This window comes from Streptomyces sp. 150FB, from assembly GCF_000818195.1.
Taxonomy (GTDB): Bacteria; Actinomycetota; Actinomycetes; order Streptomycetales; family Streptomycetaceae; genus Streptomyces.
The window spans coordinates 1-103,322 of record NZ_JTHL01000002.1; the positions used below are offsets into that span (position 1 = coordinate 1).

General features: G+C 68.2%; 106 protein-coding genes and 5 pseudogenes. 48 read left to right on the forward strand and 63 right to left on the reverse strand.

Annotated elements, in window-relative coordinates:
- Nucleotides 1-448 precede the first annotated feature (448 nt).
- From QR77_RS42715 to QR77_RS41125, 3 genes are all read left to right on the forward strand, one after another.
- Nucleotides 449-1,138, forward strand: coding sequence for a hypothetical protein (locus QR77_RS42715; RefSeq protein ID WP_052489843.1), 690 nt, complete (start codon nucleotides 449-451; stop codon nucleotides 1,136-1,138).
- Nucleotides 1,139-1,175: 37 nt separating this feature from the next.
- Nucleotides 1,176-3,854, forward strand: a complete 2,679-nt coding sequence (locus QR77_RS41120) for a DEAD/DEAH box helicase (RefSeq protein ID WP_078877959.1) — start codon at nucleotides 1,176-1,178, stop codon at nucleotides 3,852-3,854.
- A gap of 156 nt (nucleotides 3,855-4,010) precedes the next feature.
- On the forward strand, nucleotides 4,011-5,882 hold the full coding sequence (locus QR77_RS41125) for a DUF2813 domain-containing protein (RefSeq protein ID WP_040029584.1): 1,872 nt from the start codon (nucleotides 4,011-4,013) through the stop codon (nucleotides 5,880-5,882).
- 534 nt (nucleotides 5,883-6,416) lie between these two features.
- Here QR77_RS41125 and QR77_RS41130 read toward each other — a convergent pair.
- Both QR77_RS41130 and QR77_RS41135 read right to left on the reverse strand, forming a co-directional pair.
- Complete coding sequence (locus tag QR77_RS41130) at nucleotides 6,417-7,838, reverse strand: hypothetical protein (protein ID WP_150130622.1); 1,422 nt, start codon at nucleotides 7,836-7,838, stop codon at nucleotides 6,417-6,419.
- Nucleotides 7,835-8,443, reverse strand: a complete 609-nt coding sequence (locus QR77_RS41135) for a hypothetical protein (protein WP_150130623.1) — start codon at nucleotides 8,441-8,443, stop codon at nucleotides 7,835-7,837. Before QR77_RS41135 ends, QR77_RS41130 begins: the two co-directional genes overlap by 4 nt.
- A gap of 190 nt (nucleotides 8,444-8,633) precedes the next feature.
- Between QR77_RS41135 and QR77_RS41140 the strand changes: the two genes are divergently transcribed.
- The 4 genes from QR77_RS41140 to QR77_RS41155 all read left to right on the forward strand — a co-directional run bounded on the left by QR77_RS41140 (nucleotide 8,634) and on the right by QR77_RS41155 (nucleotide 14,092).
- Entirely contained in the window at nucleotides 8,634-10,028 is a 1,395-nt protein-coding gene (locus tag QR77_RS41140; protein ID WP_040029687.1) for a hypothetical protein, read from the forward strand.
- A gap of 187 nt (nucleotides 10,029-10,215) precedes the next feature.
- Nucleotides 10,216-10,947: a TnsA-like heteromeric transposase endonuclease subunit gene (locus QR77_RS41145; RefSeq protein ID WP_236711260.1), complete on the forward strand. Its 732-nt coding sequence runs from the start codon at nucleotides 10,216-10,218 to the stop codon at nucleotides 10,945-10,947.
- On the forward strand, nucleotides 10,944-13,046 hold the full coding sequence (locus QR77_RS41150) for a Mu transposase C-terminal domain-containing protein (RefSeq protein WP_040029587.1): 2,103 nt from the start codon (nucleotides 10,944-10,946) through the stop codon (nucleotides 13,044-13,046). The genes QR77_RS41145 and QR77_RS41150 overlap by 4 nt, the downstream gene beginning before the upstream one ends.
- A gap of 74 nt (nucleotides 13,047-13,120) precedes the next feature.
- A complete protein-coding gene (locus QR77_RS41155; RefSeq protein ID WP_040029689.1) occupies nucleotides 13,121-14,092 on the forward strand; it encodes a TniB family NTP-binding protein in 972 nt (323 codons plus the stop codon).
- 249 nt (nucleotides 14,093-14,341) lie between these two features.
- On the opposite strand, the gene QR77_RS41160 is transcribed toward QR77_RS41155, so the two are convergent.
- Nucleotides 14,342-14,575: a hypothetical protein gene (locus tag QR77_RS41160; protein ID WP_052489867.1), complete on the reverse strand. Its 234-nt coding sequence runs from the start codon at nucleotides 14,573-14,575 to the stop codon at nucleotides 14,342-14,344.
- 401 nt (nucleotides 14,576-14,976) lie between these two features.
- On the opposite strand from QR77_RS41160, the gene QR77_RS42720 reads away from it, so the two are divergent.
- The 6 genes from QR77_RS42720 (at nucleotide 14,977) to QR77_RS41180 (ending at nucleotide 19,310) form a co-directional block, all read left to right on the forward strand.
- Nucleotides 14,977-15,720 (forward strand): sigma-70 family RNA polymerase sigma factor, encoded by a 744-nt coding sequence (locus QR77_RS42720; RefSeq protein ID WP_160311022.1) that lies wholly within the window; start codon nucleotides 14,977-14,979, stop codon nucleotides 15,718-15,720.
- A gap of 7 nt (nucleotides 15,721-15,727) precedes the next feature.
- A complete protein-coding gene (locus tag QR77_RS47235; protein ID WP_160311023.1) occupies nucleotides 15,728-15,880 on the forward strand; it encodes a hypothetical protein in 153 nt (50 codons plus the stop codon).
- On the forward strand, nucleotides 15,871-16,323 hold the full coding sequence (locus QR77_RS49675; protein WP_236711239.1) for a hypothetical protein: 453 nt from the start codon (nucleotides 15,871-15,873) through the stop codon (nucleotides 16,321-16,323). Before QR77_RS47235 ends, QR77_RS49675 begins: the two co-directional genes overlap by 10 nt.
- Nucleotides 16,324-17,291: 968 nt before the next feature.
- Entirely contained in the window at nucleotides 17,292-17,414 is a 123-nt protein-coding gene (locus tag QR77_RS49925) for a hypothetical protein (RefSeq protein ID WP_269084376.1), read from the forward strand.
- A gap of 440 nt (nucleotides 17,415-17,854) precedes the next feature.
- On the forward strand, nucleotides 17,855-18,385 hold the full coding sequence (locus QR77_RS41175) for a hypothetical protein (RefSeq protein ID WP_040029588.1): 531 nt from the start codon (nucleotides 17,855-17,857) through the stop codon (nucleotides 18,383-18,385).
- 46 nt (nucleotides 18,386-18,431) lie between these two features.
- Nucleotides 18,432-19,310 carry a hypothetical protein gene (locus QR77_RS41180; protein ID WP_040029589.1) on the forward strand — a complete coding sequence of 293 codons (879 nt, stop codon included), beginning with the start codon at nucleotides 18,432-18,434 and terminating at the stop codon, nucleotides 19,308-19,310.
- A 124-nt stretch (nucleotides 19,311-19,434) separates the two neighbouring features.
- Here the strand turns inward: QR77_RS41180 and QR77_RS41185 are convergent, their stop codons facing one another.
- On the reverse strand, nucleotides 19,435-19,707 hold the full coding sequence (locus QR77_RS41185) for a hypothetical protein (protein WP_040029590.1): 273 nt from the start codon (nucleotides 19,705-19,707) through the stop codon (nucleotides 19,435-19,437).
- Nucleotides 19,708-20,919: 1,212 nt separating this feature from the next.
- Here QR77_RS41185 and QR77_RS41190 point away from each other — a divergent pair.
- Entirely contained in the window at nucleotides 20,920-21,111 is a 192-nt protein-coding gene (locus QR77_RS41190; protein ID WP_040029591.1) for a hypothetical protein, read from the forward strand.
- Between the two features lie 604 nt (nucleotides 21,112-21,715).
- On the opposite strand, the gene QR77_RS41195 is transcribed toward QR77_RS41190, so the two are convergent.
- Nucleotides 21,716-22,192 carry a hypothetical protein gene (locus QR77_RS41195; protein ID WP_040029592.1) on the reverse strand — a complete coding sequence of 159 codons (477 nt, stop codon included), beginning with the start codon at nucleotides 22,190-22,192 and terminating at the stop codon, nucleotides 21,716-21,718.
- A gap of 146 nt (nucleotides 22,193-22,338) precedes the next feature.
- Here QR77_RS41195 and QR77_RS41200 point away from each other — a divergent pair, with 146 nt between their 5' ends.
- On the forward strand, nucleotides 22,339-23,211 hold the full coding sequence (locus QR77_RS41200; RefSeq protein ID WP_052489846.1) for a CGNR zinc finger domain-containing protein: 873 nt from the start codon (nucleotides 22,339-22,341) through the stop codon (nucleotides 23,209-23,211).
- A 1-nt stretch (nucleotide 23,212) separates the two neighbouring features.
- A pseudogene (locus QR77_RS41205) lies at nucleotides 23,213-23,751 on the forward strand (DEAD/DEAH box helicase family protein); the annotation flags it as partial.
- Between the two features lie 134 nt (nucleotides 23,752-23,885).
- Here QR77_RS41205 and QR77_RS41210 read toward each other — a convergent pair.
- Nucleotides 23,886-24,689 (reverse strand): DUF6042 family protein, encoded by an 804-nt coding sequence (locus QR77_RS41210; RefSeq protein WP_040029594.1) that lies wholly within the window; start codon nucleotides 24,687-24,689, stop codon nucleotides 23,886-23,888.
- A gap of 218 nt (nucleotides 24,690-24,907) precedes the next feature.
- Between QR77_RS41210 and QR77_RS41215 the strand changes: the two genes are divergently transcribed.
- Nucleotides 24,908-25,303 (forward strand): DUF6011 domain-containing protein, encoded by a 396-nt coding sequence (locus QR77_RS41215; protein WP_040029595.1) that lies wholly within the window; start codon nucleotides 24,908-24,910, stop codon nucleotides 25,301-25,303.
- 187 nt (nucleotides 25,304-25,490) lie between these two features.
- Nucleotides 25,491-26,363: a hypothetical protein gene (locus tag QR77_RS41220; RefSeq protein ID WP_150130625.1), complete on the forward strand. Its 873-nt coding sequence runs from the start codon at nucleotides 25,491-25,493 to the stop codon at nucleotides 26,361-26,363.
- Between the two features lie 92 nt (nucleotides 26,364-26,455).
- On the opposite strand, the gene QR77_RS41225 is transcribed toward QR77_RS41220, so the two are convergent.
- From QR77_RS41225 to QR77_RS41240, 4 genes are all read right to left on the reverse strand, one after another.
- The gene (locus tag QR77_RS41225; protein WP_040029597.1) at nucleotides 26,456-26,707 is read right to left on the reverse strand and encodes a hypothetical protein; all 252 of its coding nucleotides are present in this window, start codon (nucleotides 26,705-26,707) and stop codon (nucleotides 26,456-26,458) included.
- 125 nt (nucleotides 26,708-26,832) lie between these two features.
- Nucleotides 26,833-27,222, reverse strand: coding sequence for a hypothetical protein (locus QR77_RS41230; protein WP_040029598.1), 390 nt, complete (start codon nucleotides 27,220-27,222; stop codon nucleotides 26,833-26,835).
- Between the two features lie 58 nt (nucleotides 27,223-27,280).
- A complete protein-coding gene (locus tag QR77_RS41235) occupies nucleotides 27,281-27,493 on the reverse strand; it encodes a MarR family transcriptional regulator (protein WP_040029599.1) in 213 nt (70 codons plus the stop codon).
- Complete coding sequence (locus tag QR77_RS41240) at nucleotides 27,490-27,693, reverse strand: hypothetical protein (RefSeq protein ID WP_052489847.1); 204 nt, start codon at nucleotides 27,691-27,693, stop codon at nucleotides 27,490-27,492. The genes QR77_RS41235 and QR77_RS41240 overlap by 4 nt, the downstream gene beginning before the upstream one ends.
- Before the next feature lie 168 nt (nucleotides 27,694-27,861).
- Between QR77_RS41240 and QR77_RS41245 the strand changes: the two genes are divergently transcribed.
- Entirely contained in the window at nucleotides 27,862-28,299 is a 438-nt protein-coding gene (locus tag QR77_RS41245; protein ID WP_040029600.1) for a hypothetical protein, read from the forward strand.
- A 116-nt stretch (nucleotides 28,300-28,415) separates the two neighbouring features.
- Here the strand turns inward: QR77_RS41245 and QR77_RS49680 are convergent.
- Nucleotides 28,416-28,767: pseudogene (locus QR77_RS49680) on the reverse strand (DUF6415 family natural product biosynthesis protein).
- 72 nt (nucleotides 28,768-28,839) lie between these two features.
- On the opposite strand from QR77_RS49680, the gene QR77_RS42730 reads away from it, so the two are divergent.
- Entirely contained in the window at nucleotides 28,840-30,411 is a 1,572-nt protein-coding gene (locus QR77_RS42730; RefSeq protein WP_173476486.1) for a PIN domain-containing protein, read from the forward strand.
- A 155-nt stretch (nucleotides 30,412-30,566) separates the two neighbouring features.
- Here the strand turns inward: QR77_RS42730 and QR77_RS41255 are convergent, their stop codons facing one another.
- From QR77_RS41255 to QR77_RS41270, 5 genes are all read right to left on the reverse strand, one after another.
- Nucleotides 30,567-31,790, reverse strand: a complete 1,224-nt coding sequence (locus QR77_RS41255; RefSeq protein ID WP_347359833.1) for a replication-relaxation family protein — start codon at nucleotides 31,788-31,790, stop codon at nucleotides 30,567-30,569.
- Nucleotides 31,678-32,172, reverse strand: coding sequence for a hypothetical protein (locus QR77_RS47640; RefSeq protein ID WP_173476484.1), 495 nt, complete (start codon nucleotides 32,170-32,172; stop codon nucleotides 31,678-31,680). The genes QR77_RS41255 and QR77_RS47640 overlap by 113 nt, the downstream gene beginning before the upstream one ends.
- Before the next feature lie 81 nt (nucleotides 32,173-32,253).
- The gene (locus tag QR77_RS41260) at nucleotides 32,254-33,105 is read right to left on the reverse strand and encodes a hypothetical protein (RefSeq protein ID WP_150130627.1); all 852 of its coding nucleotides are present in this window, start codon (nucleotides 33,103-33,105) and stop codon (nucleotides 32,254-32,256) included.
- 294 nt (nucleotides 33,106-33,399) lie between these two features.
- Nucleotides 33,400-34,347, reverse strand: coding sequence for a Ku protein (locus QR77_RS41265; RefSeq protein WP_040029602.1), 948 nt, complete (start codon nucleotides 34,345-34,347; stop codon nucleotides 33,400-33,402).
- 213 nt (nucleotides 34,348-34,560) lie between these two features.
- Nucleotides 34,561-35,607, reverse strand: a complete 1,047-nt coding sequence (locus QR77_RS41270; protein ID WP_236711241.1) for a pentapeptide repeat-containing protein — start codon at nucleotides 35,605-35,607, stop codon at nucleotides 34,561-34,563.
- Nucleotides 35,608-36,130: 523 nt separating this feature from the next.
- Between QR77_RS41270 and QR77_RS41275 the strand changes: the two genes are divergently transcribed.
- The 4 genes from QR77_RS41275 to QR77_RS46320 all read left to right on the forward strand — a co-directional run bounded on the left by QR77_RS41275 (nucleotide 36,131) and on the right by QR77_RS46320 (nucleotide 41,118).
- Nucleotides 36,131-37,099, forward strand: a complete 969-nt coding sequence (locus tag QR77_RS41275) for a sigma-70 family RNA polymerase sigma factor (protein ID WP_040029603.1) — start codon at nucleotides 36,131-36,133, stop codon at nucleotides 37,097-37,099.
- Between the two features lie 93 nt (nucleotides 37,100-37,192).
- Nucleotides 37,193-37,603 carry an SgcJ/EcaC family oxidoreductase gene (locus QR77_RS41280; RefSeq protein WP_040029604.1) on the forward strand — a complete coding sequence of 137 codons (411 nt, stop codon included), beginning with the start codon at nucleotides 37,193-37,195 and terminating at the stop codon, nucleotides 37,601-37,603.
- 1,653 nt (nucleotides 37,604-39,256) lie between these two features.
- Entirely contained in the window at nucleotides 39,257-39,919 is a 663-nt protein-coding gene (locus tag QR77_RS41290; protein WP_201778911.1) for a ParA family protein, read from the forward strand.
- Nucleotides 39,919-41,118, forward strand: coding sequence for a hypothetical protein (locus QR77_RS46320; protein ID WP_160311025.1), 1,200 nt, complete (start codon nucleotides 39,919-39,921; stop codon nucleotides 41,116-41,118). Before QR77_RS41290 ends, QR77_RS46320 begins: the two co-directional genes overlap by 1 nt.
- Before the next feature lie 104 nt (nucleotides 41,119-41,222).
- Here the strand turns inward: QR77_RS46320 and QR77_RS41300 are convergent, their stop codons facing one another.
- On the reverse strand, nucleotides 41,223-41,501 hold the full coding sequence (locus QR77_RS41300; RefSeq protein WP_150130629.1) for a hypothetical protein: 279 nt from the start codon (nucleotides 41,499-41,501) through the stop codon (nucleotides 41,223-41,225).
- Between the two features lie 170 nt (nucleotides 41,502-41,671).
- Here QR77_RS41300 and QR77_RS41305 point away from each other — a divergent pair, with 170 nt between their 5' ends.
- Nucleotides 41,672-42,397 (forward strand): class I SAM-dependent methyltransferase, encoded by a 726-nt coding sequence (locus QR77_RS41305; RefSeq protein WP_040029700.1) that lies wholly within the window; start codon nucleotides 41,672-41,674, stop codon nucleotides 42,395-42,397.
- Between the two features lie 43 nt (nucleotides 42,398-42,440).
- Here QR77_RS41305 and QR77_RS44630 read toward each other — a convergent pair whose 3' ends face one another.
- Both QR77_RS44630 and QR77_RS49685 read right to left on the reverse strand, forming a co-directional pair.
- Entirely contained in the window at nucleotides 42,441-43,220 is a 780-nt protein-coding gene (locus tag QR77_RS44630; protein ID WP_236711261.1) for a transposase, read from the reverse strand.
- On the reverse strand, nucleotides 43,118-43,786 hold the full coding sequence (locus QR77_RS49685) for a hypothetical protein (RefSeq protein WP_236711242.1): 669 nt from the start codon (nucleotides 43,784-43,786) through the stop codon (nucleotides 43,118-43,120). Before QR77_RS49685 ends, QR77_RS44630 begins: the two co-directional genes overlap by 103 nt.
- Between QR77_RS49685 and QR77_RS50130 the strand changes: the two genes are divergently transcribed.
- On the forward strand, nucleotides 43,758-44,294 hold the full coding sequence (locus QR77_RS50130) for a hypothetical protein (RefSeq protein ID WP_160311026.1): 537 nt from the start codon (nucleotides 43,758-43,760) through the stop codon (nucleotides 44,292-44,294). The two genes, QR77_RS49685 and QR77_RS50130, sit on opposite strands and share 29 nt — an antisense overlap.
- A gap of 42 nt (nucleotides 44,295-44,336) precedes the next feature.
- On the opposite strand, the gene QR77_RS41320 is transcribed toward QR77_RS50130, so the two are convergent.
- Nucleotides 44,337-45,068: an alpha/beta hydrolase gene (locus tag QR77_RS41320; RefSeq protein ID WP_040029608.1), complete on the reverse strand. Its 732-nt coding sequence runs from the start codon at nucleotides 45,066-45,068 to the stop codon at nucleotides 44,337-44,339.
- Entirely contained in the window at nucleotides 45,065-46,018 is a 954-nt protein-coding gene (locus tag QR77_RS41325) for a TauD/TfdA family dioxygenase (RefSeq protein WP_040029609.1), read from the reverse strand. The genes QR77_RS41320 and QR77_RS41325 overlap by 4 nt, the downstream gene beginning before the upstream one ends.
- Before the next feature lie 221 nt (nucleotides 46,019-46,239).
- Here QR77_RS41325 and QR77_RS41330 point away from each other — a divergent pair, with 221 nt between their 5' ends.
- Both QR77_RS41330 and QR77_RS41335 read left to right on the forward strand, forming a co-directional pair.
- Nucleotides 46,240-47,913 carry a helix-turn-helix transcriptional regulator gene (locus QR77_RS41330; protein WP_150130630.1) on the forward strand — a complete coding sequence of 558 codons (1,674 nt, stop codon included), beginning with the start codon at nucleotides 46,240-46,242 and terminating at the stop codon, nucleotides 47,911-47,913.
- Nucleotides 47,914-47,952: 39 nt separating this feature from the next.
- Nucleotides 47,953-48,468, forward strand: a pseudogene (locus QR77_RS41335) (transposase family protein); the annotation flags it as partial.
- 76 nt (nucleotides 48,469-48,544) lie between these two features.
- Here QR77_RS41335 and QR77_RS45660 read toward each other — a convergent pair.
- Both QR77_RS45660 and QR77_RS49695 read right to left on the reverse strand, forming a co-directional pair.
- Nucleotides 48,545-48,688: pseudogene (locus QR77_RS45660) on the reverse strand (AAA family ATPase); the annotation flags it as partial.
- 20 nt (nucleotides 48,689-48,708) lie between these two features.
- A complete protein-coding gene (locus QR77_RS49695; RefSeq protein ID WP_236711243.1) occupies nucleotides 48,709-48,939 on the reverse strand; it encodes a hypothetical protein in 231 nt (76 codons plus the stop codon).
- A 977-nt stretch (nucleotides 48,940-49,916) separates the two neighbouring features.
- Between QR77_RS49695 and QR77_RS41350 the strand changes: the two genes are divergently transcribed.
- Complete coding sequence (locus QR77_RS41350) at nucleotides 49,917-51,023, forward strand: phosphotransferase (protein ID WP_236711244.1); 1,107 nt, start codon at nucleotides 49,917-49,919, stop codon at nucleotides 51,021-51,023.
- Between the two features lie 27 nt (nucleotides 51,024-51,050).
- Here the strand turns inward: QR77_RS41350 and QR77_RS41355 are convergent, their stop codons facing one another.
- The 26 genes from QR77_RS41355 to QR77_RS41480 all read right to left on the reverse strand — a co-directional run bounded on the left by QR77_RS41355 (nucleotide 51,051) and on the right by QR77_RS41480 (nucleotide 71,977).
- Nucleotides 51,051-51,599 carry a hypothetical protein gene (locus QR77_RS41355; protein ID WP_040029702.1) on the reverse strand — a complete coding sequence of 183 codons (549 nt, stop codon included), beginning with the start codon at nucleotides 51,597-51,599 and terminating at the stop codon, nucleotides 51,051-51,053.
- 3 nt (nucleotides 51,600-51,602) lie between these two features.
- Nucleotides 51,603-52,160 (reverse strand): WhiB family transcriptional regulator, encoded by a 558-nt coding sequence (locus QR77_RS41360; protein ID WP_040029613.1) that lies wholly within the window; start codon nucleotides 52,158-52,160, stop codon nucleotides 51,603-51,605.
- A gap of 98 nt (nucleotides 52,161-52,258) precedes the next feature.
- Nucleotides 52,259-52,477, reverse strand: a complete 219-nt coding sequence (locus QR77_RS41365) for a hypothetical protein (RefSeq protein ID WP_236711245.1) — start codon at nucleotides 52,475-52,477, stop codon at nucleotides 52,259-52,261.
- A gap of 47 nt (nucleotides 52,478-52,524) precedes the next feature.
- Nucleotides 52,525-52,977, reverse strand: coding sequence for a hypothetical protein (locus QR77_RS41370; protein WP_040029614.1), 453 nt, complete (start codon nucleotides 52,975-52,977; stop codon nucleotides 52,525-52,527).
- Nucleotides 52,974-53,657 carry a GGDEF domain-containing protein gene (locus QR77_RS41375; protein WP_040029615.1) on the reverse strand — a complete coding sequence of 228 codons (684 nt, stop codon included), beginning with the start codon at nucleotides 53,655-53,657 and terminating at the stop codon, nucleotides 52,974-52,976. The genes QR77_RS41370 and QR77_RS41375 overlap by 4 nt, the downstream gene beginning before the upstream one ends.
- A 216-nt stretch (nucleotides 53,658-53,873) precedes the next feature.
- On the reverse strand, nucleotides 53,874-54,719 hold the full coding sequence (locus QR77_RS41380; protein ID WP_040029616.1) for a hypothetical protein: 846 nt from the start codon (nucleotides 54,717-54,719) through the stop codon (nucleotides 53,874-53,876).
- 92 nt (nucleotides 54,720-54,811) lie between these two features.
- Nucleotides 54,812-55,783, reverse strand: a complete 972-nt coding sequence (locus tag QR77_RS41385) for an ATP-binding protein (protein WP_078877965.1) — start codon at nucleotides 55,781-55,783, stop codon at nucleotides 54,812-54,814.
- Nucleotides 55,780-56,124: a hypothetical protein gene (locus tag QR77_RS41390; RefSeq protein ID WP_040029617.1), complete on the reverse strand. Its 345-nt coding sequence runs from the start codon at nucleotides 56,122-56,124 to the stop codon at nucleotides 55,780-55,782. The genes QR77_RS41385 and QR77_RS41390 overlap by 4 nt, the downstream gene beginning before the upstream one ends.
- On the reverse strand, nucleotides 56,121-56,705 hold the full coding sequence (locus tag QR77_RS41395; RefSeq protein WP_040029618.1) for a hypothetical protein: 585 nt from the start codon (nucleotides 56,703-56,705) through the stop codon (nucleotides 56,121-56,123). The genes QR77_RS41390 and QR77_RS41395 overlap by 4 nt, the downstream gene beginning before the upstream one ends.
- Nucleotides 56,706-56,920: 215 nt before the next feature.
- On the reverse strand, nucleotides 56,921-57,718 hold the full coding sequence (locus QR77_RS41400; protein ID WP_052489853.1) for a hypothetical protein: 798 nt from the start codon (nucleotides 57,716-57,718) through the stop codon (nucleotides 56,921-56,923).
- A gap of 120 nt (nucleotides 57,719-57,838) precedes the next feature.
- On the reverse strand, nucleotides 57,839-58,252 hold the full coding sequence (locus tag QR77_RS41405) for a hypothetical protein (protein ID WP_040029619.1): 414 nt from the start codon (nucleotides 58,250-58,252) through the stop codon (nucleotides 57,839-57,841).
- Between the two features lie 21 nt (nucleotides 58,253-58,273).
- Nucleotides 58,274-58,738, reverse strand: coding sequence for an RRQRL motif-containing zinc-binding protein (locus tag QR77_RS41410; protein ID WP_052489854.1), 465 nt, complete (start codon nucleotides 58,736-58,738; stop codon nucleotides 58,274-58,276).
- 215 nt (nucleotides 58,739-58,953) lie between these two features.
- Nucleotides 58,954-61,161, reverse strand: coding sequence for a hypothetical protein (locus QR77_RS41415; RefSeq protein WP_040029620.1), 2,208 nt, complete (start codon nucleotides 61,159-61,161; stop codon nucleotides 58,954-58,956).
- On the reverse strand, nucleotides 61,158-62,231 hold the full coding sequence (locus QR77_RS41420) for a hypothetical protein (protein ID WP_040029621.1): 1,074 nt from the start codon (nucleotides 62,229-62,231) through the stop codon (nucleotides 61,158-61,160). Before QR77_RS41420 ends, QR77_RS41415 begins: the two co-directional genes overlap by 4 nt.
- Before the next feature lie 100 nt (nucleotides 62,232-62,331).
- The gene (locus tag QR77_RS41425) at nucleotides 62,332-63,657 is read right to left on the reverse strand and encodes a hypothetical protein (RefSeq protein WP_040029622.1); all 1,326 of its coding nucleotides are present in this window, start codon (nucleotides 63,655-63,657) and stop codon (nucleotides 62,332-62,334) included.
- A gap of 5 nt (nucleotides 63,658-63,662) precedes the next feature.
- Nucleotides 63,663-63,938: a hypothetical protein gene (locus QR77_RS41430; protein ID WP_040029623.1), complete on the reverse strand. Its 276-nt coding sequence runs from the start codon at nucleotides 63,936-63,938 to the stop codon at nucleotides 63,663-63,665.
- Nucleotides 63,939-63,941: 3 nt separating this feature from the next.
- Entirely contained in the window at nucleotides 63,942-64,934 is a 993-nt protein-coding gene (locus tag QR77_RS41435) for a bifunctional lytic transglycosylase/C40 family peptidase (RefSeq protein ID WP_063798230.1), read from the reverse strand.
- A gap of 168 nt (nucleotides 64,935-65,102) precedes the next feature.
- The gene (locus QR77_RS41440; RefSeq protein ID WP_040029624.1) at nucleotides 65,103-66,743 is read right to left on the reverse strand and encodes an FtsK/SpoIIIE domain-containing protein; all 1,641 of its coding nucleotides are present in this window, start codon (nucleotides 66,741-66,743) and stop codon (nucleotides 65,103-65,105) included.
- Between the two features lie 239 nt (nucleotides 66,744-66,982).
- Nucleotides 66,983-68,155, reverse strand: a complete 1,173-nt coding sequence (locus QR77_RS41445; protein WP_040029625.1) for a hypothetical protein — start codon at nucleotides 68,153-68,155, stop codon at nucleotides 66,983-66,985.
- 246 nt (nucleotides 68,156-68,401) lie between these two features.
- Entirely contained in the window at nucleotides 68,402-68,938 is a 537-nt protein-coding gene (locus tag QR77_RS46325; RefSeq protein WP_052489855.1) for a hypothetical protein, read from the reverse strand.
- A gap of 105 nt (nucleotides 68,939-69,043) precedes the next feature.
- On the reverse strand, nucleotides 69,044-69,208 hold the full coding sequence (locus QR77_RS47245) for a hypothetical protein (protein ID WP_160311027.1): 165 nt from the start codon (nucleotides 69,206-69,208) through the stop codon (nucleotides 69,044-69,046).
- Nucleotides 69,209-69,268: 60 nt separating this feature from the next.
- Nucleotides 69,269-69,424, reverse strand: coding sequence for a hypothetical protein (locus tag QR77_RS47645; protein WP_173476487.1), 156 nt, complete (start codon nucleotides 69,422-69,424; stop codon nucleotides 69,269-69,271).
- A 353-nt stretch (nucleotides 69,425-69,777) separates the two neighbouring features.
- Nucleotides 69,778-70,104: a hypothetical protein gene (locus QR77_RS41465; protein WP_040029628.1), complete on the reverse strand. Its 327-nt coding sequence runs from the start codon at nucleotides 70,102-70,104 to the stop codon at nucleotides 69,778-69,780.
- Nucleotides 70,101-70,412: a hypothetical protein gene (locus QR77_RS41470; protein WP_040029629.1), complete on the reverse strand. Its 312-nt coding sequence runs from the start codon at nucleotides 70,410-70,412 to the stop codon at nucleotides 70,101-70,103. The genes QR77_RS41465 and QR77_RS41470 overlap by 4 nt, the downstream gene beginning before the upstream one ends.
- A gap of 153 nt (nucleotides 70,413-70,565) precedes the next feature.
- The gene (locus QR77_RS41475) at nucleotides 70,566-71,114 is read right to left on the reverse strand and encodes a hypothetical protein (protein WP_040029630.1); all 549 of its coding nucleotides are present in this window, start codon (nucleotides 71,112-71,114) and stop codon (nucleotides 70,566-70,568) included.
- A 113-nt stretch (nucleotides 71,115-71,227) separates the two neighbouring features.
- Nucleotides 71,228-71,977, reverse strand: a complete 750-nt coding sequence (locus tag QR77_RS41480; protein WP_040029631.1) for a hypothetical protein — start codon at nucleotides 71,975-71,977, stop codon at nucleotides 71,228-71,230.
- Nucleotides 71,978-72,384: 407 nt separating this feature from the next.
- Here QR77_RS41480 and QR77_RS41485 point away from each other — a divergent pair, with 407 nt between their 5' ends.
- From QR77_RS41485 to QR77_RS41495, 3 genes are all read left to right on the forward strand, one after another.
- Nucleotides 72,385-73,185, forward strand: a complete 801-nt coding sequence (locus tag QR77_RS41485; RefSeq protein WP_040029632.1) for a GntR family transcriptional regulator — start codon at nucleotides 72,385-72,387, stop codon at nucleotides 73,183-73,185.
- A gap of 206 nt (nucleotides 73,186-73,391) precedes the next feature.
- Nucleotides 73,392-74,429 (forward strand): AAA family ATPase, encoded by a 1,038-nt coding sequence (locus QR77_RS41490; protein ID WP_040029633.1) that lies wholly within the window; start codon nucleotides 73,392-73,394, stop codon nucleotides 74,427-74,429.
- Nucleotides 74,426-74,995 carry a guanylate kinase gene (locus QR77_RS41495; protein ID WP_040029634.1) on the forward strand — a complete coding sequence of 190 codons (570 nt, stop codon included), beginning with the start codon at nucleotides 74,426-74,428 and terminating at the stop codon, nucleotides 74,993-74,995. The genes QR77_RS41490 and QR77_RS41495 overlap by 4 nt, the downstream gene beginning before the upstream one ends.
- A gap of 7 nt (nucleotides 74,996-75,002) precedes the next feature.
- Here the strand turns inward: QR77_RS41495 and QR77_RS41500 are convergent, their stop codons facing one another.
- Both QR77_RS41500 and QR77_RS41505 read right to left on the reverse strand, forming a co-directional pair.
- Entirely contained in the window at nucleotides 75,003-75,842 is an 840-nt protein-coding gene (locus tag QR77_RS41500; protein WP_052489856.1) for an NAD(P)-dependent oxidoreductase, read from the reverse strand.
- Between the two features lie 4 nt (nucleotides 75,843-75,846).
- Entirely contained in the window at nucleotides 75,847-76,497 is a 651-nt protein-coding gene (locus tag QR77_RS41505; protein ID WP_040029635.1) for an HAD family hydrolase, read from the reverse strand.
- 114 nt (nucleotides 76,498-76,611) lie between these two features.
- Between QR77_RS41505 and QR77_RS44655 the strand changes: the two genes are divergently transcribed.
- Entirely contained in the window at nucleotides 76,612-76,920 is a 309-nt protein-coding gene (locus QR77_RS44655; protein WP_078877969.1) for a helix-turn-helix transcriptional regulator, read from the forward strand.
- Between the two features lie 810 nt (nucleotides 76,921-77,730).
- Here QR77_RS44655 and QR77_RS41510 read toward each other — a convergent pair.
- On the reverse strand, nucleotides 77,731-78,159 hold the full coding sequence (locus QR77_RS41510; RefSeq protein ID WP_236711247.1) for a hypothetical protein: 429 nt from the start codon (nucleotides 78,157-78,159) through the stop codon (nucleotides 77,731-77,733).
- Between the two features lie 1,049 nt (nucleotides 78,160-79,208).
- Here QR77_RS41510 and QR77_RS47250 point away from each other — a divergent pair.
- The 3 genes from QR77_RS47250 (at nucleotide 79,209) to QR77_RS41525 (ending at nucleotide 81,452) form a co-directional block, all read left to right on the forward strand.
- Entirely contained in the window at nucleotides 79,209-79,646 is a 438-nt protein-coding gene (locus QR77_RS47250) for a hypothetical protein (protein WP_052489857.1), read from the forward strand.
- Entirely contained in the window at nucleotides 79,643-80,506 is an 864-nt protein-coding gene (locus QR77_RS42750; RefSeq protein WP_052489858.1) for a DciA family protein, read from the forward strand. Before QR77_RS47250 ends, QR77_RS42750 begins: the two co-directional genes overlap by 4 nt.
- A gap of 199 nt (nucleotides 80,507-80,705) precedes the next feature.
- Complete coding sequence (locus QR77_RS41525) at nucleotides 80,706-81,452, forward strand: phage Gp37/Gp68 family protein (protein ID WP_040029637.1); 747 nt, start codon at nucleotides 80,706-80,708, stop codon at nucleotides 81,450-81,452.
- Between the two features lie 61 nt (nucleotides 81,453-81,513).
- Here QR77_RS41525 and tcmP read toward each other — a convergent pair whose 3' ends face one another.
- Both tcmP and QR77_RS41535 read right to left on the reverse strand, forming a co-directional pair.
- On the reverse strand, nucleotides 81,514-82,671 hold the full coding sequence (gene tcmP / locus QR77_RS44660) for a three-Cys-motif partner protein TcmP (protein WP_078877970.1): 1,158 nt from the start codon (nucleotides 82,669-82,671) through the stop codon (nucleotides 81,514-81,516).
- Nucleotides 82,672-83,040: 369 nt separating this feature from the next.
- Nucleotides 83,041-83,553, reverse strand: coding sequence for a hypothetical protein (locus QR77_RS41535; protein ID WP_052489859.1), 513 nt, complete (start codon nucleotides 83,551-83,553; stop codon nucleotides 83,041-83,043).
- Between the two features lie 1,512 nt (nucleotides 83,554-85,065).
- Here QR77_RS41535 and QR77_RS42755 point away from each other — a divergent pair.
- The 3 genes from QR77_RS42755 (at nucleotide 85,066) to istB (ending at nucleotide 88,203) form a co-directional block, all read left to right on the forward strand.
- A complete protein-coding gene (locus QR77_RS42755) occupies nucleotides 85,066-86,031 on the forward strand; it encodes a hypothetical protein (protein WP_160311028.1) in 966 nt (321 codons plus the stop codon).
- A gap of 88 nt (nucleotides 86,032-86,119) precedes the next feature.
- Nucleotides 86,120-87,373 carry an IS21 family transposase gene (gene istA / locus QR77_RS41545; protein ID WP_063798232.1) on the forward strand — a complete coding sequence of 418 codons (1,254 nt, stop codon included), beginning with the start codon at nucleotides 86,120-86,122 and terminating at the stop codon, nucleotides 87,371-87,373.
- A gap of 5 nt (nucleotides 87,374-87,378) precedes the next feature.
- The gene (gene istB / locus QR77_RS41550) at nucleotides 87,379-88,203 is read left to right on the forward strand and encodes an IS21-like element helper ATPase IstB (RefSeq protein ID WP_040029638.1); all 825 of its coding nucleotides are present in this window, start codon (nucleotides 87,379-87,381) and stop codon (nucleotides 88,201-88,203) included.
- Between the two features lies 1 nt (nucleotide 88,204).
- Here the strand turns inward: istB and QR77_RS41555 are convergent, their stop codons facing one another.
- Entirely contained in the window at nucleotides 88,205-88,444 is a 240-nt protein-coding gene (locus QR77_RS41555) for a hypothetical protein (RefSeq protein ID WP_040029639.1), read from the reverse strand.
- A 571-nt stretch (nucleotides 88,445-89,015) separates the two neighbouring features.
- On the opposite strand from QR77_RS41555, the gene QR77_RS46335 reads away from it, so the two are divergent.
- Together QR77_RS46335 and QR77_RS42760 are read left to right on the forward strand one after the other, a co-directional pair.
- A complete protein-coding gene (locus QR77_RS46335) occupies nucleotides 89,016-89,225 on the forward strand; it encodes a hypothetical protein (protein WP_150130632.1) in 210 nt (69 codons plus the stop codon).
- A gap of 242 nt (nucleotides 89,226-89,467) precedes the next feature.
- On the forward strand, nucleotides 89,468-91,102 hold the full coding sequence (locus QR77_RS42760; protein WP_052489861.1) for a hypothetical protein: 1,635 nt from the start codon (nucleotides 89,468-89,470) through the stop codon (nucleotides 91,100-91,102).
- Here the strand turns inward: QR77_RS42760 and QR77_RS41565 are convergent.
- A complete protein-coding gene (locus QR77_RS41565; protein WP_040029640.1) occupies nucleotides 91,065-91,487 on the reverse strand; it encodes a hypothetical protein in 423 nt (140 codons plus the stop codon). The two genes, QR77_RS42760 and QR77_RS41565, sit on opposite strands and share 38 nt — an antisense overlap.
- 258 nt (nucleotides 91,488-91,745) lie before the next feature.
- Between QR77_RS41565 and QR77_RS41570 the strand changes: the two genes are divergently transcribed.
- From QR77_RS41570 to QR77_RS41590, 5 genes are all read left to right on the forward strand, one after another.
- Nucleotides 91,746-92,315 (forward strand): hypothetical protein, encoded by a 570-nt coding sequence (locus tag QR77_RS41570; protein WP_052489862.1) that lies wholly within the window; start codon nucleotides 91,746-91,748, stop codon nucleotides 92,313-92,315.
- 578 nt (nucleotides 92,316-92,893) lie between these two features.
- Nucleotides 92,894-93,478 (forward strand): sigma factor-like helix-turn-helix DNA-binding protein, encoded by a 585-nt coding sequence (locus QR77_RS41575; protein WP_160311029.1) that lies wholly within the window; start codon nucleotides 92,894-92,896, stop codon nucleotides 93,476-93,478.
- On the forward strand, nucleotides 93,478-94,206 hold the full coding sequence (locus QR77_RS49700; RefSeq protein ID WP_236711249.1) for a hypothetical protein: 729 nt from the start codon (nucleotides 93,478-93,480) through the stop codon (nucleotides 94,204-94,206). The genes QR77_RS41575 and QR77_RS49700 overlap by 1 nt, the downstream gene beginning before the upstream one ends.
- Nucleotides 94,207-94,349: 143 nt before the next feature.
- A complete protein-coding gene (locus QR77_RS41585; RefSeq protein WP_173476488.1) occupies nucleotides 94,350-94,520 on the forward strand; it encodes a hypothetical protein in 171 nt (56 codons plus the stop codon).
- A 252-nt stretch (nucleotides 94,521-94,772) separates the two neighbouring features.
- Nucleotides 94,773-94,982: a hypothetical protein gene (locus tag QR77_RS41590; RefSeq protein WP_040029718.1), complete on the forward strand. Its 210-nt coding sequence runs from the start codon at nucleotides 94,773-94,775 to the stop codon at nucleotides 94,980-94,982.
- Nucleotides 94,983-95,091: 109 nt separating this feature from the next.
- Here the strand turns inward: QR77_RS41590 and QR77_RS44665 are convergent.
- The 3 genes and pseudogenes from QR77_RS44665 to QR77_RS47255 form a co-directional block, all read right to left on the reverse strand.
- Nucleotides 95,092-95,337: pseudogene (locus QR77_RS44665) on the reverse strand (restriction endonuclease); the annotation flags it as partial.
- 28 nt (nucleotides 95,338-95,365) lie between these two features.
- Nucleotides 95,366-96,790, reverse strand: coding sequence for a hypothetical protein (locus QR77_RS41595; RefSeq protein WP_150130633.1), 1,425 nt, complete (start codon nucleotides 96,788-96,790; stop codon nucleotides 95,366-95,368).
- A 361-nt stretch (nucleotides 96,791-97,151) separates the two neighbouring features.
- Nucleotides 97,152-97,313 (reverse strand): hypothetical protein, encoded by a 162-nt coding sequence (locus QR77_RS47255; RefSeq protein WP_160311030.1) that lies wholly within the window; start codon nucleotides 97,311-97,313, stop codon nucleotides 97,152-97,154.
- A gap of 290 nt (nucleotides 97,314-97,603) precedes the next feature.
- Between QR77_RS47255 and QR77_RS46340 the strand changes: the two genes are divergently transcribed.
- Nucleotides 97,604-98,866 carry a hypothetical protein gene (locus QR77_RS46340; protein WP_040029644.1) on the forward strand — a complete coding sequence of 421 codons (1,263 nt, stop codon included), beginning with the start codon at nucleotides 97,604-97,606 and terminating at the stop codon, nucleotides 98,864-98,866.
- A 281-nt stretch (nucleotides 98,867-99,147) separates the two neighbouring features.
- Here the strand turns inward: QR77_RS46340 and QR77_RS47260 are convergent, their stop codons facing one another.
- Entirely contained in the window at nucleotides 99,148-99,312 is a 165-nt protein-coding gene (locus tag QR77_RS47260; RefSeq protein WP_160311031.1) for a hypothetical protein, read from the reverse strand.
- Between QR77_RS47260 and QR77_RS47265 the strand changes: the two genes are divergently transcribed.
- A complete protein-coding gene (locus QR77_RS47265) occupies nucleotides 99,307-99,723 on the forward strand; it encodes a hypothetical protein (protein WP_160311032.1) in 417 nt (138 codons plus the stop codon). The two genes, QR77_RS47260 and QR77_RS47265, sit on opposite strands and share 6 nt — an antisense overlap.
- Before the next feature lie 385 nt (nucleotides 99,724-100,108).
- Here the strand turns inward: QR77_RS47265 and QR77_RS47270 are convergent, their stop codons facing one another.
- From QR77_RS47270 to QR77_RS44680, 3 genes are all read right to left on the reverse strand, one after another.
- Entirely contained in the window at nucleotides 100,109-100,768 is a 660-nt protein-coding gene (locus QR77_RS47270) for a DUF6461 domain-containing protein (protein ID WP_236711250.1), read from the reverse strand.
- Between the two features lie 74 nt (nucleotides 100,769-100,842).
- Nucleotides 100,843-102,234, reverse strand: a complete 1,392-nt coding sequence (locus QR77_RS46350; protein ID WP_150130635.1) for a hypothetical protein — start codon at nucleotides 102,232-102,234, stop codon at nucleotides 100,843-100,845.
- A gap of 549 nt (nucleotides 102,235-102,783) precedes the next feature.
- Nucleotides 102,784-102,972: a hypothetical protein gene (locus tag QR77_RS44680; protein WP_236711252.1), complete on the reverse strand. Its 189-nt coding sequence runs from the start codon at nucleotides 102,970-102,972 to the stop codon at nucleotides 102,784-102,786.
- Between the last annotated feature and the right edge of the window lie 350 nt (nucleotides 102,973-103,322).

Sequence of the window (103,322 nt, forward strand, 5' to 3'; positions counted from 1 at the left end):
CCCGCGGAGCGGGTATCACATCGCTGCGCGATGTGCAAGTGAACACCCGGGCTGCGCCCGGGTGTTGCGCTCCCGCTCCGCGGGAGCGCTGGTGTGATGCTGCGCATCACACTCATCCCCCTTGCTACGCAAGGGGGATGACGTCCCGTCCGCTGCGCTCCCGGGACGTGTCAGGCTGCGCCTGCTCATGCGAGTCTTTCGCTTCGCTCCAGACTGTTGGCGTGAGTCCGCTTCGCTCCTCCGCCCAACGGCCTTTCCGGCTTCGCCTTCATGGCCTTGAGACCTGCTTGCGCGGACCGGGCTGGCTGCGAGGAACGGGGTCGCTCGTTCGTGTGGGTTCCAGTGTACCGCGCGCATCAGGTTGATGCAGCATGTACCGTTGGCGGAAACACGGGACACCCTCCAACCACCCGGGAACTCCCCGGAATTCCGAGAGGAACGACCGCAGATGACCGGTCACCACGAATCTACCGGACCCGATCCCGCGCTGAGCCGCGATTCCATCCGCCGGGTGATCCAGTATCAGACGGCGGGCGTCAATGCCCGGCTCCGGCTATTCGCGCTCATGGAGGCGCAGGGCGTGCCCGCCAGCGAGGCGGACGACCTCGTGGCCGCGCTGGAGGCCGGAGCGGTCGCCGGGGCGCAGAGCGAGGTCGTGGAGCTGGACGGCATGGCGCCGCCTTCGCGCGGCCCGGTGTTCGAGGACGGCTGGGATGACGGCGTGAAGAGGACCAGCGAGGCCCTGGTGGGCATCGCGGACCGGGAGTGGTCCCGGCGCGGCGGCCGGTCTGCCGGGTCCGCTGAACTGGCCGTACACATCGCGGACGTGAGGCAGCGTGAGCGGGCCGACCTGGTGCGACTGGAGAGGTACGTCCGGAAAGCCGTGCTGCCGGCCACGTATCCGCACACCACGGCGCGCCGCCAGGTCCTGGAGGCGCTGGGTGAGGCCGGCGGTCTGTGCACGGCGCGGACGGTGAACAGCGACGGGGACTACGTCGTCTGCACGCTCGATGCCGGTCACTACGACCCGGACAACAAGCCGCCCTTCAAGGACGGAAAGCCCGGCGGCTGGCACAAGGCGGACGCGTCGATCTGGAACGACTCGGGCGCGGCCTGCATTCCGCACGCGGCCCTCTGAAACACCACACGAATTCAGCGCTCGGGGAGGAAACCAAATGTCAGCGATTCAGCTCAAGGAACACCAGGTAGATCAGCGCTCCGCGTTTCGCAGGTGGGTGGGATTCCCTGCAAGGTCATCTGTGCCCCCGCAGGGCGCCCGGGGCACCATCGTGTCAGCGACCGGCTCGGGCAAAACGATCACGGCCGCCGCGTGCGCGCTGGAGAGCTTCGCGGACGGCCGGATCCTCGTGACCGTGCCGACCCTGGACCTGCTCGCGCAGACAGCCCAGGCATGGCGCCTGGTCGGCCACAGGGCGCCGATGGTCGCGGTGTGCTCGCTGGAGAACGACCCGGTCCTCAACTCGCTGGGGGTGCGCACCACCACGAACCCGATCCAGCTCGCCCTGTGGGCCGGGCACGGACCCGTGGTCGTGTTCGCCACGTACGCCTCCCTCGTGGACCGCGAAGACCCCACCGACATCACTGGACAAGGGAAGGTTCGCGGGCCGCTGGAGGCCGCCCTGGCGGGCGGGGAGCGGCTCTACGGGCAGCAGATGGACCCGTTCCACCTCGCCATCGTGGACGAGGCCCACGGAACCGCTGGTGATCTTGGCCGTCCGTGGGCGGCGATCCACGACAACCAGCGGATCCCGGCGGACTTCCGGCTCTACCTCACCGCGACCCCGCGGATTCTCGCCGCCCCCAGCGCCAAGAAGGGCAAGGACGGCAAGGATGTGGAGATCGCGACCATGGCCAACGACCCGGACGGCACCTACGGCGAGTGGCTCGCGGAACTCGGTCTGAGCGAGGCGATCGAGCGCAAGATCCTCGCCGGGTTCGAGATCGACATCCTGGAGATCCGCGACCCCTCCCCGGTCCTCGGGGAGTCGGAGGAAGCCCGGCGCGGCCGGCGTCTGGCCCTCCTGCAGACCGCGCTCCTGGAGCACGCCGCCGCGCACAACCTGCGCACCGTCATGACGTTCCACCAGAAAGTCGAAGAAGCCCGCGCGTTCGCGGACAAGCTGCCCGAGACGGCGGCGGAACTGTACGTCAACGACGCCTCGAACGAAGATCTGGCCGCCGCGGACCGGTTGCCGAAGTCCTCACTCAACGCGGAGTTCTACGAACTCGATGCAGGCCGCCACGTACCCCCGGACCGGGTCTGGACTGCGTGGCTGTGCGGCGACCACACCGTCGCCGAACGACGCGAGACGATCCGCCAGTTCGCCAACGGCATCGACGCGAACAGCCGGCGGGTCCACCGCGCCTTCCTCGCGTCGGTGCGCGTGCTCGGGGAAGGCGTCGACATCACCGGCGAGCGCGGAGTCGAGGCCGTCTGCTTCGCCGACACCCGCGGCTCCCAGGTCGAGATCGTCCAGAACATCGGCCGGGCGCTCAGGCCCAACAAGGACGACTCCACCAAGGTGGCCAGGATCATCGTGCCGGTGTTCCTCCAACCCCGCGAGGACCCGACCGGCATGGTCGCCAGCGCCAGCTACCGCCCCCTCGTAGCGGTCCTCCAGGGCCTGCGCAGCCACGACAAGCGCATGGTCGAGCAGCTCGCCTCCCGCGCGCTCACCAGCGGCAAGCGGAAGATTCACCTCCAGCGGGATGAGAACGGGCGGATCGTCGGCGGCGGTGAGGGTGACGGCGAGGACCAGGAGCAGGACGACAACACCGCCGCTGCCGAGTCGGCCCTGCTCCACTTCTCCTCCCCCCGGGACTCGGCGACCATCGCGGCGTTCCTGCGCACCTGGGTCTACCAGCCCGAATCCCTGGCCTGGCTGCAGGGCTACGAAGCCCTGCAGAACTGGCGGAAGGAGAACACGATCACCGGCCTGTACGCCGTCCCCTACGACACCGAGACCGAGGCCGGCGTCACCAAAGCCTTCCCCCTGGGGCGGTGGGTGCACCAGCAGCGCAAGACACTGCGCGCCGGAAAACTCGATCCCCACCGCAAAGAGCTCCTGGACGCACCCGAGGCCGGAATGGTCTGGGAGCCCGGCGAAGAGGCCTGGGAGACCAAGCTCGCCGCGCTGCGCTCCTACCGCCGGGCCACCGGGCACCTCGCACCCCGGCAGGACGCGGTGTGGGGCGAGAGCGAAGCCGACGGACTGGTGCCGGTGGGGCAGCACATGGCCAACCTCCGCCGGAAGGGCCAGAAGAACGGCCTGGGTAAAGACCCCGAGCGGGCAGCGGAACGCGCGGCGCAGCTCACCGCGATCGACCCGGACTGGGACTGCCCGTGGCCGCTGGACTGGCAGCGCCACTACCGGGTGCTCGCCGACCTGGTCGACGCCGACGGCGTCCTGCCCTACATCGCGCCCGGCGTCGTCTACGACGGCGACGACATCGGCACCTGGACATGGCGGCAACAAGAACCAGGCACCTGGGCACAGCTCCTGCCCGAACAGCGAGAGCGGCTGACCGCACTGGGCATCAAAGCCGCTGCGGCCCCCTCTCCCGCACCGGCGGCCACGTTCACGATGAAGAGCCCGGACAAGGCGCAGCAGGCGTTCCAGCGGGGTCTGAAGGCCCTGGAGCAGTGGGTGGAGCGGGAAGGCACCGACCGGCCCGTACCACGGGGGCACAGCGAGACCATCACGGTAGACGGCGAGACGGAACCGGTGACCGTGAAACTGGGCATCTGGTACAGCAACACCAAGTCGCGGCGCGACAAGCTCACCGCTGAACAGCTCGCTGCGCTACGGAAGCTGGGCATCACGTGGGCGTAGCGAGGCACGCGTGGGGTTGAGCGGGACTGCGGGTGGTGCTGGGCCGGACACTCTAGGATGGGCCGACTGGGGTTGGGGATAGAAGTGCCAGGCGTCTTTGGCAGAGGCTGTGGGCTCGCAAAGGGGCATCGGCGCGGAAATTGGAGCAGTCGCGCAGTGCACCTGAACAGCTTTAGCGTGAGTGGTTTCCGCTCGTTGACCGAGGTCGCAGACGTCCCAGTCAGGAAGCCCACGATCCTTGCCGGACACAACGACGGAGGCAAGAGCGCGCTGCTGGACGCTCTCGCCTTCCTGCTCGGCGAGCACGCACTGGCGGAGGACGACCGCACCTACCTGACCGTCGACGGAGAAGTCGAGTCGGCGCCGGTGCGGTGCGAGGAGAGCAGCGTCGAGGGGGCGTTCACTCTGGACGCCTGGGAGCAGGAGCGGTTCGACCTCCCCGCACAGGTTCGGCTACGGCGCTGCTCCGGAGAAGACCTGATTTCTCGTCTGGACGTCTGGCAGCCGATTCCGGCCGACGAGCGGCTGCGTGACCTGTCTCAGCTTCTCGTGCCAGCGTTGAGGGACCTGGTGAAGGAGTTCGGGCTCTCACCCACCTCCATGCGCAAGCCAGACCTCGAGCAGGCTCTGCGTATGTACGGACGTGAACACTCCGGCTCGGACGGCTGGATGGCTGCGCCGGCCGGTCTCGACAAGCGCATGCCGCGATACCTACCGTTCGACGGCAAGAAGCCTGATGATGCCGTCAAGACCGTGTTGGTCGGCCGATTCCAGAGCTACATGGCCGATCCAGACCTCAAGGGCAAGCTCACCGCCATCGAGGACGAGGTCCAGGACCGGTTGCGCATCGACGCCAAGTCCTTGTGTGAGCACATCGAAATGCGGTGTCCGGACCTGCAGAAGGTCTCCGTCGAGCCTGACGTTTCCTTCCAGCAGGGGTTCAAGGCTGCGCCTCTGCGTGTCGCACGCCGTGCCGGCGAAGCGGTGGGACTGGATCGCACCGGGCTGGGCAGCAACCGTCGCGTCTCGCTAGCCATCTGGGAATGGACGAGCGAACTGCTGGCGGAGGAACAGGACACCACCCCCACGACTAGCACAGGTGACGAGGAGGCTCCTGAACCGCCGCCGGTGCAGACAATCGTGGTGTACGACGAGCCGGACACCCACCTCGACTACACCCACCAGCGCAAGATCATGCAACTGATCCGGACGCAGAGCGATATCCCCAACGTCAGCGTGCTGGTTGCCACCCACTCGATGAACCTCATCGACGGTGTCGACATCTCCGACGTGGTGCACCTGAAGCTGGAGGACCACCGCACCGTGGTGGAACGACTCGGCACAGGGCTGCTCGGCGATGAGATCGACGAACACCTGGGGAAGATCGCAGCCGCGGTCGGCCTGCGGAACTCGGTACTGCTGCACGAACGCTGCTTCCTGGCCGTAGAAGGCGAGACCGAGCAGCGCGCATTCCCACTGCTGTTCCGGTTATGCGAAGGCATGTCTCTGCAGGCAGCCGGCATCGCTCTGTGGGCTTGCTTCAACAACGAAGGCGCCCTGCACCTGGCCCGATACCTGATCAAGCAGAGGCGCACGATCATGCTGGTCGTCGACGCCGACAGCCGCAACGTGCGCAAGGGAATTTTCAAGACCCCCAAGCTCACCGAGTTCTTCGGCTCCCATGCCAGCCGCTACGTGAAGTTCCTCGGTGAGCCGGAGGATGACGCCCCGCAGCAGGAGAAGTACAACGAGCTCGAAGAACTCTTCCACGACGACGTATGGGCACGCGTCGCCAACAAGATCTGGGCCAAGACCTATGGCATCTGGCAGCCTGCCGACTTCGCCGCCCTCCGAGGCGAAGGCAAGTTCAGCGGAGCAGTCCAGGAAATGCTCCAGGAACGAAGCGAGAACGGTCCCGGCGGCAAGCCCGAGATGATGTATGAGCTGGCCATGGCCTTGGACGACCCGGACGACGTACCGGAGCAGCTGCGAGGCGTCTTCAAACAGCTCAGAGAGCTAGCATCCTGAGACGTCCCTGCATGGCCTGGATGCCGCCAGCCCCGGAAGGGCGCTGGCGGCGGCGCGCCCTCATTCGCTCCTTGCGTTGCTCCAGCGTCGGAGCAACCCACTCGTGCCACCCCACTGGCGGCTTCCATCGCTGCATGTGCTCACGTTCATCGATCCCACACCAACGGCAACCGCTGGGCGCAGGTATCTGCAGGTCAGACCCATCAGTGGACATCGCCACTCCTTCCCCTGACCACATTCTGCCCGCCACCACTGACATCACCCCGCCGCCCGATCGCCCGTCTGTAACGAGAGCCGCGACGGGCCCGCAGAGGCCTTTGATGCAACTCTCCGGCATGTCTCCAAGGACCGCTCCTCAAGGCCGTCCTATTGGTGCTCTGGCCGAGACCCGGGCTTTCCGAGCGCGCTGATCAGTAGTTGCTGAGGTGCTCTCGCTCGTGCCCGCAGCCGACTCCGTCAGGGGGCGTCGGTGTGTTGCTCGCATGGCCAGGTGCTGTCGGTACCCGCGTTGTACTGGCCGGTCCGGCATGAGCCCTATACGTCGTCGAAGCTGGGCTGACTCCATGGCTGGTCGGGAGGCGGGCCTTGGGCACCAAGGAGTTGGGTGATCTTCTCGGCTTCGTCGCTTGAGAGCTCGGAGAGCAGCCGTGTCGTTGTGCCGAGGAGAGCATCCAGCGGCACCTGGGTACGTGCGCCGCGGGCGCTGGCGATTCCGGAGCCGAACACGCATTGGAGAGTCTCGCCGGAGGGGACGCGGGCGTCCGCCTCGATGACTCCCTCGGCCTGTCCCAGCGCGTCGCTGATGCCGTCGAGTTGGGCGTCGTGGGAGATGTCGTCGCCGGGGCCGCCGTATCCGACGTGGCGGTCCGTTACGACCATGCGAAGAGAAGTCAACGGAATGCCGAAGCGGTCGGCCCTGTTCCTCACCTCGTCGAGGCGGGGCAGATCGTGTTCCTGGCCGGACGGGAGCTGGCGCCGGGACTGGGCAACCAGCACATGGAAACGCGGGGTCTGCAGGATCAGCTGGCCGGCCTTCACTGCCCAGCGCCACGGGCTGATGTCCGCGTCTGCCACGCCGGGCACGATCATGCAGACACGGCTGGTCCAGAGCCGGATCGCCTCACGCATCAGGTGCTGAAGATTTCCGGTGCCGGCAACAGGAGTGCGCAGCAGGACAGAAAGGCTGATCATGCGGACGACCCGGTTCCAGAACGCGGCGTCGGCAATGTCCTCGGATTCCAGCAGGTACATCAGAGCCGTCTCGTCGAGATGGCCGACGCCTCGCTGGGGCGCGGGGAAGCTGGCGAGTGTGGATCCGCCTCCCTGCCAGAGCGCGGCGAGGAAGGCTGACATCCGGTCGGCGACATCGGTGGTCATCCGCGCGGCGAGGGCGTCGACGGCATCGCGGGTGGGAACGCGTTCTCCCGCACGGGCGGCCTCCGCCCCCTGAACGACCGTACTCAAGAACTCCTCGGTCGCCGCTTTGTCGAGGGTGCCACGGCCGCCTTCGAGGACGGAGCGGGACACCAGATGAGGGATGCCGGGAGAATCATCGGCTGGCTGGAGTGCTCCGAGCGCGGATGCGTCAAGGAGGAGCGCGGTGCTGCTGCCTGGCTCAGTGAGGAGATCTCCCTGTTGACGGACGGAGGGCAGTTGGCCGAGAGCCAGAAGCACCGGCCGGTCTGCGCGGGGAAGGCGTTGCAGATCGTCCTCGAGTTCGCGTTGGTCCGATGTGGTGCGCAGATAGATGAAGCGGCGCGGTGTACGGGGTCTGCCGGGCCATTCCAGGACCATGTCGGGGACGTGGGTGTGGTTGAAGAACTCGGTCTTGGTGACGGTGGCACCGGGGTCCATGCGGCGCAGGTGCCGGGCGACGATGTCTTTGACCCGGGTGAACATCATCCGGTCGTCGGGCTCGTCCATGGCCTGGGAGATCGACTGTTCGACGATGTTCACCACGAGCCCTCTCTGCGTGTGAGTTCGGCGGCGACGATGGCTGCCCAGTCCTTGAGCGGCAGAAGGGTTTCCTGCTTGTCCGAGAGCACGATCAGCCACAGGCGTTCGGCGACCGATCGGGCGAGTTCAGCGTCCAGGAGTTTTCGGGCTTCCTCGGTGTCGCTGGTGCCGAAGACGCGGCTGCTGTGCTGAAGGACTGCGGTCTCCACCTGGCCGGGTGAGTTGAGAGCGGACCAGGAGTTCGCACGGAACGGTGCCCAAGTGATCCACATGAAGTGATCGCTGAGATGGTGCTGGGCCTGGGCGGCGACGTAGCACTTGGCGAGGAACTCGTCGAACTGCGTTCCCTGGTCGCTCGGCTGTGCGTAGTTCTTGACCTCTGCGCAGAACATGTCGTTCTGGTAGGGGTCACCACGCATGGCGCCCCCCAGATCGAAGGAGAAGGTCCGGCCTCCGTACGGCCACGCCAAAGTCAGACGGCGGCCGCAGGACTCCGAGTCCGTGTTCGCGTACGCGCCGAAGATGCGCATCGTGCCCTCGAGCCACTGCTTTGCTCTGCGGGCCCCTGAGAAGCCCTTCACCTGAGCGTCTTCGCCAACCACCACAGGCGTAGCTTAGTGCGATCGGATCATCACGGTGTGCTCGAACGGGTTAATCTCCCACCACACTGAGGGGGTTGGCTTCAGGAAGGGGCATCTGCGGCCTTGGGGAAGTGAGCCAACGACGGCCGGGGCCGGAAGGAACTACTGCGAAAACGCCCTTCCTGATCGGCGAACACGAGACCGTGGCGGAGTGATCCTTCCCCCCGGCCTCCTGCGGACCGCTCCCCTGCACGGAGAGACGACCCTGTCGCTGATCTGCCGCATCGCGAGCCGCTACGGACTGGAGTCCAAGGCGTTGCGGTCCTGCTGGCACTGGCGCAACCACCAGCCCAAGCACGAGGGCGGGGCCTGTCGGGCAGACGCCGAGGTGCTGCTGAATGTGGCTGGACGGCAGCTCCTGTCAGGCCTGTGCGGCGTCGAGGAAGGTGTGCTGGCGCGGGCGTTGCCGTCCTGGGGGCAGGAGGACGCCAAGCTGCCCGCCGAAGAGAGCGGAGTGCCGGCGGCGGCGTGGCGGATCGGCGGTGGGGTCGCCGGGCCGGTGGCGTTCGGCTGCCGCCTCTGCACCGCCCGGCGTACAGGGACGGTCGTGGGGGTGGTGCGGTACGCACCGCTCTGGTCCCGGGTGTGTGTCCGGCACGGGCGGTGGCTCCTGGACGCGGACGCCGACCAGCCCCACGAGTATCTGGACGTGCGGCACTTGCCGGAGATGGCCGCGGCGCAGCGGCGGTGGAGCGGGGTGGCGCGGCGGGCGGTGCGGGCCGGGGCCGAGCCGGAGAGGGTCTTCGCGCTGGCTCATGCGGTGGTGGCCCGGTGGTGGGACCAGGCCCTGCGCTGGGAGCGGGAGACGATCTGGCCGCGGCGGCTGCATCAGGTCGCGGGCGGTGACGCCGGGTCGGAATTTGAGTGGTGGCGGGTCGTGGGGCGGGACGCGGTCGTCTTCCCCGAGGTGGTGGCGGTCGCCGACGCGCTGCTGGATCCAGGCATGGCCGAGTTGGTGTGGGTGGACAGTGGTGCGGGGCGGCCGCGGGCGCTGCCCGCTGACGGGCTGTTCTGCCGCCGGCTCGGTGAGCTGGTCGGGCGGGAGTGGCTGGGGCCACTGGCAGCGACGGATCACGGCGGCCCGTTGATCGCGTGGATGGGCAGCGTCATCCGCCAGCGCCGCACGGCTGGCGGCCCGGCCGGGTACGCGGATGATCCGTGGTGGGTGCGCCGGGAACATCAGCCGGTGACGATGGCCGGGCAGTTGCGGATGCTCGGCAAGGAGAAACGGGCGCCGGGCTCGGGGAGGATGTGGCGGGCGTCGGTGTCCGCAGAACAGCGCATGCTGATCACCCGTGAGATCGAGAGCGCCGAGGAGCAGCTCCACCAACTGCGCGGGGTGCAGACCGGGCCCACCGCCGACGTTGCCGAGCAGCTCCTGGGCAACCTCCGCCACAGCGCTGTCCTGATCGAGAACGCCTGGAAGCGGACCGCCCTGGCCGCCGCGAACGCCGGAGTGCCTTTGGAGGAGGTCGCCCGGTGGGCGGACACGCCCACCGAAACGCTCAGGAGCATGCTGACAGCGGGCCGGCAAGAAGACGACGGCTGAGAGCCACGGGCCGACGGGTGCGTCGGCTGTTAGCTGAAACGGCACTCGTTTGTGGCAGAAATCCTGAAAACAACGGTGTCTGTCGGCGGGAACGGCTTGGCTGACGCAGGTGATCAGCACAGGAGCGGCCCGGCCCGGGGGCCGGACAGGACGAGCGGCGGTGGATCGTGGGATCGGGTTCGAGGCGGTGTTCCTTGACCCGGTGGGGCAGACGGTCCAGCAGCGGTGGGCGGATGCCGCCATGACCATGCCGTTCGAGGAGTTGCCACCAGTGTCGGCGTTCCCGGTGATCCCGGGGCGCCGCTGGGGGCCGGGTCTGTGGTGGTCGGCGACCACCGGACGGCACGTGGCCGCGGGGTCGAACGCGATGCGGACCCAGCTGATGGTCCTGGACCGCGACCCCGATGTGGCCGGGCTCGCGGGGCGTCCGGTACGGCTGCTGTGGCGCGACGAGCGGGGCCGGGTGCGTTCCTGGGTGCCGCAGCTGTTCGCCCGGTACCGCGATGGCACGGGTCTGCTGGCCGACTGCCCCAGCCACCCGGATGCCGGCGGCGAACGCGCTGTGAAGGCGGCCGAAGCGGTGCGTGCGGCATGTGAGGAGACCGGCTGGACCTACCGGCGCCTTGCACCGCTCGACGGCGTTCTGGCCGCCAATCTGAAATGGCTGGCCGGCTACCGCCACCCCCGCAACGCCGGCCGCCCCGGCCTGACGCACGCAGTTGTGGAGGCGTTCGCGCGGCCGCGGCCACTGATCGAAGGCGCCGAAGCGGCCGGCGATCCGCTTGAGATTCTCCCCTCCGTCTTCCACGCCCTGTGGCACGGGCGGGTGACGGCAGATCTGGAGGTGGCGTTGCATGACCGCGTCCTGGTCGGCCCTCCGGGCTGGAGTGGTCCGGGCAAGGCGGGAGGTGTCTGGTGACCGCGCGGCGCAACGCCCGGCCGGCCGTGAAGGTCGGGGCGCATGTCCGCTTCCGCGGTGTGAAGTGGCAGGTGGTCGCCCTGTCCGGGCAGACCGTTCACCTCGTCGGCCCGGACGGCGGTGGCGAGGCGGTGCTCGCCGGGTACCTGTTCGCCGATCCCGGCTTCAGCGTCGTCGGGGCCGATGTACCACAGGCGGCCCCGCAGTGGGGGCTGTTCGAGACCGCCCCCGCCGCGGCGCGGGAGAAGGCCCTGGCCTGGCAGCGGCACGTGAGAGAAGTCGAATGCGGCCTTGCCGACGGGCCCGGCAGTGCTGGAGCGGTGCGGGAGCAGTACGACCCCGCACGGCACACGCTGGCCGAGCGGGAGCAGGCCAAGGCCGAGGAACTGACCGCCCTGGGATTCGGCCGCATCTCGCGCACCACGGTGCAGCGCATGCGCCTGGCCTACCGCAAGCAAGGCCTGTGGGGGCTCCTGGACCACCGCACCACCCGCGCTTCCAGCCCCACCGGGCGTTCCGACGAACGGGTCGTCGCAGCCGTCCGTGAGGCGCTGCGCCGCCGGCGCGGGCGCTCCAAGGGCACCGTCAACGGCCTGTTCCCGCTGATCAACCAGATCCTTCAGGAACAGCACGGCCCCGGTGCGGTGCCCGTGCCGTCCCAGGCCACGCTGTACCGTCTCGTCACCACGCTCGCCCGCCCCGGCGAACTACCCTCCGGCCCCGTCCGCCAGGTGCCCGCCAGCTTCGAAGGGCGAGCCTTCACGCCTGCCACGGCGCTGCGGCCCGGCGAGCAGGTCCAGATCGACACCACCCGCCTGGACGTCCTGGCCCTCTTCGACGACGGCCGCCTCGCACGGCCCGAACTCACCATCGCCGTCGACGTCGCCACCCGCGCCATCCTCGCCGCCGTGCTCTGCCCCAGCGCGACCAAAGCCGTCGACGCGGCCCTGCTGCTCGCGGAGATGGCCGTCCCACACCCCGCCAGGCCGACCTGGCCGGACATCCTGCGCATGGACCATGCCCGCGCACTCCCCCACCAGCGACTGGCCACGCTCGACGAGCGCCTGGCCGGCGCGGCGGCCCAGCCGGTCGTCCTGCCCGAGACGATCGTCGTCGACCGGGGCAAAGTCTTCGTCTCCCGGGCGTTCACCGCCGCCTGCGAGAGCCTCGGCATCAGCGTCCAGCCGGCCCCGCCCCACGCACCCACCGCCAAAGGCATCGTCGAGCGCACCTTCGGCACCATCAATCACCTGTTCTGCCAGCACCTGCCCGGCTACACCGGATCCGACGTCACCCGCCGCGGCCCCGACACCGAGAAAGACGCCTGCTACAGCGCCGCCCAGCTGCAGGACCTGCTCGATGAGTGGCTGGTGCACTACCACCACCGGCCCCACGAAGGGCTGCGCCACCCGATGATGCCCAAGAAGGCCCTCACCCCGAACCAGATGTGGGCCGCGCTCGTCGCCGTCGCCGGATACGTGCCCGTTCCGTTGACCGGCCGCGACTACCTCGAGCTGCTGCCCGTGCGCTGGCAGGCCATCACCGCTTCCGGCATCCGCATCCACCACCGCACCTACGACGCAGACCTCCTCGCCCCGCACCGCGGCCAGCCCTCCCCCATCGCCGGCCGCGGCGGGAAATGGGAGATCCACTACAACCCCCACGATGTGCGCCAGGTCTGGGTCCGGCTGCCCGACGGCGAACTCACCGAGATTCCGTGGATCCACCGCGACCACGTCCACCGGCCCTTTGACGAACGCACCTGGCAGCACATCAGAACCCTCGCCCTGCACAGCAGCCACGGTGACACCGAGCAGCACGAAGCCGACCTCGCCGACGCCCTCGACCAGCTCATGCGCCGCGTCCACAGCGGCCACGCCACCAAAACGGAGCAGGCTCTCCTGGCCCGCACCGCTCACGTCCCGCTCCCCACAGCCCGCGATGGGAACCACGGCACCGAAGCACCCGCCGACAGCCCGGAACAGCAGGGCGACGACAGCATCGACGACCTCGACGACCTGCCCGACGACGACTTCAGCCCCGCCCCGGCCGCCGGATTCGGGCTCTACAACGCCTATGAGGAAGCCGCCACATGGTGAACCCGAGCCAGAGAAACGCGGGCAGCACACAAGGCGGCACCGACGACAGGCGCGAGGCCGAGCTGTCCTGGCCCCTGACCACCTGGCAGGGCTGGCACCGTTTCGCGATAACCGACCCGCCCGCCCCTCCCCGACCCGGCGACCCGCCCCGCAGCGCAGAGGAACGCCTGGCCTACCACTCCGCGTTCGTCACCATCCGCACCCCCGCCATCAGCACACTGGCCACCCAGGTCCGCACCCTGATGATCCTCGGCCGCCATCAACAGACCACCGCACGGCCCTCCCTGATCGTCACCGGACCCGCCGCCGCAGGGAAAACCACCGCCCTCCTGAACGTCGGCCGCACCTGCCACCTCGCCCACACCCGCAAAAACCCGCCCCCGCCCGGATCAGCACACGCCGCGGTACCCGTCGCGTATGTCCTGGTCCCGCCCGGCGCCACCGCGAAAACCCTCATCACCGAATTCGCCCGCTACCTCGGCATCCCCATAACCGCCCGCATGACCCAGACCCAGATCACCGACGCCGTCTGCCACACCTACACCCAAGCCGGTGTCCAACTCGTCCTCATCGACGAGATCCACCGCCTCAACCCCCGCACCACCACCGGCGCCCAAACCGCCGACCTTTTGAAGGACCTCAGCGAACGCCTGCCCGCCACCTTCGTCTACGCAGGCATCAACGTCACCGACACACCCCTGTTCACCGGCACCCGCGGCGCCCAACTCGCCGGACGGGCCACGCTCGTCGACTGCGGCCCTCTCCCCGCCCGCCACGGCACCCGCCACCCGTTCCGCGACGTCATCACCGACATCGAGAACAACCTCGACCTCCCACAGCACACACCCGGCACCCTCCCCCGCCACGCCCCCTACCTCCACCAGCGCACCGCAGGCCGCATCGGATCCCTCACCAGACTCATCCGCCAAGCCGCCATCACCGCCATCAGCGACGGCACCGAACGCATCACCAAAGCAGCCCTCGACGCGGTACGACTCGACCACCTCGCCGAAACCCACCACCGCCCCCACACCCGCACCCGCTAACCCCGCCCATCAGACAGGCAAAAGGCCCTGACCAGCACAAACGCCAACCGGGCCATTACACGCTAGAACTACCTACAACACACCCAGCCATCCTCAACACACAACACACAACCCCAGCTCACACACCCCGACCACCCCGACCAAACCGCCAACTCCGCCTCTCAGCAAACCAGCAACACACCAGGCCAGCCGCCTCGCCGTACACCAACAAACCCCCCGCCCAGCGTCAGGAGGGCATTGTCAGGGCCGTCAGCGGAACAAGCCGCAGTGCCGGCCTGGCTCCTGGCCGTCCTCCGGCTCCGGCGGTGCGGCGGCCCGGAGACGAACGGCTTCGGCGACGGCTTCCTCGCGGGCGACGTCGTCGGTGCGGCAGGGGCCGCACACGGACACGTCCCCGGCGTTCCAGGCCATCCGGTGCGCGGTGGTCTCCTCCCAGCGCTGGTCGGGCAGACGCGGCTGTCGCAGCCGATCCAGAGCATGCAAGCGCTGCCCGGCCCGCGTCGGCGCCGTCGAGCCGTTCCCCAGCACCGTGGTCAGCAGCCGCTGCCGACGCCTCGCGAGGTCGGGTTCATGCGCTGGTAAGCGGCGTGTGCAGAAAAGAATCTTGGAACGCGTGTCATCAGAACCGACACCTCGCACCTCTACAGAGTGAACGGCCGTTGCTCCGATCCGCGGAGTGCACAAACGGTCGCACGCTGAAAGGTGGTTGGCAGTGGAGCTCCTCGGCATTCTGGTGGTACTGGCTGTGCAGTTAGGACTGGGCGTTACAAAAGTGCTGGACAGCGTCGCATACCGCATCCGAGCCCGCGGCCAGGCTGAGATGATCCGTGCTGAGCGCGAGCTTGACCGATCAGAACAAGCGCCGCGGACACATGGGAGGGCGGATGTCTGAGCCGGAAGCGACGGCCGAAGTACTGGGCACGGTATTCGCCGAGTACTACGAAGAGATGGCCGGCAAGGCTCGCAAACTGCTCACCCTGGCCTTGGTTCCACCATCTGTGGCCGATGCCGACGACCTCGTCAACATGGCGTTTGCCGCAGCGCTGCCCAAGGCGAACGAGCTGGAGAACCCACGCGCCTACGTGTACGGCGTGATTCACCGAGAGGTGGAACAACTGGCCCGGAGTCTTTCCATGCATACCGCCATCGAGGCGGCCCGCGCCGTCAGCCCGGTGCGCTGGGACCCACCGACACAGCCGGATTTCAGCGGCCCGGCAACCGACCGTATCGCAGTACAAGGAGCACTCGCGGATCTGCCGAAGCAACAGCGTGCCGCAGTGGTCGCAGTCGACGGGCTGGGCTACACCCGGCAGGAAACCGCAAAGCGGATGGGTGTGCACCCCGGCACTGTGGCTCAGCACGTCACACGCGCCAGGGTCGCGCTCCTGGCGGCGCTCGCCACTGCGGTGACTGTCCTGGTGGCCCTGCTTCTTACGGCGGTGGGTGGTGCGGGGCATGAAGCATCCCTTGCCTGCAGTGCGTGGGCCAAGCGCCGGAACAAGGACACCAAACGCCCGAACATCAGGTCTTACAAGAGGAATCTGGTCCGCGCTGGGAAGGAGTTGCTCGTCCTCCTGGTTTCGGCACTCGTGTGTCTTGCGATGATGGAGGCGTGGGGGTGGCTGTAGGGAAGCGATGGTGCAGTTCCATTTCGTGCGCGAAGCCTCCCAGGTGATCCCGAAGCTGCGTGACCGCCATGAGAACGGGATGCCCGCTGCGGCGAGCCAGCCGGTCAACTGCTGGCGCAAGGTGTCCTTCTCCGCCGCGACGTACAGTACGTGCTCCTGACGTCGCAGTCCGGGACGGCGGCCTGGCTCGTCGACCGCGGCCTCCTAGTCGACCTGAGCGCGAACCCGGACGGGACGCTGCACCACCCCGACCAGGTCGCGGACGTCTGCCGCCGCGAGGACCTGGCGGACCTGGTCGACGCCGACACCCCGCTCGGACTCGAACAGGCAGCAGCCCGCCTCCGGGTCCGCCGCGCCGACTTCGACCACATGCGGACCCTGGGATGGATCACGCCTGCCGAGTGGCAGGAGGTGCGGTTCGGTACTTCCCGCGCCGGGGCGGTCGACGTGCCGATGTTCACCACGGCATCCGTCGACGCGGTCGTCGACGCGCACCCCGAAGTCGACTGGGAGCAGCTGCGCAGCGTCGGGAAGGGCCGGCGCTCCCCGCTTGCCGCCCTGGTGAAGTCGAAGGCGAAGGCGAAGGAGGCCGTGGTGGTGTGAGCGGGTGCCGTCCGTGTGGGTGGCGGCCGGGCGATTCGGCGGGCGCTGGCCGGAGGCTGACACACGCCCGGGTCGCCATCAGGCGGCCCGCCCTCAATCGGCCCGCGCGGCAGGCGCCCCCGCTTCCGAGACCGCCGCCCACCCCGACCCCCACCCACCACGAACCCCCACAGGTACATCAGGGCAGCAGACGAGGAAGTCGGCTCACTCACCACGCGGCAACGGCGGTCTGACCTGCGGTTCCGGACGGGAGCAGCCGAGGCTGGCGCAAGGAATAGTGCAACCGGTGGTGCAAGGGATAGTGCAGGGAGTCCTGCAAGGGCTGGTGCAGCTACCTGTGGCCGGCCGCTCGGGGGAGAGGCCGCGGTCGTCTCCGCGAGGCGAATCAGCGCGGGTCTCGGCCTGAGGTCATCGACAACTCTGTCGACGAGGCATTGCCGGGCCATGCGGGCACCATTGATGTCACCGGTACTCGCCGACGGCGGGGGTGCGCATAGTCGACAACGGTCTCGACCTTGCCGACGTGGTCCTGATCGCTTCCCCGCACGCCAGAAAGGCCAGGGACACAGCCTAGATCAGTGACGGGCATCACATTTCACCTCCGTCTCTTCCCGCCGGTCCCACACGGCCCCACCTGCGGAAACACAGAGGGTGAGTACGTTTTCGGGCGCTTCGGGCCCTTTGAAGAAGTGACTCCCTTGTGACTACGGTCTGAGCCAACGTCGCACCGGGCCAAGAACCCTCCGGCACGGCGAAGTTCACGCAGCGTCAGCAAACACTGCAAACCCTACATGTAGTGGTTGTGCCACATCCTGAACCACAACATGTAGGGGTGCCGGATTCAGGTCCCGCACCGGCATGCAATGATGTGACTGTCTTTCAGAAGTGAGCCCTCCCCACTCTTCGCCGTCGGCGAAGGCCCGTACACCGGGTACGACACGACAACCCTGGGCTCACCCGGAGGACACATGAAAAGGACCGCCAAGCGCGGCGAGCAAGACGACGAGAAGCGCCTGAGCGCCCCTCAGGTGGTGGTCGACTGGCTCCCCGTGATCGCGGCCTTGGTGAAGTGGCTCATCGAAAACGTCTGAGAAAGCGAGACTCGATGACGGAGACCGGACGGCGGCAGCTCAGCAATGAGCCCGGCCGATTGCAACCCGGCCGGGCTCAGTAGCTGCATCACCAACCCACAGGCAAGGGGCCTGACCTGTGCAACCAGGTCGGGCCCTTTGTCATGTCCGGCTCGGCAGCACAGACACGGTGATTCTGTGGGCGTGACTCTTAAGACTTGCACGGGAAAACTCCCGAATCAAGCTGCACTTGAACGGCACACCCAGCCTGCGGACCTGGGAAAACTTCTCTGACCTGCCGATTAATGAGCAGGACTGGCCGATCGACCGGGTGGCTTCGAAGCGACACCCCACCCGCCTATCGTGGCGCGCATGCTGATTGCCAGCCTGAAGCCCAGGACCATGGGCGGCACGACGAACACGGGACTCCTGGCCTACGCCCTGGCGCGGGCTGGCCACCCGTGACCTGCTACGACGCGGACGAGTCTCTTCAGCTCGCGGCGTGGGCGCGGGATGCCGGCGACTTCCCGTGCGAGGTCCACCAGGCGGATACCCCCGCGTTCGCGGAGGCGGTCTACCCCGGCATGGACCACAGCCGGGTGAACCTGGTGGATGCCGGGCACGCCGAGAACCACCCGGACATCGTGGACAGCATCTTGGAGGTGGTCGACCTGGTGATCCTGACGCTCTCCCCCAACCCGGACTACGAGCGGCTGACCAAGCCAGAGCGGGGGACGGCGCTCGCCAAGGTGATCAAGCGGTCCGCCGCGCTGCGCGAGGACGGCCGACCGCCGACAACCTACGTGCTGCTGAACCGCTGCCAGGCCGGGGCTGCCAGCCCGAAGAAGTACGCGGACCCGCTCAAGAACGGCGGGGAGAAGGGCACCGGTGGACCGTCCTGTCCACCCAGATCCCGAGGCGGGAGGGCATCGCGAGCGCGGTCGGCTTCCCCTGCGACAAGCCCGAGCGCAAGGCGCCGTACGACGCGCTGATCACCGAGCTGACCCGGCTGGGCCACCTGCCCGAAGTGAGGCGGACGTGAGCGAGGAGACCGCCCTCTGGCGCAGCGACCGGGCACGCGCGTTCGTCCCCGAACTGATCCCCGAACCCCAGGACCTCGACCGCAGCGGACCGCTGAACGCGCGGGAGCAGCAGGACCTGGACCGGGTCCACGCCGCCCGCGACCACCACCGGGCCGCGAAGTGGATGCGCGGCAAGGCGCTGGAGGCCGCGTTCCGCCGGCGCCTGTTCCGCGGTGAGGACGGGACGCGCAGCCGCCAGCAGTACCTGGACGAGGAGTGGGACGGGCTGAGCGAGTCCGCCGCCTACCGGGAGATCGGCGAGTGGCGCCTGGCGAAGGAGATCACCGACGCGTGCGAGAGGCCGGCCCCGGACTCGCACGTCCGCGCGCTGCTCGACGTCGCCGGGGCGCAGGGACACAAGCAGGTAGCCCACTGGTACGCCGAGCTGCGCCGCCACGGCCAGCAGACCGGGCGCCGGGTGACCGCCGACGCCGTGGCCAACCTCGCGGACTTCCTGCGTACGGGCACCGAGCCGGAAAGGCTGGAGCCGCTGTTCGCGCCCCGGCAGCTCCCGCCCGCCATCCCCGACGTGCCCGCCCCCGCCAAGCCGGGCGGCACCCGGCGCACCGAGCGCGGCACCGAGCCGGTCACGGACACGGTCGTCTCCTCCGGCCAGGCCGGCTCATTCCCAAATTTGGGAATGAGCGACGGCAGCGCCTCCCCGGCCGGGGAGGCGTGGACCCTGAGCCAGGACCACATCGCCCGGCTCAGCGCCTGGATCGCGGCCGGAGCGAGCACGGCCGGGATCGCCCCCGAACTCGCGGCCGACGTGCTGGTGGAAGCACTCACCGCCGACAACTTCCAGCGCTGGATCGCCCCCCGCATCTGGACGTAGCACCGGCGGGCGGACCAGGCATTTTGCACAAGCGTCTTGTACAGGTGTCCTGTACAGGCAAGCCTGGGTACCTCCGGTTCCGGGTGGACAAGCCGGTCAGGGCTTGCCCACCCGGCTTGCCCGGTCACCGGCGCTTGAACGCGGCCAGCAGAACCGGCACCAGGACGGCCACGAGCCCGGTGGCCGTCGCCGCCGGGGCCATGAGTCCCGGGTGCTCGGCCACGGCGTACGCGCCGAACCCGGCGACGAGCAGCACCACCAGGACCGCGAGCACCACCACCGCCGGCCCCGTCGACGGGGTGGACTCCGGAGCGGGAGCGGAAGCCGCGGTGACGGCAGGCGGCGCGGCGGGCGGAACGGGAGCAGCGGTGGCGGCCGGGGTGGTCTGGGTGGTCATGTCGGGATGTCCAATCAGTAGGTGGGGCGGGATGGTGAACGGCTTCGGCCCTTACCGTCGTGGGCTCGTACCGGACGGCAACCACCGTGCGACGCCGGAGGGTTAGCCACACAAGGGGTGCCTGGCTGCCTGGCTGCCTACCTGCTTGGGAGCGAGGTGAAAGCCCGGCGTCCCACCTTGGTGATGGGGTGGTGAAGGCGTTTTGTTATGCGAGACAGCCGCCGGATTCAGATTGCGCAGCCGAGAAGACCCATTCAAGGGTTCTGGCCTGCGTACGTACGCAGTGCGCAAACACGCGGGCCACTTGAATCCGGCGCGGCACGAACTGGGCCCAAGACTCTGGAGCTCAAGGGGTTCCCAGGGTGCCGGATCCGGCACCCATACGCCCCCCAGCGGGTAGACCCCGCAGCCCCGGCCCGCCAGGCCTGCCGGGGTTGCTTCCGGCGGGGGCTGAACCGTGGGCTGGAGGGGTGCGCTCGAGGGTGGACCGGGACCACTGCCGCAGGTGGGAACCCCCTGCCGGTGAACGCGGCGGTTTCCGCAGGTCAGACTGTGCGGGCAAGCCGGGCCACGGCGCCGACACCTCTTCCAGCAGCAGCCTGAAACGAGGTCGCGTCTCTGGTCGCACTCCTGGTCGCGCCTCACGTCGCGCTCCTGGTCGCGGCTCTGGTCGCGCCGGGATCTTCGCCCCGGCGGCGCCGTGGGGGCTCTGACCTGGAGGACAAGGGGTCCTCTCCGGCCGTACGCGCCGCCGACTACTTCCCTGGGGCGCCCTCCCGGCCCGGGGAAGTCCCGCCGTTGCCCGAGGACCGACCGCCACCCTGTCCGTTTCGCACCGCCACCTCCACCGCCACCCGCCGCCGAGAGGTGGCGGTCGGCGCGGGCGGGGTGGCGGTGCCGGGTGGCGGTGCTGACCAGCGGACGAGGCGGTTTTCCCGCCTGACGCACCCACAGGGGCCGTACGGCCGTTGGGAGGGCATGGAACTACCAGCACCGCCCCGGTCCGTACGACGCCCCCCGCAGACGAGCCGCGGTGGCCGGCTGCCGGGTACGTCCTGGCGTGGCAGCCCGGCGAGGACCAGGACGAGCCCGGCGCCCCCGGCTGCTGGGTGTGGTGCTGGGAACCGCTGCTCTACACCGCGCTCGGACCCGGCGCCGCCCGCCGCCACGGCGCACCCGTCCTGCTCGCCCCCCAGCGACGTCGACCTGGCGGTGCTGGAGGCGTGGGCGCTGCTGCTGAACACCGAGCACCCCGGCGTCCCGGTCGCGGCCATGAACCCGATCCAGCACCCGGGGCTCGACCCCGAGCACCGCGCGTGGCGGGTCCTGCTGGGGGCCGGCGGCCGTGCGGACTTCGCAGACACGCACCCCGGATCCGCGGCCTGCCCGGGGTCCAACGCGTAGCCGCGCCCACGGGCCTGCGCGGGAGCGACAGCAAACTCGGTCGATCACCTCGCCCTTCCGACCATCGCGCCCGTTATGCCCGACCTCTTCTGCAACTGCGAGCTTGCCCGGCGAGGCGTCCGCCGCCGAACGGCTTCCGGCACCTGGCCGAGGTCGTCACGACGGCGGGCTGCTCCAGCCCTCGGCACTGGGGGTGTCACCGGGCGACTATGGGGACGATGCAGGCCGCGAGGACGGCGGCGGCCAGGGCAATCGGTGTGGCCGCCGCCGAGTGACGGTGCGCAAGGTAGGCGAACGCACCGATCAGCTCGTCCCGTTGCGGAAGCGCCGCCGGCAGGTGTCACAAGGTAGGGATGGATTGCCAGGGCAGCCCCCGACCGCCGAACACCCAACCCCCCACTCTCAACCGGACCGACAGCGGGCGGCGCCACCATCACGCACGGTCAGGTCTCGTTCTACGGGCTCTTGCGGTACGGGGATTGCGGGAGCGGTTACCCGCAGCGGGTGTCAGGTACTGGTCCCGGGGCGAGGGTCCGTTGGCTGGCCAGGCCAGGCGCATTTGCTGGGCCAGGGTCCTCAGCGGGGGGGACCGGCCGTTGCGTGGTCAAGCGGCTAGGGCAGCGGCAGTGCCGAAGACGTCGTCGAAGAAGTGGGCGCGGTGAGTGCTGACGAGGTGATAAGCACCGCTTGGGTGGCGCAGCGCGTGATCGGTGTAGTGGAGGACTTCGGCGGGGGTGAGGACTTTGAGGTTGCCGAAGACGTAGTAGAGGGGGGTGGGGGCGTGGACGGCGGTGAACTGGAGGCCGGCGTTGATGGTGGCGGTGCTGATGGCATAGCGGTTGGTGGTGGCGCTGGGCATGTGGTCTTTGGCGTCGATGGTGACGATGTCGCTGCCGCGGGCGGCGATCAGGTCGGGGAACTGGCGTAAGGCGGAGCGTGTGCGGCGCAGGGCGTCGCGGACGGCGTGGGGGTAGGTGCCCTGTCCGCAGGGGTGGACGGTCCAGCCTCTGGCTCGCAGTGCGGTGGCGACTCGGTGTTCGTGCAGGTCTCCGACGATTTTGCGGTCCTGCCACTGCGTCACGGCGGGTTCCTTTCGACTGGGCTCTTTTTTGGGGAGGGGTGGTACGAACTCTATGGTTTTCGTACCCCTCAATGTTGACTATGATGCCGCACATGGCGGCATACGTTGACCCACGCTTTCGTCCCACGCTCTGGCCTGGAATCCCCGTGCCGGCCCCGGAGTTGAACCCTCTCGGCGGGGCACGGACGGAGGGAGAGTGGATCGTCTGGACCCCGCAACTCCGCTCCCCCGGCGCGCGGACCGTGCCGCTCCCGGAGGACTTCTACCTCCGCGAATTCATGGAGCTCGACCCCAACGACCTGGATGCCGTCGCCGCCATGATGCGGACGTACGGGCATCTTGGCGGCAGCGTCGGCTCGTTGAGCCTGGATGTGGAGGAACACGAGCACTACACCGGGCTGGCGAACGGACTCCACCCCAAGCACGGTCCGTTCGCCCTCCACGGCGAGGTGGCGACGCTGTTCGTCTCAGCGGCCCAGGACGCCATCGCCACATGGCTGGCCCTCCGCCACGAAGGCGGGCTGGACGCACTGGTCGAAGCCGGGGCCACCGAGGAGGAACTCGCCTTGTGGCAGGCCGCGAACAGCGACAAGGAAGAGACCTGGCCACGCGACCTGGATCACATGCGTGAGGAACTGCTGGGCCTGAAGCTCGGCTCCCTGATCAGCTCCCTCAACTCGGCACTGGAGCCGTTCAGCATCGGAATCGGCAGCCTCGAAGACCGCTACCCCACTGTCCTGGCCGTAGCGTTCCTGCAGCTGTACAACCACCTCGCCGAGGACGCCACCATCCGCGAGTGCGCCAACGAGACCTGCCGGCGTGCGTTCGTCCGCCAGCGCGGCCGCGCCGAGTACGGGCAGAACCGCACCACCGGAATCAAGTACTGCACCCGCGAATGCGCCCGAGCCCAAGCCCAGCGCGAACTACGCCGACGCCGCAAGCAGCAGAGCCCCCTGCCAGCGCCGGACCCCGGACCGGCCACGCCCGATCCGACGGCCACCACCCCTGAAGGAGCCTGAGGTGATCAGCCTTCGAGAGCACCAGGTGGACCAGAAGTCGGCGTTCCGGAAGTGGGTGGGATTCCCTGCCAGGTCACCTGTACCCCAGCAGGGCGCCCGGGGCACGATCGTCTCCACCACCGGCTCCGGTAAAACGATCATGGCCGCTTCGTCCGCGCTGGACAACTTCTCCGGCGGGCGCATCCTCGTCATGGTCCCGACCCTGGACCTGCTCGCGCAGACCGCCGAGGCATGGCGCCTGGTCGGTCACCGGGCCCCGATGGTCGCGGTGTGCTCACTGGAGAAGGACGAAATCCTGGAGCAGCTCGGAGTGCGGACGACCACGAATCCGATCCGGCTCGCCCTGTGGGCCGGCCACGGGCCCGTCATCGTTCTCGCCACGTACGCCTCCCTCGTCGACCGCGAAGACCCGGAAGGCCCATCGGTCAGCTGAAGGTTCGCGGGCCGCTGGAGGCCGCTCTGGCGGGCGGGGAGCGGCTCTACGGACAGCAAATGGACGGCTTCGACCTCGCGATCGTGGATGAGGCGCACAGAACCGCCTCCGAGATCATCGTCAGGGCCCGGGGGCTCGTACGTGAAGTCCGCCGGGCTGACGGCGGTGCGAGGCGAAAGCGCAAGATGCGACACGGGCCTCCTTTGGGTGTTGCCGCAGTTCAGGAATGCGGCGGGCGGTCTCAACCACCCGCCATCAACGTGATCCGTGTCGCGTGGAAGTGGTTCCAGTTCATGACCAGGCGGAATCGGCGATGCGCCTCCAGTCGCTCCGCGTCGGCCAGCTCCTGGCCTCGGTACACCAAGGCGTCGCCGGCTTGGACGAGTTCGGCAATGGCGATACGTGCGTCGTCCGCAGTCTGTCCCGTGGCAGCCGCCAGGCGGTCCAGGGATGTGAGGACCTCTTGCGGCTCGCCCAGATCATCGACCAGATAATTGATGAAGCTGTCGACAAGCGGGCCGGTGCGCCACATCCATCGGATGCGGTCGAGCCGTGCGGTGAGGTCGGCGCCCAGAGGCAGCAGGTCGCCAGGCAAGGGCAGTGCGACAGGCATCGACCAGCGGGTGCCGTCAGGCGTCTCCTTGCGGCGGGCCAGCCCCCACGTCAGGTAGAGCTCGGACAGATCCCGCACAGTCGTGGGCACCGGGAAGCCGGCGGCCGTGAGCAGCGCGCCAAACTCTTCCCAGCGGCTCGCCTCACATGCCTCGCGCCCCTCTGGCGCCTCGATGTAGTCCCATTCCTCGTCAGGCCACGAGAACGAGAGCGCACCGTCGAGGTTGCCGCCGATCATGTCCCAGCTACCCCCGAAGATCTCCTGGAGAAGGTCGTCGAGGGAACCGGCGAAACCAGACTGGCTCGCGGTCCCGATCAGCATGGTCAGAGGGAAGCCCTGGCGGGGCAGCACGTGATCCCAGCCCGAAGCCCACCAGTCGTTGTGCATCGCCATGTCCGAGCGCGGCCCGGGTACAGACAGGTCCTCGATCATCTGGTCAACTCCTCCCAAAGCAGGCCCAAGGATCACATGTTACGCAATGCGCTCAATTGCTGACGCACAGCGAGGAGGGTGGCGGCCTTGACCTCGACGACGCGGTGCTGAAATTGATCGCGCCGGATACGTCCCGGTGTGCCGGGCTCGGGTATATGACATCGCTGCGGGCGCCTGCACAGTAGCCTGATCAACCGTCAGACCACGAAGGGCGCGCCATGGATGACACCTCCCCGCACGAGCGGTGGACGCCCCGCACCACCCCGGCCGACGTGGCCGACGGCGGCAAGCAGGGCCGAGCAGGCCGCATCCTGGCCACCGCATCGTCGGCCACCACACGCGTTCGCGAACAGGCTGTCAAGGCCGCCGTTGCCGCCCGACCGCATGTCGTGCCGATCGTCACCGTCGTCGCGATGTCTGCCTTCGCCTCTCTGCTCTCCTCCGCCCGCGAGGACGGCCGGCCGACCGGCCGGGCCATGTTGCCGTCCTCGTCTTGCCAACCAACTGGCGGGGGCCCGTCTTCGTCGTGCTGGGGGTGCGGACGCACCCTCACCAACGAGCTGTCCCGCCAGGCCGGGTACGGGCCGAACTGCGCCCGCTCCCTGCTTATCTGAGTGCGCTGTGACAGAGAGAGTCCCTGTTCAATGAGCAGCAGGGGCTGGGGGCAGACAGCAGGCGTCGCGGACCATTCGAGAACGAGGACGGATTCGACAGCGCGCCTGGGCGGACCCTGCGGGCCGACTAGAAGGCGTTGTGGCGTACAGGGGCATGGCTGTCATCACGGCCACCTACAGTCGGCCTGTGACAACCCCATGGAAACGCCTGACTGATCGTCTGGCGGGAAAGACCGAGCCGGAGCCCTTGTGGGCAGAAGGCGTTCCGGACCACATCGACGTGCCCGTCAGCGAATGGCTGTACGAAATGCTTCGCGGGTACGACATGGCGGCGCCCGTAGCGATCCGGCTGAAACTGCCGTCGAGGATCCTCAGGAGTCGCGACCCGTGCAGCGAGTTGGCCACTCTGGACGACCGGATGAATCCGATGCTGCGGCTGGAAGTAATCGACGCGACCCTCGGCTGTCTCCAGCAGGCAGTCCGGGGGGCTGCCTGGCACCAGCGTGATGCCGTTGCTTCTTATGCCCGCCAGTTGGACGGCATTCTGCGTGAAGGCGACTCCGTCTTCACGGTCTCCGAAGACTGCAGCGGGCTTGAACGGCGGATGGACGAGACGCTTCACGCCACGTACGACAAGGCCATGGAGGCTGGTGCCGCAAAGGCGCAGACAGCGCCCGAGCATCTCCGCGCGGCGTTCACGGAGGCGTACGGAATCAACCCCGATCCGAGTGCCGCCTACTCGCGTGCTATCAAGGCAGTCGAGGCCGTCGCCAACCCCCTCTTCCTCCCGAACGCGCCCGAGCCGACCCTCGGCAAAGTGCGCTCTCACCTGGAGCAGGGAGGACACAAGTACGAGATGGTCATCGCCGACAAGACGGGGGCGCCTGCCAGCATTGACGCGGTCGTCGCAATGGTCAGCCTGCTCTGGCACGGCCAGCGAGACCGTCACGAAGGAGGACCCACCAGCGCACCCCTCACGCAGGAGGCCGCAGAAACAGCGGTGCACACGGCCGCGATCCTCGTCCACTGGATATCGAACGGCAGCATCCGAAAGAAGTAGACGCAGGCGTGCGTTGTCCGTGCGCCGTCGGGTCAGATACGCATAGACGAGCGGGGAGTCAGTGGCTGCGGCCTGAAGGCCGGTCAGGCCGGTCAGGCCGGTGTGACGGTCGCGGTGTACGGGGCGTCGTCTGACGGTGGGGGTGTCTTCGTCCAGGGGCCGGTAGTCCGCCAGCCGCCCCGCTCCAGGGCCCGGTCTGCGGCCTGGGCGTCGAAGGGCTCGTCAGGGCCGACGCCGGTGCAATATCCCAGCGGCCCCTGGTCGGGGTGGTCGATGTAGACGTGCCAGTCGGTGTCGTACTCGGCTCGCGCGCTCAGCTCGACCATGGTGTTCTCGTTCGGCATACGGGCACGGTGGAACGCCGCGCTGTGGTGAGAGGCGGGACGGCGTTTCCTGTCCCCCGCCGGGGGACTGGCTGGTAGACGGCCGGTCCGTCTCCGGCGGTGGCGTGCGTGTCTGGTCGCCGGGTTCAGCGTTCTGTGTGGATGCCCTGGAAGCCGGGCCCGAGGCCACGCCGTCTCGGCCGCTGGCGGGCGCCCCGGGGAGCCGGCTGGTCGCCGGCACGCGGACCGGGTACTGCCGCTTCCTTCCCCTGGGGGTCGGGCTCGGGGCCCACCGGGAGGCCGAGGCTGTGGCGAGCGGCGTTGGTGGCCGCCGCCACCGCGGCGAGTGCCGTGGCGGTGTCCGGGCTGATCTGGGACAGGGCGGTGGTGAGGACGTCGATCGCCTCGAGCGCGTCCTCGGCCGCGACCGTACTCCAGGCCGTGGGCGTGACGGCGTCAGCTAGGTGGCAGGCGCTCTCGGCCGCCCGCTCGGCCTGCTTTTCCACTCCGGGCGCAGCCCGGGAGACGAGTCCCATGCCCCTACAACGACGCGGAACGGGAAATGATCACGCCGGACGCTTCCCTGCGGACGGGTCAGCTGAGGCGGATCGAGCGCCCTTGCCGGTCGGTGCGGCTGATCAGACCTTGCTCTTCCATCCGGCGTATCTGGTAGGCGACGGAGCTGCTGCTGGAGAGGCCGACGGCCTGGCCGATCTCCCGGACCGTCGGCGCTTCTCCGCGTTCAGTGATCCATCTCCTGACCACTCGGAGGATCTCTTCCTGGCGGTCGGTCGGTGCTCCCGTCATCCCGATTTCCTTTCGGTCTGGCAGGTGGTCTGACGGCGCAGCCGGGCCAGCCGGGTCGACAGCCGGAGCAGACGTCGGCGGAGCAGGGTATTGAGGGACGGGGCTGGCGAGGCTGCGAGTGCCGTGTAGGTGGCGTTCCATGCCTGCTGGGTCCGCGCCAGGTCCTCGATGGCGGGGACGGGGGTGGGGGTGGAGTTCATATCGCCATTAGATCGTATGTTCGATTTTTGAGTCATGTGGGCACGGCGCAGACACTGCTCGTACCGGGTGTCCTGCGACAGCGAACCTGATCGATGGCTGCTGCGCTCCGAAGGGTGGTTTCGCCAACGCCGCCGCGTGGGTCACGTCGGTGGTCTATGTTGCGGGCCATGGACGCCGAGCTGACCAACGATGACCATCTGAGGGCCCTGGCCGCGCTGGAGGCCGTTGTCCAGAACAACGACGGGGCACTGGCGGTCTTGGCGGGCGGCGCGTGCGAGCGCCCGCTGGCGGCCCTGCTGGCCGCGTACGGGAAGCACACCCTCGAGCGCATCCTGCTCGCCGCGTTCGGCGTCGAGGCCACCATGACCCGCGAAGAGACCGGGCAGCGCGTCACGCAGCTCAACGGCGATCCCATGGCGCGCATCGTGTTCCTCCTGACCGACTCCCTGCACCACCAAGCCGTTCTCGCCGGCGGCGACCTCGTCACCGCCAAGCGGATCGGCGGATCCATCCTGCATGCGATCCACGCCTTCACCGACGCGGAAGACGAAGACGCCCTGACCTTGTTGCGCGCGCTCCGCAACGAAGTCCTCCAGGCCGACTGAGAGGGCCCGGAGTCTCGTGCGTGTGGCTGCGACACGGTGGTGCAACACCGTCCCTGGAAGCCCAGTTCGGTGCGAAATAGCAGGTCGGGGCTGCAACGCGGCGCAGTGTTGCACCGTCAGACTGTCGGGGTGATCGGCGTGGCGTCCAGGCGGTCTAGGCGTTCGTAGAGGTCGCGGGACGAGGCGGGCGCGGTTCTGGACGCAGCGCACGGTGCCCTCCAGCGTCGTGGACAGCCGGCCTTCTGTCTCGCGCAGGACGACGTCGGCGAGCGCCCGGGGCCCGCTGTCCTTGGGTAGTTGGTTCGCGCGGCGCCGGACGTCGATAGCGACCGCGCGGGCATGGCCGGTCAGATGGAGGCCGATCTGTTCATAGTCGCGTTCGGCGAGCGTGTCCTCGCCGGTCCACGAGAGGACGGCCTTGACGAGGCTCTCGTACAGCGGCGCCAGAGCCTGCTTGACTGCGGTCAGGCTGGAGCGAACCTGCGGATTGCGTCGGCGAGCCGCGCGAGATGATGCGCGGTGAGTACTACGGAGGCGCGTTTGATCATCTTTGATACGAATACGGTGAACCTTCTCCCGCCGTCCGGCCTTCGGGCCGACATCATCCGCAAGTTGCGGCAGTCCGGTCACCACAAGGTGGCCGTGCCGTGGATGGTCATGGAGGAGCTGGTCGCCCACCAGACGAAGCACTACCCCGACAAGTACCGAGCCGTCGTGAACACCCTGGCGAAGCTGCGCGAGGCACTGCCGTGGGAGTTGAAGAGTTCCCTGGAGCCCCTCGATCTGAACCGCCTCGTTGCCCATTGGCGCAGCGCGTACGAGGAGATCTTCGAGGTCATAGACACCAGCGGGGAGGCAGCGCGCAGGGCTCTGGCTCGTGAGGCCATGGCCCTTCCGCCGGCGAAGGCGACCAAGGAGCGGTCCGAGGGCGGCCGTGACGCGGCGGTCTGGTTCTCGATCCTTGAGTACCTGCAGGAGAACCCGGACGAGGAAGTCTGCTTCGTCACGAACAACACCAAGGACTTCGGCGACGGGGCCACGTATCCCTATCCGATGAACGAGGACGTGCGCGGCCTGGAAGGCCGGCTCACCCGGCTCGCCGACTTCGACGCGGTCGTCTCGAAGTTCACCAAGGAGGTGTCCGGGCGGGATGCCGAAGCAGCTGCCGAGGAGTTGCTGAGGTCGTTGTCGGTTCGCGCCCGGGTGTCGCGGACCGCGGGCGAGTTGCTCAGCTCGCCGGTCGGGTTCGTCGGTCTGGACACCGCCGAGGCTTCCGTTCAGTGGCGTCAGTGGCTGGCTTCTCCCGAAGCCGAGTTGCTGAGCATCGCGGACGTCCTCGGTCACGAGATCGAGGGCAGTGTCTGGTACTCGGCCAACACCCGCTGGCTGCTGTACGGGGTTGCCGTCAACGGGGACGACGAGGACGTGCGGTACGTGTCGTGCGTCTGGGAGATGAAGGTTCTCTTCTCCGCGAACGGCGGGGACGAGGCGCCGACGCTGCTGACCCCCGGCGAGCCCGTGCTCCCGGATACGGCGGATGCGCGGTGCATGGAGATCATGAAGAAGCTGAAGGACAGGGCTGCCCGCATCTCACAGCGGGCCCTGCGCAACCATCTGTCTTCCGGCGAACGGCTGATCGCCGAGAGCATCGCCGGGGCCATGCCCACGCTCGATGTCGCTGGTGCCATGGCCCGCAGTGTCTCCGACATGATCCCCAGGCTGACTGCCGCCGATCTTCTCGGGCAGGGCTTCCTCGAGCGGATCAGGGCCTCGATGCCCACGCTCGACATCGCCACCACCCTGAACCAGGCGCCCGTTGACCACCTCTTCGCCGGGCTGTTCAAGCCCGACCTCAGCGGGCTGGTTCCTCATCTGGATCTCAGCGGGCTGTTTCCTCCGCTGGATCTCGATCTCAGCCACTTCGTCCCTAAGATCGACTACAGCCACTTCCTCCCGCAGACAACCATCAACGAGATCGCCGCGGCCGCGTTGGCAGGGGAAACCCAGAACCCTGCCGAAGACGATGACGAGGGTGCCGCAGTCTCCGACATTGACGATTCGGATCCGGAGACCGGGCCGAGCGAAGCAGACGACCCGGACACAGACCGCTGACGCGGGCGCGACCGTGCCTTCGGCCCCTGGGCAAGCCCGTCGCGCCAGAAGGCTTGCCCAGGCTCCCCTGTCCCGGCCCGGTGACGCGGTGACTTCGGGATCCGTCGCGCGCACCGACACCCTCGGTCAAGGCCGCAGTTTCGCGTACCCCTCCATCAGGGCCGCCGGCGGAACCAGCCGTGGCCGCTGCCCGGCTCCTGGTCGTCCTCCGGCTCCGGCGGTGCGGCGGCCTGCCGGCGGGCGGCTCCGGCGGCGGCTTCCCTGTCTGCGAGGTAGTCGGCGTAGCAGTCGCGGCACATGGATGGGCTACCGGCCTCCCAGGCGTACCCGGGTGTGGTGGTCTCCTCCCAGCGCTGGTCGGTGAACTTCTCCCCGCACCGTGTACACACCGGCCGCCGTGCCTCCCGCTCAACGGCCCGGTGCCGCTCCTCTTCCGCTTCGGCGCGGGCGGCCTGGCGGCGGTAGAGAGCCTCGCCGTCGGGGTTGTCGAGCGCGGCCGTCAGCGTCTGCTCGCTCGTCCGTCCCAGCCGCCGCCACACCGCCGCGTCCGCGCCGTGCTCCGTCATCTGCTCCAGGGTGGTGACGACGACGGGCACCGCCTGGCCGTAGTCCCAGGCGGTGATCCCCCGGTGGTAGGTGTCGTACCGGCGCGGCGCCCAGTAGTCGCGTCCGGCCTCCTCCAGTACGGCGACCGTGTTGTCGACCTTCGCCTCGGTGGTGTCCGCGAACACGAACGCCACCAGCACCAGGCCCTCCCGGCCGGTCGGCGGGTAGACCCGGCGCCACAGCCGCTGCTCGTGGTCGACGTGGTCGATCGCGTCCGGCCGCGAGCGGACCAGGTCCACGGTGTGCTTGTCCGCGTCCTTCGGGAGCAGCCGGCCCCACTCCCAGTACCGGCGCAGCTTGGCGACCAGTTCGTGCGCGTCCTCGGAGCGGCGGTCGATCTCCATCAGCAGCACCGGCACCCCGGCCTCCGGCGCCCGCACCACCAGGTCGGCCCGCTGCACGTAGCCGCTGCCGAGCCGGTGACCGATGCCTGCGCTGTGGAGTTCGGCGGCCGTCGAGGTGACCGCCGCGGCGTGGTCGTCGTAGCTGGCCCCGAGCAGCTTCCCGGTGACCGGGTCGTACTTCTCTTCGCGCAGTGCCGAGACCCGTATGCCCTTCGGCTCCAGCAGCTGCTTCGCCTCGCCGTGTCCGCGCCGGGTCAGCACCCACACCTGCCGCTGGTCCTCCCGTACCAACTCGATCCTCACCAGCTGGTGGTCCTCAAGATCCAGGAGGTTGTCCCGCACGAGCTTGTCGTGCTGGTTGTCCGGACAGGTCAGCTTCCACAGCTGATCGGGCGTAGCCCTCTGGAAGATCCCCAGCGCTTGCAGCAGTTCCCGGCGTCGAGGTCCGGTCGAAGTCCTCCGGTGCTGAGGCTGCCTTGCTACATCTACATGAGGGTTGTCGGACCTGGGCATGGACGGCGTGGCCGCGCGGTCGCGTGCGGATGAGCGCCATGCCAAGGGCCGGGCGTTTCCGCAGGTCAGACCCAGCGGACAGGGGGTCGCCGCCCAGGCCGTCCGCGTACCGGCGCAGCATCGGCCCCGATCCGGCCCAGAAGTCCCGGTCCGGGGTGCCGATCCAGTCGTCGCCCTCGGCCTCTTGGAGGCACAGCACGTCGAGCTCGTGCTCGGCGAGCATGCGGATCTGCGCGGCCGCGCGGTCGTCCGTGGGGCTGTTGACGTTGTAGGTGCCGATCCGTACCTGGGACGTCACAGGAAAAACTCCGGGAAGTAGAGGGGAAAGCGCATCGGGGCGGCCACTGTTCGGCCGTACGGCGCGCTGCGGTGTCGCGTGTCAGCCGGTGATGCTCCGGAGGAACGTGGCCACCTCTTCAAGGGCGTCTTCGGATACGGCGATTGCCTGACGGAGGGCGTCGGGCACGTGCTCACGCTCCCAGTCCTGTGTGGAGGACGGGTCCATGCCGGCCCAGAGGGCGTCGAGGTCGGCGGCGGTATCCGGCATGCCCAGGACGGCGGCGCCGGTCAGCACCATGTGCAAAGGGCGCACGTATCCGTGCTCGTCACGCGACATCCGTGCGGCGGCCGCGGGCAGCGCAACCGACAGGTGCGTCAGGCGGTGAAGTCGTTGAAGCACGCTCGGGTGCCCGGAGTCACCGGGTGCCGGGCTCGGCGGATAATCGTAGGCGATCGGCCGGTCCAGTCCCGTCGCCGCGATCACGGCCCGGTCCTCGCGGGTGACGACCCACCGCCCGTCGTCCAGCCACTCGCGTGACGTCTCCAACAGGCTGCGCAGCACCTTCAGGCCGGTCGCCCAGCCACCGTCGGCGGGGCCCCCGAACTGGTCGGGATCGACGCGCAGCGCGCGGAGTGTGTATGCGAGGGTCCGCTCGCCGGGGTGCTGCCGGAGGAGCGTCATCACGCCTTCCGCCACGCGCGGCACGTGTCGTGCCGGAGGGAACTGACCCACGCGCGGCGCCGGGGGCGGGAGCCTGTCCTCGGAGAGGTCCGCAGGTGTCATCCGGGCACAGGTCGCCAGGATGTCGGCGAGCGTGACCGCGTCGAGGGGCCGGTCGTGCTCAGCGGCCGTACGCCACAGCACCACCGCGAGGAAGCTCGTCTCCCACATCCAGTCCCGGTCCGCATCCGGATGGGCGCTGCCGTGGGCCTGCCTCGCCTGCGAATCCATCCCCAGCCGGTAGTACACGTGCCACGCGTGCAAGGTCGCCGCCCGATCCATCACCCCTGCCAGCTGCCCGCATCCCCGCTCCCCGTCTTCACCCGCCGCACCCTACCGGGACGCCGCGCACGCTCGGCAGGGCCCGGAATCTGGATCCCGTCCGCTTCACGGGGACGTGAGTCCGGGACGGCACCGTGCCTCCAGGCCGTCGTCGCCCAACTTCTTGTTCTGGGCCCTCATATGAGGGCCAAAAAGTGGAACTTCCGCAGGTCAGAAGAGGCGAGACAGGTCCCGGGTCCTGGGTCAGGCGCTGCGGTGGCGGGAGGTCTTCTTCGCCTGCTTCTTGGCCGGCGTCTTCTTCGCAGCGGTCTTCTTCGCCGCGGTGGTCTGCTTCTTCGCAGCGGTCTTCTTCGCTGAAGCCTTCGGCAGGTCGTGCACGGTCGCGTCCGTCCCGTCGCCTCCGTGTTCGCCGCGTCCCTCGCGGGCCGCCTGGACCGACTCCTCGAGGGCCGCCATCAGGTCCACCACCTGACCGCCGCGCGGCTGCTCCTGATCCGTCGGGGGCGCCGGCTCCCTGCCCTCCAGCTTCGCCTCGATCATCGCCTCCACCGCCTCCTGGTAGCGGTCCCGGTATCCGGAGGTGTCCTCGGCGGCCATCGACTCCATCAGCTGGATGGCTCGCTCGATCTCCCCCTCCTCCAGGTCCACCTGCGGAGGGGCGAGCGACGACGGGTCACGGATCTCGTCAGGCCAGTGCATCTGATGCAGAACCAGGGCCCGGTCCCGGATGGACAGCACGCCGAGCCGCTCCCGGCCACGCAGCGCGTACTTCGCGATCGCGACCTTCTCACTGCGCTCCAGCGCCGCACGCAGCAGCGTGTAGGGCTTCGCAGCGACGTCCCCGGCGGCCTCCAGGTAGTAGGAGGTCCCCAGGCGTACCGGATCGATCGTCTCCCGGTCGACGAACGCGACGATCTCGATCGCCCGCGCCGTCGGCAACGGCATCTGCGCCAGCTCGTCGTCCGTGACCTCGATCAGACGGTCCTTCGTCAGCTCGTAGCCCTTGCCGATCTCCCCCTCTGAGACCTCCCGGTCCTCGATCTCGCAGACCTTCCTGTTGCGGACCCGGCCGCCGTCCTCCAGGTGGATCCGGTGGAACCCGATGCTGTGATTCTCGGAAGCAGGCGTGAGCCTCACCGAAATCGTGACTAGGCCGAACGAAATCGCTCCGGACCAGATACTCGTCGGCATCGCACATCTCCCTCTGCCTGGGGACTCCGAGCCTAGGCCGGACCGAGGTTCACGGCACGCCGGAGGCTCCTCGCCCTACCTCTTCGCCGGCTGCCTCAGCGTCCGGCTTCTGGTCCCCGGTGCGGGTGGGTCTGGATGGACACGTCGGCGTTCAAACGACCGTGGCACTTAATGTGGCGCCGGCCCCCAGGCCCCGGGGGGGGGACCACAGGGCTACTTCAGCCCGGCAGGCAGCCTCGTCTTCTTGTCCGTAAAGGCACCGTCGACCTGCTTTCTCGTCAGGTTCTTCACACCGGACAGATTCGCGGCCCTCAGGTCCGCGCCGGCCAGGTCCGCGCCGGCCAGGTCCGCGCCGTCCAGGTCTGCGCCGGTCAGGTCCGCGTCGGCCAGGATCGCGCCGCCCAGGTCCGCGCGGTGCAGGGTCGCGCCCAATAGGGTCGCGCTGGTCAGGGTCACGAGGTCCAGGGTCGCGTCGGCCAGGTCCGCGCCGTCCAGGTCTGCGCCAGAGAGAGTCGCGCCCGTCAGGTCCGCGCCCAATAGGGTCGCGTCGGCCAGGGTCGCGCCGTCCAGGTTCGCGCCAGACAGGTCCGCGCCAGACAGGTCCGCGCCCAATAGGATCGCGCCGGTCAGGGTCCCGCTGGTCAGGGTCGCGCCGGACAGGTCCGCGCTGTTCAGGTCCGCGCCGGTCAGGTCCGCGCCGGTCAGGGTCGCGCTGGTCAGGGTCGCGCCGGAGAGGTCCGCGCCAGACAGGGCAGCCCCCTGTGCTGGCCACGCCGGGTCATCACTGGACAGGCCGGCCCTCTTATGTCGCGGGTCTGAAGGGCCGAGTTCGACCTTGGGGAGCCGGGAGGAGCGGAGGTCGAGGAGGAAGTTTTTGTCGTGAGTAATGTCGCGGGTGGCCAGAATGTTGAGGGCCGCGGTGACGTCGGCCGGAACATCCTGACCCTTCGCGGGCGGCGTGGCGGCGTGGGTGCGGACGTAGGCAGCCAGGACGTTGTCGATGGTGGGCTGGTCACGGGGGGAGTCCTGCATGATGCGCTCAAGGGCGTAGATGCCGCCCAGCCGCACATCCAGCTTGTCTGCACCGAGGTTGCTCACCGCCGCGGTATACCGATCGGTTATCTGCCCCTCCTTGACCAACGCCCGCTCCTCCGCCGCCTGGACAGCGGCCTGCCTCACCTGCTCATTCGCCTGCCGCGTCTGCACACCCGAGTACCACAGACCCGCCACCGCCACAAGAGAAGCGACCAGGACCGACATCAACTCGATCCGCCGCGCCCAGTCCAAACCTCCCGCCCCACCCCCCGAGCCGCCACCCGCCACTCGCGACCGGCTGGGCCGGACGGTAGATCGGACGGTGCGGCGTAACCGTGGACGGCGTGAAGGCACAGGAGACATACGGCATTCGACCGCGAACACCCGCCTCACCGCAGCGATTTCCCCACACCATCACAAGCCCGACCCTCCGGCGAAACACCCAACTTGCCCACTCTGTCTGACTTGGGGAAACACTCAAGACCACAAAGCTGCTGTTGTCTTTCCGGACGTGATCGTCGTGTTTCGCTGGTCAGGCGTAGGAGCGGTTATTGGGTGGGATTCGTGGCCTGTCGCGTTGCTTCTTGTCAGAAGGTCGCGGATGCCGCCAGTCGTTGGAGTGCACGACACACGCGCCTACGTCTACCTGGGCACCGTCACCGTCGCGGCCACCTTCATCTGGCTCCGCACGTGATCGGCCCGGAAGGACCTAAGCTGATCCTGGCAGCAGCGGAGAAGGAGCGTGGGTGTGACGGCAGGAGAGGACGGCTTCGACTGTCGGCTCGAACCGTTCCGCACGGAGCTGCTGGCCTACTGCTACCGGATGCTCGGCTCCGCCCACGACGCCGAGGACCTGGTCCAGGACACGTACCTCAGGGCGTGGCGGGCACGGGAGTGGTACGACGATACCCGCAGCTCGCTGCGCACCTGGCTCTACCGGATCGCGACGAACGTCTGCCTGACCGCCCTGGAGGCCCGCGGGCGCCGTCCCCTGCCGTCGGGGCTGGTGGCTGCGTCGGACCCGCTCGGGCCACTCGTCTTGGGGGAGAACTCCTGGCTCCAGCCCCTGCCGGACTCGCTGCTGAAGGTGGGCGATCCGGCCGGGGCCGCGATCGACCGCAGCAGCCTGCGCCTGGCGTTCGCGGCCGCCCTGCAGCATCTGTCGGCGCGTCAGCGCGGAGCGCTGATCCTGCGTGACGTACTCGATTTCTCTGCGTCCGAGGCGGCGGAGATCCTCGGTACCACCACCGTGTCGGTGAACAGTTCGCTGCAACGGGCGCGTACCCGGGTGAAGGAGGCCGGAGTCGGGCAGGAATGTCTCAGCGAGCCGTCCGCAGCCGAGCAGCGCGCCTGGGTCGACCGTTATATGAAGGCGTTCGAGCAGGCCGACGTCGAGGGGCTCAAGCGGCTTCTCACCGAGGACGTGCTCATGGAGATGCCGCCGATGCTCAACTGGTTTACCGGCCGCGGCAATTACGGGCTGTTCATGGAGTGGGTCTTCGGGGCGGCCGGAACGGGCTGGCGGCTGGAGCCGGTCACGGCCAACGGCGGCCAGCCCGGGTTCGCCGCCTACCAGCGGGTCGGTGACGGTTACCGGCTGCACACGCTCCAGGTCTTCACCGTCACCGCTGAGGGCATCAGCCGGAACTCGGTCTTCCAGGATCCCGAGGTCTTCGCGGCCTTCGGTCTGCCGACCGAACTCGACGACATCTCCTGACCGCAGGTGCGATGAGTTTCGACCCTGGCGCCGGTATGTACTGACGAGTTCGCCCGGAACACCCCGGGCCAGCCGTTCACCAGGGAGAATTCGATGTCAGAGAGTCGTGCGGAAGACGTGGCCGCGATCAGGGCCGTGCTGGCCGCCTCCTACCAGGCGTGGGACGACGGAGACGCCGACGGCATGGTCGCCGACTACACCGCGGACGCCACCGCCATCATGACCGGCTCGCTCCGCGACAGCCGTGACGTGATCCGCCAGAACATGGCACTGGGCTTCGACGGGCCACTCAAGGGCAGTTCGACCTACAACGAGCAGCTCAGCCTCCGTTTCCTCGGCAGGGACGGCGCGATCGTCGTCAGCAAGTCCGGCATCCTGTTCCCCGGCGAGACCGAGGTCCCGGACCCGCGCAAGGTGAACGCGACCTGGGTGCTGGAGAAGCGGGACGGCCAGTGGCTGATCGCCGCCTACCACAACAGCCCGGTGCTGGCGACAGCGAACTGAGCCCTCGGATCTGTCCGGCAGATCTTCGCGGGCGCACGCCGTGTGGCACGGCGCCTCGTCGCGTTGGCAAAACACCCTAGTAGCTCCGCTACGAAGGGTGCTCTGCCGCCTTGCGATGTGCCCCACCAGGCGCCGTGCGGTGATCCGCGAAGATCGGCCGGACAGACCTGCACCACCAGGGCCTACTCCGGAGCGCGGATCCCTTGGTACCCGGGGCCGAGTCCCCGCCGCCGCGAACGCCAACCCTGCGCCGGGAGCCCCGTCCCGGCCCCCGGCACTGTGCTCTCCTCCTGGTCCTGGATGTCCGTGCCTCCGGCGTGGCACAGCAGCGCCACGGTGGCAGCGGGTACGGAGGACAGGATCCGAGCCGCCTCCGGGTCGATCGCCGACAGAGCCCGCACGACTGTGTCGACGGCGTCTTCGACGGCGGGCAGGTTCCAGGCGCCGGGGCTGGCTGCATCAGCCAGGTGACATGCACCATCGGCGAGGGACTCAGCGAGGTCCTGGACACCCGGCGCGGCCCGGTCAGGCAGAAGCAGGAGAGGGTTCATGCCCGGATCAACGGCCGGTGCGGAGGAAAGTACACGGCGGACTGTCACATCCCATGATCAGCGACACCGTAGGAAGACACGCAGCCTCGGGCCGATCCTGCTGTACAGCGAGGGAACGTGCCTCAGCCTCCGGCGCCGTCGGCACGGATGTCCTGAACTGCGAGGGCCGGTGGGGCGACCTTCTTCATACAGGTGGCTGGCGACCGCAGCTCGTGGCGCTTCGTACCGGTTGCTTTTAGTGTCCGGTGGCGACGGCGTTCCGCGGCCGTTGGCTGTTGGGGGCGTTGGGTCAGCGTTTGACGCGGTTGCGGACGGCCAGGACTGCCAGGCCCAGAAGGATGTGGGTGCCTGTCTCACTGAAGGTTGCCCATTCTCACCGAAGATTGGCCACGGCTGTCCGGTCAGCGCAGGCGTGAGAGTCGCAACAGAGCCTCGTTGCGGACTTCGGGGTCACGATCCGATGCCAGTGTTCGGAGTTGCGTGATCAGCTCGTCGCCGTCCTGTCCGGTCGCCCAGCGTGGGTCAAAGTCAAGTTCCGCAGCCAGCTGATCAGCGGTTCCCTCGTCAGACGCGGCTGCACGGGCCGCGAGCACGGCACGTAGGCCGGCCAGATCTCTCCGAGCCAACAGAGCCGCCGCAGTATCCGAGGTCACTCCGGTGTCCTGAGCGTCCAGCAGGAGACAGCGCAGGACACTGGCGACACTCTCGATCCGAGACGCTGCCGCCAAACGTCGTCCTGCAGCGGCTCTCGCGGACCAGCCTGGAGATTCCGCTGCGGCGATCGCGTCGCGAAGCCCTAGTTCGGTGAAGTCTTCCACGGCACCAGGCTCCCACCGGGATGTCGCGATCAAGCTTCGTTGAGACAACACCGCAGCGGTCAATGTCCGGTGAGATTGGTCAACCTTCAGTGAGACGGGACAGCGGGAAGGGCGACGAGCTCCAGACAGAGCACCTGCCAGTGAGCTGGTTTACCGCGGTAAACCAGCTCTTCTGCGAATCGCGGCTTCCATGGGTGCGGCAGACGCGACTGAGCCACAGGCCGTCTGGAATGATGCCTTCTGCCCGAAGTACCGGAACCATCGGGAAGCAAACGGAGCATCACATGCCAGCAAGCGTCTACGTCGTGTCCATCGACCCACAGGCATCAACGGTCTGGTGGGCAAACCGAATCACTGATCTGCCCTTCGACTTCTCGCAGGAGCACGAGAACCCGGAGAACCTCTCGATCCTCCGGGATACCGGCGCGAGGGTCCACGTCATCGCCAACCAGAAGGGCGGGGTGGGTAAGACCACCACCACGCTGAATCTGGGAGCGGTGTGCGCGGACGTTCTGAAGTCCTCTCAGAAGGGCTTGCAGCACGTCTTCATCGACACACCAGGCAGCCTCCAGGATGAAAACCTGCTCCTAGAGGCGCTCAAGTACGCGCACGACGTCATCATCCCCATGCCGCCTGAGGGACTCGCCTTCGACCCGACAGCTCGTACGGTCAAGAAGGTCATCGAGCCGACGGGACTTCCCTACCGGGTCGTCATCAACAACTGGGATCCTCGCGATGGCACCGCTGATCTTGAGGAGTCACAGCAGTACGTCGACGCCCAGGGGTGGCCTCGCGCGCAGACCGTGATCCGGCGTTACAAGGTCCACACCCGCGCCTCTGTCGAAGGCCGCGTTGTCACGCAGTACCCGAAGAACCGGGTGGCAATGGAGGCACGCGAAGACTTCTTCCGCCTGGCGCTCGAACTCGGCTACGGGGGGGCAGCGTGATGGCCGGACGCCGAACCAGTCTCGCCTCGCTCGCTGGTGCCAAAGTCGACGACGTTCCCGGCAAGAGCGACCCCCTGCTGCTCACTCTGCCCCTGACGAAGCTGGTCCCCACCCGCTTCAACCCGCGGCGGAACTTCGGTACGCAGGACGACCTGAAGGCCTTCGGCCTGGTCCTCAAGAAGCGTCAGCTCCAGCCGGCCGTCGTGGTCTCCCGTGCGGGTTACTTGAAGTTGTGGCCGGCTGAGGAAGAGAACGTCGGGGAAACCCCCTACGTCATCGCCAACGGGGAGCGCCGCTTCCGCGGCTCGCTGGCTGCTGGCCTTCTCACGCTGAACGTCGTCCACAACGAGGATGTCGCTGCTTCCCGAGCGGATTTCCTCGACGCTGTGCTGTCGGAGAACATCGACCGTGAAGACCTTGATCCGATCGAACGAGCCATCGGCATCGAGACGATGGTGCTCGAACTCGGCGGGGCTGATCAGGTTGCAGCGCACTACGAAAAGACGAAGGGCTGGGTCAGCCAGCAGCGCAAGCTGCTGAAACTGACCCCCGCCCTTCAGGCCTTGGTGAGTTCTCGAGAGATGCCGGTCCGGGTTGCCCGGGACATCGCCGGCCTCAGCGCCGACGAACAGCCAAGGGCATGGGCGGCGGAGACCGCGCGGCGTACCGAGGCGAAGTCCGCACCCCGTATCCGGCAACTGCCCAAGCAGACCACGACCCCAACGCTTCGGTCTGAGGTCGGAGAAGCGAGCACCACGTCCGTAGTAGCGGCACCGGGGCGTGAAGGGCTGGGTCAGCCAGCAGCGCAAGTTACTGAAATCATCCCCCGCCCTTCAGAGCCAGCGGGCACCACGTCCGTGGTAGCGACACCGGGGCGCACCGCATCAGGTCATGGGGACGGAGAGCGGTTTACCGCGGTAAACCAGAAACCGGAGCAGAGCAGCGGCGACACTGCTCTGCTTGCCGAGCCCACTCCTGGTTCGGCTCCAAAGCCGCCGATCAAAATGCCTTGGCACGACGGAGCCGCTGCCATGGACATCGCCTACGACAGCCTGGTCAAACACCTACAGAAACACAAAGCACTGGCCCGATACACGGAGCTCGCTGGCGGGCCCGAGGGCTTCGCTGCCGATCTCGTAGCGAGCAGCACTCCAGAGTTCAGGGCTCGGTTGATCGACCTACTCATTGAGGCCGACTAAGCGCCCTCAAAACACAAAAAGCCCTGTCCCACGGCGCGGGCCGTGGGACAGGGCTTCGGTATGCGGGGCCCTCTGGGTTTGGTCAAGCGGCTTGGGACTGCGCCTCAGATGTCGGCTGCCGGTTCGGCTCCGAGGTGTGCGTAGATCCAGCCTGCCGAGGCATCGGTGGAGCGGACAGCTTCGTAGACATGCCGAGTCGGGCCTGCTGGTCCGCCGCTCGCCCGCAAGGGCGAGGGCGGCGTCCCGTCCTGGCGAAGGTGAACGATCTTGGTGCGGCCTTCGAAGGGGCCACCGACGACCTGGATGCCGACGGTGTTGTTGACAGCCTCACCGATGAGCCAGCGATGGACGGTCTTCATGTGCTCGGAGTCTTCGGCGGCCATGAACACAGCGGATCACGGGTGATGCTTGGTGAACAAGAGGTGACCTCAGAAGCTGACGCTGTCGGGGATCTTGGTCGAGCGTCTTCTGGGGGAGATCATCGAGCTGCGTTCCTGTGACCGTCGCCAAACTCGGTAGCTGTTCGGGCCCGTTTCTGCATACGTTCGGCCGCATGGCTGACGACTGCTTCGCGCATCCACGACTCGCCGCGATCTACGATCTGCTCGACCCCGACCGCAGTGACCTCGATCCATATCTGCGGATGGCAGAAGAGTTTGAGGCACAACGGGTACTGGACATCGGTTGCGGCACAGGGGTGTTCGCGCTCCTCCTGGCCGACCGCGGGATCGAGGTTGTCGGTGTGGATCCCGCCCAGGCATCCATCGACGTTACCCTGACCAAGGCGGGAAGTGAACGAGTGCGCTGGGTCTGCGGCGACGCGACCGGCCTTCCACCGCTGCAGGTCGACCTCGCGACGATGACAGCGAACGTTGCCCAGGCCGTCACTGATCCGCAGACATGGCAGAACACGCTACGAGGAGCGCACGAAGCACTGCGGCCCGGCGGGCATCTGGTCTTCGAGACACGCGATCCGGCCAGACGCGCCTGGGAGGAGTGGACCCGCGAGAAGTCCTACCGCGTGACCGAGATCCCAGGCATCGGTTCCATCGAGAGCTCGGTTCAGCTCATAGAGGTGAGCCGACCTCTGGTGACATTCCGCTGGACCTACAGGTTCGCAGCAGACGGACAGGTACTGACGTCGGACTCGACGCTGCGCTTCCGTGAGCGGGACGAAATCGAGCGGGACCTGGACGCGTACGGATACGTGGTGGATGGCGTTCGTGAAGCGCCCGACCGCCCCGGAAGGGAGTTCGTCTTCCTGGCGCGACGTCCGTGATCCTGGGTGAAGGTGCTGACCAACACCTTCACCCAAATTCACTTCAGCCGGCGGGGTGGGTGGCGGCGCGCCAGGACCGGGACTGCGGGATGTACTGCCAGTCGAGGAAGCCCTGGAGAGCTGTCGGACTTCGAGGCTGCCGGGCCGGCGACGGCAGCAGGTGGACGTCGATGCGTTCGAGCTTGACCGCGATGGCAGTCAGGACGTGCTGGACGTGGGCTTTGTCTTCGCTGCGGTAGCGGCACTGGCGCATGCCGTGGCCGTTGACGAATTCGCTGATCGTGCCTTCGACGGCGGCCCGCAGCGCGTAGCGCGAGAGCCATTCCTGAGTCTGCTGTTCGGTGCGTGACTCGGACTGAATGTCGTAGAGCTCACGGGGCAGGAAGGAGACCTTGCGGGCGTCGGTGCGGGTGCAGCCGGCCTTCACCGGGCACTGGCGGCAGTCGTCCGGGGCGAACTCGGCGTTGACGTAGGGCGCGAGGGATGGCGGTGTCGACCACCGGCGGCTGACCTTGCCCTGCGGGCAGGTGACCTGCTGGGCGTCCCAGTCGATGGTGAAGGCTTCGCGGTGGAAGACGGTGCCTTTGCGGGACTGGCGGGTGCTCCTGGCCCGGATGGGTCCGACCAGGCCGACGCCGTGCTCGCGGGGCGACCTGCTGCTTGAGTGCGACGGAGAGGTAGCCGCCGTCGACGAAGTGCTCCTTCGAGAGCAGGTTCCGATCAGCGAGGTTGGCCAGGATGCCCGGGCAGGGCCTTGGTGTCGTGGACCGGGGCCTTGGTGGTGGTGACGTCGGTGATCACGCTGGGGGTGTCCGGGTCGCAGGTCTCGGTGACGTGCGCGAGGAAGCCCTTCCAGCGGGTCTCGCCGCGGCGTGCGTAGCGGGCGCTCACGTCGTAGGGCGAGACGATGGCGACGGCCGAGGGCGGCCAGCCGGCGTCCTCGGGCTCCCGCCACTTCGGCCGGTCCTGGGCGTCGATGAAGTAATTCTGCACGAAGATCTGGCGCAGGGCCTGAACCTGCTCGCCGTCGCGAAGGGCGGGCAGGTAGCGGTGGACGTAGCGCAGCAGCAGGCGGGCGTCCTCACCGGTCTCCTTGATCCGGGTCTTGGGCTTGGAGGGGTTCTTGCCGAGCCGGGCCGAGCGGCCGCAGCGCTTGCCCCAGTCCTCAGTCACCAGGCCGACCAGCTCGTGCGGCGCCCGGCGGGCGAGCTCTTCGAGGGCGGCGCGCATGGCCTCGGTGACCAGCTCCAGTCGGGTCAGGTCGCGGACCGCGGCCAGGACGTGGGTGGAGTCGGTGCGCTGCCGGCCGCGCTCCCGGACCATGCCGGCGGTCCGGAAATGGCCGTGGTGCCCCTGCGGGTTGCTCGCCCGCGCCACCCGAACGGTCACTTCCGGGACCACGCAGCCGGTACGGGAGCGGACACGTCTGCGCGGTGATCCCGAAGAGCCGCATCAGCTTGAGGGGATCACCGGTGGCAAACGCCTCGTTGAGCATGCGGTCCTGCCGCAGGCCGACGAGCGTGACGTTCTTGGGGAGGGTCCTGCGAAGCAATGTTCTGCTGACCACCGGATGATCTGGGTCGAGGGCCGTCTTCTGGCTGACGAGAAGGTAGGGGGTCGTCGATGCCGGCCAGCGGTGGTGGCGATAGGCGAGCCACTCGCTGGCGAGTCGGTGGGTGAATTCCTCCAGGTAGAGGGTGTGCCGCAGCAAGCCGCGACGGACTTCGAGCGTGCCGCGAGCAAGGTTGAGATCGGTGGTCAGAATCGTGCGAAGCTCTTCACCAGGCAGCGCGTGAATGGCCACCAAGGCGATGACCAGGCGGCTGAGCGGAGATTCCGCCTGATCCATCAGTCCGGCCAGAAGATCGCTGCGGTTGTCCCTTGGATCGCAGAATGAGCTGCGCAGGCCGCCAGACGATGTCCGGCGGCGCCGCGTAGGTCAGGAGGCGAGCAGCGCGGCGAGCATCCGGCGGGTGTCGCCGCGCTGTGCGAGGGCCAGTCCGATCTGATGGCTCGCCCCGTGCAGCACGATCTCCGTGAGGTCTTCCCTCGCGCGCAGGGCCTCCCGCAGCCCCGCGGTGACCCCCTCGGGGATCACCGCGTCGTGCCCGGGCACCATCAGCACGGACCGCCCGCGGAACGCGGCGTACGCTCCGAACGCCTCACTCTCCCGCCAGCTCCCGGGCCGGCGGATGAGCTCGGTGAAGCCGTCGCCGAAGGGGACGCGCCACGCGTCGGCCGCATAGGCTGCCGGAGCGCACAGGCAGAGGTGGGTGACCCGGTCCGCCAGATCGCCCAGCAGGTCCGCCACCGTCTGTCCGCTCATGCTGAATCCGACCAGCACGAGTTCGTCGTCGGGGTCCACGAACCGGCGGATCAGCTCGGCCGCCTGAGCGTGCCGTTTCTCCAGGCTCTGCCGGTCGAGCCGACCCGAACTGCGCCCGTGCCCGGCGAAGTCCAGGGCCACGGTCCGGGCGCCGGCGGCGGCCAGATCGGCTGCCAGCGGCAGGAGCCGCTCCGTCGAGGCGGTGCCCGCCCCGTGCAACAGGACAGCGGTCCTGCCGGCGGGTCGACGCGGTTCACTCGAAACGCACTCGATCGTCTCGTCACCTTGCACGAAGGAGAAACGGAGCAGTTCCTCAGGACCGGCGACCGGCACGTTGAGCGTCATGACAACACAGGGTAGCCGTCGTAACGCATGCCCTCCTCGACGACGTAGGGATCGCGGTAGGCGACGGTGCGCAGCAGCCAGCGGTCGGACCCGTCGAAGCGGGCGTTGAACGAGCGCCTGGCGTGGCAGAGGCGGTAGTTGTTGACCACCAGGAAGTCGCCGGACGACAGGTAGGCGTCCTCGGCGTTGCGGGTGAGCACCTTCCGCAGGACGTCGAGCGCCGCGGCGGCGCCGGGCGAGGGCGTCGTGGACGCCGTCCGCTTCGAGTTGTACCGCAGCAGCGGCCTGTCGTGGTGGCCCCACACAACCGGACCGGGGCGCAGCCGCTCCTCGTCCCAGCCGGTCTGTGCGGGGTTCGTCCGCACCAGGTACTCCGGCTTGCGGAGTTCACCGAGAATTCCAGCGTCGAGATCCCCGGAGCAGAGACCGCTGACGGTCGTGGGAACGCGTAACGGGTTCCGGACGCAAGACAGTTGCAGGAAGCTCGGCGGGTTCAGCATGAACGCGTCCTCGCTGTGCAGGTCGAACGGCAGGTGCGATCCGGTGCCGACGTCGGACATGCCGGCCGTCGTGGACATCGGTGAAATGTTGTTGACGAGCCTGCCGTTCTGCTGGCCCCGGTATGCGAACGGAGTGCCGAGGAGGCCAAGCGCGGCGATCCCCACGGCGGCGAACCCGTGGACTGCGCGGGAGGCGGTGTAGGCGTCGGGGGGCGTCGGCATCGAGGCCATCGCCCCCAGCGGCAGGCCGCGCACCACGAGCGCGTCATGGGTCCTGGACTCGCGGAACGCCAGGACTTTCTCGACGAGTTCGGCGGGCAGGCGGGTGACGAGCGCCGGCATCGCGGCGTAGAGCGCGTCCTCGGTCGGCGGAGCGGCGTCGATCTCGTCGACGAGGGAGTGGAGAGCCTGGTGGCTGTGCGCGCTGAGCCGCACCTCGTGGGTGAACACGTTGACTACCTCCGAAACAGAAGCCGGGGCGCACCGTGGGGTCCGGTGACGGACCTGCGGCGCTGGGGACGACCTGCGGTTCGCTCGGCGAACCGGCCGGTCCCCATGACGTTATGGACGTGCGCGCAGAGCGGACCGGGTTGTTGCGGGATCCCAGCGCGAACGCAACAACCCGTCGGAGAGCGGGCGTCGGGGCGGCCTGCCGGACCTACCATGGCCCCATGGACACAGCGCCGTCGTCCCGGTCCTCCGGAGGCCGGCCGCACGGGTCCGCCCGAGCCCCGCGCGCAGGCACCGAAGCTGTGCTCCCCAAGGACCGGGTCGGCTGGCTCCTGCGGGTAAACCGTGTCTACGGCCGGGGCGGACGCTGGTTCCGGTTGACGTCCTTCGCCGAGGCGTTCCACGGCGGCTCCTGGCCGAAGCCGGTCGACGCGAGCAGGATCTCCCGCTGGGAGAACGGCGGTTCACCGCCGACGCTGGCAGTCCTGCGCCGCTACGAGGAACTGCTGGAGCTGCCGCGTAACACCCTCGTGTCCACCGTCGAGATGACGATGCGCTACTACGGCGTCGACGCCCTGGGACCGTCCCCCCGGCACGGGTCGACCGGGAACGGCCAGGACGCCGACCAGGAGCTGGACCGCCTGGAGGTCCTGATCGACCGGGTCTGCTCCACCGCCCTCGTGTCCGGGTCCGAGTGGGACGAGACGTGTCGGCTGCTCAGCGCCCACCCGCACCTCGTGCTCGTGCCGCGCAGCCGCTGGGACGCCCTCGCCGAACGGCTGCTCGCGGAGACGATCATCTCCGCGGGCAACGCCTGGCGGCAGCGGTTCGAGGCGTTCAACCGGTTGCTGGGCCATCCGATGGCGCGCCGCGCCGCGATCGCCGCCTGTGCGACGCTGGCCCGGGATAGGAGCTGTCAGATCTTCGTCGAACCGATCTGCGTGCTGGACACCACCGCGCACCCGGACGCGGCGCTCCACGTGCTCGCGCAGCTCGACGATCCCACCAACGACCGCGTGCTCTACGGGGCGTTGCTGGCCTGCTTCCGCAAGGTGCGGCAGCGCCACCTCTCGGGACGGGACCTCGTACGGCTCGGGAACAGCGTCGAGCAGCTGCTGACCGAGCCGGCGCTCGCGGAGGAGTCCCAGCTGCTGGCGGCCGAGCTGATGCGCCTCCTCGATCCGGCGGAGCCGGTCGCGGGACGGCTGCGTCTCATGCTGGCGACGCACCCGCTGTTGCAGCGCATTGTGGAGGACGGGCGGCTAGCGTCCGCGGCCACCGCCGGTTTCTCGGTCCGGCGGATCGTGGACCTGGTCCTCGCTTCGCAGACCCGGGAGCTGGCCGGCTTCGAGGACCACACTCTGCCGTTGATGGTCGATCAGATGCTGTTCCACCCGAGTTTCGACGTCCGGCTGTACGCGACGGCCATGCTCTCGGTGACGCCCTACCGGCAGAACCTGGCGGCGGCGATCGCGGCGGAGCTGCGGCGCCCCGCGGTCCTGAGCAGTCAGGCGCTGACCCATGCCTTCCTGGGTGCGCTGCGGCAACTGGGCGGCCCCGCGGAGCGGCCGCTGGTTGAGTGGCTCGTTTCGGGCCGAGCGGCGCCGTGGGCGGCGGAGTCGGCCGCCGGGGTCATCGGGCATCTCGACGGCGCGAGCTCCGAGCTTTTCTGGCGCACGGAGATCGCCCGCTACTCGACCGCCTGGCGACGTGCCCGCAGTGACGGGGCGGCGCGGGTACTGCACGGACTGATCTACGCCCTGGGCATCACCCGGCAGCACGCTCTGCTTGCGACGATCGCCGATGACGCCCGGTGCCCGGCGACCGTGCGCGCCGCGGCCACCTGGTGGCTCAACATCCCCGAGTTCATCACCGCGAGCGCGGTCCAGGAGTAGGTCACGGGGGACAGGAAGCGGGCGTGTCGCACCGGAACGCAGCAGGCACCGAGCCTGCTGAAGACGCTGCGCGAGCACGACCCTGACTTCGTCCTTCTGGGCGGCACGCTTGCCGAGTGCGACCGGGTCGGCGACGGCATGGCCGACTACTCTGCGAAGCACATGAGGCACGGGGTGAACGTGCAGGTCGTCACCGACCCGGCCGGAGAGATTCTGTGGCTGTCGCCCGCGCTTCCGGGCCGGATCCACGATCTGACGGCCGCCCGCACCGACCAAATCCTTCGGATCTGCGCCCGCCAGGGCGTCCCGATCCTCGCCGACATGGCTTGCATCGGTGCCGGCGACTGGGTGACCACCGCCAAGCGCCTCCCGCCCCACGGTGAACTCACGCTCACCGAGCGAACCAGAAACCGGGCCCTGTCCGCAGCCCGGGCACCCGTCGAACGAGGCATGGCACGGCTGAAGTCCTGGCAGATCTTCCGCAGATCCCGCATCAGTCCCAATCGCATGAGCGTCATCGCCAAAGCCGTCCTCACCCTGGAGGGGCAACTCTGAAAACGCTCACTGATGTGCGGTAGTTGGGCCGCAGCCAACAGATGACGCTCAACACGCCGACTTGACAGAGAAAACAGTCCGAGACCATCGCCCGGAACTGATCGAGCTCCAGGACCTGCGTGGACGGCCAGGTCCTCGCCCAGGTGCTCTTGCCACTCCCCGCCGCCCCGATCAGGACGATCAATGCCGGGTCGGGGATGGTTGTGTCGAGCGGCTGCATGGTGCCGTCGAAGGTGGTCTTCACGGGCGTTCTCCTTGCGGGTGGAGGGTGGAGGTGGCCAGGTGCAGGCACATCCCGGCGGAGTCGGCGACGAAGGCCGCGGCCTCTTCGATCGCGCAGGCGGCGGACTCGGTGTCCTCGCTGTCCAGCGGCGTGAGCGCGGCGGCGCGGGAGACCGTCGTCAGGAGCTGGTTGAGCGAGCCGAAGACGCCGTCCTGCGGGAAGGCTTCGTCGAACAGCTCGCGCAGCATCCCGGCAAGGAACTCGGCGTCGCCGGGCCCGCCCAGTTCGTCCTCGATCTACTGGAGGGCGAGCTTCACGATCCCGGCGGAGGCGTGGACACGCTCCAGACGGGTGGTGACGAGGGCGGCGGCGACGCCGATCCCGTCCTTGCTGCCCAGGACGACGAGCTCCAGCGGCTCCGCCGCGAACTCAATGCTGGGCTGGAGAATCGCGCAAAGGCTGTCGTCCCCCTGCCTCGCCGCTGACTGACTCGCCCCGCTCCCGATCAGGGGCGAGGAATCTGGGGTGCAGAACGCACCAATGGACGGCTACAACGAGACCCATGACGGTCTTCTACTGCTCCAAGTGCGGCAACGCACTCACACCGGACTTGACGGCGCTGCCCACCGTTCCGGCTGTCCCAGGCCTCGACGATCCCCGTCCCAAGGGAGCACGGCAGGCCCCGCCCACCGTTCCGCGGGGCTGCTACGCGATCGAACCCGAGCCGTGGGGAGTGCCGTTCGTCCCGCAGGAAGACCAGGACAACCCAGTACCGTCCCAGCCCCGCGGGCCTCTCATGGCTACTCAGGACGACGGCTTCGTCATATCGGCCGGCACCCGCAACATGATCGTTCTGCACCCCGACGATGCCGCCGCGCTGCAGCCCCTGCCGCGCTGGGAGAACAGCACTGGATGCTGCGGCCCGAACGGAACCGAAGGAGCGAACCGAGCATGTCCCTGCGGAGGCCGGATCGCGACACTTGCTGCAGATTGCTCCGGTCCTTACGAACTACACCTCGACCCGCTCCGGACCTACGCTTTCGCCCTCCCAGACGGGGAGGCCTGACAAGGCCCTCGAAACTGGCCGGTGACCACCTCGCTCACATTAGGCAAGGGCTCCCCAGGCAGCAGTAACGCGCATGCCCGATGGGGAGTCGGCGAATCGTAGGGTGAGCGGATGGCTGTCCCCAGAGGGATCCTCCGAGTCGACGCGCTGCAGAACCTCTTGACCGACTTCTACGCCTCGCCGGTCGCTGTCGACCACTGGGAGCAGATTGAGCCGTGGGCCGTAGCCCGGGTCCGGCTTCGAAGGGATACTGCCGCAGTGCCGCGCTCCGTTGTCGTCAAGTGGATACCTGACGGGCAACGCGAGGCACTTACTGCCTCATGGCGGCTGCGTACCGAGCTGGCTGCGCTCCAGTTCCTCGAAGATGATCTCGGGATCGGCCTCTCTCCTCGTGTCATTGCCGCCGACACGGCCCTCCGATTCCTCGTGCTGGAAGACCTCGCGCCCCGCGTGCCTTTGGACCAGTTGCTCCGACGGGACGGAGCAGCAGCGCACGGCGACCGGCTGGCTGCGTTCGCCCGCGCTCGCGGTGCGCTGAGCGCGGCCACCGCGGGGCGGGCCGAGACCTACTACGCCCGCCGGGCCGCGCTGGGGCCGGTTGACACTGCGGCAGACCGGACAGGACGACTCGCCCCTCTTTGGGAGGGTGCGATCGAGCAGGCATCGGTACTCGGGGTACCCCTCGACGGTCGCGCTGCCCATGAACTCTCCGCAGTCATGGGGGAACTGGCTTCCCCTGGCCCTTTCCTGGCCTTGAGTAACGGTGACGCGGAAGCCAACAACCTCCTTCTCCACGCCACCGGCCCGGCCGATGCCCGAGTCATTGATTTCGAGTTCGCCGGCTACGCGCACGCGCTGACCGATGCCGCGTGTCTGTATGTGCCGGGCCCGGCTTGGCTGACAGTAGGGGATCCGACCACCACGGGCCTGGCTGAGGAGTACCGCCGCACCCTGGCCCGCGGTATCCCAGAAGCCCAGGACGACCGACGGTTCGGATACGGCCTCGCTGCGGCCTGCGTGTCCTGGGCACTGGTACGTCTGCACCGATTCGCCCTCCTCGACACCCGCGCACCAGGTGACCACAGCCGGCTCCAGCTCATCGCCACACTGGAAGCCACCGCCCACACCGCCGAGAACTACCGGAGCCTGCCCCGCCTCACCACCTGGATCCGTCGCCTCGCTCTCGTGCTACGCCGCCGCTGGCCCGACGTGGACCAGGACCTCGCTGACTCGGCAAGGTTCCCGCCCTACCAGGCCCGGCACTGATCCCGAGCGCCTCCTCGCGGCTCGACCTCATTGCACGGCCTCGGAGTCACGGCGTTCGGACAGCTCGGTCAGGTCGGCGGTGATACGCGCGGCCCGGCTGCGGATCCCGGCGAGGGCGTGCGATCCCGCCCAGGCGAGCAGCTCCTCGACCTCGGTGGAGTCCGGCAGCGGGATGACCGGGACATCAATGGCGGCGGCCGCGCGGGGCAGCCCGAGGACCTGATCGGCGATGACGTCGCTGAGCACGGTCTCGCTCAGGCCTGTGGCCGTACGGATGGCCTGCGCGCTGTCACCGTTGTTGTGCATCGAGATCGCCAGGTTCTCCTGCGCGGACAACGCCGGGGTGGGGGTGTTCGTCATGGCAGGTGCGTCTCCGGTTTCCGGAAGGAGGGGCAGCAGGGCGGTGAGGGTGTCGTTGTCGGTGGGCAGCCCGATCACGTCCAGGAGCAGCGCGAGGTCGTCCTTGGTGTGGGAGCTGCGTGCGGTGACGCGGGCCGCGGCGGCGAGCTGCTGCTGCGGGTTGGGGTTCAGGGGCAGCGACTCGGCTTCGAGGGCCTGGGCCCAGTCGGTGAACACCGCTCACGCCGCCCTGGTGGTGAGGGCGAGTTCCAGGACGCGCCGGTTGCTCGCCGCGCGCCCGGGTGTGATCGGCTGGCTCCAGGGGTTGTAGGGGTCGGGCCGGGTGGGGATGAGTTCGGGCTCCAGCCGGGCGAAGGCCTGCTCCCGGGTGGGCGGGACGACGCGCGGGGCCGGCTGCCGCTGTGCGCGCCGGTGGTCCTGTTCTGCCACCACGCCCACCCAGTCGTGCCCGAGGCGTGCCGCCAGCGTCGTGCGCAGCTCGTCGCGCTGCGGGGCGGTGGTCGCTGCCCATACCCCGGTCGCGGTCAGGTCGGCGTTGGCGAGGGCCCATTTCAAACAGGCGGTGACGATGGGGCACCCGGAGCAGGCGGTTCGGGTCGTGGCGAGTGCCTTCTCGCGGGCGCGGGGGTCTTCGACGGTGTTGTGGATGTCTTCGATCTCGAACAGGGCGGGGGTCTCGCGGCAGCGCAGGCGCTGCTCGGTGTAGGGGAAGGGGATGCGGGTGTCAGCGAGGACGATGCCGGGCGTGTTCGGGACGCCGGCGCGCTTACCGGGCATGGCAGCTCTCCTTGTGCGTGAGAATGGGGGGGGTGTCCCGGGGGGCCGAGGCCAGATGGCTTGTGACGGAGCGGCTCCCCGGGGCGTTTTTCTTCTCGTCAGGCGTGATCGCCGGTGCCCTTCGTCCGGCTGCGGGGCTCCGGATCGGAGACGAACCGGCCCTCCAGGACCCGCTCGGGGTGGTCCGCGTTCCACGTTTCGGCGCAGACCTTGTGGACGGCCTCACCCGCGTGTGAGCGCAGCGGCGTTGAGTGACCGCACAGCACGCACGGGGCGTCCTTGCGGAAATGGGTGCCGTCGCGCCAGTTCAGGAGCACGGGGCGGGCGGCCGGTATCGGTGGGCTGGTCCGTGTGCGCCCAGACGTCACGGTGCTGCCGGGCGCAGGTCGGGCAGATGCTGGAGGACCTGGTCCACGAGGTCCTGCGTCGGCTTCCAGGCCGGGAGCGCGCCTCTGGCGGGCACGGGCAGCGGCAGTTCGTGGACGTCGGCGAGGACCAGGTGGTGAACCTCCCGCTGCGCCCACAGACTGGTGCAGCGCTCGGGCCCCCGGTCCAGGTGGCAGTCGGTGAGCCGGGCGACGCCGATGACCGCGCCGAAGTGGAGTTGACGGCCGCGGATCGCGGTGGCCACCAGCGGGTCGCGCAGCACGGCGGGCGCCGGCCGCGCCTTCCCTGCGTGCAGGAGGACCCAGCCGCGCCACGGCCAGGGCTTGTGCCTGTTCTCCGTACGCTTCCCGGCGAGGATGCAGGTCGCCCACGGCTGGCGGATCGTGATGCCGCGGATCCAGTCGCCGCCCTCGAGTCCGGCGGCGTTCACGCGGCACCCGCCAGCAGATGCGTCCCCGGCCGGCCGACGCGGCGCCCGTTGACGGTCTGGGAGTAGGCATCGGCCCGCGTCGCGCAGTACGGGAATCCCGCCGTGCCCTTCTTGACCTTGTACATGGCGGTGTCCGCGCCGCGCAGGATGCGGGAGGCGTCCTCGCCGGGCAGGTCGACGGCGCGGGCGATCCCGACCGTGACGCCCAGGTGCAGCGTGCACTGCCCGACCCGGAAGGGCTGCTGCAGCTGCTCGCGCAGGGCGGTGATCTCGGACAGGGCGGTCGCCGGGTCAAGGACGACGGACAAGGCGAACTCGTCGCCGCCCAGCCGGGCCGCCAGCGCCCGGCGGCCCGCACTCCAGGAGGCGAGACGCCGGCCAACGGTCTGGATGGCCGCGTCGCCGCCCGCGTGGCCAAAGGTGTCGTTGATCGTCTTGAAGTGGACCCCGTCCAGCATCAGGACGTGCAGACCCCTTCGATAGCGGCGCAAATGGCGCTGGACGTGCGCGAGGAACTCGGGCCTGCCGAGGAGGCCGGTCAGCGGGTCCTTCCGGCCATTGGCGATCTGCTTGCGGAGCGCAAGAGCGTGAACTGCCCAGCCGGTCAGCGGCACGGCGGCGGTGGTGATCAGAAGGGTGCGCGGGCCGAACCGGCCCGTCGTGTGCAGGACGGAGTCCATACTGGTGTCTCCCTCTCGTCTCGTACGGGATGGGGAACCCGGGGCGGCCGACTGGTTTTCCGGCCTTGGGCGGCCGTCCCGGGCGAATTCACATCAGGCTGTTGGGGTTGACCCACGCTTTTCGGTGGCCACGTCCAGCTCCTTCCGTGTTGAGGGACCACCGCGACCGCCCCGGCCTCCGTCGTGCGGAGAGGCCGGGGCGGCACGGAGCGTCCGTCAGGCGCGGTAGGTGGGCGGGCGGACTCCGGCGCGGAGTTCGCGGATGATCGAGCAGGGGCCCTTGGTCGCGCAGTACGCGTCGTCGGTGTCCGGGAGGGCGTTGCCCGTGGTGCCCCACACGTCGCGGGCGACCGCGTTCACGACGCGCAGCATCTCGCCGTCGTTGGGGCGGCAGGAGCTGTTCTTGTCGCCGACGCCGTGCCGGGCGGCGCTGATGAGGTGCTGGCGGGCCTGGCGGGCGGCCCAGCGGCGGCTGCTGGGGCCGGTGTTCTCGTGCACGTGCCCGCTGTCGTGGAATGTGTCCAGGTGGCAGCCGGTGCAGTGGTAGGTGACGAGCTGCTGCGGCTCGCTGTCAGGAAGCCACTTGCCTTCGAACTCGTAGACGATGACCTCCGCACCCGGGATCTCGGTGTGCGCGAAGGCGGTGACGAGGCCGACGCCGTCCGCGATCCCACCGCGCGCCCGCACGTTCCAGAAGACACGGGGGAGGAAGTCGTCCCAACCCCTGCCGTGAGGCCACTGGGCGTACATGACGCCCTGCGAGGCGTCGAAGGTCGCCGTGCCGTCGGTGTTCTCGCGCTGGTACTGCTCGATCTGTGCGATCGACCCGAAGTACGTCGCGCTGAACTCCTCGGACTCCAGGAAGATCAGCCCGTACCCCCCGGGGCGGGTGTCATGGCCGTTGTCCTTCAGGATCCCGACCATGTCCTCGTAGCCGGGGTTCCCGGGGGCGATGGTGCCGACGAGGGGTAACCGGTACCGGTCGCAGCTGGTGACGTGGGCCGGGTTGGTCTCGCTGACGTTGTGCGCGGTGCCGTACGTGTTCGTGATCGTGATGCTCATGCGTGGGTGTCCTTCCCGGGGAAGCAGCGGGTGCCCGGCGTGGCCGGGTCGCGGCGGGTTCTGGCTGTTCGGCGAAGCGTCGGCAGCGCGGCTCACTCGCGGACCGCGTCCGCGAACCGCGCTTCCAACTCGGCGCGGCCCTCGGGGTCGTCGTCTTGGTCGGGGCCGCCGTGGGCGGTGCAGACGGTGTCCGGGTTCGGTCCGGTGGTGCTGGTGTGCGCGATCAGCAGGTCGGTGACCGAGTGGACGGCCTGCCACGCCGGGGCGGTGCAGTCGTCGTCGTACGGGCAGCACACGAGCAGGTCGAACCCGAGGTCGCCTTCGCCGCCGATGTCAGTGCGCAGGGCGAGTACCAGGCGGTCCGGGCCGAGGCGGATCTCGCCGACGCGGTCGCCGCCGGCCAGTGGGGAGTTGTCGCGCCACCGCCACAGCGGCAGCACGTCCGCGCCGAAGACGCGGCGGACCAGGAGCAGATCACCCAGGCCGTCATGACCGTCCCAGCCGAGATCCGCGCGGCGGGTGTCGCTGGCGCGTTGCAGCAGGGGTTCCAGGCGGTGGATGGTGTCGGCGAAGACGACGTGGTCGAAGCCCTCGTCCCGCAGGCCGGGGAACGCGGCGGCGGCTTCGGCGTGCTGGCGGCGTACGACGTCGTCGGGCACGGTGCGGGCCGGGCTGCGCTCGGCCTGGCGCTCGACGCACACGGAAGCCGGGGTGGAGATGAGAAACGCGACGGTGGGCACGCCGTAGGAGCGTGCGACCTGCAGAAGGCCGGCCCTTACGTGCTGCTCGGTGTTCGTCGCGTCGATCACCGTGGTCCGCTTCCGGGCGAGGCGGGCCTCCAGCACGGCATTCATGACGTTGGCCGCGGACAGGGTGGCCGACTGATCACCGGCACAGTCCGAGACCATCGCCCGGAACTGATCGAGCTCCAGGACCTGCGTGGACGGCCAGGTCCTCGCCCAGGTGCTCTTGCCGCTTCCCGCCGCCCCGATCAGGACGATCAGCGCCGGGTCGGGGATGGTTGTGTCGAGCGGCTGCATGGTTCCTTCGAAGGTGGTCTTCACGGGCGTTCTCCTTGCGGGTGGAGGGTGGAGGTGGCCAGGTGCAGGCGCATCCCGGCGGAGTCGGCGACGAGGGCTGCGGCCTCTTCGATCGCGCAGGCGGCGGACTCGGTGTCCTCGCTGTCCAGCGTCGTGAGCGCTGCGGCGCGGGAAGCTGTCGTCAGGAGCTGGTTGAGCGAGCCGAAGACGCCGTCCTGCGGGAAGGCTTCGTCGAACAGCTCGCGCAGCATCCCGGCGAGGAACTCGGCGTCGCCGGGCCCGCCCAGTTCGTCCTCGATCTGCTGGAGGGCGAGCTTCACGATCCCGGCCGCTGCGCGGACGCGTTCCAGGCGGGCGCGGCTCACCGGCGGCCGCCGGGGCGGGTGGTGAGCCAGGTCGTGACAGCGGCGGCGCCGACGCCGATGGCCCGGTGCAGGGCCGCGTCCAGCTCCATCCATGCACTGCCCGGCCCGGTCAGCTCCTTGGTGACCGCGCCTTCGTCGTCGAGGCGGACCGCCTGGCAGTGCTCGATGTAGCCGGTCTTCTTGGTCTTCTTCGCCAGCCACAGCAGAACGGCGCCGCGGTCGATCGCGGCGTGCGTTCCGGCGTTGATGGCCGCGCCGGCGAGCAGTGCGGTGGGCGTGACGCGGTAGCCGAACGCGCGGGTGATCGCGATGGTCGCGCCGAGCTGTACGGCGGTGTAGGAGGCGACGTGGCAGGCGACCGCGCGCCTGCCGAGGGTGCTGGTGGTCATGGTCGGGCGGGTGGAGTCCTCGGTGGCGGAGGTGCCGTCGGCGTGGACCAGGTCCTCGCCGTAGAGCCGCTTCCGCGATGCCGTCTTCGACCCCTGAACCCAGTGGTCACAGGCAGGGTGCAGTTCGCCGAAGGTGGCCAGCAGGGTACCGAAGAGGGCGAGGCGCTCGGTGGTGAGGGGTAGACGGTGCATGCTGGGGTTCTCCTGATCTCGAAAATGAGTGACGGGGGTAGGTGGGCGGCCGGCCTCTTGCCGATGCTGCGGCCGCCTCGTGGTGCACCGTCCCCGGCCGGATGCCGGCCGGGGACGGTGGTGATCAGAACGGGAGCTCGGCGACATGCAGGCGTGTACGCGGCCGCCCGGGCGACGCCGCCCCGGCCCGTGCGGCCGGGGGGCGGCGCGGCGCGTCAGGCCGTGACGAGGGCCAGGGTGTCGAGTCCGGCACCGAGCAGCAGGCCGCGGATCGACTGCTCGTACTCGCCGGAGCGGATCCGGTCGAACATGAGCTGACCAGCCACCAGGCAGCGGGCCCGCAGCTGGATCAGGGCGACGGCGTGAGCGTCGGTGCCGGCCTCGGTCGCGGCCTGTGCGGCGGCGTCACCGGCGAGCTGGTCGGCCGTCTGAAGGGCGGCCTCGCGCCGGGAGTACTGCGCCCGGCAGTACGCCCAGGAGCTCAGAGCCCGGGTGCCGTCCACCCGCGTCTGCCACTCCTTGTACGTGCGGCGGGTGCCCTCGGGGTCGGCGGCCCACTCCGCGGCCCACTGCCGGGCGAGGTCGGGCAGTTGGGCGAGGACCGCGAGGACCTGCGCTCCGCGATGCCCGAAGGCACGCCAGGAGTCGGTCTCCTCCAGGACGCGGATCTGCTGGGACATCAGCCAGTACGGGTAGTTGTCGCCACCCCAGTTGCCGGTCTCACCGAGCGGCTCCACGATCCAGAGCCGGATCGGCCAGCCCTCCTCGATGCGTTCAAGGATTTCGCCGGGCCGGGTGTACGCGTGGAAGTACCCGAACGGCTTGTCGGTGTACCACCTCTCGCCGGGGGTGGGGTGGTCGACGACCCGGCCGACGCGGTCGGCGAGGTTCACGGTCGGGATGGTCTCGCCCTGGTCGCTGTAGTAGCGGGCGAGGTAGTTGTCGGTGGGTGGGACAGTGCCGTCGGGCCGGGTCGCGATGTAGTGGACGACGGGCCGGGAGCTGCGTGCCATGAAACTTCCTCCGTGTCGGTCAGGAACGTGCGGGTGGCGGGGCGGCGGGGCAGGGCGCCGGAGGTAGCAAAGAGTTCGGGAATCGGGTGTGCTGCGGCGAATCACTCGCGCCGGGAGCCGTCAGAACGGTGGTTCGTCCGCGTAGCCGATGCGGGCCTTGACCAGCGAGACCTGGATGCCGGGGTCCCACTCGTCGTCCTCGCCGTCGCCGTCCGCGGCTTCGCAGGCCGCTGAGCAGTAGCGGCGGCGCGCGTAGAAGGGGGCGCCGCACAGGGCGCACTCGCTTTCGTCGCCGTCACAGGCGGTCGACCAGTCGATGATCACGGACGGGTCGAGGCAGGCCTCGCAGCATCCGGTGTCCTGGTCCAGGACGCCGTGGCATCCGTCGCCGCAGACCTGCCCGTTGATCGCGGTACAGCCGCAGGCGGTACACAGCACGACCGGTGCCGACACCGGCGGCGCGGGCGCTGGCACCGGCACCGGGTGAGGGGTGGCGGCCGGTACGGCGCGGCGGCGGAAGAACCGTGTGAACACAAGCGCTCCTTGTCTGGTCGGTCAGGCGGCCAGGTGATGTGTGATCGGGAGGGTGATGTAGCTGCTGGGGTCGGCTGGGATGCCGTCGTGGCATTCGAGGCACGTGTCGAGCGAGGTCGGCAGGCAGTGGTGGTACCGGCGGCGGCACGCTGGGCAGGTGCTCCTGGCGGCCATTGCCCTGTCGAGCGCGGCTTCCTGAGCGAGCGTCGGGACCCGTTTGGGTTTCGCGAGGTCGAGCCGGTAGAGCCAGGCCAGGTGGGTGCACCGGGTCAGCGGCCGGTGGGAGCAGCGGCGGCACTTGAGCTGGGCGACCGGGCCGTGCCCTCCGGGGCACAGGCCGGCCGCGCGGAGCTGGCGGCGGGTGACGAGGAAGTCCTTGGGCGCGCAGTTCCAGTCGTACTCGGGGAAACCCTGGGCGGGTTCGCCGTACGGATCGGTCTCCCGCACGACGAGCTCGTCGGCGGCGGGCACCTGGGATGCCACCATGAGGGTCGCTCCTTGGTCAGGGTGGGACGTGGGTTCCGCCCGGCCGACAAGGCGGAAGACCGCAATCGGAGGCAGTCAGGCGTTGCGCTGAACAGCAAGCGCCCACCGGCGGTGTTCGTCGGCGGGCGCAGGTGAGGGTGGCCGGGCGGCCTGTCCGGTCCTCGCTCGACCACTTCGGGGCGGGCGAGGACCAGGCGGAGCGACCGGAGAGTTGTTCAGAGGTCGGAGGGGAGTTGGTGTCCGGTCTCTGCGTCGTAGGAGATGCCGGTGGGGGAGAGTCGGATGGTCCGGACGATGCCCGGAGAACCCTTCTGCCAGGTCTTGCCGCCGACCGCTACCTGGACCGTGACGTCGGCGAGCGGGTCGGTGACCGGCAGCGTGACTTCTGGGGTCAGGGGGTACCAGCCGTCTTTCTGGACGCTGCTGGCTGTCTTGCCGTCCGCGTCGATGCGCAGGTACTGGGCGTTTCGGTCGAAGTAGGAGCGCAGTTCCAGGGTCACGTGGTCTCTGCCGGTGCTCCATTGGGCGATGGCGTAGGCGTGGACGCCGTCGACGTGGAGGGCCGCTCCTGCGCGACCCTTGTAGGCGAGGGCTTTCTCCGCGCGTTCTTGCTGCTGCTGTTCGTCGTGGGTGTGGTGGACCACCCCTGCGGTTGCGAGCGACAGGGCGGCGACGGCGGCGACGTAGGGCCAGGTGCGGCGCCGAGGCGACGGATCGCCAAGGTGGTTGGGAGCCGGTGCGGGCGGTGCCGCGGGTACGGGGGCTGGCTGGGGTCCGCTGTACCACTGCTGTCCGTTGTTGCTGGTGGCGAACCAGTCAGGATTGTCGCCCATGCCCGTTTCCTTTCTCATGCGGATGACGGTGGCACGAAGCTGGGTGGCCTGTTCGGGGTTTCCGCACACGTCCGCGACGTGGGCCCGGGTGGACAACCAGGAGGCGGCCTGGGGGGAGTTGATGCCGTGGGCGGTGATGTCCGAGCGCTCGCCGATGGCGGCGAGGTCTGCGGCCTCGCTGCACCGGCCCTCCGTCGCGGCCTGGACGACATCGTGGTGTCGGGTGTCGATGTCGATCACGTTGGGCGGCAGCTCCCAGTCCCAGCCGTTCTCACCCTCGCCGCTGCCAGTGCTGAGGGATTCCTGCTCGACGGGTGCCGGCAGGCCCTCCCACTGGTCCTTGTGCTGATCGTCCGCGGGCTCCTCCTCGAGGTCTACCGGCCCTTCGTCTTCGCGTTCAGTTTCGGCTTCGAGCGAGAGGGCCTGCTGGGCGGTGCGGCGCCGTGATGAGGTGTCGGTCAGCGTGGCTTCGTCGTCGGTGAGGATGGTCTGGATGATGTCGACGTGGTCGGGGCCGACTTTCCATACGGCTTGTCCCGGGTCCAGGGTCGGGATCATGTCGATGGCCCAGACGGGCAGGCCCAGCAGCGCCCCGACGATCGCGGCTTCCTCGGGGCCCAGGCGTCCGACGTGGGCGACCTCGCACAGGCGGGCCAGGTCCTGCGCCCGGCCGTCTCCCAGGTCCGACAGGGTGTGCATGACCACGTCCAGCGACAGGCCGGCCTTGCGGGAGTTCTTCAGCAGGCGCTGGATCAGCTCGCTGGTGGCCGGGGACAGCAGGATCTGCCAGGCCTCTTCGATCACCAGGTGCCGGTGTACGGCGGTCGACTGGGGCAGCCACACATGCTCGGCCCAGCACGAGACGGCGGCCATCAGCGAGGGGATCGCCGGGCTGTTGCGGTCAAGGCCCGTGAAGTCGAAGGACAGGATGGGCAGGTCCGTCTCGGGAAGGCGCGCCTCCTGGCCGTCGAACAGCCCGCGCAGCGAGCCTTCGGTGTAGCGGGACAGGGCGAGCGCGGCGCCCTCGCCCCACTCGGCCAGTTTGACGGCCGGCCACCGGCCGTCCTCGGGGCTGACCAGGGCGTCGACCACCCCGTTCAGCGATGTCGCCTTGGGGTGGTTCAGGGCGTGCTGCAGGGCGTGGGTGGCCTGGTAGGTGAGCGCGCCGGGTTCGACGGCGAGGATCAGCGAGCGGATGAGCTGCTCGCGGACCGCGGGCGGGAACAGTTCGCTGCACGGGTTGAGGGTGAACGTGCCGGCCTGGATGACGCGGCCCCCCAGCGAGCGCACCAGCGGCGCCCACTCGCCGGCGTTGTCCTCCCCGAAGGAGTCGATGACGACGGCCTGGTGTTGGTGGTGGAGGATCTCGCGGCGGATCCGGGTCTTGGCCGTGGTCGACTTCCCCGACCCCAGACCTCCCAAGGCGAGGCTGTTGGTCGACGGGAGGATCGCCGCGTCGGTCAAGACGGGGGAGAGATGGAAGGCGCGGCCGTCGAGGAGGGACTTCCCGATCGGGATGCCGGGGAAGGCTGCGTTGGAGGCGACGAGGGGGGTGGTGATCGCGGCGTGGGTGGAGGGCAGACGAATCACAGAATCGCCCCTTTCCTGGTGGAGGCTCCGTGCGGGGTGGTCATCAGGTGGGCGCGGTGCTGCTGACCGGGAAGCCAGTCGAGGTGGATGCGGTGCCGGTCGGCGGTGAGCGATGCCTGCCAGCGGGCGTCCGTGACCGCTTCGGGGCTGTCGCCCCACACGGTGAGGTAGGCGTCTAGGTCGACGAGGGTGGCGCCTTGGACCAGGGCGCCGTGTGTGCTGCCGCTCGCGGCCTCGTGCGCGGCGGCCTTGACCTTGTCGGTGGTGAACGCGTCCGCGGCGGCGGACTGCCACATCGCGGACCGGCGGGACTGGCCCGCCGGCAGCGGCCGGTACAGCACGGCGAGGGAGCGGTCCGAGTCCTGTCCCAGCAGCAGCCGTGGCATCAGGTCCCCGTCACTTTCCTGTGGCCACGCGGTGATCCGCGCCGTCACCGCGAACCGTCCGTCGTCCAACCCTGCCCACCCGGGGCCCCGTTCGGTGACGACGGGGATCGGCTCGGGGGTGAGGGGGGTGAGCGCGCCGAGGCGGGCGAACTCTCCTTCCAGGGTGTCGAGGATGCGGGCGGGCTGGCTGATCAGGCGCTTGGGGACGTGGACGGAGATCGTCTGCGTGTGGGCAGTGGCCTCGCCCACGGCGGCGTGGTGGGTGACGTGGACCTGGATGCCCGTGGTGCGGACCTGCCCGGCCGTGAACTCCAGGGCGCGGGCGAACGCCTGGTGGAACGCGGCCCGGCGCTGCGGGTCCTGCATGGTGCCGTGCTGCGGGTACAGCGCCCAGGTACTGGTCGCCCCGGGCTGGCCGCCCATCGCGCCGGGGGCGGTGCGTTCGCGCAGGTGCCGGTAACCGACCGCCGCCCACCGGGCGATCGATCGCGGGCCCGGCGCCACATTCAGCAACGCCGCGGCGGCGCCCACCGCGCCGAACGTCCACACGGGCGGCGGGCTGAGCAGCGCCGACATCAGGACGGCACTCCCGACACCCGCGTTGGCCTTCGTCAGCAGGATCTCGGCGGGGCTGAGCCCGCGCTGCAGGGCGGGGATGCGGTAACCGGGCGTCAGGGAATACACGGGATGATCTCCTCGAAGTCAGTGGAGCGGCCCCGGCCCCGGCGCCCAGCCCCGTACCAGGTGGCGGGGGCGGGAGCGCCGGGGCCGGGCAGCAGCTCGGTTACGGGTGGGATCGGTCGGGTGTCGGGCGGGGGTTCGCCGCCCGTCCCGAGGACCCCTCCCCACGGGTGTTCGGTGCCTGCGGCGGGGAGTCGGGCTGCTGCGTCTGGACAGCTGCCCGCGCGTCGCGGCGCGCCTGGGCGATCTGCGCGCTGCGGCCCGCTTCCCGGGTCGCGTTCGCAACAGCCGAGGTTGTGGTCAGCCGCGGCGAGCGCTGATGCTGCGTGACGCCGTAGGCGGCGAACAGCACGCCACGGTCCTGATGTGCCGCCCGGCCCGGTGTGGCCACCGTCCGCTGGCCACGCGGAGCGTTCTCCTGCTCGTAGACCTTCGGCACCCCAGCCCTTACCACCGCGTGCGCGAGGCGGTTGGGGACGTGGAGCTCCACCAGCTCCCGGGCGGCGCCGGCCACCCGGGGCCCGATGTAGGGCACCCCGTGGAAAATCATCCGCAGCATCAGGGCGTCCGCAGCGACCAGGAGCACGGCGTCCACCGCAAGCGAGCCCTTCGTGAACTGCACGAAGGGCGCGACCAGGAGCAGTGCGAAGGGGCAGAACATCAACCCCAGCAGCCGGTTCGCCCAGACCTTGACCGCGGCCATGTCGCCTCCCCGGGCCAGCGAGGCCAGCACCAGCGGCGCCATGCACACGAACGCGAGGATGCCGATGTTCCGCGTCAGGAACACCAGCACCGCCGTCGCCAGAGCGACCACAAGACCGGAGACGATCAGCAGGATCGCCAGCGGATTGCCCGAGTCCGCACCATGGGTGATGTCGTCCTTGATGGCGCCGAACAGCGTCGTCTCGTTGCTGTCGAACGCGGCCGTGAACGCGCTGCTCACCGCCGTGTTCAGCAGCATCACCACGCCGGGGACGGACGCCATGCCGGCCACCGCCGCCAGCGACCAGCCGGTCGAGGCCCCCATCTGCTTCAGACGGGGCACGCCCTGCCAGGCAGTCACCGCGCACACCACGATCACGCACACGAAAATCGCGACGGCCAGATGCTGACCGAGCCACATGAACGGCGCGTACAGGCCGCTGTCAGCCGTCTCGGGCGCCCAGCCGTGCTTCGGCGCGAGCAACCCGGTGATGTCTTTGATCAGGCTGTCGGCGAGCTGCTTGACCTGCTCGGTGGCGCTGCCAGTGATGCCGCCACCGGGGAGGCCGCCTCCCCCGCCCGGGCTGCTGTCGCAGTAGTCCTTCATCGGGCCGGGGATGCCGGAGCACGGGTCCTTTCCGCCGGCCCCGCCGGTCCTGCGTTCGCAGTAGTCCTGGGCCAAGCCGAACAGTTTGTCGCAGTTGACCTTGTCGTTGGTGTTGGCCATGCCCGTCAGCCCTTGGCGTCGGTGACGGTGGAGAACAGCTCACTGCCGTACAGGGCGAGGATCACGGCGACGAACAGTGTGCCCAGCGCCATCGACCCCTTGCGCAGCGCGCCCTTGGGGTCACCGGAGACCTGGAGCAGCATGCGCAGCGCGATGACGGCGATCACTGCGGCGACGCCCTTGGTGACCAGGCCGCCGCCGGTCATGCCGATGGTCTTGAAGAAGTCGTTGAACCCGCCGGACATGTCGACGGGCGCGGCGAGGTTGATGAAGGTGCGCATGGGTCAGATCTCCCTGCTGGGGTGGGGTGCGGGGCGGGCGATGGCGTACAGGTCGGTCATCGAGTCCATGGGGTCGATACGGACCTGGGTGCCGGGCCGGGGAGCGTTGATCATCCAGCCGCCGCCGATGTAGATACCGACGTGGTGAATGCTCGCGGCGCTGGAGCCGTAGAAAATGAGATCGCCGGGCTGCTGTTCTCCCGGCTTGACCGGCTCGGACGCGGCGTACTGCTGTGCCGCGGTGCGGGGCAGGGTAATTCCTGCCCGCGCATAGGCGTAGAGCGTGAGCCCCGAGCAGTCGAAGCCGGCGATATCTGTGCCGGTGTGGCCCGCCGGTGAGCAGCAGATTCCTGTGCTGGGTCCGGCGGTGTTTCCTCCGCCCCAGGAATACGGGGTGCCGATCATCGCCGCTGCCGCGTTGATTGCGGTTGATGCCTGAGCTGGTGTCAGGTCTTTCCCGCCGGACGGTTGGTTCGCGAGTGCGGTGATGGTACGGACGTAGTTCTGTGTCTCTTTGTAGGGCGGGACTCCGCCGTATTTCTGGACGGCGCCGCTTCCCGCGTTGTAGGCGGCGAGCATGTTTTTCTGCTTGTCGCCGGGGACGCTTTTTACGTCGTTTGCTATGTCGCACAGGTATCCGGCCGCTGAGGGGATCGCGTCTTCCGGATCCCACACATCGCGCTTGCCGTCGCCGTTTCCGTCAATTCCGTGGAGTTTCCACGTGGACGGCATGAACTGGGCTACACCCTGTGCGCCGACCGGTGAGCTCGCTTTCGGGTTGAAGCCGGATTCCTGGGTGAGGAGCGCGGCCAGCAGGTTCGGGCTGACCTCGGGGCAGGTGTGCCCCGAGGCTTCGATCAGGGACGCGTACTCGCCGGGGACGGCCAGGCTGAGCGCCGTCCCTATCGGGTTGGCGCCGGCACCCTGGACGAGCGCGGCCACGACGACGGCCGCGGTCGCTCCGACGCCGATGGTGACCGCTGCAGAGGCTCTCAAGAGCCTCCTCCTTCCTTCTGGGAGGTTTTCGATGTTTCCGCAGGCCAGGACCGCCACCCGTGACCGCCCGGGGACCGCCGTCCCACCGCCACTCCGGTCATGAAGACCGCCACCCGGCAGGGCCGGGTGGCGGTGGGAGGGCGGTGCTGTGGCGGTGCCGGGTGGCGGTCACGAACCGGACATATGAGCTGCGGTGAGGTCTGCGAGCCGGTAGCCGCGCACGCCCTTCGCCCCCTTGTCCGAGCTGGCCCCGAGGAGCTGGGCGAGCTTCTTCCCGGCCTCTGTCGCGTTGGTTTCCGTGACGCCGAGCGCGGGGGCCAGTTCCGCCGTGGGCATGAACTCGACGCCTTTTTCCCGCATGAGGTCGATGGCCTTTTTGAGCGGGGACTCCGGGGCGGCCTCGATCACCTTCTGCTGCAGGGACGACACTTCATCCACGACATCCCACACGAATTCATCCTCGAAGTTGAATCCGCGAATTAGTGTGGAACGGCCGTTCGCGAAGAGGACGCCCTGCCCCTTGATGTCCGGGTTGAGCAGCGCGGGGTTGATCGGTGCCACCGTCTCGAAGTACGTGTCTCCGAGGGCGACCTTGGCAGTCCCCTCTGACGCCACATACATGCACATGCGGTAGAGGAACTGGTCCCGCACCATGACCGGAATGGCATTCTGGGCAGGGCGCTGCGTCAGCAGGACAGTGGAAATACCGGACTCCAGGCACTTCGCCACCAGCGAGCGGGTCTTTTCCGAGATCCGCCGAGTCGCTTCCTTCCCTTCATTCGATCCGTCGTTGGCAAAGAAGTCCGCCGCTTCATCCACAATGAAGAAAACCGGGCGGAATTTCGGGGCGGGCTGCCTGTTCCGGATCGCTTCCGACATTTTTTCGTAGCGCCGTTCAGAGCGGGCGTTCAGTTCATCGACCATGCTCTCGAATACGACTGGCTGATCAGACGCTTCGTAGCGGACGGCGACTTTCGCGAACCTGGTCAGTCCGCAGAACTTCCCGTCGAGCAAATAAAGGTCGAATTCCCCGTAGGCGATCATCAGGCACGTCATGAGCCCGTTGACCAGCGTGGTCTTGCCCATCTGCGTCATCCCGCCGACCAGCAGCGACGCCTTGTCGAACGTGGGCACGCCCGCGAGTTCGCCGGTGACGTTGCGCCCGAAGGCGACACCGTCGAACGCCTCGATCTCCTGCCGGTTCGGCGAGGGGAATGGGCGGGTGAACGGCGGCTCATCAAGGACCAGGAGCCGTGCCCGCCGTTCGTTGTCGCTGCTGCGGTTCAGCGTCAGGTGCAGACGCGTGACGCCGAAGACGCCGGCCACCTGGCCCAGGCGCCGTTCGATGTCGGCGTAGGTGCGGCCGGGGGGCATCAGGAAGTCGTAGACCGTGCCGGTCTTCACCTGCTCGATCGTGACCTCGTCGGCCCGGATCGCCTGGTCCTTGGCGATCGCGCCCGCCGTCACGAGCGCCGACGTCAGCTGCGGGTGCACCTCAGCGGCCGGAACGGCCGCCTCCAGGCCATCGGCGGCGACTACGGCGGTGGACTCCTGCCTCAGTGCCGAGGGCGTCTCGGTACGGCCGTCCTTGGCCCACAGGCGCAGGATCCGGGTGCGGATCTGCCAGGCCAGGTAGCCGAGTCCGACCAGGACCCCCACGGTGAGGAGCACCGTGGCCGGCCAGGACAGGCCGAGCCTGTCCTTGATCGTGGCGAGGATGCCGAAAACGGTGACCAGGCCGCCGATCGCACCGGCGGCCTGCCCGTATACGTCGTCCTTACCGGGGCTGGCCTGCTTTTTCTTCGCCACACCCCCTCCTTCCGGGGTCATGACCTGGACGCAGGACTTCAGGTCCGCGCCACGGGTCGATTCGGGTGGTTGTGGTGCTCGCCGGGTCTGCTCCCCGGGTCTGCGACGTGGTGTCGCTCGCCGGGTCACTCACCGGGTCTGCACCGGTCGACTGCGTGGTGCTGTTCCGGCAGTCGCAGCGAGGGCCAGCCCGCAGGGAATGCGGGCTGGCCCTCACTGGTGGTGCCGGACGCGTTCGTTCAGACCGCCGCGTCTTCGGGCTCGTCCTCGCTGTCCTCGGAAGCCTCGGACTTGACGGTGCGGGCGGAGCCGGTCTCCTCCTTCGACATGAGTCCGGCCCACACCCGGCGCACCCGCTCCTCGCTGCCGACGAAGCCTGCCGCGCGGAAGGCGCTCATCGCCTGGCGGTACGACAGCGGCGGGTCGTCGCTGTAGCGAAACTGGCGCAGGACGACCTCCATCTGTCCGTCCGTCAGCTTCTCGCCGACCTCCGGAACCGGCACACCCGCGACAGCCGCGAGCTCCGCGAGCGTGATAGCCCGTGCCGGGGCACCACCTGGTGTGCCGGATTCCGGCACACCAGGCATGCCGAACGGTGTGCCGGAATCCGGCACACCTGTCTCCGATACCCCGCTGACCTGCGCGCCGAGGGCTGAGGGGCCGATGGCGACCGTGCCGGAACCGGCACGCCCAGGCAGGGCGGCCGTGCCGGGCTTCCACGTCTCGAGAACCGGAAGGGTGATCTCCGTGACGGCGCTGGGCAACGGCTGGTCTGCCACCGTCTTCGCCGTGGCCTCCGCCTGCGAATGCAGTTCCTCGGTCATGGACTGTTGTGTCTTGAGTACCGACATCCGGTAGGCCGTCTCTGCTTCGGCCACGCGCTTCTCCAGGGCGGTCGCGGTCTCGAGCAGCTCGACGCGGTGGGAGGCTTCCGCCTCCATCTCCTCCAGCCGGTCGGCCACCTCCTGCCGCTTGTCGTCGATGCTCTGCCGGGTCGCGGCGGACACTTTCCGGCCCAGCGACGGCAGCGCGACCCACCAGGCGATCTTGGTGGCGAGGATCGCGACCGGGGTCAGCACCATGGCCAGGTCGAACTCGCCAGGCGTGGCCATGATCAGGTGGACGGTCGGGATCGCCGCGTTGACACCCGTGAGAATGAGCCCCGCCCACCGCACCCGCTGGGCCCGCTGGGCGTTGTTGCCGGCCAGTATTTCCGTCGCCTGGAACACCAGCCACAGAGCGTCCAGAGCGCCGACGGTGGGCACGGCCCACGCCCCGAACGCGGGATCGAGGATCCCGTAACTCACGAACACCGACAGAACGGCCACGCCCAGGGTGATTACCCCCAGGGCCGCCAGCACGATCCCCCTCGGGGAGCGGTAGAGGTCCATCCACTTCTTGTCACTGCTCACGTTCTTTCTCCTTTCTTCTCCGCGGTGCCTGTGGCCTCAGCGGGCCAGCAGTACGACGATGACGACAATGAGCGGGCTGGCCATGCCGAGCAGGTTGACCAAACGCATGGGTCTTCCTTCCTTTCTGCGTGGGATGTTGATCCGGCCGGGCGCCAGAGGTGGCGAACAGGCGACCACCTTCGAGATGGGCGCCCCCGAGCGGCGCTCCCAGTGGCCTGTGGTTGATCTGTCCGGCTCCCCTGTCGGTCAGGGGGCGGGCGGCCCGTAGCGGCGGGCGTACGCGGCAGCCGCGACCAGCACCTCCCGCACCTCCCGGAGCGTGCGGTCCGGGTGCGTGTCCCAGTCCTGGTAGCGCACCGAAGGCGCCCCGGTGGACACCAGGAGCAACGAGTTGAGGACGGTGCCGAGCCGGTACAGGACGTCATCCGTACGCGCCGTACGGAACAGAGCCAGGAACAGGTCCTGGGGCGGAAGAACGACCCGGAAGTTGTGGCCGTGCTTCGCGTCGTAGGCGGCGAACCGCTCCTCGGCGCTCGCGCGGGGCGCCCAACCCTCGGCTTCCAGGTACCGGACGGCGGCCTCGGCATGCCGGGCGATCTCCTCGCCCGTCAGCCGGCTGCCGCTCTCTCCCCACCACAGCGCACCGTCCGGGTACACGCGGTGGATCCGCTCGTGCGCGGCCTCCAGCCACCCGGCCTGCTCCGCCAGATACGCCTCCACCGCGACGACCATCTCCGATGGTCCCTGCTCGGGCGACTCGACGCTGTTCCGTTCCTGTTCCACTATTTCCTCCTGCTTCTTCGTGTCCGATACCCCGGAGCGGGGAGCTCCCGGCGTTGTCCGCCGGCCCCGCCCGGAAAGGCACGGGGGCGACGGACAACGCCGGGGTCAGGGCTTGCGGTTGAGGTAGGCGTCTTGTAGCTCGGCGAACTGCTGGTACAGCCGAATCCCGGACGCGCACCGCTGATCGAGTTGGCAGGCAGTACACCTGCTGCGGTGGTCGGTCCAGGCGCGGCTGGCGTGCATGTAGTGGGTGTACAAGTCGGTGGTCACGACGTTCTTCCTTGCGTCCAGCGGGCTGCGCTGGGGATTGGAGGGGAGGGTCCGAGCTGATCAGGTGAGCGGCGGCCTCCCCTGGCTGGCTTCGTATTCGTCCTGGAGGTCGAAGAAGAGCTGGTGGATCACCGCGCCGTCCTGACACCACGTGCCGGACTCGCAGGCGGGGGTACAGGCGCGCACGTGGCTGGTCGATTCCTCGAAGGCCTTCATGTACCGGATGAAAAGATCACACTTCGTCACGGATCGTCTTTTCCGATTTGGGGATGGGGTGAACGTCGCGCACGGGGTGGCCTGTGTCCCAGGCTGCGGTCGCCGCCAGAGCGGCGGCCGTCAGCAGAACGCGGACGCGGGGGTGGCCCAGACCCAGTGCGGCGAGCGCCCGCGCCGCACGGTGCTGTGCGGCGCGGGCAACTCGTATGCCGGCGGCGGCTGGCACGCTCAACGGCAGCCAGCGCAGAGGCCGTTGACGGTCTCCTCGTCTTTCCAGCCCTGGCACATGGCGCACTGGTAGAGGTGACACAGGCGGTCACACAAACGGGAGAAGGAGATCAGGTCGGCGTGCTTCATGACTCGTCTCCCTCGTCGTCCCAGGGGCCGCCCAGCGCCCTGTCGAGGTCGTCGTCGTTGGTGGTGGGGCCCTCCAGCGGCGGCGGAGTCGAGGCGCTTACGACCCCCCGCCCCGGGGTTCCTGGTGCCATCTCGGCGAGCGTGCGGCGTGCCCGGCGGCCTGCGGCCGCAGCGCGCAGGTCGCCGTCGGCGACCAGGTGCCGGACCATCTGGTGGAGCCGGTGTGCGGCGGGGCAGGCATCGGAGTGCCAGCCCTTGCAGAGGTCGCAGGCGTACTCGGGGTTCACTGCCGTGACGGCCGGCCGGGTGAGGAGGGTGATCATGCGGCCAACCTCCAGTCGGCGCTCAGGCAGTCCTCGAGGGTCTTGCCCGGCTCGCGCTTCGGCAGCGGCGGCCGGTCTTCCTCATCCTCGGCACGGACCAGAAGGTTGTCCGTTTCGTCCCGCTCGTAGCCCAGGCCGTCGTCTCCGGCACGGTCCTCCTCCTCCCTCTGAATCTCAGCGGGAGTCGACGCCCGGAGGAGGCGAGGACGCGTGGGCGCGGGCGGTGTGTCGGTCGGCCGGTCGTGCCGAGGCTCCGGCTCGCCGCTGGTCGTGACCAGCAGCAGGTGACGTGCGATCATCGTTCGCATCAGGCGGTTTCCTTTCAGAGGGGTGCCTGTCTGCGGCGTCCGGGAGGTCAAGGTCCCGGGCGCCGCGCTGCGTGGTGGTGCTGGGGCCGGCGGATTCCGGCGCCCGTCACCGGCCCCGCGCACGGGGCGCGGTTCCGGCAAGAGGCGTCGGACTCAGCTGGCGAGTGCCGTCTCGCAGATCGGGGTGATGTGGGTCTTGGTGGTGCGGGCCTTGCTTGCCTCGAGTTCCTCGGCCGTGCGCAGGTCGACGACGACCTGGTCGGCCTCCGCGTGTCGACCGACGACGACCAGGTCGGTGTGGAACGCGTGGGCAATGGCCGGGTGCGCGCCTTCGACCAGGTGCTCGTAGGTCTCGATGTCGGCGCTGGGCCGGGTGCTGCACTCACCGTGCTCGACATGGAACTCGGTGAGCGTCCGTGCCGGTTCCGCTTCCCGCATCGGATTGGGTACGTCAGCCAAAGCGCCGTACGGGACTTCCAACTGGCGGTAGTCGGCTCCCTGATCGATCACCCGGTCGGCCAGGCCCATGAGGATCGCCCACGCTTGGTCCGGCTCGGGAAGAGCACTGAGCTGCGCGACCTCGAGCCAGACCTCTTGGGTGACGTCGTCGGTATCGGTGCCAGTCATGCCCAGACCGTCGGCGACGTGGGCGGCGAGACGCTCGGAGTAGCGGGTGTAGAGGTCGACGAGGGTGGTGGACATGGCGGGTCCTTCCGGGTGGAGGTGTCTGAGGGGCTGGCGTACGACGGCCCCGGCCGCCCAACTCGGTGAGCGGGTTGGGCGGCCGGGGCCGTGGTGGTTCGTCAGGGGTCGGGTCAGGTGGTGATCCGCAGCGGCTCCAGGGGAAGCTGGGGGCCGCTGAACTCGGACAGGGATCCCGAAGTCCGCTCCGAGCACCGGTTGTTCGCTTTTTCGACCGCTTCACCGCCGTGCTTGGCCCACTGGTCCTTGCGCACGGCCGGCCACTGCGCAGCATGCTTCCGCGCGGCACGCCGCTCTTGGCACTCCAGTTGATCGCGGGCCTCGCGGCGGGCGGGCTCCTCCTGGAGAGCGCGGACGTAGCGGCGGGCGAGGATGCCGCCATCCGTGCAGTGCTGGGCGCCGACGCACCGCGTGCATCCCTTGCGGTGGGCGAGGTAGGACTGGCGAGTCGTCTCCAGCGTGGCCTCCGCCTCGATCCGGGAGATCGGAGCGGCCGGGGCCGGGAGCGGCTTGTAGAACTGCTGGGCTGCGCGCCGGTTGTCCTGCGGCATCGCGTCGCGCAGCAGGCGGTTCTGCCGAGCCTGCCAGCGCCGCACGTCAATGTCGACGACCACGAGCTGGTCGCTGCCGAGGCAGACGACGTGCTTCTCGCCGTCCGCGACCTTGTCGGAGGCGCAGTGCTCGCGGATCTTGAGGACTGTGTCGCCCATGATGCGGCGCCAGGTGCGGCAGTCGGGGCAGGCGATCGACTTCACTTCGTTCGGACGGACGTTGAAGTCCTCCGGAGCCATGGTGCTGAGCAGCAGGGGCGCACGGCGGTTGGTGTTCTTGGTCCGGACGCGGCCGGGGCGAATACGGGGCATCGAATCCTCCTGACGGGGGGGCGGGTGCGGGTGCTGCCTTCTCTGCCACACCAGGGCCGGCCTTTCGGCTGGTGGTCCTGGCGGACAGACAGCGCAGCAACGCTGTTCGGAGTGGATCTGTGGTGCTCGATATTCGGTACAGGCGCCTAGGCCGGGGGAGCTCGGCTCACCCCACTGCCGCCACCTCCGAAGAGGCAGTGACTCCTGCTGTTTTGCGGTGGCACTGAGGGCGTAACCCCCGCTCAACGGAGCGTTAGGGCTATCGCTATCGCCTAGTAGAGACCATGTTCGGCAGCCGAGTCAATAGCGATAGCTCTATTTGCGTCGATCGGTTGTGCTCGAGATCGCTGCCTGATAGAGCTAGCCCTAGAATCAGATCCCGCGCAGCACTCTGAAAGGTGGCTCCGATGCCCGTCTCGTATCGCGACATCGCCGCTGACCTGCGACAGCAGATCGGCGAGGGGCGATACATGCCGGGCGACAAGCTGCCGATGCTGACTGAGCTTCAGACGCAGTACGGCGCTGGCTACCAAACTGTGCGAAGCGCCATCGCTCTCCTGGAGCAAGAGGGACTGGTCGTCGCGGTGCGCCGCAGAGGGACCATCGTGCGGGAGCGCCCTGAGAAGCGGCGTATCACCCGGTCCCGTCAAGTTTTCCGCGATGAGATCGGCTACTACTTCGACCCGACTGCCCAGCCGTGGGTAGCCCTGGAGCCCCCCTCTCTGCGGTGGGGGGTCGTGCCGGTTGATCTCGCCGCTCTCATGGGCCTTGCCACCGGTTCCGAAGTCCTCGTTCGTGATCGCGTGATGGGCGACCCCGAGACCAGAAAGCCAAGACAGTTGGCCACCAGCTACCTGCCGACCAACCTCGCTCGAGGAACTCGACTCGCGGAGGCGGATACAGGGCCAGGAGGCATCTACGACCGGCTTGAGGAGATGGGCCACCGCCCGCTCCGCTGGAGCGAAGGCGTCTCGGCCCGCATGCCCTCGCCCGAAGAAGCGGCAGCACTGAACCTTCCCGCCGATGTCGGCGTGCCACTCCTGCGCGTCGTGCGAGTCACGACCTCGCCCAGCGGTGAGGTCGTTGAGCTCAACGACACCAGAATGAGTGCCGAAGAATTCGAGATCGGCTACTCCATCCGACGCCACGCAAGCGCTCGACTCACCGATGACGACGGAGACGACGGCGGCGACGACGACGAACACTGACTGCACCTCACCTCCCGATTGCCGTAGGAAGCGGTCGGCTGTCATGGAGCCCCTCCCATCTGCTCGTCTCATGAGGGCCATCAGACTCGGGCTGGCCGGAGTGAACCATCACAGAGGCTTGTCGAAGCTCGTACGCAAGGTCATTCACGGGTTTTCAACATCCGCGTACACATGGGATTTGGGGCCCGAGCTCTAGGCTCGCGGCCATGACGATGACGGAGGGGCAGAGGGTGGGAAAGCAGCGTGCAGGGTGGAGGCCGGATCGGCTGCGTGAGCAGCGGGAGACTCATGGCCTGACTTTGGAGAAGGCCGGTGAGCGCCTCCGGGCGGTTGCCGAGCAGGCCAATCTCAAGGGCATTCCTGCCGCAAATCCTCAAACCTTGTGGCAGCACGAGCAGGGCGAAGTCTTCCCAGGTCCTCACTACCGGCGCGCCTACTGTCTCCTCTACCGGGCCACCGAGCCCGACCTCGGTTTCCGCACTGCCTTGCCGGGTGAGGAGACGTCCTTCAAGCTCACACCGATAGACGACCGCCTCAACGGCACGCACGTCCTGGCTGTTGAGCGGGCGATTCACCGCATCGCGCCGGGCTCGGGCGAAGCTGACCACTTCGACTTGCAGCAGCGCATCATTGACGCGTGGAAGCGTAGGCACACGGGGGGCGACCCGCACCGCCCGGTGCTCATCCTGGTCGGCGGGTTCGCCGGCAGCGGGAAGACCGAGCTCGCCCGCTTCTTCGTTCAACTCACTGGCTGGCCGCTGCTCGACAAGGACCCACTCACACGCCCGCTCGTGGAACGCCTTCTGGTCGCCCTGGGCGGCGACGCGAACGACAGGCACACCGACCTCTACCGAGAGAAAGTCCGGCCCGTGGAGTACGACTGCTTGATGCAGTCGGCCCTGGCCAACATCAAGTGCGGTATCAGCACCGTGCTGACCGCCCCGTTCATCGCGGAGATGACAGATGTGGCCTGGATGCAGCGTCTGGCCAACCGCGCGGGCTCGATGGGGGTCGACGTCTTCCCGGTGTGGGTTCGCTGCGATGAAGAGTCGATGCGCGAGTACATCGGATTCCGCTCTGCAGCCCGGGACGCGTGGAAGCTCCAGCGTTGGGACGAATACATGGCCACGATCGACCTGGAGCTGCGCCCGGCGGTGCCGCACCTTATCGTCGACAACCGGCTGGGGACTGCGGTGACGCTCGCTGACCAGGCCCGGCAGGCGATGGGGGCGATGTACGCATGACCTCGAAGCAGGGCGTGATCCTTTACGGCCCGCCCGCAGCGGGTAAGGACACCATCACTACCGCGCTCATCGAGCTGAACTCGAAGTACGCGCAGTTCGCACGGCTCAAGGTCGGGGCGGGCAAGTCCACCGGCTACCGGATGGGCACGCCAGAGCATCTGCTCGTACTGGAGGCAGCGGGCGATGTCGTCTACGCGAACGCCCGGTACGGCAACACCTACATCATCGATCGTCCTGGCCTGGCTGAAGCAGCCGCCCTGGGCGTGCCGGTGGTACACCTCGGGCAAGTCGACGGCATCTGCGCCCTGGTCAACGGCTACCCGTCCGACTGGATTGTGGTCTTGCTGTGGTGCCCGCGCGAGGTAACTGCACAGCGGTCCGCAGAGCGAGGCGACAGCGACACCACGGCACGCCTGGCGGCGTGGGAGGCGACCTGTGAGGACCTGGACACGCATCCAGACCTGGTCTGGGATCTGACCGTGGACACCACGGCGGCGTCCCCGCAGGACGCGGCGCGGCTCATCGACGAACTCCTGACCCAGCGGGCCGGAGCTGCCACGACATGAACGCGGGCTACGGCTGGGCGAGTCGGTCCAGGGCGTCGGTGAGCGTGAGCTTGCTGTCGTCCTTGACGTCGCGCCACCGTGCCAGCGTGGACGCTGCCGCGCGCAGCATGTCCGGTGGGAGGCCTGCGGCCGCGAGCGCGTCGGCGGCCTCCTCCAACTCCGGGCCCCAACGCCAGGCGCGCGCAGCCGTCTTGGCCACGTACTGCGGCTCCGACAGGTATGAATCGGTGCGCCGAGAAGCGACCTCCATGAGCTCCTGGTCGACGCCGTGCTCGCGCGCCATCCCGACGGCGAGCGCCACCAAGACCCTCGACGTCTTCTGGAAGCTGGCGTACGACAGTTTCAACGCGGACGCCTTTCCGGCCTCCGTGCCCAACACCTTCGTCTGCACCGCGGTGCCCGCGAAGAGCGCCTCGATCTGCTCGGTCGCGGCGGTCGGGCCGGACAGATACAGCACCGGGGTCTTGCCGTGTACGGGCGGGGAGCCGATGACGCCGCCGTCCACGACGGTCGCTTCTGGTTCGAGCAGTCCGGCGATCCGCAGCGTCCGCTCGGGGCTGATGGCGTTCGCCTCCAGGTACAACCCGTCGAAGCGATGCACGGCAACGTCGCGTGCCATGTCCTCGGCTACGGCCGGCGGGCAGAGGCTGATGACGATGTCGCTGCGGTCCAGCAGCTCGGGCAGCGAGGTCACCGGAGTCAGGCCTGCCTGCCCGGCGCGCGCTGCGGATGTGGTGCTGCGCCCGGCTTCGCACCACAGGACCGCAGCTGCGTTGGTCGCGGCGCAGGCGGCGACGGCGGCGCCCATGCTGCCGGGGTGCAGGATCCCGACGGTCGGCTGGTCCACGGTGCTACTCCGAGGTCTCGTTGAGCAGGATGGTGATGGCGTCGGTGACGTCGTCTACGACGTGGTGAGCGGCAGGAAGATCGTCCGGCCATGGGCGGCCGCGCAGCCAGATTGTGCCCAGACCAGCCTGATGACCTCCACCGATGTCCCCGGAGGGGTTGTCGCCGACCATCCAGCCACCGTGCGCGAGGTTCACGCCGCAACGGGTCGCCGCAAGGTCGAAGAGGCGCAGGTCTGGTTTGCGGATCTCCAGATCGCCCGAGACTGCGACGCCGTCGACCAGGTCGGCGAGGCCGGTCGTGGCGAGTTTGGCTCGCTGGATGTCGCCAGCCCCGTTGGTGACGATGCCGATCGTCCACGCGGCCGCGCGCAGACGGGCCAGGCCCTCGAGAACCTCCGGTGGGCAGGTGACGGCGGCCGCCATGAGGCTGACGTACTCCTGCCACAGCCGCGCTGCGGAGACCTCCAGGTCGAAGACTTCCCGCAGCCGGACGAAATCTGCGGCGTTCGCGCGGTCGGCCAGCTCGGCACGGAGCCACAGTTCGGCGTCTGGCGCGAGGGCATTGGCCTGGCACAGGCTGGCCACGGCGTCGCTGAGCGCCAGATGCCGGTCGACCAGAGTGCCGTCCAGATCGAAAAGTACAAGTCCGGGCATGGTCCCGGACCCTACCGGCCGTCGAACGCAACGGCGTTCTCCACGACAGCATCCCCTCGGCAGAGATCAAATGGTGTATGTTTCAGAGATCTGTCGATCATGAGAGGCTGCGCCATGCCCGCTGTGGACCGCTTAAAGCAGGTCGATGCCCTGCTGGACAGCCTGGACGACGTCCTACCGCCGCCGCGCGTGCGTACTCAGCTGCGGCTCGCCGCAGGGCTTACCCAGTTGGACGTCGCGGAGGCCGTGGGGGTAAGGCGTCTTGCCGTTGTGCGGTGGGAGTTGGGAAAGAGCAACCCTCGGCGCCCACAGCGAGACGCCTACATTCACCTACTCAAACGGCTCGCAGAGCGTTTCCCCGAAGCCGCTGAGCTGAATGAGGGCATGCCGACGCCAGCCTCCGGATCAAGGGGGTTGGGATGACCTAGGTCATCGGCCGCTCGCGCCAAGAAGTGGACTAGCCATCCCCTTCGGCCGCGCGCGGCCCGTCTACCGCCTGGAGTTGCCACCAGAGCGGTCCGCTCAGATCCCGGCTGTCACCGGTTCTGAGCTGCGGCTTATCAAGCCGCTCATTTCAATCCGGCCCCTCATCAGGGCCATGCCGTGCCATGCACATGCAGTACCCGCAGGCCCCCGCCAAGGGGCTTCGCGGTCGTTTCGAGGCCCCGCCAAGGACTTCGAAACGCCAGTCCGAAAACCGTCCAAACGAAAGGAGATCCGCCTCTGGTCTTCGCACTTGTCACCCGCTCCTCACGGAGGGGGCCACACCACCCACATGGACTCGGTCCGGGCCCCTGCCAGAGGCAGGTTCCGTTCGGTCACCCATATGAAAGGCGCTTGTCCTTCATGATGCACGACTCTGGTGTCCCCTGTCAGCCGGGCTACGCCCGTTTCACCCCGGTTCAGCCCACACAGGTCTCCCGGCTGACGGGATTTTCACATTCGTTTTGCCTGTTTAGCGCGTTTAGTCGAGAAGGTTCCCGGTGCCTGGATGTCACACGGAGCCCAAGATCGACACCTCTAAAAGGCGTGACGCACAGATCTGTCTCCCGCACCGGCACCACCACCCCGGCCCTCGTGTCCGTCCCGCCTGGCGGGACGCGTTTCAAGATTTCTAACCACCCCATGGGAGCGAGCACCCCGTTCCCGGGTTCTCCGCCTCTGTCCACAGGCGTTCCGTCGGATGGTCGTCGGATGGAAATCAAGACGGGCGCCAGGCCGATGTCCTGTGGGTCAGCTGTCGGTGGGCTCCGATGGTGCATCCGCTCTTCTCTCGACGAACGCCCATTGGCCATTCGGAGCGGAGTAGGGGGTTCCGGGCGGGACTGTCATCCACAGGGAGCCGTTGTCGGCGATGAGGAGCATTCCCTGCGCGTGGAGGGAGTGCAGGGAGTCGCGGGTGTCATCTACCGCGGAACCGGTGGACTGGGCGAGTTCGGCCACCAGGGCGGTGTCCTCAAGGATCAGGTCGAGTTGGCCGGCGGCCGCCAGCGGAACGTACGGACCGTAGGTCTTGCGGTAGTCCAGCATCAGCCGCATGGTGGCCGCCTCGCCGGAGTCCGGTCCGAAGGCATCCGCAACGGTGGCCATCACCTCGGTATCCGTGCCGTTGGGGCGATCCCAGTCCTGGTAGAAGGTGCCGGGCGGCTCGAGGTCGTACAAGTACCTGGGCTGTCGTGGGCGGGGGGTCCTTGCGGGGCGCGGGCCGATTCGCTGTGCGGCGGCGGCCCTGCGAGCAGACTCTCGGGCGCGGCGTACCACGGGATCCGTTTTCTTGGGTGCCATGTCCGTCACAACGACCGGTTCGGCAGCAGGTTTCCGTTCACCCCGCTGGGCGGGGGTGTGTTCCTGTGATGTCGAGAGCGGCGATCGCCGCGATGGAGCCGCCCGTGGCGGATTATGCCTCGGACAGCACCATGATGTTCGCGCCGGTACGGGGTCGTGCGCAGGATGTGAAGCGTACGGGGTCGCGGCGTGCGGAGCCGCGAGCGTGGCTTCGGTCGGTGACGTGGTTGGTCGGTGCGGGTCTGCATCCGAAGGCCGGGGCGTCGACGGTGGTCGTCGCGAGGGATCTCGCGGGGCGGATGGATTACCGGCGGGGGATCGTGCTGTACGACCTGGACGGCACGGTGGCGCGTACGGGGCTGTCGCGGGCGACGGTGAAGCGGCACGTCGCGGTGCTGCGGGAGCTGGGTGCGCTGGTGTGGCTGGTGCACGGCTCGAAGCGGAATCTTCGGATGCCGGGGCGGGCATACACGGCGACGGCGACGGTCTACGGGGCGGTGATCCCCCCGGTCTTCGATGACGCGATGGGCCACCGGCTGGCGGGGGAGGGCTACGAGGGCAGGGTGTGCGGTGTGACCGAGGCCGGCCGCGAGCGTGCGACGACAGCGTCGGCCGCACGTAGCAAGACTCGGCAGCAGGTCCGTCGGGGCCGTCGCGGTACGGATCGCCGCCGGCCGGCCGCACCGGGCGGTACGAGCCCCCAGGGGATGCCTCCTGTGGATAACTCGCCTGTGGATAACGGCAGGTCCGAGGGATGTGAGCCCCATTCTCCTGGTCGTTCCCCTTTGCTGCGGAGAGTTGATGTTGATGGGCGTAGTTACTACACCTCGCGCGAGCGCGCGACCCGCACTACATCACCCCGCCCCGACAAAACCAGCAGCAACAGCGACGGGGGCCGCCGTTCGGCCTCTCAGGTGCGGCGTGCGATGTGGATCACCCGGCAGGTACGGGCCCGCGTCAACTGGGCGCAGGGCGAGCGGCTGCGGCGCCTGGAGTTCGTACTGCGGCCCCTGACCGATGCCGGGTGGGACGCAGACACCATCGCCGCCGAGCTCCACTCCTGGATGCTGACCTGGCGCCCGGCCCGCCCGGCCAACTTCATCCGCGCGCAGCTCCTCCGGCAGTCCGCCGCCACGCATCACGCCCAGCAGCTCGAGGCGGCCGAGGGCTGGGACGAGGACGAAGCCGCCGGCGCCTTCACCGCCTCGCGCCCCGATCTCGTTCGCAGCGTCCTCGATGGGCTCGCGCAGGGCCTGAGCACCTACTCCGCCCGCCAAGCCGAGCAGGGCCTCGATGACCTCACCGGCGTTGACGCGGCCGCCGACATGGCCGCCTTCCTCGGAATGACAGGAGCCGTCGCATGATCGACACCACCCCCGCCACCAGTGCGTACAGCGGCGTCGACCTGGCCCGCGTCGCACTCCAGAACGCCCGCGCCGCCGCGAAGAACCAGCCGCAGCCCCAGCGCCGTACCGGCGCATCCGCCTCCCGGACCGCCCGCACCTCGGGACGCGAGCCGCTGCCCTTCGCCACCGCGCTGAGCCGGATGATCGCCGAGCGAGGATGGAACGTGGCCACCCGAGGCGGCAGCGTCATCGACCAATGGCCGGCCATCGCCCCCGAACTCGCCGGAAAGGTCGCGGCCATCGCGTTCGACGACCGGACCCGCACCCTGCGCCTGCGGCCGGTCTCACCCGCCTACCGCACCCAAGTCGAGCTCTACCAGCGGCAGATCACTGCGAAAATCAACGCCGCCATCGGCCAGGACACCGTCCGGCACCTGCAGATCCTCGCCCCCGGCACGGTCGACACCCCCGCCACGGCGCCGTCCCAGAAACACAGCTCGGCCCAGATTGGCACGGCCACGCCTTCCCCGGCCGGTCCGGTACGGACCCGAGAGAACGCGTCGGCCGGCTACCACCGGACCCGAGCAGAACTCCTCGCCCACAAGGCCGAGCAGCAGGTCGACCCGAAGGTCCAGGCCGCGTACGACCGGCACACCGCCAGCCCCCGTATGCGGGAGCCGCAGCACCTGTTCGGCGACGGCCAGGCAGCAGCCGAAGAACTGCGCACCAGGTTGGCGGCCATGAGGTCCGCCGCCGAGGAGGCCGAGCGGACCGCGGCCAAGGAAACCACCCACGCCCGGGCGCTGCGCCGCCTGGCGGAGGAGCGAGCCGGTCTGGTCCCGCGCGAAGCGTCGGCGTCGCTGGGCTGTACGGCGTGAGGCCGCCGATATCGACTCGATCGGGCTCGACTACTAAGTTCAGAACGGAGGTTCGAATCATGGGGTTACAAGAAGCGATCAGAAGCCTGCGATTACCGGACTGTGGGGCCCACTACGCCCCCGGTAGATGCATCGTTAGGCAACACACGCCAGCCCGCAGCGGCGGCGTGACCGCATGTTCAGCAGCAGGAGGAGAACGGTGAGCGATCGCAGCTCCATCGAATGGACCGAGGCAACCTGGAACCCGACCACCGGCTGCGACCGTGTCTCCTCCGGCTGCGACAACTGCTACGCCCTGACGCTCTCGAAACGGCTCAAGGCGATGGGCGCGGCGAAGTATCAGAACGACGGCGACCCGCGTACGTCCGGGCCTGGTTTCGACGTCACGCTCCACCCGGACGCCCTGGACGTTCCCTACGGCTGGAAGAGCCCGCGGACCGTGTTCGTGAACTCCATGAGCGATCTGTTCCACGCCCGGGTGCCTGTGGACTTCGTACGGCAGGTCTTCGAGGTGATGGCGGACACCCCGCAGCACACCTACCAGGTGCTGACCAAGCGGGCACGCCGGCTGCGGCAGGTCGCCGACCAGCTCGTGTGGCCCGCGAACCTCTGGATGGGAGTTTCCGTCGAGACGGCGAAGGAACTGCCCCGGATCGACGACCTGCGGCAGGTGCCCGCCGCAGTCCGGTTCCTCTCGTGCGAGCCGCTGCTGGGCCCGCTCGACGGACTGGACCTGGACGGCATCCACTGGGTCATCGCCGGCGGCGAGTCCGGTTCACGCCACCGGCCGATGGACGAATCCTGGGTGACACAGATCCGGGACCTGTGCCTCGAGGAGCAAGTCGCCTTTTTCTTCAAACAATGGGGCGGCCACACGCCCAAGGCCGGCGGCCGCACCCTGCAGGGCCGCACGTGGGATCAGATGCCGATGCCGATCGGTGTGTGAGCGCAGCGACAGTGTTCTTGGCGCCCCGGCCCGGTATTTCACGGGTCGGGGCGGCGCCGTGTCAGGCCTGCGGCCCGGGCCGCACGAGGATCTCCCGGATTCGTTTCTCTCCCACACCGTTGCTGGGTGTGAGCCCCCGCTCATGCAGCAGCAGGACCGCTTTGCGCGCGACCGTCTCGGGGACCTGGCCGTAGTACGCGCCGAAGATCTCCAGGGTGTGCTCGACCAGCTTCACCGGCCGGCCCGTTCGGCGCAGCAGCTGCGCCAGGTTGTCTGCGATCTCCGGGACCGCCTTCGCTTCGACTTCCTTGGGGTCCGGCCGTGAGACCGAGGTCAGGGAGAACAGCGCCAGATCGGCATCCTCCTCGCGCAGTTCGAGGGTCTTCCACCACTCGGCGCGGGCGCGGGCCGCGGTGTCGCCGAACACCCACAGTCCGTACTGGCTGCGGGTCGCGAACACCAGGTGGTACACGGGTTTCACGCTCGGCGAGTGAGCGACCGGCACCGACTGCACGAACATGCCCGTCAGCTGTTCCAGGCGCCGCCCGTACTCGGCGGCCACGGCCTCCGCAGCGTCCTCCTCAGAGCGGTCGGCGAAGTACTCACGCCACCACGGTCCGCCGCACACCTCGTCGAAGCGCTGCAGCGACCGCTCGTTGCCACGGGGGGAGCGGACATGCCCGCCCAGCCGCCTCACCGCCATCATGCTGAAGTTCATCAGCAACTCCGTGGGCGGCCAAGTCTGTTGCCGGTGCTTCGCGAGGACCTCCACCAGGCGCTCCATCGGCAGGCACAACCCGCACGGATCCAGGAACAGGAACAGCGGCACCCCCACCGCCTGGCGCACCACGTCGTCCAGGACGTCGTCGACGCCGCCCCGGCGGGCTTCGGCCTGCACCCCCTGGGCGCGGTAGCCGGAGACGACCTCCTCCAGCCGGGCGAACGACTTGGGCTGCTGCTCGACGAAGAAACACGACAGATTGAGGCCGCGCCGGCGGTGGTGCGAGGCGACCTTCAGTGCGATCTCCGCCGAGCCGGGCTCCCCGCTCTCGTAGCGGCCCTCACCGGCGTATCCGTCCAGGTACACCACCCGCTTGTCCTGTGACTGCGCCCCCGTCATCCCGCCGAACGGCGGTAGATACCGCTTGAGGAGTTCGTGCTTGAAAACGCTCGGTAATGCCTTGCCCTGCCAGTACGCCCCACTCGTGCCAGAAGACATAGCCCCCACCCTCGCCGCACATCTGTGTCGACTCCATTACAGATAGTGAACCAGGCGGTAAAGCAGGGCAACCCCCTCGTACAGGTCGGAGGGGAGGCGCTGATAGGCCCAAGGTGCGAGAGTCAGGGATGAGTGCGTGAGCGGCGAACGAAACGACCGACCCGACGCCTCACACCAGCACGGTGCCCTCCGGATCGGCCATGCTCCGTTTCGCACCGACGCGGAGTTCCGCTTCCTCATCCTGGGTGGTTGCGGTATTCCTAAGGGCCTGTAGGGTGAAAGCAAGTCAGGGGCCGTGGGCCTCTGGAAGTGGAGCCAGGTGACCTGGGGCAGACCGGGAGCCTGGCTCGGCGCATTTCTGCGGCCGTTTCAGCAGCTGGTCGGCACATTGAAGTCGAACAGCACATCCCCGAGCAGGCTGGTGTACCGCTCGTCACCCTGCCGCTGGGCGCGCACTGCGCCGGCCACGATGTCGGACACCCACAGCAGAGGCTCGTCCCGGCCGTGGATGTGATCCGCCTGGAACCGGGTCCCCTTCGGCATATTCCGGCGGGCGGCGACCACGGTGGTGATGTCGCGGGCGTTGAGCGTGCTCTCCCGGGCCTCGAGGTAGAGCTGGTCGATCCCGAAGGCGTGAAGTTCGTAGACCAGGGCCGTCAGACATTTACTGCGCGCACGCTCCTGCTTGCGCTTGGGGACAGGCACGCCGACCGAGACGATATGCAGTCCGCTCTGGGCAGCGACGAGGCGTGCCGCGTCACGGCGCTGCCGGTCATCCATCTCGGTCCAGTGGGCCTTGCTCGTGTCGCGTTGGCCCTTCAGGCCGCGCATCGCGGCGCGGGCGTCCTCGGCCGCGGCGGGCGGGATGACCGCGGCGGCCATGATGTAGAAGCCGGCGGAGGGGTGCTCGTGGAAGGACTCGTCAACCCAGGCGGGTACCGGATGGTGTGCGGGTTGGGTACGCGGACGTTCCCCCGGTACGTGCCTAATGCGTCACTTCCCTCATCGATTCCTCCGAGCGGCCGCCCCAAGTGCGGGGTCGACACTGTGCTGTTCTCCCTCTGCAACGACGGGAGTTCAGCCATACACCACGTTACGGGCGATACGGTCGAACGTTCCCCCCGCTCTCGATCAGAGCCTTCACCCGGGACCCCGCCCGCCCGGCAGAGTGTCCGAGCGATCGTCCATCCGCAGGGGGCTACGGCGAAGGGAGTCCTGATAACAACTCGACGAAGTGACCGGCTCTCGGTCTGGGACTTCGAGCCCAGACTGCCGAACCATCGACAGCGGTAGTGCACTCCTCGCGCACCAACGGCGGCGATTCGTCAGCGCGTGACGGGTCGGCGGGAATACACCAAAAACCATGATCATTAACCTTTCGGATTCGGCTGCCCCGACTGGCGCGCCATGTGTGACAGTGCAGGTCAGGATGCCTACGCGCAAGTCTGAAAACTTTCCAGAAGAATGAGTTGAGTTTCTTCCCCTGCGCGCATTCTGTCCCTTTCTACGCGCGTCCCAGCCTCTTTCATGTGCGTCCTATCCTTTTCTGGAAGTGCTTCCGCTTCTGTTTTCTGGGATTAGAATGACTGGTTTTTTTCTCTGTGGCTGATTTCGGTTGCCACCGGCGTCCGACGTGAAGGCCAGGACAGCCGTGGCGGGTCCGACATCCTTGCCCACCTCGGGCTCCAGCTCCCCACCACCGTCGTGTCCGCCAGCTCGCACGGCGCGCGGTCGGTACCGCTCTATGCCATCGAGCGAGGCGAACGCCAGGACGTGAACACCGGCCACGGCAGATTCGACGTCGGTCGTTGTCTAGGGGCGAGGGCACTTCACCCAGGTCAGACCGGTGATCCGGTGTGAGGCAAGTAAGGCGAGCGGGGCTTTGCCATGATCCAGGAAGGTGTTTCGACCGAAACGCTTTCTGCGCATGACGACGAATTCACCACCTGCTGCCCCCGAGCACCTGGCCACGGCCGCGATCGGGATCGGGCCGCCCACGGGCTCTACCTGCTGGCCCGGGACGTCGTCCGGGGCGCGCTGCGGCTGCTGCGCCCAGGCACCGGACGGTGCCGCCGCTGCTAGGCACGCCCGGCGGCCCTTGATCGCCCCTACCGCCGTGTCAGACCCGGCCGAGATGATGGACGGACGACGCCGTGACGTGGGGGGAGCGCTGTGAGTTTCACTGCCGTACACGCGGAGCGGGGCCGTCTGGACGCCTCCCTACCGGATCTCGGCTGCGGCTGGGACTGGAGTGCGATCCACCGGGTGCGGCCGCCAGCCTCCCTGGTGTGCCGGGAGTGTGGACATGGGATGCACGCCAAGGCGTCGCCCCTGGGCCTGCGGTTCTTCGCCCATGCGCCTGGGGCTCCGACGTGCACGCTGGCGGAGGAGTCCATGGCCCACCACCTGCTCAAGCTGGAGTTTGCTCAGGCGGCCCGCGCGGCCGGATGGATGGCCGAGCTGGAGGTGAGCGGGCCGGACGGTCGTTGGCGGGCGGACGTCCTCGCCTCCACGGCCAACAGCCGGCGTGTCGCCCTGGAGGCGCAGTTGGCGAGCATCACCGCCGCCGAGATTCGTGCCCGTACGCAGCGGATGGGGGCTGACGGCGTACGGGCGTACTGGTTCAGTGACCGCAACCGGATTCCCTGGCTGGGTGCCGTTCCCTCGGTGCGGCTGACCCGGCAGGGCGAGGGCCTGGTCGCCGTCGAGCCCATGGCCCGGTTCACCGGCGCCTACTGGGACCCCGAGCCGTCCATGCCGCTCTCCGAGTTCGTAGGCAGGGTCCTCACCTCGCGGTTCGTCTCGCACGCTCCACGCACGCCGCAGCGTCACGTGGTCCGGCCCGTGACGCTGCTGTGGGCCTATCCCAAGTGCGTACTGGCGGAGGCCAGGAAGCTGGGAGATGAGGAAAAACAGCAGCGCGCGGCACAGGAGGAGCAGGAGCGTGCCGAGTGGCGGGGGTACGCCCGGCAGGAGGCCGCGCTCGCTGAAAGTGCGGCGCGTTCCGACCCGGACCGGGCGGCCCTGGCCCGGCATTCCGCCCGACTGCCCGGGATCGAGCGAGCCATCGCCCAGGCCGCCGCCATGTTCCTCACCCGCATGTCTGTCGGCTGGAGTGTCGGAGACAGCCGGTACTCCAGCGGCGTCCCGCTCGTCAACGACCGCGGGGCCCTGCTGGCCGTCTTCGACCCGCTCCCGCTGGCCGGCCCCTGTCCCGACTTCCTCCTGGATGTCGGGCTGCCGATGCTCTTCCCCACGGAGGAACGACGCGAGCGCTTCGAGGAGCACCGAGCCGCTGGTGAGCGACTGCGCCGGTTGCGCCAGCAGGACATAGCCGCGGCGCCCGCCGACGACGAGTGACCGCCGCGCCCCTGCCCTCCTGTCGACGCTCCCGCAAAACTGACCCTGTACCGCTCTCGGAACCTTGACCCCCCTGATCATTTGGAGGGTGCTGAAGGTGGAGGACTGGGCAGAGATACGTCGGCTTCATCGCGCGGAGGGTGTGCCTATCAAGGAGATAGCGCGGCGGTTGGGGGTGGCCCGGAACACGGTGCGGGCTGCGTTGTCCTCAGACCGGCCGCCGAAGTACGACCGGGCTCCGCGCGGGCAGGTCGCGGACGCGTTCGAGCAGCAGATCCGGGCCCTGCTGCATGAGTGGCCCAGGATGCCGGCGCCGGTGATCGCCGAGCGGATCGGCTGGCCGTACTCGCTGCCGCCGCTGCGGAAGCGGCTCGCCTTGATCCGGCCGCAGTACGTCGGCGTCGACCCGGTCGATCGGATCGTCTACGAGCCCGGCGAGATCGCTCAGTGCGATCTGTGGTTCCCCGAGACGAGGGTGCGGGTCGCCGCAGGGCAGGAGCGGGTGCTGCCGGTGCTGGTGATGACGTTCGGGTTCTCGCGGTTCATGACCGCAACGATGATCCCGACCCGGCAGGCCGGCGACATCCTCTCAGGGATGTGGTCCCTGATCAGCGGGATCGGCAAGGTCACCAGGACCCTGGTCTGGGACCGGGAGTCGGCGATCGGCGGGACCGGGCGGGTGACCGCACCCGCGGCGGCGTTCGCCGGGACGCTGGCCACCAAGATCAAGCTCGCGCCACCCCGTGATCCGGAATACAAGGGCCTGGTGGAGCGCAACAACCAGTTCCTGGAGACCTCGTTCCTGCCGGGCCGGCAGTTCGCCTCACCGGCGGACTTCAACGACCAGCTCGGCCACTGGCTGACCAGGGCCAACTCCCGCACCGTCCGCTCCATCCAGGGCCGCCCGGTCGACCTGCTGGCCACCGACCGCCTGTCGATGCTCCCGCTGCCGCCGGTGGCCCCGCCGATCGGCCTGAACTTCCGGATCCGGCTCAGCCGGGACTACTACGTCCGCGTCGACACCGTCGACTACTCGGTCGACCCGCAGGTCATCGGCCGTTTCGTCGACGTCACCGCCTCCCCGCTGGAAGTGCTGGTCCTCTGCGAGGGCCAGGTCGTCGCCCGGCACACCAGATCCTGGGCGAAGCAGATGGTGGTCACCGACTCGCTCCACGTCGCGACCGCCGCCCGGCTGCGGCAGGCCCTGGCGCTCGACCGCGAAAGACGCGCGGCAGCCACCCGCCAGCACGCCGACGGGCACACCGTCGCGCTGCGGGCCCTGCCCGACTACGACGCCCTGTTCGGCGTCGACTTCAACCCGCCGTCCACGAAAGCGAAATGACTCCGATGACCACAGCCACCATCAAGGCCAAGCCGGCCAGTTCGACGACCGGCCCGAAGGACGGCATGCCGTCCATGCTCGCCTACCTGACCCGGGTCCTGAAGATGCCCACGGTCGGCGCCTTCTGGGAGGAGCTGGCCGAGCAGGCCCGCGACCAGAACTGGTCCCACGAGGAGTACCTGGCGGCCCTGCTGCAGCGGCAGGTCGCCGACCGGGAGTCCAAGGGCACCGTGATGCGGATCCGCACAGCCCACTTTCCGCAGGTCAAGACGCTGGAGGACTTCAACCTGGACCACCTGCCCTCGCTGCGGCGCGACGTCCTGGCGCACCTGGCGACCGGCACGTTCGTCGCGAAGGCCGAGAACGTGATCCTGCTGGGACCGCCCGGACTCGGCAAGACGCACCTGGCCATCGGGCTCGGCGTCAAGGCCACCCAGGCCGGCTACTCGGTCCTGTTCGACACCGCGAGCAACTGGATCGCCCGCCTCGCAGGAGCCCACCAGGCCGGGCGGCTCGAGTCCGAGCTGAAGAAGATCCGCCGCTACAAGTTGATCATTATCGACGAGGTGGGCTACATCCCGTTCGACCAGGACGCCGCGAACCTGTTCTTCCAGCTCATAGCCTCACGCTACGAACAGGGCTCCGTCATGGTGACCTCGAACCTGCCCTTCGGTCGGTGGGGAGAGACCTTCTCCGACGACGTCGTCGCCGCCGCGATGATCGACCGACTGGTCCACCACGCCGAGGTCCTGACTCTGACCGGAGACTCCTACCGGACCCGCCAGCGACGCGAGTTGCTGGCGCAGGAGAACCGGACCCAGCACGGCTGAACTACCAGCCCATGTCCCGGGCGACTTCCTGCTGAGCTGCGGCGATCTCCTGCGCGGTCGACCCGGTCACATCGGTGTCCGCAGCCCATTCCAGCCGCGACAGCAGATCGGCCAGGGCCTGCTTCTGAGCCGGGTGGGTGACCGGCACCGAGTCGAGATCCGTGCTCGTCAGCCAGTCGAACAACACGACGGCATCCGCACGCCACAGGCGCACCGTCACGGTCGGGAGATCGTCTTCCATGCACCAATAGTGCCTGGCGGACGGGACCGCATCGAACAAGTCGCACGACCCCGAAGGGGGTCAATTTTGCGGGACTGGTAGGTGTTCAGTTTTGCGAGAGCGTTGACACCTCCTCAGGTCGACGCTTGTCGTACGTGCCCAACGTGCCTGAACAGCCCTCGGATATCTGCAAGGCACGGGGCGTTCTGGCTACTTGCCAGACTTGTCTGACGCTTCGAAACGACCCGAGATAATCACTCCTACCGATGGATCGTTTGAGGACCAACGCACAGCCGGGCCGGTCACATGTCCGACCGGACGCACTCCTCGACGAGCACAACCACCGCGGTCGACGCCTGACTCGGCGGCCGCGCGGATACTCGTGGCCTGCGATCGGGAGGTCCAGGCCGTATACCGCCGTCCCGTATGCGGGAGTCGGAGCCGTCGGGATCGCGAGCAGGCGCTTGCCGGCTCCGTCACGCCCCCTCGTGATAGGGCCTCTCAATACCACTTCCGGGCCGTCGTTGTCCCGGCCTTCAGCACTCCGGTCGAGGTCGGGACGGAGGGACCACAGGGTCGAGACGATCCGGGCATGGCAGACACCACCCGATGGACCACCATCACCCTCCACCAAGGGCCCCTCGACGGCTCAACCACCCGTATCCGCACCCACGCCCCGCCGCGCGGCCTCGCTATCCCCTCCAGCCGGTGTACGTATCCCGGCGGTACGTGCTGGTACCAGCCCGACTACGAAGGCCGATGGGTGTGGCGCCACGATCTCCCGCCCAACCAGACCAGATAGCGCCAGTCAGGCCCCGCCGCACCTCCGCCGGCGGGGCTCACCCACGCCCGGCAACTGCACAAGAAGAGCGGGACCAGTGATCGGCGGGTTTCTAGGCCCGCGACGTGCGGTGCTTCCCTTTGTCGCCATCGGCGCGTCGGTGCCGGTGAGGCCGGCGGCCGGCCCATGCCCGGTGGAATCCGCCGGCGGTGTCAGTAGCGGGTTACACAATGCTGCGAAGTCATTCGTATGGAAGGAGCACCATGGATCGGCGCCTGATCCAGACTGCGGTTTTCGGGAGTTCGGACTCGGACGAGCCCGCTGTGTGCCCGGAGACCGTGGAGGAACTGCAGGCTTTCCGGCGAACGCACGAGAACGACAGCATCTGGTGCGGCACCAAATTCGAGGGCGGCTGCGGGCGGCGGCTGACCACCCGTCTGTGCATCGACAAGATTTGCCACTTCGCGCATTACGCTTCCGACGGATCGGGCGAGCGTTGTGGCCGCAAAACGAAGGGAAAAGACAGTGCCAACCACTTGTTCGCCAAGACTCACTTGGCGGCATGGCTGCACACACAGGGCCTGACTGCCGAGTTCAGCTACCCCGAACCCCTGGGCTCGGCCGTGCTGGTACACCTGGAGGACAGACGAATCCTCCTGGCCCACCTGGACCGTAACCGGCCTGTCAGCTGGGACGAAGGCTCCTGGGAGGTCATCCTCGGGCCCGGTGTACGGATAGCTCCGGACATCCTGGAGCGGCGCGGCTACGTGCAGCGCATCCGCTTCGAGGACCGGCCCGGCGGTGGCCGCATCATGCGGCTGGGCACGGAACTCCCGGGGCTTGGCACCACTTGGGACGGCCTGGAAGACGTCGAGCTGACATCACAGGGCCTGAACACCTCGACCAGGCCCAACGCCCTCCGCGCGCCCATGCCTGAGCCGATGGAACACGCTGAGCCGGGCGGCTGCTCGATCGTCAGCGTCGCGCCTACCCAGCCGCCGCCGGCGAGTACCGCCCGGCAGGAAGACCCTGTCAAACGAGCGCTGATGCGTCTCGACCGCGCTCTGCGAGACCAGCCGGACCATCTGTACAGCGCGGTGAGAGCAATCCAGCGGCTCCTGGAGGAAGAGAAGGCCCCGGAGAACATCGCCCGACTGCGCCTGGGACTCAACCGCGGTCAGCCCCAGCTCGAGAAGCGGGCTCACTACCGCCAAGAGGTCCTGGCGCGGTTGCGGGAACAGCCGACCTCCCTCCTCCTCGCCGAGGCCACTCAGCTGATGAGGGATCTCGACGTGACGGCCGAACAACGGGAGACGGTGCGTGCCGCGTGGGTCCGGCACCACAAGGAGCAGGACGCAGCACGCCGTGAGCAGGCCAGACTGCGCGTTGCACGCGAGGCGCAGCAGGAACAGGAGCGGCGCGCACGCACGGAACAGCAGCGGGCAGAACAACGTGAGCAGAACGAGGCCGCACGGCGCGCGTGGATGGAGCAGGCGCTGGCCGAGGAACGTGAACGGGAGGAGACCGCAGAGCGCCAAGCGCAGCGGGAGCGCGCCGAGAAGCTCGACTACCTGGCACCGTTTCTCCTCGGGGCGCTGAAGAAAGCGGCCCGTGAAAAGCGGGTCACTACCTGGGGTGAGATCCAGGACAAGACCGGGCAGCGTGAGCTGGGCCGCCTCGCCCACCAGGACAAACTGGCAATCCTGGAGACCGTGGAGAAGAAGACCCTCTCCGACGGTCCGCTGTGGTCAGCCGTCCTGGCCGCCACCGGCAGCGACGATGCGCTGCGCCTGCACCGGGACCTGTTACGACGCCTGCAGCGCCCCGCGGCGGACGACGACACCGGCCTCCTCGCCCAGATCAATACGGATTGCGCCCAGTTGAGCCGTCATTGGTAGGGGCAGGCGGTCGAGGGGCGGCGGCCGTCCCGATCCCGGCGGCCTGCTGCTCGGCCCGCAGCAGCACATCGACGCGGTCGATCGCGTCGCCAGGGATCACTTCCAGGGCCCACTTTCGGATCAGTCGGCCGACCATGTTCGGCGGCGCGGCGTCGATCTCCGCCTCGAACTCCGCACGCAGTTCGTCCGGCAGAGCGGTCCGCACGTCCTTGACGGTGAGCGGGACAACGAACCATTCACCATGCACCGCCACGGTCACTGGCCCCGGCACCGTACGGGGCCTGGACTGGCGGTCGAGTTCGGCGAAGGCCTCGTTCTGAGCCTGGAGCCGCCGGACGGTGGCTTCTTCCTCAGGGTCCGGCTCGTGCAAGGTCGGCTCAGCCATTGGTGCTTACTTCTTCTTCGGCGTGAAGCAACGCTACCGACACCACATCAGGACCGTCCGGTTTCACCCTGGTTCGTCAGTAGTGATATGGAAAGACCCGCTTCGGGGGGTCCCCGATCGCGGGCACCGGAAGGAATCACTCGACGGATACAGAAAGACATAAGGTGATCACTTTAAGCGACACCCGGGGAGGGGTCATGTCGAAGACGTGGCGCGAGGAGTACCGGACCAACCAGGCCGCGAAGCGGGCGGATCGAGTTGGAGCAATGGGAGCAGGAGAAGCGGTGGCGCGAGGAGGACCGGGCCGCGAGGCAACAGGCCGTTGCGGACAACACCCTTGCCCTGGCCTCGCACAATGAGCACCTGAGAACAGCCACCGGTGTCTCGTACCTGACCCTTGTCTGCCATGAGGACACGTGGACCTTCATGGCCGCCCGCGCCTTCGGCCAGTGGAAACCCGTCTGGACGCAGAGCACCAGGCCGTCATCGATCTTGGAAATGCTCTACGCCCCGGAGCGGCAGGAATCAACGCGTTTCACTTCGGACCCGAATCTGCCGCCAGGACGGATTAAGAAGCTCGGCACCGTCTCGGACCGCGCCGGACTGCAACAGGTACTCCTCTCCGGTCTCAACCTCACCCAGCTCCTGGGCGCGCTGCATGAGGGGACGAAGGAGAACGACACAGCGACTTCTGCTCGTTGCAGTCGGCTCTACAGCAAGCTGGTCGAGTTCGTGGAACTGGTCAACCCGGACGCCGAGGCTGGCCAAACGACGGGCGTCACGTTCCGTATCGACGACAGCGTCGACGCCACGCACGTGAGCCGCTAGACCTGTCGCGGCTGACGGCCGAAGGGGCGGCCGGCCGAGGAAACCTTCAGTCCCTGGCTTCCTGTGACGCACCCCTGAGACCGAACAGAGCTCAACGCGGTCCTGGCGTACGCCGGATCGCGCGTTGACTGTCAAGGTCGCCACGCAGGGGCGTCGTTCCTGATCACCCGGGGTGGTGCGCCGCGCGGCACTTAACTGGCAGGGGTGGATCGCGTGCAAACTCGTTGCGCCGTGTGATTAGAGTCACGTGACCGTCGGAGAGTGCAGGTCACACCCTGCGTAACGAACGGAAGATCACATTCCGCGAAGATATCGTGCCGCAGAGTTAACTAATCGGGGTCTCGGGATCGGTGTAGGAGGTGAGCGCCTTTGCTCGCCCGGCCGCAATACGCGGCTGGGGTTCGGATGGAAAAACGCGAAGGAGGGTCCGTGGGGCAACACAGGGCCTGGTACGTACTGGCACGAGTCGGTACCTACCAGTTGACGATCACCCCGCAGGCTCGCGCGGAGTCCCGCTCCGCTGTGCGCACCACACCACCGTGTTACTCGCCGCCGGCTCCGATCAAGGGGGTGTGGCAGTGAACGATTACACCGGGTCCCCCGAACGGGAACGCGACATGGCGCAGTCAGCTCTGGACGAGGAGTTCACCCTCTTCTTCGCGAAGCACAAGACCAGCTTCCTGAAGATCACCGCGAGCAAGCTCCGCAACCTCCATGACGCCGATGAGGCGCTCATGGAGGCCGCCGCCCAGATGCACAACAAGTGGCGCCGCATCAAGGCCCATCCCAACCCCGTCGCTCTCGCGTACAAGATCCTCGGTACGGCGACGACCGACTTCTACCGGCGCCGCGCTCGCCTCGCCGAGCGTGAAGTCTCCGTGCCCGGCACGGTGTACACGACGTATGCCGACAAGCCCAGCGTCGACGACCTGATGGAGATGCGCGGTTACGAAGGACTCGAGCGGGCTCTGGCCAGCCTCGGAGAACGCGCGCCTCTCCAGGCGGAATGCGTCCGGCTGCGCTTCCTCGCCGACAAGGACAATTCTGAAATCGCCGCCTACCTCACCATCACGGAAGGTGCAGCCAAAACGAACATTTCCCTCGGAATCAAGAAACTGCAAGCTCTCATGGATCTCCCCGGCCCGGGGAAAGGGGATTCCTGATGCTCGAAGAAACTCTGCGCGCCGAAGCGCAGGTACTGCACGACATGCTCGGCACCCACGACACAGCCGACTTCATGCGCCGCCTGGCTGTCCGTATCACCCAGGACACCGCCGGCGCCCCCAGAGAAAACCACGGCGACGACGGCGTGGCAGCCCTCGAGCCGGAGAACGCCACCACGGTCACAAGCCCGACACCGCCGCCCCCCTCATTCACCCCACAGCCCCACCGCTCCACCCGCCCGCATTTCCGCAAGCGCCTACGCAGACGCCCCACGCCCATCGTGACCCCCGACCCCGCCGTTCACCCCTCAAGGGTCCTCGCCCACGTCCGCGGCCTGTGCGACACCGTGCTGCGCTCCGACGACGTCGACACCCTGGTCACGTTCGACATCGACTACGACGAAACGGGGGCGAGGACCTTCGCGTGCCTCCTCTACACCATCGACCGCCTCGACAGCGCCCTGTACTGGTGGCGGTTCGCAGCCGGAGCCGGAGACCCACTGGCCGCCCATCTGCTCGCCGCCTACCACGCGGCTGTCGGCTCCGTCGCCGACGCCCGCGCATGGCGCGCCAACGCCCGCATCCTCGGCTACACCGAGCAGCACCTGCCGCGCCCCGTACGTACGAACCCCCGCGTAGCCCAGGGCGTCGCCCAAGAGGCTCTGTGCGGCGCGGAACTACGCACATTCATGGTCGACGACCATCCGGAAGCGCTCGTCCTCCACTGAGCCTTCCAGCGAAGTGAAGGCGTCGTCGTACCCACTGATTCGACGACGGCTTCACTTCACCCGCGCATGAGACCTTCTCTCTTTTCCAACAGATGAGCCCCCGGGCCCACTCCGCCATGCCCGCACACCCGAAGGAGCACGTCGTGAGCGCCGCGCCCGCCCCGCTTCCGGACACTCGGCCACGGCCTCGACTGCGGCGATGGATCGCGGCCCGACGCCGTACCGCGGCCGCGCATCTCTTCCGCGGCCTCTGCTATGGCACCGGCACCGGTGTCGTCAGCCTCGCCGTCTTCTGGATCAAGCAGCACATCTGACCACCACGCCTGAAGGCGCCCGGAGGGACTTCTCGAGAACGCCGTGATCGACGACGCCGCAGTCCCCGCCGGTCCGCCGCCGTCGCCCGGCGCCGGGGGCATGTGAAGATCCGGCCACGCGGTTACTTTGCGTCAGATTTCGGTAACTGAAGCGGATGTGTGGGTGGTTCGGGATACACAAAGGGGCTGGGCTTGGATGTCCGCCGTAAGGGGCCGGGTGCGAGCGGCCGGTTCATACAGGGGTTGGGGATGTTGTTCACCATCAATGTGGCGGTACTGCTGGCCTTCATCGTCTTCGTGCGTCTGCGCCGCCGTACGGAGGCCAGGAGCCGGTTCGACGAGAAGCTGACGGTCGTCATCGTCCTGGCGCTGGGGGTGGTCATCGCCCCGACCTCGTTCGGACAGGGGCTCCTGGACTTCCTGGGCCAGCTCATCCAGGGGATCTCGCAAGCCGCCTGGTAAAACCCCGTCACCACCGGGATGTCGATCGTTCGGGGCGGCGCCGGAAGTCGCCGCCCCGAACGTGATCACCGACCGCTCCAGCGGCCACGCCGCAGGCCCAGGGAATGGTTCAGGAGAGCGGGGAGGGCTTCCGGGGCGGTGGAAGGCGGCGGAGGATCTCCCACAGAGGCCAGCTCCCGGCCGCCCATTCGGCCAGCACGTGCCGGTCGACCAGGTGCAGGCGCTGCGATTCCGCGTACGGCGGGCACTCACTGCTGAACCGGCCGTTCGTCACGAGGACGATGACGTCCCCGCTGTGGATCTGACGGCCCGTGCCGTTGATGACGTGCAGGTCTGGTGTGCCGACCGCGAACCCGGGCGCGGGCGATCCCCGCAGTGGTTGATCAGTGGTTGATCAGCGAGTCGAAGGCGGCACGTACATTGGCCGTGGACGCTTTGACCTGCACATCCGACGAAGGACCGAGGTCACTGGTGAGATAGGTGGTGTACTTCAGGACCTCGGGGCAGCTCGTACCGCTGATCTGCACCTTGCGACTGGCCACGAGTTTCCCTGTCCGCAGCTCGTAGACCTTCACCGGGATCGCGATCTTGTGGAACGTGATGTCCTGAATGCCGCCGACCACGTGGCTGTTCACGTAGGGGCACGTCTGGACAGAGGTGCCGTCCTCCTCCTCGTCCGCGCAGACCACCAGCACGGCCTTGGCGGCATCGGTGGTCCGCCAGTTGGCGGGGAGCTTGCCCGTGAACTCGTCGTTGCCGTAAAACAACGCGCGGTTGGTTCCCTTGCGATAGGGCGCCGCGCCGCTGTACTTCGCCGGTGTGGAGCAGTAGTCGGGCTGCATGTCCGTGGAACCGTCGAGCAGGCTGCGCACGTTGGCCAGCTCGATGGTCAGCGTCGCCTTCTTGGCCCCGCTCCGGGCCTTGGCCGTACGCTGGTCATCGGGGTACTGGGTGAGCAACTGGTCATAGCGCTCACGTGCCTTCTTCCAGGCCTTGTCGGCCATGAGGGCGTCGCCACATCCGAGGAGCGCCGCAGGCGCGACCCGCGCGGCGGTGCCGGCGGACCGGTCCAGTGCGTTCCGGGTCGGCTTTCGCTCGCGGAGCCAGTCGGTGACCGCGACGGTGCCGCAGGGGTTCTTGGTCGGCAGACCGCCGAGGAATCCGTTCAGCGTCGCGTCGACCGTCTTGTCCTGGCCCGGTTCGGCGCGGACCGACGCGAGCGTGCCGAAGCCCGCCTTCAACGCGCTGGTGTCACCGGTCAGTCCGGTGGCCAGCCGCTCCGTGGCCGTCCTCAGGCGCTCGCACGCCCTCACGGCCTTGTCGCCACGGGCTGTCAGCGGGGCGTCGGCCACCCGGTCGCCCAGCCACACCCGGCCCTGTTCGTCCAACACCTGTGCGCAGTCGCCGCGTTCGCGTGCAGCGTCGACGCTGCCGTGGATCCTGGAGGCGTCATAGCGAAGGAGCCCCACGGCGAGCAGCACCGGAAGTGTGACGCAGAGCGCGACCACGCGGTGCCCTCGCACAGCGACCTGCCGAGCGCGCCCGCCCGCGAGGAACCACCCGTGCACGATGGCGGCCACCCACCAGATGAGCACGACGGCCTCGCACCACGGCTGGGCCACCGAGACGACGACGGAGACGAGCACGACGGTGCCCATCACCGCGGCCACGGCGAACTTGCGGCGCCCCAGCATCAGGTAGCCCACACCGAGCAGGGACGCGTTGCCGAGGGCTACGGCCAGCGGATCATGCGCCGTGCCCCCGGGCGGGGCCGGATCGGGCGGGACGGTGTACATCGGATCATGCATCCTGGGCTCCCCCTGTCGCGGACGGCGTGGGCCGTCGCCCATCGTCCGGCCTCGCCCCCGGGACCGGTCCCGGGACGGCTTCGCCAGCACCGTCGCCGCCCACACCGACATGCCCCCGCGCCTCCAGCCCGCAGACCTGCGCCCCCTGATGGACAACGCTCCCGACCCGACTCTGTCCTCCACCTACCTGCTCGATCCGCGCTCCCAGGTCACCGACCTCACTGGCGTGAGTGACCTCGTCCACCGCATCGAACAGTGGTGCAAGAGCGCCCACCGCGTCGACGTCGCCGCCGTGACCGGCCTGGGCGGCACGGGCAAGTCCCGCCTCCTCACCGAGGTGCTGCACCAGCTCACCAACAGCTCAGGCAATCAACGGTCGTGGACCGGTGGCTTCCTCGCCGAACACCCACACCACACCGACTACGAGATGCTCGCCACCGTCAGCTACCCACTGCTCCTGGCGGTCGACCTCGCAGAAACCCGCCTCCCCCAGATCCGCGATCTCATACGACGGATCCACCATCCGGGTCCTGCTCTTGGCCCGTGGACACGACACCTGGTGGCCGGCGCTGCGCCGCCACCTGCGCACCCGCAACGTCGGCCCGGCCGGGGACGCCTTCACCCTCACACCTGCCGACGCGCTGGAGAGCCACAGCCCGGAAGACATCTACGTAGAGGCCAAGGTCGCCTTCGCCCGCTGCATCAGGCTGCTCCAGCAAGCCGGACACGGCGACAGCACCTGGCCGGACCGAGTCGTCGCCGACACACCGCGCCTCTACGGCGCCAGTATCAAGCACGCCCCCCCGGCAGCCGGTGATCTACCACCACATCGCCGCGCTCGCCGACGTCCTTGCCCACGCCAACCCCGAATTCGCGCTGAAGGACCACCCCATGGAGGTCCTGCTCGCGAACGAAGTGGAGTACGTACGGCGCGTAGCCGAAGCCCGCCTGCCCGAAGGCACCGCCGACGACAAGCTGCTCCGTACCCTGGTCGCCGCCCAGTTCCTCGCCGGCGCGCACACCGCGCGTGCCGGCCGCGCCGCCGTCCGGGCCGGCTTCGACGTCCATCACCGCGGCTACGGGATCACCGCCCCTCCCGACGCACGCCAACTGGCCGCGCTTGACGACGTTCTGACCGCCGCCTACCCGGCCACCGACGGGGCCCACTGGGGCGCCGTCGGCGAACCACTGGCCGCCGCCTGGCTCGCCGAAGTCGAGACCGACAACGGCGAGGAATTCATCGAAGCCTTCCTGCAGCACGACTCTCTCGCCATCGAGCAACGCCACCAGACCCTCAGCACCGTCGCCCGCACCGCCCAGGATCAGCCTGGCCTCGCCGCCGGTGCCCACCGGGCCGTCGCTGCGGACCCGGAACTCCTGCTGCCCCTCGCAGTCCAGAGCGTCATCGCCGAACTCGGCAGCGACCACGCCCGCCAGTGGCTCACCAGTCTTGAACATGCCGTCGCCGACCGGGCCGCAGACCCAGACTCCGCCCCTGACACCTACGAGTGGGCCAGCAGTTTCATCAACGAAGTCCAGGAGCGCACGATCCGCGACAGCGACGACCTGGAGGAACTGATCGGCGCGCCTCTCGCCCAGGAGGCCGACGCCCCGGATCCCCCCTCCGCTGACTCGTCCTTTGTCCTGGTGAAACCGCAGGTCCACTGGCTCATCCGCCTTCTCGTTACGTTCCTCGGCGTCTGCCACCTGGGCCTGGTCGCGGCCGTCCCCTCAGCCGTTGCCCTGACCGCACCGGCTTCCGGGGACGACGGATGGGCTCTGTGGCTCTTCGTGCCAATGAACGTGGGGCTGCACCTGACCGTCGCGAGCACCTTCGGCAGTCGCCAAGTCCGTACGCTCGCGTTCTCCTGGGTCGTGCCGCTCTTCACCATCGGACTGACGACCTTGAACGGTTTCGCACTCAATCGGCACTGGCCCGCGGACTGGCCTCCACTCTGGCTCATGTGGCCGACCATCTTCGCCAGCGGCCTCACAGCCCTGACCTTCGCCTGCCGCCTCTGGTACGGCCAGCTTCAGGACACCCGGCAGACACCCGCCCCAGCAACTGCTCGCTGACCAGGCCTGCCCCGGCAGCCGCCGAACGGCAGCTCCGGGAACGACTCCAACCGGAAGCTCGTCGGCGGGAATCTGGGGCAGGTGTTCCAGGGTGTGGTGGCGGGACTTGACGACGGCCTGGTAGACCTCGGAGCGGGAGAGGATCTCATCGATGGCGGGGGAGCCGAGCCAGGACTGCAGGACGGCGGCGGGGCAGGGGTGGTGGGCGAGTCCGACGTCGCTCAGCAGCCGCAGCACACCGTCGTCTTCGTCCTCGGGAGTGGGGACGGACGCCGCCGTGTTCAGGAACCAGGCGGGACCTTGACCTCCTCGGCGACATGGGTGCTGTCCCGTTCTGGAAAGGCGGGCGGGTCGAGGCCGATAACCTGCATGACCCCGGCAGCGGAGACGCCGATCGCCTTCGATGCCGTCGCCTTTGAGCCCGTCGTGGCTTCGTGCCCGTGCATCTGCAGATTCGGATACTGATGAACCCTTGCACGCATATGGTGCGTGCCGGCGTGCTGGCGGCCGTGCTTGTCAAGGCCTGCAGCGTCGCCGGATGCACCGGACACCAGGCGCAGGACCACAGCACCGGCGCACAGCGCCAGACCACTGCGCCCCCGACGCCGAACGCCCGCACCGCTGACGCCCCGAGTCCTCAGCCCAGCTTCAGTAAGCAGCCGTTGACCGCGTGGCCCGACAAGCCCTTCACGAACAGTGCGCCCTTCCACTGGGATGGCGAGCCGGCGGCGATCGCCGCCGGCTACGCGGCGGCAGACTTCCGCGTGCAGATGCGGAACACGTGGCACCTGTCCCTGAGGAAGCACTCAGAAGAAGAAGACCTTCAGCGGAACGCCCTACCTGACCTTCACCGATGAACTCAGGAAGGGCAAGCAGTTGGAGGTCCCTCGGGGTTAGCCGGTGGGCTCGACGCGCACGACGTCCAACTCGACGCCGTCGCTGACGTCGCGCCCACCGGTGACCTCGACGGTCACGACCAGGCGGGGTCGGGCCGACGGTGCCCCGTCCTGCTCGACGGCCAGGATCGCACCCGGTTGCTGGAGCCCGGGGGCGATCTCGCCATAGGAGACCAGCGACTGCGGGTTGGCCGACGAAACGGCCCTCCCGAAGGATCCGACGAAGCGGATCGACGACGACCGCCGACGGACGGAGATCTCCTGCGCCGGGCCGGCCTCGCGGCGACCGGACGAAGCACTCGGGGCGGGGGAAGATCCGTCAAACGTTTCCGCGGGCGCCCCGCCGTCACTCAGGCGGAGGGTCGAGGTGCAAGCTCGCGCCAAGCCCCCGCTCGGCTGGCTTCTTGTTGGTCGAGGGAGGCCAGTTACCCGATTGATCGAGTGGAAGAGGAGGAACGTAGGCAGTGGCCAGCTTCCCACGGGCAGTTATCTCGTCGATTACGAGTCCATAATGGCAAGTTATAAAGTTGAAGACAGCCGGGAGCATCAGGTCACCCGGATTCGCGGACCGATGTTTATCCATGGCGGACTTGATGAGAAATGGGCCTTCTCCGTATGCTGGGCGGCTCGTTAAGAGGTCGAAAGATTCACAGCGAGTGGAGTCGACGCAGCGATCCAATGTATCCATACCATCTCCACCCGAAAAAATGACGATTGCCTCCCTTCCTTCAGATAGTTTTTTGAGGATTTTAGGGGTCACTCCGATTAGCCCAAAGGTCTCGAAGCAGAAACTCCATTCTGCGATTGACCCTGCCCTCAGCGTCGACATTTCCGACGCCTTTGGGCGTACGTTTACGCTTTCTTCCTCTGAGAGTTTCGAGATCACACCTGGGGTAGCTCCATATATTTCCAGAACTCTAGTGGGAGTGATATTTCGAGTAAAGCTAAGGCAAAAAGATGGATATCTGTTGCTGTCGATCCAGGACCATGGGGAATTACTTTTCACTCTATTCTCCCTGCGCGTCAGCCGAGTCCCGCCCCTTTCGTAGGCAGGACTCGGCGGAGCTCAACTATTAATGTTTATGCGACCACAGCTACTAGGTAGGCTTCCCCGTCCATTATGCGGCTTGTAGAGGCAAATGTCCCCAGCGCGGCTCCGGCTGCCCTGTTCTGAGGGAACGGAACGTGGCCTCGGATGCATTTCTCGTTCCCAGTTGGATTGGGGCGACCGGCCCTCGCGAAATATCCGTACGTTCCGTTGGCCTGGAGCTGCGGTACTACTTCCGCGCATAGAAGTCCCGCAGTTCCTCCCTGCTCCGTTCTTGCGAATGGATATTCGTCACAGGAGTCTTCGGAGACGGTTTCATCCGGAACGGGGATGAAGGTGTTATCTTCACACGTTGCCGTCCGGTTATTTTTGGATTGTTCATCGTCCGCTAGACGGCGAAGCGGGCTGGCCGCAGTCCCCCATGCGTCTATCAGCCTCTTTTGGGCAAAGTCATAGGTCGCGGCCGCTGCACCATATTTGGAAACAGGAAACACAACTTCAGCCTTGAAGTCTGGGTGGACGCACCCTTGCGAATTTCCTACTGCGGCATCGCAACGAACCTGGTTGGGCTCTTTCCACTCTGCTGGAGCCAGGGGGAGTCCAGCAACCGGCCAAGCCAGCATTGACATGCTCGGGGTACCCACGTGCTCGTCACCTGCCGTGACGGGCATGCTAAATTTTAGGTCTTTTGTTACCGTCTCGCCGAGGCCGACGAGCTGTGGTGTGGCCCAATCTCCCCCGACGCTGCAAGCGGTAGGTGCACAGGTTGCGTTGAACTGGGCGAGTTGCGCGGCCAGAATGGGGTTTGTTCCGACAACAGCAGTCAGTTGCACGGAAATGGTTTCATTCCACGTGGTGGAGGTCGTTGACAGAGCGTATGAGAGGTCAACAGTCCACAGCGATTCACCTATGGGAATCCCTTTTACGTCAAGCGTTGTCCCCTCTATCGTTAGCCCTTTTTCGCAGAAGCTGCCGCGATCGACTTTTCGGGTACCGGGTGTCGTGGTGCAGGTTGCATCGGCCGACGACTCGACAGACTTGGCACTCTTGACGTGAAAGCGCGCTAGGTTCTTAGCCGCTTGCCTCTTCAGAGCCGGGCTCAAATTCTTGGGTATCCCACCTGTTATTTTGGTGCAAACCTCATAGACTCCGGACGATCTCTGTTTCGAATCGGCCGGAGTTTTCCTACAGTTTTGTGTAGACTCTTTGATCTCGCTGATGGCGGTTTCCGGGGGTGGGGAGGCAGGGAGAGCGCTCGGATCGAGAGTGCCGACCAGTTTGTAACCCGCAGGCACATTGAGTGAATCGGCCGCCGTGGCCGGTGTGTTCAGCAGTCCCAGCGATGCCGCTGCTGTGAGCGAGAGTAGGATGCTCGATAAACGCTGCATATTTCTTCCAATTCTGGTCATGCGAATTCTGGTCATGCGAAAAATTCTGACGATCTTGCATGGGCACGGTAAATATAGATGTACGGACCTTCGACCGGTAGAGGTTGTTGAAAGTTGGCTGGATTAGTCGATTTTCTATCTTGTGAATTTCTTTGCGAATTTACACCCCATACACCAAAAATCCAAGAAATCAACATCATGTTGCTATTATCCGCCCTTCAGTCGTATTTTTCTGTATCGGCTCATTTGTATAAAAAATCCGCTACTTCTCCTCTCGGTTGGGTGAGGTGCGGCGACGGGAGGAAGGTCTGGGTGCGAGTCAGGAAGCCGTCGGCCACTACCGCACGCTGGCCGAGGCGCGTCTCCATCGTTAAGGTCGCGGCCTGGCTCGAAGACCTTCCGCAGTAATCCTGCAACGGCGCGCCGCCTGGCCGAAGGGGTAGGTCCTCCAGACACCGTTGCCGGTGTATACCTCTGGCCATTGCTGCCGGTGGAAGCGAACCCGACCTCCCCCTGGCAGTAACGACCGCGCCCTCTGCTGGGCCCTCAACGGGTCTGGCAGAGGGCGCTTTCGTGCGTGTGGGGTCAGTCGTCCAGGTTGATGACGAAGTCGACGACGGTGGTATCGTCCCGGCGGACGATCGGATGAGCCACCTCGACGATGCGTCCCGTATCGGCGATGTGGCGGTGGGTGTACCGCAGCACTGGGGCGCCACGATCTCCCGCCCAATCAGACCAGATAGCGCCCAGCCAGGCCCTGTCGGCGGGGCTCACCCACGCCCGGCAACAGCACGAGAAGAGCAGGACCGGTGATCGGCCCAACACCGTGGAAGATCATCTACAAGCCAACCGACTGCCGCCGCGAACGCGCCATGTCCCGCTCGCTCAGCAGCGTCCGGCATGAGAGGGCGCGCCGAGCTGTCGGTGAAGTAGGCAAATACGTCTTCGCGCCCCGGGCTGCTGACGGCCTTGCCGGCGCTGGCTACGATGCGGGCATGGACGGTTTCCGGATCACGTACACAGTTGAGTGCGCAGAGGCACTGGAGAAGCTGTCCCCTGCTCGGCGCTCGCTCCTCGAGCGGGGCCTGAAGGTCCTCGCCCGGGACCCGTACCACAAGGCCACA

Coding starts and splice junctions, on each gene's coding strand:
- QR77_RS41400 (WP_052489853.1), bottom strand. CDS start 57,718: ATGGCACGCAGCTCCCGGCCCGTCGTCCACTACATCGCGACCCGGCCC.
- QR77_RS41360 (WP_040029613.1), bottom strand. CDS start 52,160: ATGCCCGGTAAGCGCGCCGGCGTCCCGAACACGCCCGGCATCGTCCTC.
- QR77_RS47645 (WP_173476487.1), bottom strand. CDS start 69,424: ATGAAGGCCTTCGAGGAATCGACCAGCCACGTGCGCGCCTGTACCCCC.
- QR77_RS41475 (WP_040029630.1), bottom strand. CDS start 71,114: ATGTCCACCACCCTCGTCGACCTCTACACCCGCTACTCCGAGCGTCTC.
- QR77_RS47255 (WP_160311030.1), bottom strand. CDS start 97,313: ATGGTGGATCCGTCGTATGAGATCGCGGATCTGGGGGAGGCGGGTTTC.
- QR77_RS41270 (WP_236711241.1), bottom strand. CDS start 35,607: ATGTCGGTCCTGGTCGCTTCTCTTGTGGCGGTGGCGGGTCTGTGGTAC.
- QR77_RS42715 (WP_052489843.1), top strand. CDS start 449: ATGACCGGTCACCACGAATCTACCGGACCCGATCCCGCGCTGAGCCGC.
- QR77_RS46320 (WP_160311025.1), top strand. CDS start 39,919: ATGGCCGGACGCCGAACCAGTCTCGCCTCGCTCGCTGGTGCCAAAGTC.
- QR77_RS41595 (WP_150130633.1), bottom strand. CDS start 96,790: ATGCATGATCCGATGTACACCGTCCCGCCCGATCCGGCCCCGCCCGGG.
- QR77_RS41265 (WP_040029602.1), bottom strand. CDS start 34,347: ATGCCGACGAGTATCTGGTCCGGAGCGATTTCGTTCGGCCTAGTCACG.
- QR77_RS46350 (WP_150130635.1), bottom strand. CDS start 102,234: ATGACCAGAATTCGCATGACCAGAATTGGAAGAAATATGCAGCGTTTA.
- QR77_RS41290 (WP_201778911.1), top strand. CDS start 39,257: ATGCCAGCAAGCGTCTACGTCGTGTCCATCGACCCACAGGCATCAACG.
- QR77_RS44655 (WP_078877969.1), top strand. CDS start 76,612: ATGCCCGCTGTGGACCGCTTAAAGCAGGTCGATGCCCTGCTGGACAGC.
- QR77_RS41410 (WP_052489854.1), bottom strand. CDS start 58,738: ATGGTGGCATCCCAGGTGCCCGCCGCCGACGAGCTCGTCGTGCGGGAG.
- QR77_RS41395 (WP_040029618.1), bottom strand. CDS start 56,705: ATGCACCGTCTACCCCTCACCACCGAGCGCCTCGCCCTCTTCGGTACC.
- QR77_RS42750 (WP_052489858.1), top strand. CDS start 79,643: ATGATCGACACCACCCCCGCCACCAGTGCGTACAGCGGCGTCGACCTG.
- QR77_RS41245 (WP_040029600.1), top strand. CDS start 27,862: ATGGACGCCGAGCTGACCAACGATGACCATCTGAGGGCCCTGGCCGCG.
- QR77_RS41210 (WP_040029594.1), bottom strand. CDS start 24,689: ATGATCGAGGACCTGTCTGTACCCGGGCCGCGCTCGGACATGGCGATG.
- QR77_RS42755 (WP_160311028.1), top strand. CDS start 85,066: ATGGCCCACCACCTGCTCAAGCTGGAGTTTGCTCAGGCGGCCCGCGCG.
- QR77_RS47250 (WP_052489857.1), top strand. CDS start 79,209: ATGTGGATCACCCGGCAGGTACGGGCCCGCGTCAACTGGGCGCAGGGC.
- QR77_RS41375 (WP_040029615.1), bottom strand. CDS start 53,657: ATGGACTCCGTCCTGCACACGACGGGCCGGTTCGGCCCGCGCACCCTT.
- QR77_RS41330 (WP_150130630.1), top strand. CDS start 46,240: ATGGACACAGCGCCGTCGTCCCGGTCCTCCGGAGGCCGGCCGCACGGG.
- QR77_RS41565 (WP_040029640.1), bottom strand. CDS start 91,487: ATGGCTGAGCCGACCTTGCACGAGCCGGACCCTGAGGAAGAAGCCACC.
- QR77_RS49925 (WP_269084376.1), top strand. CDS start 17,292: ATGAAAAGGACCGCCAAGCGCGGCGAGCAAGACGACGAGAAGCGCCTG.
- tcmP (WP_078877970.1), bottom strand. CDS start 82,671: ATGTCTTCTGGCACGAGTGGGGCGTACTGGCAGGGCAAGGCATTACCG.
- QR77_RS41480 (WP_040029631.1), bottom strand. CDS start 71,977: ATGCCCCGTATTCGCCCCGGCCGCGTCCGGACCAAGAACACCAACCGC.
- QR77_RS41495 (WP_040029634.1), top strand. CDS start 74,426: ATGACCTCGAAGCAGGGCGTGATCCTTTACGGCCCGCCCGCAGCGGGT.
- QR77_RS42760 (WP_052489861.1), top strand. CDS start 89,468: ATGGATCGGCGCCTGATCCAGACTGCGGTTTTCGGGAGTTCGGACTCG.
- QR77_RS46335 (WP_150130632.1), top strand. CDS start 89,016: ATGGCAGACACCACCCGATGGACCACCATCACCCTCCACCAAGGGCCC.
- QR77_RS41380 (WP_040029616.1), bottom strand. CDS start 54,719: ATGAGCATCACGATCACGAACACGTACGGCACCGCGCACAACGTCAGC.
- QR77_RS41425 (WP_040029622.1), bottom strand. CDS start 63,657: ATGGCCAACACCAACGACAAGGTCAACTGCGACAAACTGTTCGGCTTG.
- QR77_RS41465 (WP_040029628.1), bottom strand. CDS start 70,104: ATGATCACCCTCCTCACCCGGCCGGCCGTCACGGCAGTGAACCCCGAG.
- QR77_RS47235 (WP_160311023.1), top strand. CDS start 15,728: ATGGTGCAGTTCCATTTCGTGCGCGAAGCCTCCCAGGTGATCCCGAAG.
- QR77_RS41305 (WP_040029700.1), top strand. CDS start 41,672: ATGGCTGACGACTGCTTCGCGCATCCACGACTCGCCGCGATCTACGAT.
- QR77_RS41555 (WP_040029639.1), bottom strand. CDS start 88,444: ATGGAAGACGATCTCCCGACCGTGACGGTGCGCCTGTGGCGTGCGGAT.
- istB (WP_040029638.1), top strand. CDS start 87,379: ATGACCACAGCCACCATCAAGGCCAAGCCGGCCAGTTCGACGACCGGC.
- QR77_RS41490 (WP_040029633.1), top strand. CDS start 73,392: ATGACGATGACGGAGGGGCAGAGGGTGGGAAAGCAGCGTGCAGGGTGG.
- QR77_RS49700 (WP_236711249.1), top strand. CDS start 93,478: ATGCTCGAAGAAACTCTGCGCGCCGAAGCGCAGGTACTGCACGACATG.
- QR77_RS41320 (WP_040029608.1), bottom strand. CDS start 45,068: ATGACGCTCAACGTGCCGGTCGCCGGTCCTGAGGAACTGCTCCGTTTC.
- QR77_RS41240 (WP_052489847.1), bottom strand. CDS start 27,693: ATGAACTCCACCCCCACCCCCGTCCCCGCCATCGAGGACCTGGCGCGG.
- QR77_RS41535 (WP_052489859.1), bottom strand. CDS start 83,553: ATGGCCGCCGCGGTCATCCCGCCCGCCGCGGCCGAGGACGCCCGCGCC.
- QR77_RS41300 (WP_150130629.1), bottom strand. CDS start 41,501: ATGGCCGCCGAAGACTCCGAGCACATGAAGACCGTCCATCGCTGGCTC.
- QR77_RS47260 (WP_160311031.1), bottom strand. CDS start 99,312: ATGCACGGGCACGAAGCCACGACGGGCTCAAAGGCGACGGCATCGAAG.
- QR77_RS49695 (WP_236711243.1), bottom strand. CDS start 48,939: ATGCTGCGCGAGCTGTTCGACGAAGCCTTCCCGCAGGACGGCGTCTTC.
- QR77_RS41505 (WP_040029635.1), bottom strand. CDS start 76,497: ATGCCCGGACTTGTACTTTTCGATCTGGACGGCACTCTGGTCGACCGG.
- QR77_RS41430 (WP_040029623.1), bottom strand. CDS start 63,938: ATGCGCACCTTCATCAACCTCGCCGCGCCCGTCGACATGTCCGGCGGG.
- QR77_RS41260 (WP_150130627.1), bottom strand. CDS start 33,105: ATGGATTCGCAGGCGAGGCAGGCCCACGGCAGCGCCCATCCGGATGCG.
- QR77_RS41185 (WP_040029590.1), bottom strand. CDS start 19,707: ATGACCACCCAGACCACCCCGGCCGCCACCGCTGCTCCCGTTCCGCCC.
- QR77_RS41225 (WP_040029597.1), bottom strand. CDS start 26,707: ATGCCGAACGAGAACACCATGGTCGAGCTGAGCGCGCGAGCCGAGTAC.
- QR77_RS41485 (WP_040029632.1), top strand. CDS start 72,385: ATGCCCGTCTCGTATCGCGACATCGCCGCTGACCTGCGACAGCAGATC.
- QR77_RS41280 (WP_040029604.1), top strand. CDS start 37,193: ATGTCAGAGAGTCGTGCGGAAGACGTGGCCGCGATCAGGGCCGTGCTG.
- QR77_RS41235 (WP_040029599.1), bottom strand. CDS start 27,493: ATGACGGGAGCACCGACCGACCGCCAGGAAGAGATCCTCCGAGTGGTC.
- QR77_RS42720 (WP_160311022.1), top strand. CDS start 14,977: ATGTCTGAGCCGGAAGCGACGGCCGAAGTACTGGGCACGGTATTCGCC.
- QR77_RS41120 (WP_078877959.1), top strand. CDS start 1,176: ATGTCAGCGATTCAGCTCAAGGAACACCAGGTAGATCAGCGCTCCGCG.
- QR77_RS41215 (WP_040029595.1), top strand. CDS start 24,908: ATGGATGACACCTCCCCGCACGAGCGGTGGACGCCCCGCACCACCCCG.
- QR77_RS41230 (WP_040029598.1), bottom strand. CDS start 27,222: ATGGGACTCGTCTCCCGGGCTGCGCCCGGAGTGGAAAAGCAGGCCGAG.
- QR77_RS41470 (WP_040029629.1), bottom strand. CDS start 70,412: ATGCGAACGATGATCGCACGTCACCTGCTGCTGGTCACGACCAGCGGC.